This is a genomic window from Arthrobacter terricola (assembly GCF_004354015.1).
Classification (GTDB): Bacteria; Actinomycetota; Actinomycetes; order Actinomycetales; family Micrococcaceae; genus Arthrobacter; species Arthrobacter terricola.
The window spans coordinates 1-109,555 of record NZ_SMRU01000021.1; the positions used below are offsets into that span (position 1 = coordinate 1).

Consider the following 109,555-nt stretch of genomic DNA (forward strand, 5'->3'; position numbering starts at 1 on the left):
GGGCGCGCTGTTTTACAACTCGTACCGGCGCACCGGGTCGGCGTACAGCGGGTGGTGGTGCCTGTCTCTGGGTTTCCTGATGGCCGGGAACATCGCCTACCTGCTGACCGGCACCACCCAGCAGGTCTGGGCGGACCCGCTGGGCAACGCCCTGATCGTGGCCGGTGCCTCCAGTATCTGGGCCGGGTCGCGGTCCCTGCACCTGCGCCGGACACGGGCGTGGCTGCTCCTGTCCGGTCCCGTGGTCACCGCCGTCGCCTCGGCACTGGAAAATCCGGCCTCCGATGCCTGGTCAGGAGGCGTGGTGTACTTGGCACTGATGGCAGTCGTGATGGGTCTCGCAGCCAGGGAACTGGCACTGCTCAAGCCCTCGGAGTCCAGGGCGCACCAGCCCTTGGCCGCCTCCGCCGGGCTGCTGGCCCTGTACTTCGCGGTGCGCACCTTTGTCTATGTCATGGAAGGGCCCGACGGGCCGGAGTTCACCACCTATTTCAGTTCCGCGTTCACCTCCATGCTCACCATCGTCATGCTCGTCACCGTGTCCTTCAGCATGACGGCGCTGAGCAACGAACAGCTCATCAACGCCCTCAACGACCGTGCCAGCCGGGACGGACTGACCGGGCTGCTCAACCGCACCACCTTCGAGGAACAGGCCGGGCGGGAAGTACGCCGCCAGCACGCCGCGGGATCGGTGTCAACGCTCATCATCGCCGACCTGGACCACTTCAAGGCCATCAACGACACCCACGGCCACGCCGCCGGGGACGCGGCGATTCAGGCATTCGCCGACGCGTGCAGTGCCTCGATCCGGCACACGGACCTTGCCGGCCGGTACGGCGGGGAAGAATTCATCATCCTGCTCCCCGGCGCGCACCAGGAAAGCGCCTGGATCATCGCCGAGACCATCAATAGCCACCTCGCAGCGGCCAAGCCCCCGCAGGGTGTCACTTTCCCGACCGTGAGCTACGGCATCGCCACAAGTTCCACCGCCGGCGGCGACCTCGCACCGATGGTGGAAGCCGCAGACCGGGCGCTGTACGAGGCGAAAAGCCTGGGCCGGAACCGCATCGTCACCGCGAAACCCGGAAACTAGCTCCGCATGATGATCATCCCGACAGGGGCAGACGACCCGGGCGCCGACGTGCAGGTCCGTTTCGACTCCCGCGCGCAGCCCCTTGCGGTCCGCTACGAAGGCTCAATCTGGATGATCGAGCCCGGTTCCGCAACAAGTCTTCCGGACGCCCTGGGTGAACCGCCCGGCTGGCGTGTCCGGGCACGCAACAGCGCAACACACGAGCTTCGGACCATGGACCTTCTCCCCGGTCACGGTTCAGGTTCACGGCGTCTCGTCTTCACCGGTGACGGATAGAGGACGGTGCGCGCAGTGGCGGCCCGGTGACATTCAGACGAGGACCGCGCTACGCTGCGGTCCTGGATTTGCTGGAATGATCCACGACGATTCCCGTCGCTGCGTTCTCGCGGACCGCGTTGATGCCGTCGACCACTGCCTTCAGGTGATTGAACTTCGGTGATTCGGCAACGAGCGAGCCGTCGGCCGCCGTCAACCGGAAATAGTAGTCAGTGCCGTCCTGCAGAACTTCGAAACGTCCAGCCATCTTTGATGTCCCCCTCAATATGCAGCCTGGCACCGCCAGCGCGCCGTTGCACTGTGGTCTGCCTCACTTCGTCAGTCCATCTTACCCTCAGGCCAAGGAACACGTCGCGTCGGCGCAGCCCACGCCGGCATGAGGTCACCGCCCGAAGCCGGAAAGCAACCCCTGGACCAGCGGCGACGTCAGGGCCACATGACCGGGAAGGCGCCGGACGACGGCTGCCACCTCGACCCGGTCGACGCCGACGCGCTGCCCGCTGAGGTGAACGTCAATCGTCACCCCGCCCTTTCCGCCACCCGGGCAATCCTGCACGGAACGGGAATGATCCTCTTCGGCTTCACGGTTCCATGCACGAAACAAGCGTCCTGTAGCTTGGATTCCCATAAGTGGAGGCTAGGCAACGACGTTTAGGGGGCGTGATGACCCGAGCCGCACATGTTACCGAGTGCTACGGCCTGACCGGAGTCGCCTACCTGGTCCAGTGTGGAGACCGGGCCCGGGAGGGTCTCTTCATCTCGCTTGAGGCTGCGATGGCCTTTGCCCGGAAGCACAACGACAAGCATTACCATGGTAAATCCCCGGTCCTCCATGGCTGGCCGGGTGTGGACACCGGAAAAACGCAACGCGATGCTGCCCACACCGTGGTCATGTATTCACCGCGCGAGTGACAGTGACTCGGCCATCCAGGCTAGCTCTGCGGCCAGCCCGGCGTTTCCCTCTATGGCTTCGTGTAAGGCCGAGCTGACTGCCCGCGCCTGGCACAGCCGCTCCGCGAGATCCAGCGGGACTGCGGCCACGTCGGAGAAATGTTCCAGCCGTCGGCGTAATTCGCGAGGACCGTCGGCTATCAACTCCCCCAGCCGGTCCCGTTCAACGATCACCGTATGGCTTTCGTACGCGATAGTGCCTACGCGCGGCGCAGGATCAATGACCCGCCAGAAGCCGTCACGGTCCCGATGAACATTGCGGGAATGCAGATCACCGTGAGTCAGTGTGGTGGCCGGATCAGTGCCGAGGTCGGTAATCGCCTCGAGTGCAGCGCCAATCGCTCGCTCGGAAACCACGCGCGGAGCGCGATGCAGCAAACCCTCGAGATGGACCAGCCACCCATCAGATGCCAGACGCTCAATCTGAATGGCGTCTTTTTTCCGCGACGGATCCGGTACGGCCAGGCGTCGTGCGAGATCGGCCTGGATTGTGATGGACCGGTCCGGTGGCATACCGGCCAATGAGTCGGATGTCAGCCGTTCCAGCAACAGCGCGCCGAGCTCGTCATGATGGTCAAGATAGCGTACCGATACCGAGGGAGGAAAAGCTTGCAAAGCAAGTGCCTCGCGGGCAGCCTCGGCCCGCGGGAGCAGCTTTAGCATCAACTCCTGATCTCCACGGCGGACAGGCAGCACTTCCGACATGCCGCCTCTGAGTGCTTCTCCGTCCGGCTGGCATCCCCACTCCTCCAATGCATGGGCCAGCCGGGAAGCCAGAGACTCCATCTTGCGGTGGTTGCCCACTTAGACGCCTAGAAATTCGTTGGCTGCCACAGCGCCGTCGACGCCCAGGGTCCAGTCCGGACGTCGTAACTCATCGGCAGTGAGCCGCATCAGCAGTTCGCGTTCGACGACGCCGGGTCGGGTGGTAACGCGTTTCTCGCCGTTCGGAAGGTACCCGAGACGACGGCTCACACCGAGGGAACCGTGGTTCCAGTCCACGGCGCCGGTCACCGCGCACTCGGCGTCAAGCCAATCGAAAGCCCAGAGAAGGACGGCGGTGCGCATCTCGGTACCGAACCCCTGGCCCTGAGCGCTTCGGCGGAGCCACGAACCGGTCCCAACCGTCCGAAGTGTTACGAAGTCTGTCGCACCCACGTCCTGGGTCCCAAGAAATTGTCCCTCGTGAGTCCAGACGCCGAAGTTGATGTTCCATTCAGCACGCGTGCACGCCGCGCGTTGCTGCCACACATAGCGTGCCAGGTTCCCGGGAAGTTCTTCGACCGGCGCATCAGTCCACGGGGCAGCGAAAGGGCTGCGGTCAGGGTCATGAATGCCCGATGCCGCCGCCTCGATGCAGGAGGGAATGTCCTCATCGTGGAGTGGGCGCAGCATGAGCCGCGGGGTTGAGAGCCGAAGGCGGAAAAGAGGCCACACGTCCTCAAGCATCGTCATGACGCCACGCTACCTGAGGCAAGACCGATTAGGATTTTGGCGTGCGAGTAGAACTTTCCTTCCAGCTGCCTGACGGCACGTCCGGTGAAGTTTCTGCGACGGCGGCGACGTATGAAGAAGCGTATCCGGCTGCACGGGCGAAGCTCCCGGACGGGGCTGCAGCCATTGTCATTCGCACAGATAACTACGGCCCCGGTAACTAATCCCTGACAGCGGTGTCGGAAATTGTTTTCAGCGTTTCGCAGGGGAAGATGGCTGAATGGATATTGCCGATCACTACGCCATGCGGACAGGGTCCGCGCCCTTGGAGTCCGGATTGCTGGGCAAATTGACCGTGACGGATCTCGGCATGGTTCGAATTCCGTCAGGGCAACTTGGCGCGTGTGACCCGTTTGTGAACCTGGACGACCCGGTCGTCTTCCGGATTCCTCCGGGCGATTATCCCGTTTACGTCACCGTGGCTGACGTATCCGAACAGCAAGATGGTTCCCATATGCGGGAGGCCTACCTTTCCCTGGTCATGTCCGACGCAACGGCAACCCGGGTTGAAGCAGCACCAGGCCTGGATGGTCCGCCTCCGGAGGGAGAGTTCTTCGGTGCCAGCGTCGATGCCGGAACGGTTGCTTTCGTCGATGCGGACTCGGTCAACATGAGCATGCCCGAGGACCCCCGCAAGTGGTACGACGATGTCTTTGACCCGCATGACGATCCGCGTTCCTGGTTTGCAATCATGGACGCGGATGAGCCTCTCCCGGCGGGTACGGCGAATCTGGTGATGCCGCGGTCAAACGCAGGAGAGAACGTTGTGCTGGCGCATTCGGGGTGGGGCGACGGGTTTTATCCGGTTCTCCAAACGAAGGATGCCGAGGGCGAAGTCACAGCCATCCACATTGACTTCGGAGTCGTCGGGAAATTCGAGGACGAGCCCAACGCAGGGACCGCTATGACGCCTGCGCCTCCAGCGAATTCCAATCAACCATCCAGCAACTGACTTCCGAGGCTGCCCGGTCGATACGGCTCCGGCCTGGAGCCAACCGCCAGCCAGGGTTCAACTGGAGGAGGCCGGCGGGTCCGGGATCGTCAGGTCGGCCTGGATGGCCCGGATAGCCGCGGCGAGAACTCCGGCTGCAAGCAGTCCTGGCCCCAGCGGACCGGCCCGATCCGTACCGAGGGGTGGCAGGAGCCGAAGCGCGGACCGGGCTGCGGCCGTCATGTGCTCAAGCTGCCAGCGGATCTCGTCATCGACCGCCCCGGGCCGGTCCGGCTCCGCCAGCCCGGCGGCTTTCGCGGCATACGCGGCTGCACCCAGGGCGTGTGCGCCCATGTGCGCAACGGCGGCGGCTTGCGCCGCGGCGTGCGCGGCCGCCACCGCGGCAGGAGTTTTCACATCGCGTGCTGCACGTCCGGCGACAAACCGGCGGCGGATCTCCTCGGCCGCACTGAGCTCACCGCGGGCGAAGGCCCGGGCCCTGGTGATCGCGCCGCGGGGGCGGGCGTCTGCCGGAGCCTCTGCCTCAAAGAAGCCAACAACCCGCTCGGCACAGTCCGCGGCCCAAGCCGCCACGACGCGCCGATCGGCCACACTCAGCGTCTGTGGAGAAGGCATGCCAGTACGTTCCCATTAAGCAGTCCGCTGACGGTAGCATCACGGGTCACACCGCAACCATGGACGGCCGCCGCGACGCCCGGTCACCGGCTGCTAGCGAGGAAGTCGGGCTGCGTTCCTGGCGGCTTCGACGATCGCCTGGAGTTGCGCGCGGTCGAGGTAGTCCTTCCCCGGCTGGCGGATCACCCGGCCCAGGTACGGGTCCCGCTGTTCGAGCTCTTTGTGGGCCAGCCGCAGCGTTGTGTAGCCTGCGCTCTTTTCGGCCTCTTCCTTGATCGGGCACCACAGGATCAACACGACGACAACAAGCCCCGCAACAGCACTCGGCTGACGTTTATCGTCAGTCCAAGCAGGCACATCAGGACGGCGACCGTCGTGGCACGGATCCGGACCCGCCAAAGGACGTAGGCCGTGGGGCCGGCAAGCAATGGCGTCTGTGGCCTGAACCGTGGCCACTCCTCATCAGTGCTCAACGTGTAGTCCAAGCGGAACAGCACATGCCCGCTCCCCCTCAGCGCCGCAGAGCCAGTGAGACGACAAATATTGTGGCTGCAGCCAGCACCCCAAGTCCGACATAGGCAAGTTTCTGCCGAAACCGCTTCCGACGCTCACGCCGTTCATCCCGGGCCAGATACCCCGCACTGTAGTTCCCCATGCCCGGATGATAGCCGAGCCGGCTTGCGTTTCACCCACAGGGTTCGGCCAATACCCCGTCACATATTTGCCGCCCGATGAGACCAAGCATGACCCGTGATTGCCGGAAAATGACATGCGAGGTGGAGTCAAACTCTTCCGCTGGACGATATTTTGTTTTCGTCAAGTTGATTCGCTGCCAATTGTCATGCGCCCCGACGCTCCGTCAAGAACCTAGCATTTCGTATGTCAATTTGATATTTGGCTCGAATGCCCCATCCCTCACCCTGAAAAATCGAGTACTCCGAGCTCTTGCCATGGGGGATCCAAGGTTTCACTATCACCTTGGACCCACTGTTGGGTCCGGTCTCTACTGGGGTAAACCGAATGTCTGGGGAGTCAGCATGCGTGCTGTTCGGTTGGTTCTTTGCGGTCTTCTGAGCCTTGCCTTGATGCTCGCAGGGTTCACCCCACCAGTGCTTGCCGCTATATCCCGGTCACTCGCTGCGCCCCCTCAAGCTGTCGCACAATCTGCGGCCCGAACCTTGCCGGAGGTGATCGCTCCCCCGTCGGTCCTGCCGCCCAGGGCGCTACCCGCCGCGCCTGCGAGCATCAGCAAATTGTTCAGCCTTGCCTCCGCCCCGCGAACGCAAGGCGATGTGTTCAAAGGCGCCGTCCCGATGACTTCCAGCGGGTGGTCGGTATCGCTGGCCATGACGGTGGGAACGACAGTCTCACTGACGGCAACGGTAAACCAGCCTCTGGATGGCACCGGACAATGGCTGGAGATTTTCGACATGAGCTCAACCGGCACCATGAACTATCTGAACTACTGCAACACCGGCACGACCTGCTCATCCACGACCATCCCGGCAGAGAATCAGAGCACGTACATCGCAGTCGTAGGCAACACCATCACGAACAGCTATGCCGAATATGCGCCGTCTTCTGCAAGCGCTTGGTCAAATCAAGTGACGCCGCCGGCGTGGACGATAACCCTTACTGCCAACATCACCACAAGCATCGGCCTGACCGCCACGTCCAATTACGCGGCGACCGGAACAACGTACCTTGAGATCTTCGATACCGCCAAACCACAAACGGGTGGAATAACCTATCTGAACTTCTGCAATTCGGGAACGACCTGCACTGCTACGACCGTCCCGCAGGAAAAAGGGGCCAGCTACATCGCGGTCGTCACGCATGGCTCCACCAATACATATCCTCCTTCGTCGATCATCGCGACATCGAGTCCCGTCACGCCACCACCGTGGACGATCACCCTCACAGCGAGCGGAACCACGGTGACTGCCACTACGAACTACGCGGCGGGATACAACGTGTACGTGGAAATTTTCGATATTTCGAAGCCACAGACCTACATCACATACATCCAGTTCTGCTCATCCGGGGCGGTCTGCACCGGGACCACGTCATCGCCGTCACATCAGTTCATCGCCACGGTGGGAAACATCAGCAACTACTACCCGCCAAGCAGCATCATCGCGTTGTCGAACCAGGTGAGCACGTCCGGCCCAACCGCTCCGTACGAAACGGTAGGTGGTTCCAATCCGGCTGAGGTCTATTGCCCCCAGTGTGCAGCCGGTGATCCGGTGAACACTTCGAACGGGGAATTCTACGAAAACACCACGGATGTCTCCATAGCCGGTCGCGGCCCGGGCCTGACGGTCTCCCGGACGTATTCGTCCCAACGGGCATCCTTTGACGGCCCTCTGGGGTTCGGCTGGTCATTCAACTACAGCATGTCCTTGGCCCTGAATTCCTCCGGAACGGTCGACATCCATCAGGAGAACGGGTCAATGGTGACCTTCACCCCGGACGCCGGTGGTCTCTACCACGCCCCGGCGAGAGTCGTAGCCGCCCTTGTCCACAATGCCGACGGGACATGGACCTACACCCGCCGCGCTAAAGACATTTTCACTTTCACGTCGTCTGGGCAGTTGAGCTCTCTCAGTGACCTGAACGGTAACGCCACAACCCTGGCCCGCAACGCGTCCGGGCAACTCACGACAGCGACGGACAGTGCAGGCCGGACCCTGACGTTCGCCTACAACGCCGGCGGCAGAATCGCCACCATCGCCGACCCTGCAGGAAGGGTCTTCGCCTACGGATACGACAGCGCCGGAAGACTGACCTCGTACACCGCCCCCGGCGGAGCCGTCACTGGGTACGGCTACGACGCCTCCAATCTCATCACCTCTGTCACCGACCCCCGCGGCACAGCCACAGTCAACACCTACGACCAGGCACAGCGGGTCACCAAACAAACAACACCAGCCGGTGACCTGCTCATTTCCTACGGGGTTGACGGCTCCGATGCCCAGACAACCATCACCTCCCCCGGTGGCCGGATCACCAAGGAAACCTACCGCTCAGGGCAGATGATCAAGCGAATCACCGGCGCAGGAAGCCCTCAGGAGTCGACGTGGCTTTACGCGTATGACCAAAACACTTTCGGAGCCACCAGCGCGACCGACCCGCTCGGGCATGTCTCCTCGGCGACATATGACAGTGTCGGGAACCGGCTCACCGCCACAGACCCCGCCAACCACCAGCAATCCTGGACCTACAACACGTTGAACCAGGTCACAACCGCCACCGACGCCGCGGGGACCGTCACCACCTACAGCTACGACACCTCCGGCAACCCGTTGAGCGTCTCCACCCCGCTGACGGGCACCTCCCAGACAGCGACCACCAGCTACGCCCACACCGACAGCTCCCACCCCGGGGACATCACCGCCATCACCGGCCCGGACGGGCACACCACCACCCTCACCCACACCACCACCGGCGCCCTGGCCTCAAGCACGGACCCTCTGGGGAACACTACCTCCTTCACCTACGACGCCCTCGGCCGCCGCCTGACCAGCGTCAGTCCCCCTGGCAACACCACCGCGAACAGCTACGACACCGCCGGGCACCTGACCACGGTCACCGACCCGCTCAACCACACCACCACCTACAGCTACGACGCCGACGGGAACCGCACCGCCCTGACCGACGCCAACGGGAACACCACCGTCACCGCCTACGACACCGTCAACCGCCCCACGACCGTGACCAACCCCGACAACACCGTCACCACCACCGCCTATGACGCCGACGGCAACCGCACAAGCACCACCGACGCTCTCGGGCACGCCACCACCTACACTTATGACGCGTTGAACATGCTGACGTCCTCGACGGACCCGCTTAACAGAACCACGAGCTACGCCTACGATTCCGCGGGGCACCCGGTCACGGTGACCGATCCTGCGGGGCGCACCACAACCAACACCTTTGACGTGGCAGGGAACCGGACAGGCACCAGCTACTCCGGCGGCGCCACCCCGAGCGCGACATTCACCTACACAGCCACAGGTAAAACCGCCACGATGACCGACGGCACCGGCACCACCACCAACACCTACGACGCCCTCGGTAGACTCACTGCCTCCACCAACGGCGCCGGTCAAGCCACCGGATACAGCTACGACCTCTCCGGACACCTCACCGCCTTGGCCTACCCCAACGGGCAAACCGTCAACCGCGCCTACGACGCCGCTGGGCACCTCACCGGGATCACGGACTGGTCCGGGCACACCACTACCTTCACCCCGGACGCGGACGGCAACGCCGTCTCCACCACCTATGGCAACGGCGTCACGGCAGCGGCCACCTTCGACGCCTCCGGCCAGCTCAGCGCCATCACCGACACCGGTCCGGGCAGCACCGCACTGGCATCCTTCACCTACACACGGAACAACGTCGGCGCTCTGGCATCGTCGACAATCACCGGAATCACCCAGCCCGCCGAAACCTACAGCTACACAAGTCGCGACCAGCTGGCTGCCGTCAACACCAGTACCTACAGCTACGATTCCGCCGGCAACGCCACCGCGCTGGCCTCCGGGGCGACCCTGGCCTACGACGCCGCAAGCCAGGCCTCCAGCTACACGCTCTCCGGAACCATCACGGCGATAACCTACGACACCCAGGGCAACCGGCTCACCGGCCCCGCCCCCGGTGGCACGACCGCGTCCTACACCTGGGACCAGGCTAACCGGCTCACCGCGGCCAACGGCACCACCTACGCCTACAACGCAGACGGACTCCGCACCACCCGCACCCCCGCCACCGGGGCCGCCCAGCATTTCGCCTGGGACAGCCGCCCAGGAGTGCCCCTCATGCTCACCGACGGGACCACCAGCTACCTCTACGACGATGCAGGCCACCCCGTAGAGCAGATCGACGGCACCGGGGCTGCCCTGTATTACCAGCACGACCAGTACGGCTCCACGAGGCTCCTCACCGACCAGACCGGTGTCGCGGCCGCCAGCTACACCTATGACGCCAACGGCAACCTCACCGCCAAAACCGGAACCGCAGACACGGTGCTGCGCTGGAACGGCCAAACCCAGGACACTGACACCGGACTCTACTACCTCCGTGCCCGGTACTACGACCCGGCGACCGCACAGTTCCTCAGCGTCGACCCCCTGGCTTCGATAACCAAAGCCATATACACATACGCAGACAACAACCCGCTCAACAAGACCGACCCTCTCGGTCTATCGAGCAACCCGCTCAATATCTCCGACGGCGACAGCGGAGGGTCTTGTCCAAATCAGAAGCATGAAGCACCGACGATGGACCTCCTGAACAGCAAGGACAACTGCATCATGGTTCAGTCGTGCAACATCTACGGCACCCCATCCTGGGCGACGTACACTCCAAACGTGGGGCCGATCGATCCTAAAGTGGCCAATAACCCCGCGAACACTTTTGGATGCCGCCTCAACGCCGCCGCTTGGTTTCTTGGCCCGTTGGCACTGGCAAGGATACCTTCAGCAGCTCGTCACCTATCGGTCTTAGGAAAGTTACCGGAGGTCGCTCAAGGATGGACGGCTACAGGGGACACTATTACAGTCAGCGGAATTGTGGGCGGTGGGCTGTGTTCCATCGGACAATGAACGACTGGAACAGTGACCCAAGTCGGGATCTGCTGAAATTCGAGGGGCAGGTTAAATGGTCCAGATAGAACACGTGAAGCAGCGCCGCGCTACCGCATCTGTGATGGTTGCACTCTCCATCGCCGGCATAGCAATCCTAATAGCAACTGGCATTCACCCCAGCTCCGCGGTAGACGGTTTCCTCGTGCTGACCCTGAGCACTTTTGGGATCATCTCGATCTTCCGAGCCTGGCAGCTGGGGACAAGACCTGGACGCGTCTACGTGCCGACGCTGAAGCCTTGGAAGCGAATCCTATTAGTCATCCTTCTTCTAATATCCGGAGGGATCGCGGGGTATCTCTATTTCTCCTACCACGGGTCACTGATTCTGGCTGTATTCCTCTTCTTCGCTGCCAATCTCCTTCTAATGCTTCTCTTCGATTTTGTCGCGAAAACGCCCACCGGGTAACTCGAGCGGCGGGATGGGCTTGACCGCAGTCCGTAGAGGTGTGAATGACGTACGTGTTCAGGGGCGGGTTTGAGATCCCCGGACGGTTCAGGATCCAGGGACCGTGGGTCATCCTCACCATGAGCGCCTCGCACCTTGAGTTTCGACCCCTGACTGACCACCTAATTGCCCGTCTTTCACCACTCAGCGGTTTGCGTGGCGGCGACTATCGCCCGGGTCTCCGACCGATCTCACGTCCTGGACGGGCTCACAGTCCGTTCTCTCGTCCCAAGTCCACCATGATGGCTTAAGGGGACGGTTCATCATCGGACCCGGGCAGGGTGATGACAGCATCAGTCGTCGGCGGCCGTCAATGCTGCCAAGACGAGCTGCCGGTATTTGCAGGGGCTGTTGCCGTGAACCCGGCCGTTCGCTGCCGAGTAATGCGGCACAGCGACCGAACGGACCCTGGCAAGGCCGAGACCGTCCGACAAGACCGGGGCATGGTCGGTAAACGCCTTGGCGGTCTTCGTTCCGATCAAGATGAACAGCGGGTCCGCCGCCTCCAGGGTCTGCAGCTGATCCACCAGCACCGCAACGTCGCGGCGGATGGTCCCGCCGCTCAGATCCAGTGTGGCCGACTTCGAGTTGACCTCGCTAAGCAGGTCTGTCATGTACGCGCCCCAGTGCACGGTGTCCCGGAAAGCCTCGGCCAGGAAATGATCGTTGTGTCCTCCCGCCGTATGGAAGTTGTGCCACGGCCGTCGCACGACCTTCGGTGCTCCGGGGTTGAGCCCGAGGACCACCGAGCGGGCATGAAGGATGCCGTCGAGGTCGTTCGTGGGGAACGAGATGTCGCTCGTCCGCTCATATGACACGGACGGCGGCCACACCGCCCACGAAGCCGTCATCTCGTACCGGGCCATCGTCTCCAACAGCGAAGTCATGGCGCCAGTATCGCAGCTGTACGCCGCGTCCTTGCCGCTCCGGCGCATCAGGCAAGGGGTGTGTCCGTCACCGGGTAGCCAAGCTCCTGCAGGCAGGCAAGCACCGTGGCCGGTTCGCGGGATAAGAAATACGAGTTTCGCCCGGAACGATCTATTGCGATGGGCCGGCGCCCGGGATGCAGAACTTACCGGCGCCACCCCAAAGCGTCTCTGAGAGCCGCGTCGTAGGCGTGGGGATCACTGTACGTATTCAGGCTTACGACGACATGGTGCTCGGAACGAGATTGCCTGAATTCGCCGCCTACGGGAAGTTGAGTCACCCGCAGTGATACCTCACGAGCGCGCCGCCACTTCAGGAGTGCTGGGCGCGCCTCGCTCAGGATCTGGAACTGGACGCGATTAAGGATTCTTTCCCGGCGGAGTTCAGCTGCCTCACGCTTCCGTTCACTGCTGTAGGCAAGGGCGGCTGTCTCCACCTGGGACATGAGCTGCCCAAGGACAGGAAACCGGGAGGGTACTGGCTGTCCTGAAGAGTCGAAGGCCGCTCCCGGACGGTGGCGTTCTTCGTCCATCATCAGCTCGCCCCACCACCTGTCCCATTCGGCGGACGCCTCGTCGATGTCGACAAGGACACCCACCTTGCTGGTCGACACACGCGGTGATAGCGGAGGGATTTCTGGGGCTACCGGCAGGCCGGCAACATCCCGCAGGTAGAGTGCGAGGACAGCAGGTTGTGGCTCGCTTACGGTGATCGTCGGCTCGCGTGAGTTCCCCATGGGGGCAGTATAGGCCGGTGGAGCACGGCGGGAGAATGCTTCCGCCGCTTGCCGCCAGCCACCCCAATAGGCCCTTGTTATGCTCTTGAACTTGGGCAGCTCTGAAGCCAGAGGTTCGACGTTTGAGCCGGCAATCGTGCGAGGTTTGGGGCGACCTCCGGTCGTAAAATCGTCACACGCCGGCGTCAACTAGGCGGTCATTACGCTCACAAAGAGTGTTGGTGATGCAGCGGGTCCTCCAACCTAAGGACACCTTCGTGCGCCAAAATGGATTGGCACAATACTTTCGATCAATCTGAACTGGGGGTCAGCTTGAACTGGGAGCAGGCCCGAAGAATTCGGTACGGGGAATTTGAGAGCGCGGTCCGGCAGTACGAGCCGATCGGTTTGCTCCGGGACATCGCCGGAAGGTCTTCCCAGACACAAGAATTCCTTGGTTTCTCCGAGTCCTGGGGAAGGCTGGCCCCTTGGACGCTCAGCGGTCTTGCCAGGGCAAGCATCATGACGTCCAACAGGAACCGGAGCAAACTGATCGATGAACGCGGCTTCTGGCGGATAGCCGCGTTGTTTGAGCAGATCGAGACGACGCCAAGTGATCGTTTCGAATTGGTGCCCTTCCTGCTCGGGAAAGCCCACGAACAGTCCCCGTACCAATTCTCAGCCAAAGAGAACCTCATCCGGACAATCCTGCTTTTGGAAACCAAAATCTCCTATAAGGAGGCCAAATCAGCAGGCGATTGGGCCGAACTCCTCCATGTTCCCCTGGAGGACGCGGCGGTTTCAACGCTGGCGGTGCACGCGGTAGCTCGTGAAAACGGCGGCGTATTCAACCGAGAGGTGATCCGGCAGTTGTATTCGGAGAGCATCCACGATCTCGCCCCGGTTGAATCATTCATGGGCACTCTCGACAGACTGACCGCTACTCTCGATGAAGCACGGGTGGATGCACTGGCGGCACCTCAACTCAGGGATGGTTGGCGAAAGTATGGGTACAACCCACTCGTCAAGACCCCTCTAATCAATATCGGCGATGGAGTTCTCTGCGCTCCCCAAACACAATGGGTGCTACGTTCCTTTTCCCCGGAAAACCTCTACTACCTTGGGTGGAAGAAGTGGAAAGGAGACTTTGGAACTGAACTTGGGTACCGGGTCGAGGCATATACCGGGGATCAGCTCAATCACTCCGGCCAGCTGGAAGTTCTTCCCGAGATCCGATGGGGAAAAGCAAACGGCAAGCTATCAGTGGATTGGTTCCTCATAACGCCAACGGCCACGATCCTTATCGAATGTAAATCGGCCCGGACCACCTTGAATGCCAGGGCAGGAGACCCAACAGCCGTGCGCTCGATCAGCCAGAAACTCGAGGCCGGCTTCAGGCAGATCGACACCACGCACGACGAGATTATCTCAGGCAACAGCAGCTTCGCTGCAATACCGCGAGACAGGCCCATCATCGGCCTCCTGATCACCGCTGAGCCGTGCTATCTCGCAAACACCACAGACATCAGGGCCGCCTTGCCCGAGACGAAAATTCCGATACTGGCGGCCTCCCTTCCAGACATCGAACACCTGGCCACTCTTCCCGGCGAAGTCCTAGGTGACATATTCGTCAGAATCGTGAACGATCCGGAACTCATGACCTATGACTTGAGTAACTCCATCCGCCAGTTGTTCGGGGAGAACTACTTGCCACCCAGAAACGAACTCATCGATGCCGCCTACCTTAAATACGTCATGCCGGAAAGGCTGATCAAATGAGCTCCCCATTCAGCGCTGACCCCAATCCGGAGCTTTCGAATGCTAAGGGCATGGCCCAATCCGGAAAGACGAGCGCCTCGCCAACCTTGGGACGGCCCTGACGACGATTAGGAGCTGTCCTTCGCACGTGAGAGGCCTACCGGTTCTTCAGCGAAGCGGTCACCATCACGACCTTTGCGATCCTGGGCAGCACGCCAGTGGACCGCGGCATTGCTCACAGCAGGCACGGGGTCCCTGCACCGAAGTGCCCGGCCCGGTTTCACCAACGAACAAGAAGCCTTGACGTGCCTCCGCGGCGTACCCGGCGTGCCGACAACGGGGCAACTGGGACCGGCTTGCTTAAATTCGCCGTGGCTACTTGGCGCTTACTTGATCTGCGAGAACAGAGAGGCGACGTAGATGAAGTAGACCAGACAGAGAGCTACCCAGGCGTATGCAAGGGCCAGACCCGCAAGGGCCATTCCGCGGCCGTTTTCACCGGTACGGCGGATCTGCACCAGGGCGATGTGGCCGAGCGGAATCGCCGCGAAGCCACCCATGATGCCGAAAACGAGGGACAGTATGGCCAGGACGTTGGTCTTATCGACGGCGATCGTCCCGGAAACAGCGCGCATCGCGTAAAGGGGCGCTCCTGACTGATCGACGCCGACTTGGGTGAGGACGTCCCTGGTTGCAATAGGGGCCGGCTTTACTGCAGCTGCAGCGGTGCCAGGCCTCCGACCGATCCCCTCCGCAAGGAAGAGCGCGATCGTCGTCATGGCCAGACAGTCCAGGACAGCTGCCGGCCCGTTGACTCCGGGGGCCACGATCACGATGAGTACTCCGATCCAGCCTGCCGGCGATAGCTGCCGGAAGAGGATCCAGCCGTTTAGGGTGAGGATGACGCCAATGCTACCGACGAGCGCAGTGATGCCAGCCGGGAGGAAGAATGTGCTCAGCGAAAAAGCCACGCCAGCAGCGGCCATCCCCAGGAACAGCGGATTCGCCTCCGCTCCTTGACGGCCCTCCACTTTGTGGACGGATAGATCAACTTTCTCCGTGACAGTCGAGTGGCTCACGATAACCCCCATCGCTTTCGGTGCCCGAAAGTCGCCCGGGTACCCCAATCATGTGTACTAATTGCGGGGTCGTCAAGGACCGCTTCGAGCAGCGCCATTGTCGTGATCCGCATCTTTTCGGAAAAGCGTGCATCAACGCCGGATCGATTATTCCGTACGGCGATTCTGGATGTAAGCAGCCACATCGGAGGGGCAGCTGGGGTTCGCCAGGATGGTCTCCCATAGCTTCGGTTCCTTCTCAGCCATCTTCCGCAGTAGCTCGGCCGGCGCGTTGGGATTACCGGCCATGTCCTGCTCGACGTCACCGAGTTCCGGTACGAAGCGACTAGCGATCTTGTCGAAGAGTCCCATAGTGTTTTTCTCCTTATGTTTCTTCACTGGTGGCGTGTTCGAAGCTGAGCGGTATAGCAATTGTCTGGACCGTTGACGTTGTCTGGGTCTGACGAATGACGACCCCTACTGTTTGAGGGCTGATCTGGCTGCTGTCCTTTGATGAGTGACTCCATCGAGTCCTCGAATGGACTGGACCTTTTGGCTAAGGTCACCAGGCTCCCATCTTTCGAGCGACGGCACCGGCATCGGTGCTGATGTCCGGTGGGGTAGTCGAAGTTGAGGTAACGAGCAAAATCATGTTGTGTTTTTGGATCATCATTCCTGTGAACAGGGGATTTTTCCACGTCAGGATATTCGGAGCAATCGGGCTATTCGGTGGCGACCAGTAGAAGCGGGTTGTTTTTCCTTCGAAGGTGGTGTCGAGGAAAGGGCAGTTGCGGAGCGCCTGGGCGACGTCGTTGTAGTAGGCAGACGCCTTCGTCTCGTCGGGGAAAAGTCTTGCATTGCCGCGATAGTCTTTCTCGAACTGCCTGTTAGGTTGCGGGGTCGATGAATTAAAATCTAGGGAATATCCGGGGTCGTTCTGGTCCAGTTCGCTGAGCTTATACGGTGATCCGTATTTGAGGGGAGTCAATATGGAGCATTCCTCTGGAGAAAAAGTTTCGGAGTCCCGAATGGTCTTCAGGTCGGACACCGGCCCTGAAGTTATCTTCCCTTCGCCAACAGAGGAAACCGTAGCTTCGAACTCCTTGTTGTCAATTGGGCCGTAGTTCGTGCCGCATCCGGCAAGACCTGTGCTAATTGCGACGATAGAACCCAGAAACACAAATCTCAGTTTCGACCGCCTCCTTTGGCTGGCCGAGATGGGTGACGGTGACGAGGAAACTGCTGGCGAGCAGCCAGCCAGCAGAGCGGTAGTCAAATAGCCTGCCGGGATCCGGACGGCCACTTTGGATATTTGCCGTCTCGACGTACTCATCATTTTTTCCTCTCTGACGATCACTGGCCGGATTCTCCCCGGCGTGCCAGCGCTTCCCTGAGGCTAGACACCCAAGAACCCATATTTTTCTTCCCCGTACTACGGGTTTCAGTGTCCACTGAAATGTTGACATTTCCTCGGCGTTCCTAGGCCCACCAGGGGCTATGGGACTCATTCTGTAGACCGTTCTGACGGCGAGTGGAAGAAATCCTTGGCCTCGTGTTCGGTGAATGGTCGAAGGACCATGACGCGCTGGCAACCGTGCAGAATGGTGTCGAACACAACCTCGAGCCCCTGGGTTCTACTAAGAACCTGCTCGATGCTGGCTGAGGTTCGGCGTGGCGTTCGGGTCAACGCAGCAGCGATACCAATCAGTTGCCTAAGCGCGTGAGCAAGGACGGCCCTCGGGGCGCTTCGTCCTAGGCGTCGCTCAAGCTGAAATATTGTGTCGGTATCAGGTTCGTCGAGGGGCCAACAGAAGAATATGGTGCCGGCCGGCGAGCAGAGACGCAATGCTTCATTGATCACGCCGCGTGGGTCAGGAACGAGATGGAGGACGTTGCAGGTCAGGACCGCTGAGGCGCAACCGGACTCCAGCCCCGTCTCATGAACTGGGGCGTGCACGCCTCGATCTATGCGCTGTTTCCGAGTCGCCCGGGTCAACATCGCTGGACTGGCGTCGACTCCGATTACGTGTTGACTCAATTGGCGTGTCATGAGCCCAGTTCCGCATCCGAGGTCGACCACTGTGCACGCAGAGGGCAAGTGGCTGGTAGAAATCTGCGCCAAGGTGTCAGTCAGGGGCGAGTCCCAAATGAGGTCGTAGACGATGGCGTAGATCCTCCAGAAGAAGGCGTTGTACGCCGGATGATCACCCATCAGATGATTCGCGCTCCCGCTTGGCTTGGTTGGCGCGCTTGCGGATGTATTCCCTTCCATACGCGAGAGCGAAAATGACGCCGAGGAACAGGATGGCGCTTAGGATTTCCACGTGATCACCAGACGACAAACTTGCTGCCTGGGGCGAGCAGGTAGATTCCGTAGACGACTAGCATGAGCCCAGCCCACCAGCCCTTGGCAGGGATTATGAACAGGACCGCGAGCCCGGCGAGCACCAGAAGTACGCCATAGATCTTCACGATCCCGAACGCGATACCGTTGAGTGCTTTCCCGGCACCGTGCGCGACTTTGTCCGCCGTTTCCCAGCCACTCCGCTTCGAACTGTTGTCAGACATTTCGTACGTTCCTTTCAAAGGTGTTGTTAAGGTGCCTATGGCCGATGTGAACGGATCGCCGCGCCCAGTTGGGTTCAGTAGGGCTGCGGGGTCGGTAGAGTCAATGACGCGGTTGATGACGTGAAGAGTTCCGTTTCCCCCTACCTTCACCATGATGGAAGCAGTTGCTTCCATCCCCGAGTCTCATTGGCTCGGTTGCTGGTCAATGGTCATGATGGATGTTATCCATCATGGAAGCTGCCGCCGACCGGATAAGACTGCATATCTCGTCGGGTGTCCACCAAAGGGCGGACACGTCGGCTTCTGTGACGCAATTCAAGCGTCACAGACTGCTGAGCTCACCTGAAGTGAGTGGCGCTTGTTCCTAGGATCATGAAGTAGGCGTCTACTGCGATGATGGCGACTCCGGTCGTGATCCAACCGATAACGACCGGAGCCAAGGCAAGTCCGTGTCCTGCCTGTCCGCTGCTTTTGATCTGGGAAAGTGCGAAATGACCAAGGATCAGTCCGATGATGCTGTTGAAATGGACGACGATAAGTGCCGCGACCGCAAAACCGTTCGTTTGACCAGGGGCGGTCAGAGTCGGGTTCACGGTGAGGTTTTGAAGCGCTTGCGGCGACCGTGCTGGCATTTCTCTCTTAGGCTCCAAGGCCACCGCAAGCCAGGCGCATCCAATGCAGACCACAGCGATTGCCGGCCCGGCATATGGTGGAAGCACCCATGTGATTCCGTTGGAAAGATTGCCGAGCATCGCCATGCCCACCGCCACGGCGGCGACCGGTGCGGCCGCCAGGTGGCTTCGGACGGGTCTGCCTCGGAGCACAAGCCATGAGGCGAAATAGAACAAGACTATACAGACGTATACGATCACTGGCCCCGTCGTGCCGAGCTGTGTAGCTGGCAGTGTAAGGTAACGGGATCCCTCGCACGGCGGCAAGGTTGGCCAGTCCAAGGCCCAGCCCGACAAGCACGATGGCTGGGAGAACTAGGATCTTCTTTCTGGCACCAGAAAATAACCTCCAAGAACTAAAAGGAGGAGCCTAAACGCCAGCAGTACGTAGCTGATGGCGGCTGCTGAGGTGCAGCCGAGCGCCTGGGTTAGCGGGTAGGCCAGATAGAAAAGCGCTTGCGAGGAAAACAACGCGATGGCCGCACCGCCGAGAACACAAACTGAGTCGAGAACACGAACTGACCCGGGGCGATCCACTGGGTCAGAATCTTGTGCTTCCGGGCGCTCAATAAGATGTCGAGTCTTCGATCATGGCCACGCCTTCAACTGTGTTTCAGAGCTTTTTTGGGGGCGCCGATTCAGTGTGAGTCGTCCTGCCTGAAACCCGACGCGGAACTGGCCCGGATTTTGGGGTTCCTGACCAGTTCCTGAGTGCGGGATCCTTACGGGGCGTAGGCCCAGCCGAGGAAGCCTGGAGGCCAACTGATGCTCTTGACGCTGATGGGCTGCCCAAGTTCCAGAGTGGTAATCACCTGGCCGTTGCCGTTGGAAATTGCCACGTGGCCGTTTCCGGCGTCCCATCGTGGCGACGAGTAGTACACGAGGGCGCCGGCCGGGGCGTTCTTGTCAGCGTGGATCCGGCCCCGGGCTGCCTGCCACCGATAGTTGGAAATGGCGTTGGTGAAGAAGAAGCTGTTGCCGTAAGCCCTCGCTGCGAATACCTCGCACCATCCCCCCAGACTTGTGTTGCCGATCATGGACCTCGCATAGGCGACGGCCTTGGCCTCACGGCTGCCGCCCGTTGGTGCAGGTGCAGGAGCGGCGTCGCAAGGAGGAACAATGGGCGTCGCTGACCCGGTGATGACGAAAGCATCGGCGGCATAGCCGGTCCGTCCCCCGCCCAGATCGACCCGGTCCCAGACGTTGCTGGCTTCCCATGGCCCTTGGACATTGGCACCTCGCACGTAGCACAGGAGGGTAACCGAACCGCCCTTCGGGATCGTGCCGACAACCGATGCAGAAAGTTGCGGTGCGGACCGTACATTCAGGGAGTACGTCCGCCCTAGCCTTCCTGTCGCCGCATCTGCAGGTGCGGCGAAGGCTGCACTGGCGGCAATCAGGGCGGCTGAAACCACCCCGAAGGCGAGCACCCGTTTGAATCGTGCTTTCGTAAACATTGAGTCCCCGATCTGCGTGATCCCCAGCGAATCGCGCAGGTCCAAGGTATGGCACGGGTATTGTGTCACGGGCCTATATCGCAAGGTGGTGGACAAATTGTCCTCCGAACGGGGTACATCGCACCCGATGTAGACGTGGGGCCCGACACCGAATCTTGATACGCTGATGCGCCGTTGCTAGTTGGCGGCGGACAATCCTCACCTTGGATCAGGTACCCGAGGCCAATCGCCGGGCGACCTGCACGGGAAGCTTGTCCTCTAAACAGACGACGGCCAGAAGGTCTTCAAGGGGGCTTCGGCGGTCATGCGGCTGCCACGGGGTACAACGGTTCACGGAGACCGCTTCCATTGGGGGTGCAGGTCCGGTGAGCCCTCATGACTCGGCGCCGGATGCGCGTCTCGCGGACTGCTGTGCGGCTATGGCCTCCGACAATGAAACACAGCGATGGAAAGGCTCAGGGGGTGTTGATGCGGACTGCGGGGAAGATTCTGACCCTCCTGGGATTGGCGACCGTCGCAGCCACGGGATTGGCAGGAACGCTTATTCCCATAGGGACGGCACTGCAATGCGGGCCGCCCTTCCTCGGCGGGCTACCCAAGACTGCCGGCGGGAGGATGATCGAGACCGTCACAGGCTTGTGCTCCAGCGCGGAGAACTTCGCGGTCGTCGTGTATTGCGCGATGCTCGTGCTCGGCGGGGCAATCCTTCTCGTAGGCGCCGGACTTTGGTCGAATGCCGCGCACGCACGGCGGATCCCCGTTACCCCCGAAGCGACCCACTAGGAGCAGCCCTTTGATAGCAGCGCCCCGGCACATTCGGCCCCGCACCTACAACGTCCTGCCGGCGGGGTACCTCGACCAGGAGGACAGGATCGTAGTCGGCGCGACCGTCGAGGCCCTCGAGAGCGAGATCGCCGGGCCAGCTGCGCGTCATCCGCATCGTGGAAGCCGACCTGGACGAGACGATCGAAGTGATAGCCACCCAGCACAGCTCTCTCAGTGTTCCGAACGTCATCCACGACAGTTATGGGGGTAGGTAGAAGAATGGCAAAGTCGGATCGCAACCTTGGCACAGCCATCGTGGTCCTCATAGCGGCGACGGCTCTCGCCGCCTGCGGGGCGCCCGCGCAGTCCGCTACCGGCCAAACGCAGCAGTCATCAGCTTCGGCTACTGAAACAGGGCCCCCGGCTGCCACTTCGCAGGCGCCTGCCCGGAGCGAGGAGCCCCCTTCCGTGCCCCCGTCGGCCGCCGCCGGCGGCGCCCAGGAGAGCAGCGACAACCCGAGCATCCCGGCCGCATCGGCCCGCCAAGTCTGTCGCAGCATCCCCGAAGGGTCTATCGCTGCTGCCATCGGATTGCCTGTGAATTACAATCCGGGGCTCTCTGGAGCGGTCAAAGGGGTCTATCAGTCCGAGGACGGAGTGATCTGCACTTTCACTACTCCGGATCTGGCCAATGAGGCGTCGGTAGACATCTTCTCCACCCCGTATCCGGCGAACACCCTCAAAGCAGACCGGCGCAACTCTATCGGCGACACACTGACGGGAATCGGCGATGAAGCAATGGTGGCCGCAGACGGGATCTATTTCCGGAGCGGAATTACCTGGTATCACCTGACGCTCGATACCGCGGTCGGCCACACGGTCGGCACTACCGGCAAGGACGTCGAGTTCGGAACGCAGGGCCAGTACACGGCCTTCGCGCAGTCTGTGATCGCGGCTCACCCGCAGGACTAGACTGGAGCCGCTTGGCTAGGAACAGTCCCCAAAGCCGGTGAATTCCCCGCGCGCTCCGGGAACAAGAAGTTCAAGAACGCGCTCTTCAGATCAGCCTGGCCCGGCGTCGCTGCGACGTCATCTACTCCATGCTCAGACACGGCACCTTCTTCGAAGCACCCCCAAGCCGTCAGACGAAAAGTATGGGCACACCCCCGTGAGGAGGACGTCTGCATGGTGGTGTGCAGGACCGGATCACACAGTCTGTCCTCACCGAGCTGACCGGACGACTCCCAGACGACTAGCGTGCAGGCCCGGGTAGCCTGATCAATCGTACGAGCGCAATAGCGCAGGCAACGATGATGGCAATGACGAGGGCCCCTATCGCGAGCCATGCCCGTTCGGGAAGCGCCTCCCAGAGCCAGTCTTTCTCACTGCTCGGCACCAAGGATCTCAGGTCGATCGATTCAGCCCCCAAGGCGAAGCCCCACCTCGACGGGATCAAGGCCGAGAGTTGCTCGAGGCCCTGACGGCCGGTGACAGGGATCAGGCCGCCGGCCAGCACCAGCTGCGCCATGATTCCGACAGCCAGGATGGGCATGACCTGCTCGGATGATTTTGCCCAGGCAGATGCGGCGAGGCCGAGAGCGGCGGAGGCAATCGCGGTCAGGCTCACCGCGATCCAGAGGTCGACACCCGCAATCGGGCTGAGGATATGGTGAACCGGTTCGGGTTTGCGTGACAGGAGGATGGCGACCATCACCGCTGACTGAACGAAGCACAGGGCCGCCGCAACCGTAAGTTTGGCCAGGAGGTAGATCAAAGGGCGCAGACCGGCAGCCGCCTCGCGCCGGAAGATCTCACGCTCTCCGACGAGATCCCTCACGGTAAGCGCCATGCCCGTCACGGCTGCACCGACGACCAGCAGGACAAGCAGCTGGCTAGGCTCTCCGATCCGGGCCGGGGCGGGGACGCCGAAACCGGCATCTCCAGGGACAATAAGGGCAAGGAAGCCGAGCACCACTGGCAGGGCGGCGAGGAACACGCTGTACCCGACATCGGCCGTCATGAGCCGGAGCTGACGAGAGATCAGCGCCCGGTATTGCCTCAGCGGCGGGCTGACCGAGGGGGCGCGCTTTGACTTGAACGGTCCACTGGCCGGCGGGACGGGGCGGGACGCTTCAGTGGCAAGGTATCTTTCAAGGAGATCGTCGGCTTGGTTGGCTGCCAGACCGAACGCCTTGTCCCATTCGTCAACTCCGAAGTACTGGAGTGCCTCTTGCGGACGGCCCGTGTAGGCGGGGCTGCCTCCCCGTGCGAGGACGAGCAAATAGTCACACACGCCAATGCTCTCCGGCCGGTGCGTGACAACAACGACAATGCGTCCGGAGTCCGCAATACGTCTTAACAGGGCCATGACTTGCCTGTCCATGTCCGGGTCGAGCCCGGAGGTTGGTTCGTCAAGAATGAGCATCGCCGGCTCGGTCAGGAGCTCGAGCGCCACGGAGGCGCGCTTACGCTGCCCGCCGGACAGCCGGGCAATGGATGTTCTGGCCTGCTGGCTCAGTCCCAGCTCTTCCAGGACCGTCCTGACGCGTTTGCCGCGTTCCTCTGCGGTCACGTCCGGCGGGAGCCGCAGTTGCGCAGCGAAGTCCAGAGCGTCCTGAAGCTGCAGTGTACGGTGGATGATGTCTTCCTGGGGGACAAATCCGATACGTGTGCGGAGGGCATCGAAATTGGCCGCGATGTCCATTCCATCGAACGTCGCGCGCCCCTTGCTGGGGCTCTTCTGGCCCGTAAGGATCGACATGAGAGTCGACTTTCCAGCCCCCGTCGGCCCGATCACTGCCATGAAACGGCCATGGGGCGCTTCGATGCCGACTTCGTGCAGCAGTGCCCGGGCCTTGCGTCCCGTCCCTGCGTGGTACGCGACGCGCTCAAGGCGCAATCCCGGACCTTCCACCGCGGGCTCGACGACAGGCAATCCGCCGTCCATCGACACTCGGAAGTCGGTGTTTCCCACTGTGAGCAGGGCGCCGTCCGGGCACTCGACTGTTCCAGAGACCCGCTCTCCGTCCAGGAAGGTTCCATTCCGGCTTCCCAGGTCCCGAACCCGGAGCCCTGATTCGTCCGCCACAATCACACAGTGCCTACGCGAGACCAGAAGGTCGCTGAGGGCGACGTCGTTCTCTGCGGCGCGACCGATAGCCACCTCGCCGCGTGGCGCACGGCCCGGACTATCAGCATCCATTCTCCCAAACGGGGTCGGGGCTCCAATTCCAGTATCTAGCAGTGGGCTGAAGACAAGAGCGGGTGCTCCGCTGGAAGGGTCGCCCAAATGGATCAGTTTCTCACCGCCAAGGCGCACAATGCGTTCCCTTTTGCCGTCGGCCCACAGACCACCTGCGCTCCCTTCGTCCCGGATCCACCAGCCGCTGTCGAAATAAACTGTGGCGTGAACCCGCGAAACGGTTGGGTTGTCCAGGACGAGGTCGCCGTCACGGCCGATCGTTGCGATGGTCCCGGCCCGCACCGTCCATGTGCGCATTCCCGAACGCACCGTGAGGGTGTCGTTCACGGCGGTCACTGGGTACTGGTCGGCATCGGGACTACGCCGGGTGCGCCGAGGATCCGGGCGTCACCCACGACAAGGCTAGCTCGCCCGTCCTTCCCGCATGTGGCCCCCTGCCACTGGATCTTGAGCCGCAGGACATTCGTCATGTCGACATTGATGGGAAACGCCTGCCCATAGGAGACAGTCTGGCTGGAGACCTTCCGGCCGTCGGCGAAGACCTCCACGAGCACAGTTGACGAATTGCTCTGGGAATCGTCGGAGACTCCAGCCGTGGCTGCGAATGTCTGGTAATTCCTGCCGAGGTTGTATTCAACCGATGCGCCCTCGGGCGAATAGTCGCAGAATGTCGCAGAGAGCGAGTGCGGATAGGCGACCCCGGAAATGTTCGCCGAGCCCGAGGACATGCTCCCGTTGACGGCCGATTGGTCGGCGAGGTAGGTCGTTATTGCTGATCGCGAGACGGTGACTTTCATGATGCCGAGGGTGGACAGGTCCGTTCCTGGCTGCGGGTCCTGGGTCAGCACGGTCCCGTCGGGCGAGCTCGGATCGAACTTGTCGGTGACCTGGAGTCGTGTCGAGGTGCCCAGGAGGCGTTGAGCGTCAGGGAGGAGCTTGCCGACGAGATTCGGCACTGTTCCGGGGGCTGCGGTGGCGGAAACCGACGCAGAGGATGTGGCGGACGGGGTGGAGGAGATCGTTGCAGTCGGTGTCGCGCTCAGGCTCGGGCTTGGTGAGTCATTCACTGCGGAAGTTGTCGTTGCTGAGGATGCGTTGGTCGCGGTCGGTCGGAGGAGCGTTGTAGCAAGGACACCCGCGAGCACCAAGGCGACTACCGCTACCGCTGCGCCGAGTATCAGGGCTTTGCGGCTCTTCCGGCCCGGACCGGAGGAGTTCGCCTCATTCCCCGTCTTGTTCAGGTTCGGCTCGACCACTGTTGGCGCCGCCAGCCCGGAGAACTGGGTGGGCGTTTCGGTCACTGAGGGCCCTGGCGCCGGGGGCGGTTCGCTGAGGACCGGGGCGGCGGGTCCGTCGAGGGTCTGCGCCAGGGCTGTGAGCTGGAATGCCAGCGAGTGAGCCGAATCGGGGCGCTGCTCGGGGCGCTTGGAAAGGAGCCAGTGAATGAGGTCCCATAGTTCGTCCGGGATCCCCCCGGGCCGTCCCGGCGGCAGTTCGGCGGCCCGTTTGAGCACGGCGATCAGGGAGCCTCCTGCGAACGGCGTGACACCGCAACAGAGCTTGTACAGCATGACGCCCAGCGAGTACAGGTCCGCGGCCGGACTGGGCTCGCTTCCGTTGGCGAGTTCAGGGGCGATGTATTCGGGGGTCCCGACGAGCATGGTGCTCCGGGTTCTCTGCGAATCCGTGAGAACGGAGACTCCGAAGTCGGTCACCTTGGGAGACGTCTCGGACCCGGTCGTGTCCAGCAGCACATTCTCCGGCTTCACGTCCCGGTGGACGACGCCCGCAGCGTGCACAGCCGCGAGACCGGTTGCGATGCCGGCACCGAGCCGGCAGACCTCAGCAGGCGGAAGCGTTCCCTGTCCTGCAAGATAGGTAGCCAGGTTGGGGCCGTGGATGCGTTCCATGACGATGGCGAGCGTTTCGCCTTCCACGACCAGGTCTTCAACATGCACGAGGTGAGGATCGGCAAGTGAGACGAGGATTCCTCGTTCCTGCACGAAGCGTGACACGACCGATTGATCCTGGGCCAGGTCCGGGTGGAGGACCTTGACAGCGAGATCGCGTCCGTCGACGTCTTCTGCAGCGAACACCTCCCCCATCGCGCCTCGCCCCAGGCTCTCGGTGATGGTGTATCGGCTGCCAAGCGGTCGGCTCATCGGTGCTCTTCTCTCGTTCGTGCGTTGAGACCCGGCCGAGGATGTGATCGGTCGGGTCTCAGATTTAGTGACTGCTTCATGGGTTCGTTGATCGGTTCGGTCGGACGCTCACGAGGAGGGTTGGCCGCAGTGCTGCTTGACGTACGCATCGACACGGCTCATCGGTCCCGCATTGACGATCGCTCCGCCGATGACGGCCTTCCAGTCCCCGGAAACCGCCGCGTCTTCCTGCTTGGCCCATGCATCCCTGACGGATTCCGTGTCGCTGCGGATCTCCTCCGGGGCAACGTCCGCCATGTCTTTCCACATGCTCTTGAGATCACCGATGGCACTTGCGGCATTCAGGAGACCGTCGAGGGGATTCTTGCTGTTGGGGTCAACGTTCATCGCGCTCAGATAGAGCGACTTGTGCTTTTCCATTGCCGCGCAATAGGCCTGTACCGACCGCGGCGATGAGCAGCCTGTTGTCATTACCAGTCCTACGACAATTCCCGCGGCCGCCAGGCCCCTGATCTTGTGGCTCACCGGCCCCTCCCCTCGACATTCCCCTGCTGCCCGTTCCGTGCACGCCCCGATTCTCCCTTGAGCCTGAACTTTAGGCAGTGTCCAGGTGCAAGTTGCGGCCAGGACGTGGGCCGTTCGGGGGACATCCTCCAGGCTCCAGCCAAATTCGTCCCGGAAAGGCCCGTTTTCCGCAGACGAATCCGGTCCGCAGCTCGCTTCCGCCCAGCGACATACCGCAGTAGGTTCGGAGGCAAATCAGATGCCCACGTAAGTTGAATTTTCATCATCGTCTTCCGGGGCAAACACGACGGTTATTGAGGGGACTGACCCAACAGGGCGGGCCCGCACCGTCAACTTCCCGGGTCCGCGACGCACTTCGAGGATGTTTTTGATGCATTCCTCGGTCTCTTCGATCTTCTCTGTCGGGATGACTCCGCCGCTGTCATCGAGCAGGTTGACGGAAATGCCAAGTGTTCGGGCTCTTTCCGCTTGCTCGAGGATCGCGCGGGTTGCTAGATAGCCTCCCCGGATGGTGTCCCGGATGCGCGCCTCGATATGGAGCATCGTGTCGCGGTCATGCGGTGAAATGTCGTCCGGCGTGGTTGCGGCCAGCCGGAGAGGTGGACCTGCGAGATCTTGAACTTCCCGCGCCCAAGTTGACGCTTGAACAGACCTTGCACGGGCTCGGGCGGCGTCATCCAGGAGCCGGAGTGCCTGACGGGTCTTCGCCCGTGCCTGTCGGTCGTTGAGGTCCAGGAACCGTGCCAGGACGATCGCTGTGGCCACGAAGATTACGGGGAGGATGGCCAAGTTGACCCCCTCGTCGATGCCGTCCTGGGTGCCGGCGGACCAGACGAGGGTAAGCACTGCGAAGACCACGATCCCTGCGGCGGCTTGGATGGGCCTTCCCCTGAGTGCGACCACAATGAAGAGGCACTGGAGGGCTCCGGGGTGCCAGTCCGCGTACCCGGGCCACCCGATCGGCGGGAGCCCTGGTTGCACAAGGAGAGTCACAATAATCGCCCCTGCGGCGAGAATCCACGCCGTGACGGCTGGGAGCTGCCTGGGTCCCGGGAAGAGTGACACGACCATCATGAGGCCGTATCCGGCCATCGCGGTGATGCTGAGCTCCGGCAGTGCGCTCACGGCGAGGGCGGAGAGCCCCAGAGCGACCTGCAAAGTGGCAAAAGCGATAGCCAAAATCACGAGCAGTGATGTGGGAATTGCCTTAGTCATGGCCCGTATTCCACTCCAGGATGATCCGTGTTCCCTGGCCGGGAGCCGAGACAACAGACGCAACACCCCCGACGTCGGACATGCGCTGAACCATGGAGAGCCGGATGCCGAGCCGCCTCTGGCTTACCCCGTCCGGGTCGAATCCGCGGCCATTGTCTGCAATTTCAACTCGAAGGCGTCCCGGCGCAGCGAGCAGGGACACATTGATCCTTACAGCGTTTGCCCCTGAGTGACGGCTCGCGTTATCGACGGCGGTGTATGTCGCCTCGATAATGGCCGATGCGACAATACCGGGAACGATGACGTCGGCGTCAGGCGGCACCTGCGAGTAGATGTCGACGGGAAGGAACGCGGTGTTTTCTGAGATCGTCTGCAGGCGCGCGGGTATTTCCGACGCGGGTACGGGGTCGACGGCAAGTTGTCCGACTGCGTAACCTTCGAGCTGACGCAGTCCTTCGGCGGCGGCCTTCGACGCCGAACTCCGCTCGGCCAGGGTGGCTGCCCTGCCGGTCCGAGCGACCAAGACGAGCGCCGTCATGACGGTGTCATGAAGGAGTGCTGCGAGACGGTGTCTCTCGGCGAGGTCTGCCCGGGCAGATGCCGACTCCTGATAGGCCTCGACGGCTTCTTCCTCGGCGCTGTCTGACTGCCGCGCGCCCAGACGCATCGCCTGGATCGCGACTGATAGCGCGATGCCGACAATGGCCGCGTAGGCGGCGTCCTGCACGGCGACTTCTGCCCAGGCCGCGCCCCCCGATGGCGTAGCGCGGACGAGAGCAAACATGGTGGCGGTGGCAATGGCGTACATCGAGGCAGTCCATGGTCCGGTCGCCCCGGCGAGGCAGGTCGTTCCCAACATCAGGAAGTGCCAGAGCCACGGAGGTCCTGTCTCCGGCCCGGGGTGGCCAAGGGGCCAAAGGGTCAAGCCGACGGCGACGAGAGCCGCGAACGAGCCCATCGCCGAACGAGCCAGACTTCCCCGGATTGCCGCGGCCAAGATCACCGTCAGAGAGAATGCGATCCCGCCTCCGAAGACGATGCCCCACCAGAGCGCCGTGGAGGGCATCTCGACCACAAGATCGCCGACGGCGCGCGCGCTAACAGCGATCGCGAACACGGCAATGGATCGGGCAATGACTGTCTCTGCGGCTGCGCGGTGCGTTCTGACCCGAGCGGCCGCAGCCACTAGTTTGACCCCGGAATGACCGGTGGAAGGATGCCGTCTTCGATCGCGTTTTTGTAGAGATGGACTTTCTGGGTCGCCGGCCTGTCCTGTGCCTGGTACTTGGCCTTTGCCCGGTCGATGTAGGTTTTCGCGGAGCTGCTCTTACAGCCCATACGGACCGCGGTCTCGGCGATGCTCAACCCAGAGGCGTACAGGCCAACCGCTTCTTGTTCCTGCTTTGTTAGGGAGTTGCGGGTGAATTCGCGGTCGTTGTCCAGGACCGCAGCGAATTCGCGGCAGATTATTGGCCGGCCCGCATGAACGTCCCTGACCATGTCCATCAGTTTGATCATCGGCTCGGCCTTGCGGACGTAGCCGACTGCGCCGGCCGACATGGCGTCCCGCAATGCGGCAGGATCGTCGGCGAGCGAGTAGATGACGACCTCGCAGCCGTGTTGCCGCAACCGGTAGATGTTCATCTTTGTGTTGGACCCGTCGGCCAGGGAAAGGTCGAGCGCGACGACTTCGCACACTCCAGTGCCCGCCCCGATGAGTACATCCACACTGGGAGCGTCCTTGGTCACCCTGATCGGCTGCTCCGATACGCGCGCCTCCTGAAACGCGTAGCCGGCGACGCCGACGCGAATCGCTTCATGGTCATCGACCACACCAAGCCGGATCGGTTGCGGTCGCCCTTCATCGCCTGCGAGCTCCCGTCCACGGTAACTCGGCTGATATGACTGAATCCCCATTCCGTCCCCCTAGAACACGCCATCTGCGAGGAGGCAGGCCCTCCTGACAGCACAGTCTAGGGTCGTCGATCACGCGTTAAATCCAGTTGCCGGATCATTACGTATGACAATATTAGTCATGTCTAATACCGCGGATGGAGAGCCCGCATGACCTCCATCGTCAATCCTGAGCCATGTAAACAGGCTCTTCGTGCGACATGAGCCCAGCTGCTCTAAGCGAGGAAACCTGACTACGAGAACTTCATCACTGGCGTCGGATAATTGCCGAGTGCGCCACCGGCCCGTGTGATCGACAGCTTTCGGTAGGTTGGCCCACACCAGATTTGGAGTCTAGAGCCGTGGGCGCCTTGCCAGCTGAATGGTGCAGGACCGTCCCGGAGCCAATCTTTTTGGCTGCCAACTACCGGGGCAGCACAACCACTAAAGGCCAGCGAGAGTGGAGTCCGAGCCCTGCAGCGCACAGTACGCTTTGGCCGAGAGCTTATAGGCGCCGATCTTGAGGACCGACTCGCTTTGGCCTTTGTCCTTCAGGATCTGTTGGATGACCTTCGTCTGGTCGTCGGTGGACATCCTGTTGTAGTCAGAGCACTTCGTGTTTGCTCCTTGGTTCGCAGAACATGCTGTAAGCGAAAGCGCGGTCAGAACGACCACCACGGTTGCCAATGCGGTTTTCTTCAAGTTCCCCACGGTACTGCTCCTTTTCTGTTTGGGCGTTCCATTCGGGATTTGGAACGTCTCGGAATTTTCGATCAGTCCTCATGGCAGATCACCACTTCAAGTGCGGGGTCGGCCGAACGTAAGGCCAGTTCGATGTCTTTGCGCATCCACTCCAGGTTCTCCCTGGCCACAGGCGTGCCACCGTGCTCAAGCCACCGGACTACGTCCAGAGTGACCGTCGACCCCGCTCCCCGCGGGCTTGCAGCGACTGCAGCTTCGAGGAATGTGACCAGGCGGTTGCTCATCGAGTACCTCAAGCAGTTCGGGGTGCGTTCAACAAGCCGGACGTCGCCGTGAAGCGCATCGGAGCCAGCCACCGCTGAGAGCTCTGCATCGATCGCCTTGAGTGCCATTTCAGGAGCGAGGCCGGACCGATACTCGACAGTGTCCGAGAACATCTGCTTGGCCCGCTCGTGCTCGCTGGCAAAAACCGACTTGCAGTTGACCGATTTGACCCCCAAAATAGTCCTTCTCGCGATGACCACACAGAGGAGCGCGATGACTGCGAGGGTCGCGGCTACGATGACGAACCAAACTGCCTGGTTCACTGCCCCTCCATATTCGACGGAATGGCCTACAACTAGACCCAAGACCATCAGCTCCGAACCCGACGCACCATGGGGAGCCGGTTTCCAGCTCCGGATTGTCCTCTGATCGGCGGACGGTCTTGCGGCATCGAGTCCCTATAGTCCCCCATTTGGGGGACGCGGCAGGAACCGGCATTGATCCCTTCGAGGTTTCCTGCGATCACCCATCCGCTAATTTGTGGCGGCTGTTTCGAGCAAGGAAGCTTTGGCGGCAGGCGCGTCCAATGGGAGCGCAGCGACCTCTTCAAGTGCTGGACGTCCCGAAATCGGGATGTGTCAACGGCAGCTTGGAAGTGACCGGTGGCGGCATTTTGTTTTGCCCGCTGCTTGAATCCAAAGGGTCCCCGCCACCTCTCGCGATTGCGCTTCGCTGCGCTGGTGGTCGAGTCGTTCCAAGGTCTTCGGTCCCGTTGTACGTCACAGTGATTCCCGACGCCGGGGAAAGCGATCTCTTCGAAACCCTCGACGCCTTCGACCGGGACTTGGCCAACCTGGAGGAGATGTTCACAAGCGAAGGCACTGGCTTGATGGGCGAGGCCGGCTTTTATGACGGCGCCGGTGGAGACTCACGTGTCGGCATGCACGCCCTGAGTACCACTGGCACCGCTACGGTTTCGTGCCCGTCACCAAGTACTCCCACGAGCCTCCCGGCCCTCTCGCCTGAGATCCACCCCCTCATCACACACTCACCGTTTCAAAAGCAGCTGGGCCAGTTGTCCCCCGAATGGGTCACATCATGCCGGCACGTGACATTCCCACCGACTAGCAGACCTTCGATCGGGTATGGTAGCGCAGCGGGAGCCCATGGCGAGTTTTCACACTAAGTGAAGGATCGGAAATTACGTGCAATTCAGTAGCCTTCAAACAACAACCTGTGGGATCGCGGTCCTCGCGGTACTACTGACGGCATGCTCGTCAGTAGTCGAGGTATCATCACGGGCTTCATCAGAGTCTTCGACACAGTCGGCAGATCCGTCACCGGGACCCAGCACTGCGTTGAAGGGCGGTTGCAAGTCCGGCGGAAGCCATGCGGTTCAATATCGAGCCCTTACTTCCGGCCCTGCGACAGTGAACTGGGACAACACTTTAAAATCCGAGAGTGAGTCAACGGAGATCGCTACGGATTGGCAAACATCCTATGACGACCACAATTGCCAAGGTTTCCAGATGAGTGTGACTGCGTCAGGACCGGACAACGTAGGCTGTGAAATTTGGGTCGACAAGGTGCTGCGAGCTCGGCAAGCCCCTACCGGAAAGAACGCGAGTTGTTCGTACTTTTAACTCCGTGCTTTCTGCTTAGAACACCTGCGCCCGTCATCAAAATTTCGCAGCCCTTCTTGTGAACCGACACGCAAGCCCAGCCATCGGAGACGCTAGGCACCGCAAGCGGGGTGTTTGACGTGAACGTGGTCGCCGGTCATGCTCGGGTTCCAGTAGACCTAAACGAGCTTCGGGATATGCCGAAAGGTACCGGAAGGCCCCCACGCGGGTGTCGACCACAACCCTGTTCCGTAAAAGATCCAGCCAGACTGAACTGTACGAGCAGCTTGCGGTCGATGCTGCTGCCTCTACGTCTGCCCCGTTACGACTCATCGATATAGTTCGTCGACACGGCAGACCGTCGTCTCGGCCGGGTCAAGATCCGTGGGCGGCCGCCCCGCCCTTCGAGACGTCAATCTGGAAAGACAAGAAGGAGTCCGAATCACTCAGGGCTCACGTTGGGCACCGTTTGTGAGATGACGAGTTAGCCGTGGTTTGTCACGATCACGATGCATCGGAGGCAGTCCCGGCCCGAAGGTCGAACCGGTGTCCTTTCGGGTTCGAGGGCTGTAGAGCCAAAACCAGCAATGCAATTCCCCCAAGAAACGGGACGAGCCGAAGGAATACCAGCCAAGAACTGAAATTCCCATCGTGCAGCCGGCGAACAAGCAAAGCCAGTCCCGGCAGGAAAGTCACGACGTTCCACAGCATAATGAATGTTCCAAACAGGACCACGGATGGAAGTACTGCGCTGCTTGCCATATGCAGCGGCATGGTCGCCGGTCGCGCCCACGGCAACGCAAAGAACAACCAAGCAAAGCGTGACGACGGCAGACACCAGCGCCCATCGCCAGTACTCGCTTCTACTAGCTCGGCCGGTGAACGTCACGTACTTCCGCCAGAACCTGTCGATCGCGGCGGATGTTGAGACACCGTAATGGGGCTCCCACAAGGGCACTTCCGAAGCAATCTCGCCAGTCTGGTATTGCGGGTGTTGTGAAGGCTTTGTCACTGATACTCCTAGCTCGATACGGTTCTGCTCGCCTCCGCTTGTTGCGGCCTGCACTGCTTTTGTCGTCGTTGCGGGCAGCACGGACGAAATCGAAGCGCGTCGATCTGTTTCAGGACAAATCTAGGCGGTTCGATTATTTCGGGCGTCCATAGCATTCGGCCCGCCTGCTGGCGAGTCAAGCCCGTCTGCCTTGTGAGATTCACGTCACAAATCAGGCGCTATCAGCATTTCCTTGACATCGAGACCTGGACACAAGTAGCGTCTGCAACTGACGGATCTACTCGAGTAACCAAGGGGGAGTTAAATGAATACCGTTGTTGCACCTGAGTTCACCTTCACTGAGGAGGAGAAGAACTCGATCAAACGCGAACTTCGCGAAATCGGCACCAATCCTTACAAGGACTACAAGCCATTCAGAAGAGTTGTACGGGAATACTCGGCCACTCTTGCTGGGACCCGGCTCTCTGACTTCGTGGCCGAAGTCAAGGAACGCGACCAGCTAGAACACCCGTGCGTCACGATGGGAAATTGTCCGATCGACGATGACATCCCTTTCCTTGACTTTGAGAATGCCGTGGAAGACAAGCGGGCTCGAAAAACCACCTACGTGTCAGAAGCCTTCCTGCAGGTATTTGCGGAACTTGCCGGACAGCATGCTATTGGCTACATGAACGTCAACGATGGTGACGTCTTCCAGGATATTCATCCATTGAAGCGGTTGTCTGATTCGCAGTCCCAGAAGGCGCTTAATGACATTGCGTTCCACAAGGATCTTGCGAATCACTTCGTGCGTCCTGACTGGGTCAACATTGTCGGGCTACGTGCCAGCCACGAAAATCGTATCTATACCTCGTTCACGAGGAACAAGGATGTTATCGATAATCTCGACGACCGCACGCTTGAGATTCTCTCGAAGCCAATTTTTTACACCCCGTTCGATGACCTTTCGAAGGACGGAGGACGGGTTCTGCTTGGCGAGGCTGACTACCACCCTGTGATCGGCGGCGCAGGACCCAACGATGTGCGGGTATTTGAGAATCGAACCCTCGGGTTGAACCCGGAGGCGCAGACTGCCCTGTACAAGCTCTTCAAAACGCTCCACCGCCATAAGCAACGGTTCAACATCTCGCCGGGTATGTTCCTGGGCGAAGCGAACAACGAGAGTATTCATTGCAAGGAGAACCACATCGTGAACGACATTGAAGCGCTCCAGCATCGATGGCTGCAAAAGACGGTAAACGTGCGCGACGTCAATGACCACGCTGAGCACCTCGTGTCGGGGACGGACTACCTGATCAATGGTTAAGACTACAAATGCCCTTGCTGTCGCATCGATCGATGGCCTTGCAACGGTTGAATGCGGAATCGCAAGCATTGTCCATTGGTTCTTCGAGGAGTTTGAGGGGATTGCCGCGACAAGCGCCGGCTTGCGGGACAACGACTGGTCCCTCTATGCCTTGGCGCCCCGGATCGATGAGCGATCTTCTGACTTTTCGCCGGCAGTTCACCGGATTGTGAGCGATGCCTGCGGACGACATGGTGGGAGCTTTCGTTGGTTCGATGTTGAAGACACGTCGAGTCTGAAGACCGTCTGGTCCCTCGACAAGCCGGAACGTTGGGAGACCATGTGTGCCGGACTTGCTGCTGAAGTCAAGAGACTATGCACTGAGCATGCGCGCGTGACGCTGGTCGTTCATGGTGTGATGCTGACGGCTCTCCGTGAGTATCTTTCGGAAGAGGACAACCTTCAGATCGTTTTCGTGGCCCATAGCCTGGGGAGGGTCTTTGATGACAAGGCTTCCAACAACCGAAGCATGTTTGAAGATCGCGGCTTTGCCGCAATGCAGAAGTTCCCTCAGGATCGTGTCGCCTACATCGGCTCCTACTTCCGATCAATACTCCTCGACAGATATGACCTGAGTCCGGACAAGCTAGTGCCGATGATCAACGCGATCCCTGAGTCGTCCTTTCGTTTCCCCAACGTAGATCAAGAGGAGGCGCACCGGTATCTCGCCTCACGTGGGATCCCGCTGGACAAGCGCCTCTATTTTTCTTGGGGACGGTGCACTGGACAGAAGGGTTTCGACGCGCTAATTCCGGCATTTCGGACGTTTCTAAAAACAACCCCTGACGCGCACCTAGTGCTACTCATGCCGCAGGAAGTGTCGCCGCAGGACTACATCGATCTCCTTGACCGTGAGCTCAGTTCGATTCCGGAGGAAAGCGTAACAGTCATCCGCGAATTTGACCCCCTTATTCCTTACTTTCTCCTCCAGCATCCGGCATTGTTCGCTGCGATCTTTGCATCGCGTTTTGAGGGAGCTCCCTTAACCGTCCTTGAAACCCTGCGTTTTGGGCGCAGCGATCTAAAAATCCTCTGGAACGATATTCCGCCAATGGCTCAGTTCCTGAACGGGGTTGAAAATGCGATTGTAATGAAGTCGCTGTCCGAGGAGCACATCAACGACGCATTGCGTGAGGCCGAGAACTCCCCCCGTCTTGAACGGCAGAATCAGGGAGGATCCTACCTGGATAACATCTCCGAAGGACTGGCGGAAGCCCTCAACTGGTGGACCGAGCCATCACTCGCCTGACCAGTCTGGCGATTTCGTCGGCCCGATTCTCATATTTCGCGGCCGGTTACTCCCTCGCGTGCTGGTACTCACAAGTACCAGCTGTGAGGGAGCGTCTAGGGCTCAATGACCTCGAGTTGGGATGTGCGCTAACCATTGCTCCCCTGACGACGCTGATCAGTACTTTCCTCTATGGGCGTCTATCCTCTGACGCCCATAAAGGAAGACGACTGTCGATTTCCCTGGTACTTCTCTCTACCTTCGTCCTGGGTATTGGCCTTGCAGATTCAAAGCCCTGGCTCTTCATTTCGTTGGTACTGCTCGGCATTTCAAATTGCGCCGTACAGATTGAGTCAAACAGCCGCGCCCATCTTGTTGAAGACGTGTCTCGGAAGAGCTTCTCGCTCTCTTGCCATGGTTTTTACTCAGTGGGAGTCGCCGTCGCGGGTGTGCTTGCGACCATCATTCCGGGAAATAATGCGGGCCCTCCGATGCTCCTTTTTTCACCGGGCCTCGTTGTACTCGTCGGGCTAGGTATTTTTAGAATTCAGCCAATCCAGGAGGCTGCTTCCAGAGAAGCAGCGGAAGCATCATGGTCAGAACGTACCGTCAGACTCTCGCGTGGCCTTCCAATCGTGCTTCTGCCGGGGCTGGGAATGGTGCTACTCGCTCTCGAGTCGACAGTGAACGGTTGGCACAGTGCTCTCGCTTTGGAGAACGACCCCGGGGCTGACTGGCCAGGCATCATCTTTGCGGCGTACGGAACAGGAAGTCTCCTGATTCGGTTCACGGGAGATTTCGTGCGGCGTAAGTACGGTCTCCTAACAACGTTTGTAGTCATGTTCCCGGTCTCGTTCTCCTGCTTCGCGATTTACCTAATGACACACAGCGTGCTGGTGCTGGTGGTCTTCTTCTTCCTCCTGGGTGTTGCGCTGGGGATCGCTTATCCCGATGCATTGCGGTTGGCTTCACTTCGGGAGGGTTCAGGCTCGAATCGTGAGATTTCAACTGTTATCAAATTCGGAACACTGGGAGTAGTTCTATCGAACCCGGCGATCGGCCTCACCTCCGAATTCATTGGTGTCGGGGGGGCATTCCTTGTCCTTAACATTGTTGCGCTGGTGGCCGCGGGGCCGGTTGCCGTGAAGCTTGTTAGTTCTGCAAAGGAGATGGCTTTTGGAACAAGACGTGAAAGTGCAGGAAGAATCAACCGGTGAAATGAGCAATCACGCTTTCATCCTTATGACTGGGTGCAAGGCGGCGTGTGGTTCCGTCGGAGCTTGCGCGCAAGAGTTGGTCGATGACCCACCAAAAACGCCGCTTATTGATCCTCTCCGGGGCCAGGGATCCGGCAAAGTCGTGGTTCATGTGGTTTGAAGGAGCTTGAGGGCCCTGGCTGGGTCGCGGGCGTGGTGTCTGTTGGCGTGGGCGATGTTGGTTGTCCGGCCAGGCGGAGGAGGCCGATCGCGAGGCTGCGGAGGCTGGCCATCACTCTGGGAGCGTTACCGGTCCTGATCAGGGATTTGTCTTCTCCGTAGGTCACGTCGCGGACCCAGTGGAGCTTGTTCTCGATGTGCCAGTGTTCCCGGACCCAGTTGGCGAGGGTGGAGGGGTCGGTGTCCGCGCTGGTGATTAGGTACACGATCTCGACAGTCTTCTTGCCCTTGACGGTCACGGTCCGTCGGAGCTGAGCGACCTGGGATGCGCCTGCGAAATCGATCCAGGCAGGGACCGTGGTGGTTTTGATGGTGCGCCGGCTACGGCGGCCACGGTTCGTGGTGATCGTGGAGACCGCGGGGACCTGCGCCCAGGGCAAGGCCTTCAGGCGCTGGCGCAGGGATGGCTTGTTCCCCTTGACTGTCATAACGTAGTCGGCGCCCCGGCTCACGATCAATGCTGCGGTGTCGGTTTGGGTGTGCATGGCATCCAGGGTGATCACAGCGCCGGCAAGGTCTTCGAACCCGGCTAACAGGTCCCGGACCGCGGGGATCTCATTGGACTTCTGCGTCACTTGAACTTGTCCCAGCACGGTGCCGATCCCGTGGGCCAGGGCCGCGACCAGATGAGGGGCAGCAGCGTCCTTTTTCCTGGCGCCACGGACTGTTTTGCCGTCGATCGCGATTACCCGGCGCCCTTGAACGGTTTTGCATGCGGGTGAAGGCCCAGGAACCCAGGAGCCGATCGAGCCGGTCAGCATCAATCGTGGCGAAGGCCCGACGGAACGTTGATTCCTCCGCTGGACCGCGTGCAGCTCCCAGCCGAGAAAGGATCTCCGGGCTGGTATCGGCAGCCGAATGCCCGATCGCGGCAAAAGACCGGGCGCCGGCCAGAACCGCGGCGACTCCGATCGTCAGCAACCCGGCCAGAGTATGCCGTTTCCCCCGCGCTTTCCGCGGATCGGGCACCTGAGAGAGGATCTGGAGGAGATCCATGGCGTCATGGACGGGCAGGGGATGAGAAGATGGCATCTGAGAACTCTTGGCAGGGAAGTGGCGTGAACACCTACTGACTTACCGGGAGTTCTCTTCGATTAACAGCCCGACCCCGGATCGTCTCACATATTAAGACGCCACGCCCCAGCCCACGACTTTGCCGGATCCCTGCAGCCTGACCCACCCACCACGGAGACAACCGGATTTACACCACAACACGGGACTTGACCACGGATATTACGAAGGCACGGTTAGAAGGCCTCCAGTTTCGACCTCGCAGCGTCGACTAGCTTCCGAACGTCCGCTTGGCTCAGGCCGATTGTTGCCAGTCGAATCACGACATTCCGGGATTGGAACTCGACGTTTTGCTCATCCAATTTCGTCCCATCGGGGTAGGCTCCGCTTCCCGCTGGCTCGGAATGGAGTTCATAGGATTCGACCCATGAGACAATTCCGGGGCCGAACGATCCTGAAGGGTCTGCTCTCGGCGTGACTTTGGAACCGTTGATGTCGGTATATCCAACGCAATTGCTAACGCCAGAAGCGATCAGCTGCATGTGGGAGGTAGCGGCAGCGTTGTCATCGAAGGCGCGTGCCGCTTCATTAAGATGGCTCCCACCAAGAATGTTTCCAGGCATCAGGGTTACCGGGCCACCGCTGACCGACCAAACTGCCGAATCCCAGTCCTTGTCCGATTTGTTTTCCGAGCCGTCCAGCGGCGCCTCCCGGTTGAAATGGCAGAACGGGAGGGTTTCGGGAGCGTAGGACCTCGTCAGATCCGCAATGTATCCAACGGTATTGCTGGTCGGCTTACCTAGCTGGCCACCGTTCAGCTTCAGCGCGGTTTGTTCCTGTTCGCCCAAGAGAACTGATGGAAGTTGGTCCTGGCTAATGGTGCTTGCCGAGGAATGGCCCGACGCAATGGCCACCGCCGGTGCCGGGGACGCCAGTGTTGCCTGCGAGAATCCGCAACCGGCTAGTGCAATCCCGGTCCCTGCGATGAGAAACGCGAGCAGTGGGCGTTTGTGCATGATTCCCCTTATGCGCATGGATTGGTTTCAGATGCTCGCCGACTTTCAGGACAGGGCCAGATCGGTCTCACCAGTTTTTGGCGGACCAGTCAACGGCGTTGTCCAAAGTGCTGCTTCCGTTTTGGCCGGCCTTTTCACTGCCTAGGCCGGAGACACCGCAGTACGAATTGAGCGCGTTGAGGAGCCCAAGCGTGTTCCCCACGGAGTTCTGATCCAAGTCATGTGCAGTCAGCAGGTCTCGCTCTGTGCTTTGGCGTTGGCTGAACGATTGGGCGGCATATTGATCGCAGGTCGTTGATCCTGCACCGTTGCAGCCGGACAGGATTAGGGCCGCGGCGATACCGACGATGGTTGTCAGGGCAGCCGGCCGGAAATGGGCGGTAGTGTTCATGGGATTGTCCTCAAGGTGCGATTGAGAGGCTGTACTAGGTGGGTGTCAAGGCTTCTCGGCGGGCATTTTCCGCCCGATGACGGCCAAAACAACCCCGACGATGTACATCGGGATGATCCAGACCATCTCCCGCGGGTAATACCCGATGACGGATGTTTTGAAGGCGGCGATGAAGACAATAACGACGCCAATCAGGGTGACGATGTCCTTTTTCTTGATGTTCATGGCATTCCTTTCGTGAATTAGTCGTTGAAGCCGGGGTTCTTTTTTGTGATCTTTGAGGGCGGCGCCGGCGGGGCGTACTGTGCCGCGGAGCCGGCCGGCCAGCTTGTTGGCAGCTCGTATTTGCCCATCGTGCCCTTCTCCTGGACGACACGACCCGCTCCCAGCAGCCGCTCAAATGCTTCGGCTTCGTCTGCTTCAAACGGGTCGGTGTCGGCTTTGCGGTACGCGACCGTTCGCTCCATCAGCTCGTGAGCCAAGGCTGCACTGTCTGTCGACTTGTCCAGGGTCAGCTGTAGGAACATGTTGGCGCTCTCTGACTTGTAGACCAGGCGGAGAGCCTCGATGCCCAGGAATCCTTCCTTGCGCTGGAAGAGGATCTGCCGCAGCCAGGCGTAGCGAAGGTGCCCGGTGAGTGCTTTGCCTCGACGGCGGTTGGCGGCCAGGATCTTGCTTCCGGCGTTCAGGACAAGGGCGGCGCCTCCCCCGATCCAGCCGCCGCCCTTGTCGTATTTTTCGCAAATCATGGCGAACCGCGATTCGGTGACGTAGCAGTCGATCCGGACATCCTCTACGGACGCGATTTTGCGGAACTGGCTGCGGTTGTTGTCGTAGAGGTGCACTGAGGCGGCGGAGGCGTGGATGGGGCCGATGATGTCCCCGTCGAGCCCGTCCCAGACCAGCTTCAGGTCCTGAGTCAGGCTAGGGTAGGCGAAAGATTCCGGCTCTCCGGGCTCCGTAACGGTCAACGGGCTGTAAACCACAGGGCTCTCCGATCAGTTCTTGGTGAAAGGGTTGGCGCGCACGTTCGGGTCCTGTGATGGTGGCGGGCCGGCCGCTGCATGCATCCGTGGCAGGACTCCAACCAGGAAGGCAACGTCTGCGGCTATACCAAGAACCCCCATGAAGCCGAGGATGGCCAGCAGGACCAGCCAGAAGGACCGGTTGCGGTCCGCGGCAAGCCATGCAGAACCGGGGCGGGTGACCGCGTAGGCAAACACTGCGGCATTCACGATGTAGCTAATGACTACCAAGGCGGTCAAAATCGCACTTCCCTTCGTTTCGGCTGGGGCAGGAAGCAATCGCTTCCGACCATTGAGACCGGCCCGGCTTCAGGTGCCGTGGTCATGATCCTGATGGATGCTATCGACTCGGACATCCGGCGTTGAAGCGTTTCGCAATCGAGAGAAGAAATTGTCCTCAGAATGGGGTACAACATGGCGGCCGGTCGGTGAGCTCTACGAGAGTCGGGGCGTACTTCTCGTCGGTCGTTGATGCCAAAAAGGTGATCACAGTGGTTTCCCCTTGGGGGCCGTACACGAGCCATGACAGTGCCGCCGCGAGCTAGGTTGAGCAGCCAACAATCCTTTCGGACACGGCAGCGAGCATGCAGGGTGCTAACTCCTGCCGGCTGTCATCCAGGAGCTGGACGGTCACGCCGCACTCCTGTGCCCGACGGGCTGCTGCCCTCCGCCGAGGTTGCCAGAACGTGCCCTCGGATTTCGTCGCCGAGCTGCGCTTCGATCAGCCGCAGCTCCTGCCGGTCGGTGTTTTCGAGTTCATTTATCATGACCTGCGACTTAGATCAGGGCAGGGACGGTGACCTCGCAGAAGTGCCGTGAATCTGGGTACAACCCCGTGGTGTTCCGGATTACCTGTAATGGGATGCCGTCGTCCCAAGGATGATGAGGTAGACAACCACAGTGATGACGGCAAGCCCTGTTGCAATCCAACCAATGATCACAGCCGCCAAGGCAAGCCCGCGTCCTGCCTGTCCGCTTCTCTTGATCTGGGAAAGGGCCACGTGCCCGAGGATCAGCCCGACCACGCTGTTGAAGAAGACAACAATGAGCGAGGCGATCGCCATGCCGTTCGTTGGCCCGGGTGTCGTTACGGTCGGATTCGTGGCGTAAGCCCGTGGGGCACGTTCGACCTTCGCCGGAACCTCGTTCCTCCGGGGGTCCACGAGGGCTGCCAGCCACGCCCCTCCAATGCAGGTCAGGGCGACTAGAGGTCCGGCGTAGGGCGGGAGGGTCCAGGTGATCCGGCTGCTGGAAAGATTACCCAGAAGGGCGATTAGCCCGATGATAACCGCGACGGGGATGAGGACAAGGTAGCTGCGGGCAGGCCGGCCGCGGAGAACCAGCCACGAGGCGAAGTGGAGCGCCGTAAAGGAGGCGTAGACAGCGACCGGACCCGCCAACCCGATCGCACCGTAAGTCGAAACATAAGAAAACGGGAACCCCGGCAATGCGGCGAGGTTGGCTAGCACAAGGCCCAGCAGGACAAGGATGCCAGCAGGGAGGGTCAGAATTTTCTTCTTCGCCGCCAGGTAGAAACCGCCCAGGACAATAATGAACCTGAATGCGAGCAGGGTGTAGCTGATGGCGGTCGCGGACTGGTAGCCGAAGGCTTGGATAAGCGGGGAGATCAAATAAAACAGGATCTGCCAGGAAACCACCACAATGGCTGCGCCCGCCAATACCCGGAGGATCCCGGGATTGCCATTCGGCACGGCTTCAGGTGCATCCGGTCGCGCAATGAGCGATGTCGAGTCTTCGGTCATGATCAAGCCTTTCAGGACGTTCGTTGGGTGATTTGGGCGCAATAGTCCGCGGCCTCGTGAACGTGCGGCCGATGTGCTCGTACCCTGCGCCGGACTATATCGGGGTGTTCGCGAAGGGCGTGTGGTGGTGAGAATGGTCGGTCGGAATTGTCCACCGAACTATGTACAAAATGGCCCGGCGGGTCGGGTTACGCCCCCGGTTTTTGCTCGGGTATTTCTACAAGGGTCGGTTCGTTATGGTCATCCGGATCCGATGAAAGGATAGTGACACCTGTGCTGCCGCCCTGAGGCCTGAGGCGGGCCGTCACGGTTCCGCTTCTTGTCTGGTTGAGGATGCTGACGACGCGCTCCGATACTGCGGCCAACATCTTCGGTGTCAGTTCCTGTCGGCGGTCATCCAGGAGTTGGACGGTCACGCCGCGTTCCCTGGCCCGGCGCGCTGCTGCCACGACCTCAGCCGTGGCCAGCACGCGGCCACGGATCTCGTCGCGAAGCTGCGCCTCTATCAGGCGAAGTTCCTGCCGGTCCGCATCGGAGAGCTCGTGCTCCGGGTTTGCAATCTTGGTCAGCGCAGGGACTGTAACGTCACGGACGTGCTCCAGCCACTGAGTGCGCGCCACATTGAGGGCACGTTCGGCGGCGTACCAATCTGCGGCCCCCTGCGCGTCCGCGGTGTATTGGGCGACCTTGTCGTCATTGGTACGCAACAGGTGTCCGATCCCGGTGGCTATGGTCAGCCAACCCACCGTGGCGATGTTCATCATCAGGCCGCCGACCAGACCGGTGCTTGTGCCGGCTGCCCATGAGGTGAGCAGCACCGCGGAAAGACCTGCCCCCGCCCATGACAGTGCCACCGGTCCTCGGAGACTGACTACAACCAACAGGGTGTACGTGGCAGCCATGTGCCACGACGCATAGCCGGGCCATTTGTCGGTAGGCAGGACGCTGTCAACAAGGACCGTCATCGCGACCACAGTGGCAACGGCTGCGTACGCCTTCCACAGGGCCAGGCGGCCGGGTCCGGGAATGAGCACCAGGGCAGTCGCTGCGAGATAGATGACCATGGCCGTCAGGGTCTGCCACTCGGACGAGACCATGTCCAGGGACAGTAGGCCCAGAGTGACGTGCAGAAGCGCGAACCCCGAGCACAGCACAATCATCACCCTCATGGAGATGGCGCGGATCATGCTGGCGCTCCAGACCAGGTAAGCCGGACGTCGGTTCCAGCGCCGATGGTCGAGGTGACCGTGGCGGTTCCTCCGACAGCCTCCAGCCGCCCGATAATGGATACCTTGATCCCGAGCCTGCGGTCCGAGACCAGATCAGGATTGAAGCCCGAGCCGTTGTCTTTGACGGACACGATTACCCTGGCATCGTCTCCGGCCTTGTGACCGGTCACCCGCACTTCGCAGCGTGCCGCACCCGAGTGGCGTGCAGCGTTGTGGACAGCCTCGGTTGTCGCTTCAAATACCGCGCGTACCACCTCGCCCGGGAGGCGCAGCGTCTCCGTGGCGTCGCAAGTGACCACGACTTCCGGATCTTCGACACCGTCATCGACGGTGAATCTGATTCGGGCAGCCAATTCGGTGACCGTCGCCGGGGCTGCCTTCGATTCTTCGCTGGCCTGGACGTCGAGGCGCTCCAGGGCGCTAGCCGCTAGCTCTGCGCTCGACTGACGTTCCGGTACCGACACCGAACGCGCACCGGTGATCAACACCGTCATCACGCTGTCGTGAAGGAGCGCGTCCAGCCGGAGCCTCTCACTGCTCAAGGCTTTTTCTGCGGCGGCTTCACGGTACCGGAGGATTGCTTCCTCGGCGGAAGTGTCGACCCGGTGCGCGGCGCTGCGCAAAATGCCGATCGTCAGACAAATGATCAGGCCCATGACCGTCGCGAACGCCGCATCCTCCAAGGCGACCTGCAAGGACGCGGAAGCCGCCTGCGGCGTCGTCCTCACGACTGCGAAGACAACTCCGATGACGACCGTGTAGACACAGCCTGGAACGGTTCCGAAGGCGAATGCGCACCACACCGCGCCTACGTTGATGAGGGCCCACAGCCACGGTGTGCCGATCGTTTCGGGGACATTGGAAGGTACTGCAACGGGCCAGAGGAGCAGACCGAAAAGAACGAGAGCAGACAGAGCCGCGGCGGACCATGTGAGGCCTCGTCCGCGGATGGAGGCTACGACGAATACGACCAACAAGCCGAGAAAGGACCATAAGAAGATGGCTTCCCACCAATCGGCTGTCCACCGCATCTGGGTGAGAATCTGGCCGAAGGTCTGCAAGAGAAGCAGTAGGGCGAACGCCGAGATGCCGCGGCCCATCAACTTATGGGTGTCCTTGGCCGAGACCCCGGACGGGGCCTCCACGAACACTTTCACTGAGCGGTGCCTTTAGGGCTCCGGCGAAGTCGTTTGTTAAGAGGCTGCGGTGGCGGCACAATCCCCTCTTCCACGGCGCGGATGTACAGCTTGATCTTGGTGTCGGCCGGCCGACCCGCAGCCGCAAACTTCTCCCGGATCCTGACGATATTCGTCTTAACAGTGCTGGAGGCAATGTTCATCCGGAGGGCCACCTGGTCCTGGCCAAAACCGGTCGCATACAGCGCGAGGCATTCCTTTTCCCGTTCGGAGAGGTTGGCCTCAACGAACTCGGTGTCTAATTCGATGGCTGTCGCGAGTTGTATTTCGTCGATCGTTTCGCCGGCTGCCACCCGGCGCAGCTTCGAAAACGTTTCGGCCAACGGCTCCGTCTTAAGCGAGACACCCAATGCACCGTTTGCCAGCGCCTCATGAATATGTGCCTGGTTGGTTCCGACTGTGAAAGCCAGCACTTTGTACCCGGCACTGATCAGTCTGGCCGTGTTGTCGCCAGGACGCGATCCGTCAGCCAGCTGCAAGTCCAATGCGACGACATCACAAACATTACGACCCGCGTTCAACAAGGCGTCCACCGTCGGGGCTTTGCCGGCGTACGTGACACCGAATGGTTTGCCTTCCCGGTGGAGGCTAACCTCCATGCCGTTCATGAGCATGTCGTGGTCATCGATCACACACGCACGTACGGTTTCCACGCTCACCCTGCACCCCCAATATGGTCACCGACCGCCGGTGAACAGCATAAGTTTCTACATGCACGGGTGATGTTCCAAGTGTGACTTGCAAATGCGACGCAGCTCTGTAACATGCCTCACCGTCCTCGCGGGTGCGCGTGAACCGATGCTGAGTCCTGTTCTCGACGGGGGTCAGACGGCGCCCTGCGAGGATCGACTTGCGGACGCTCGGAACCCTAGGGTCACGAACCGTTTGTCACCCCGGACCAAAGCGGTGAAGTCCACCCTCAAACCAGGCCGGCGGGCAACTAGTGGAACCTGATGAATGTCACAGTCCACAGAACAACGAGTACCGAGGCAACCACCTCGCTGTAACCGACAACGAGAGCCCCGAGGGCAAGCTTGTCGCCGCGGCCACCGTCACGGCCGATCTGATTCCGGGCGACATGACCCAGGACAATCGCAGCCAGGGCAAGTCCCGAAACGCATGCTGCGACCAAGGCAACCACTGCCAAAGTGTTTGTCATTGATGCTCCCGCCGGCTTCGTTGCCTGCTCGGCCGGGACGAGTGCTGCGATCAGGAGAAGCGCAATGAGCGACACCCCGCCACCGACGAGCGCGAACATCGCATTACTCGTCAGCCACGCGACAATCGCACAAAACACGACTCCGCTGAGTGAAATGGTCGCCAAGACCGTGGTGTTCACGGCCGCCATTTTGGTTCTCACACCGGCGATCGGTGACTGGATCACGACGTTTGTCGAACTCATTTTTCCCCCTAATTGACGTGCACACTCACGGGCATCCTAGCCCAGCACATCGAACCTCCATGCTGAACAGGCAGAGCCACGCCCGGACGTCCCCATTTCAGATGACAAAGAGACCATGGACCTGCGGAATGCGGTGCCCTGCCCTTCCAAAATCAGTAATCTAAGCCCGGTCCCACGTCATGGGAATGGGGAAATGGAGGACAATATGGTTCACAACAAGACGATGCGCTTTACCCTCGCACTTGCCGGCGTTGTTATCGCCTCATCCGTCGCAGCCTGCGGAGCAGCGCCGAGCCTGGCCGGCAATTGGAAGGCCGATGACGGAACAGGGATGAAGGTTATTTCATCAAACGGCGCATGCAGCGGTATGTACTACAACGGCTCCACACCGCTGGACATTGGCGGGGGCATGTCATGCTCGCTATCCGACAAGAAGGGCAGTGACGGCCGCTACTCCCTTGTCGTCTCCCAGCCGCCAAACCAGGCCTCATACGAAGTGGAATTCAACGGCAACGACACAGCCACCGTCTACAGCTCGTCAGGCAGCCGCTTGTATTCGATGGCACGGCAATAACTATCGGTACGCCCCGGCGATTTAGCGCAAACCACGGCAGCCATGTCGCATCCCGCCGACAGCCGGAGACAAGTCTGCGCCACCGGGGGTCTTCGCCGTCACAGCCGTCACCAAGCGGTGCACAAGAGAGCCCGAACGGACTTGACCTTCGACATGAGTGAGGAAGCAAACGAAATGGTAGCCAGGCGCCTTCAACACCGTCCCGACGAACGTGGAGAGAACGCTCCTCTAGGCATCAACTGTGGAAAAAATCGAGGCTCGAAGCGAAAACTAGCGCAGCGCGGCGTTACGGCTGTAGCCGTTCTGGTCTTACTGTCCGGCTGCGCGAACCCCGGCTCATCGAGCGCTGCGCCGCCAGCAAACCCGACCGCTAATACCACCTCGGACCCGACGGACATGCCCACCTCAAGCACTCCCGATGAACCTTCGCCCACGGCAACCCAGGCCCCCCTAACGCTGGGATCGGGGAACAGCTACACCGTCATAGTGAAGGACTCCCAGGGATACGCCCAAGAAGCCACCCTCACCCTCTACCCCGGTTATCGAGGCAGTGACCGTTCCGCCTTGGACGCGGGGTGGGCGGCTGTGGGAGGGACCGGCGCAGACCCGTGCATTGACGTGAACCCGAGCAACGACATGGTCACGAATTACATATTCAGAACTGACACCGCCTACTTTGTCTTTGGGACGCTCACGATCAAAAACAACTCCAATGGGTTCAGTCCGCAGCCGACGACCTGGCAATGGGTTGGGAACACAGGAGCCGGGGGTGACCTAGTCACCTCACCCGACGCTTCGATAGACACAGACTTCGCTGTTATGGGGGCGGGGTACAGCAGCGGTGGGGAATGCGACGGCCTGACAACAGGTGGATTCATGATGAATCCAAAATGGAACGGATCCAGCAACCAATGGGGGCCGGTCCCCATTGCAATAGCAATAAGTGGCGTATACACACCGAACCACCCGTCCGGAAACTTGAAGGACATCAACGCCTTTATCCTCGGCGAGGGCCCCTTCGGAACTCCCGTCACCGACTCAACGGGCAAACAACGTCAAGGCATACCCCTCCCCATGCCGGCCGGGTCCTGACACTAATCCCATGCTCTTTTGCGCTTTGCATCGCTGTATCGGCTAACCGCCATGACTACATTGAACGGCCAAATACTGCATAACTGCTATTTTAAGCCAGACGACGTTTTCTCCGCAATTTCGCCCCCCCTGACTGGGAATACCAACCCTTCGAGTGACCAAGGGACGGACCAGTCAGTTATCGTATACAGCCCTCCGACAGGAAAAAACGTGACAGCAGTCAACAATGAAATTCTCGGCACTCATCGTCACCCCGCCGCCGCGCCTTCTAGGCCTTCCGAAGTGGCTCGAAAGCTCGGGGCACTGGGAGCGCATCTTTCAGCGGCCACAGCGGCAACAGTAACACTCGCCGTCGTCCTGTCAGGCTGCACAAGCTATGGCCCCTTGGGAAAGGACGATCTTAAAACGTCTTGGACGGCGATTGGAGGCTCGGCGGACCGCGGGGTGTCGGGCCCCGACGGGATCCTCCACGAGATTAAAGACAACACCGTCTATGCGCCTTCGACGTGCAGCATCCTGGCAGGCCCGGATGTCGCGTCCCCCTATGCGCTGGACGATCTGGGCAGCAGCGATCCCGGCTTCAGCGGTAACTTCAATTCTCCTTCACGCCCCTCCCCGTCACCCGGTTCAATCCCTCCCCCGGACTTTCTGACTACCTCGGAGGCACACGATTGTTCGCTACCGAGCAGAAGGCAACGGATTACTTCAACGCGGTCACCGGAGCACTCAACACGTGCCACAGCGTTGAGACGACCTACAAGGGATCTGCGAGCCGGGTCACCTGGGTCAAAGGGCCGTACGCCACACAGGGGACGATCACATGGAGTGTAGGAAAGGTGACGGGCCTTCTGATCCGTAAAGGGAACATCGTCCTGGTCGCGCATTCCGTATCCTCGAACGTACCCGACATTGCCGTAGACGCTGCAAAACTGTCCCAGGCGATGGGGGCTTCCTGAACTTTTCTCTCAATCTGGGCTGCAATTTGTCCGACGGCGCAGCGTCCTTCTCCCCTACTCGGGCATGCTCTTTTCTTCATGCAAGCTCGTACTGGACAAGATGATTGACCATTTCGGAGTTGAACCCGACGGCTGTCAAAGCTGGCGCGCTGTCGCTGACCGGGCGATCCTCTGGATCCAGGAGCTGAGCGACTCAGACCCGAACCTGCAACGGGAAGCCAGTCGAATCAGCACGCGGCTGCCGAAGTCGTTTGCACGGAGAGGTTTACCGTCGTTGGTCCTTCAGCCAATAACCCACGGCACCTTACGTTCTACAGCCGCCAGCGATTGCGTGGTTCACGTCAATACGGCTTTCGGAGGCACAGGGCGTCGACGTGGTGCTGCAGGAGGAATCCCCAAGTGCTGCTCAGGGCCACAAGGGCATTCCTCCTGCTGCATGGCCTCTACTGCCAGTGTCCGTCGTGGGTGGGGCACAGGTAGCCGGTTGAGCGGCAGGTGCTGCAGGTCAGAGTGTCGCCCAGAATGCTCTTCCTGGTCTGACCGTCGCAGTCACGACAGACAGACAGGCTGCTGTAGCACTTGTTGCATGTCATCTTTGTTCTCCTTATTTTCTCGCTAGCCGGATGCGGCGCACCCAACTCATGCGTACCTATGAACCAGGACTCCCCCGCTTCCAGATCTGGATCTGGGCAGGCGACAAGAAACTGTCGCTAACTGTCCTGAGGAGACCGACCGCTGGCTGGGACGTGCTCCAAGCTGGATGCTATCCGGCACCAATGGCCAGCTGAAGGGCATGCTTCTGTGATCGTTCGAAATGTCCACCGAAGCGCGGACAAACCCGCGCGGATTGTGTGGACCGAGGGCGCTGCAAGTTGCGTCTTCAACGCCAACTTCTATAAAGAAGCGCCGCAACAGCAACTCCGGGCTGAACCCGCCGACCCTGCAGCTTTACGGTGACCATCGCCCCGGCAAAGAGGTTTACCGGAGGGCGTCGCGCAATCGTTCCGCCAGGTCGTCGAGGGATTCGCGCCATTCGGGTTCGTCGGCGTCATCCCAAAGTTCGGCCAGTTCGGATTCGTCGCCGGCCACCCGCTCCACGGCCTGCAGCGCAAGCTCCACGTCTTCCGGGCCAAGTTCCGCGCCGTGGGCGGCCACCCAGGACGTGACGTTTTCCGGCACATCGCCGGGAGGGTTTCCCCGGGACGTGGAGATGATCTCCGCGGCGGCAACGGCTGTGCTGCCATCGGATGCCTCCAGATAGTCGGTGTCGGCGACCTCCAACGCAGTGCGGACGATCTCAGCACCGCCGTCATCGAGTTCGTCCAGCCAGTCCATCGCGTCGTCATTCTCGAACGGCAAGAAGCCCCATGCACCCATCTGTATGCCCTTCCCGGTTGTCGCTTGGTTGCAGAGCTTAACAGACAGGTCGGCCGACGTCAGGAGGGGCACGGGACAGCCTCGATGTTCCGGCGCCTACCCCGGAGGGCTGAAAAGGATTTCGTGTCGTCAGCGTCGAGAAGATCGTGGCGGAAGGCGATCCCGTCCACCGGTGTCCACGAAAAGGACCGCCACTGTCCGTGGATGCACGGTGTTACCAACTCATCATGAGTTCACGATGCCATAGGTTTTTCGTTGCCTGTTCGAGCTCAATGGGCCAAGCAGCACCACACTCTTCGGCAAGCTTGCGCGCTCGGGCCAAATAGACAGCTGCCAGCTTCTGCTGTGCATCTCGAATGCTGAGTTCGCTGAACCCAAAAACTGGAATCTCCTGCAGGCAATGCACCTGTTCATCGCTTAGATGTTGCCCTATCCGCTTATTAAGCGTCCCACTTTGAATCCCGTTCTCAGCTAGTAGCAAATTGACCAAGAGACGATCGCGCATCATCGCCGTAGTCTGCGACAGAGCGATGAGATCACCCCGGTGGACCGACGCGATCGTCTTACCCAGAAAGTAAAGGAAGATTTGGACATCTTGAGCGGGAAAGAACGCCTGGCCGCGAGGAGAGGGAGCGCTGATGATGTCCTGAATCAGGGCATCCCGGGCAAGGAGCACGCGGCGTGATTCACCCGACGTGAGCTGAGTTTCCGAGGAATGAACATTCACATCGATGTGTATCCAACTGGAAGTGAGGCAGATAAAGGAACTAGGAAGCCCAGGGATCGCATCTGCCAAGACCAGATGCACCTGCGACTCGAGCCAGTCGATGGCGGCAAAGTTCTCCGTCTCTCTCACTACTAAATGAAGGTCTATGTCACTCCAGTCATCTGCTGATCCCTGCGCCAAGGAGCCCTCAAGCCAAGCCGACCGTATACGTTGATCGTTGAAACAGTTCTTAAAGAGCATTTCAACGGTTGGCTTAAGCCGGCGCGGCACATCCTCAAGGGTGGAATCCATACCCGGATTGTTTCATCCGGCCGTGAGTCATCTTTCGATTTGACGCTGTAGGAGCATCGTCCGTCGGTCGAATCCTCCCCAATTGCAGTCCCGGATCTGACCCGGCAGGTATCGTGTTGAGCACCGGCCATGAAAGGGGGAGCAATGCAGGTCCCGAGTGTTGTAGATGTCGACCTACCGCCACATCAATCAGGTGATAATCCGTATTCCGCTACTTCGGTCTGGGGAGCAGGGCATGCGTGAACACCTGACGACGCTTGCAGCCTTATTGCGCAGATTCCTGGAGAAAGAACTCCCCACACTCGGGCCGGGATGGTGGGACAAAGGCGTCCTAAACAAGCTGACGTATCAGCAGCGAGCGATGGTCGATGAGAACGGGTGGTCGAGTCTCGACGAGCTCGATGTTGCCGCTGTCCTCCGGGTCGCTGACCAGAACTGGGACCTGTTCAGACGGAGAAACATCGTCAAGTGGGACGACCGGAACTGGTTGAAGGAAGCTTCCAGCGTTCGAAACCGCTGGGCTCACGACGCTCCTGGTCGCGAGCAGGGCGCGGATCGCACCTACCGCGACCTCGATACTCTCGCCCTCCTCGCCAATGCTCTTGACCCTGGAAGTTCAGAAGCCAAGCAGCTGGCCAGTGCAAGGTCGGCGGCGCTGGCGGGACTCTCTCAACCGTCACCGGTGCGATCTGATGTGGCGCCTGCCCTCGAATCACCATCTAGCAGCTTCACACCGGGAGCAATGATCCGGGTCAAGGCGCGGCCGGAACTGACTGGTGTGGTCACCCAAGTCAACAAATCGGGCTCACAGCTCCGTCTGACCGTGTTCCATGGGCAGACGATGCAGACCTATTACGAATCACAGGTCGAGCTTGTCGAATCGAAATCGAGTGAACATCTCGGGGCCGAGGAGCTCAGCGCACGGCTTACAGCCGCCCACGTCCTCCACCCCTCCGTGAGCAGGCTCTACTCGCTCAACACCGGCCGCATCGAATACGAACCCTACCAATACCGCCCAGTCATGAAATTGATCAACGCCGACCGGCCACGTCTTCTGGTTGCCGACGACGTCGGCGTCGGCAAGACGATCGAGGCGGGGTTGATCATAAAAGAGCTACAAGCCCGCCAACGGCTCGACTCGATCCTGGTGATCTGCCCCAAACCACTGGTCGTGGAGAACAAGTGGCGGAGCGAGTTGAAGCGGTTTGACGAGGACTTCGCGCATCTCGACAGCACGACACTTCGCCATTGCATCGACGAGACACGGGCCGAGGGCCACTGGCCTTCACGATACCGGAAGGCGATACTCCCCTACTCATTACTTGACGAGAAACTTCTTCTTGGGGACAGTACACTGCGCCGACCCCGACCAGGGTTGGTCTCACTCCTACCGCCAGTCAAGTTCGACTTGGTGATTGTCGATGAGGCGCACCACGTGCGAAACAGTGACACCTGGAGCCATCGCGTAGTCAAGCACCTCCTAGATTCCGCAGAAGCCGCGGTGCTCATCTCAGCGACGCCCATCCAGACAGGCAGTGAGGATCTCCGCGCCCTCCTTCGCCTGCTCCGGCCCGACACATTCGTCGACAACCAAACGTTCGACCTCATGCGCGAGCCCAACGCGCACCTCGCCGATGTCGAGAGTGCGGTCAGAATCGCGGGAGAGGCGTGGCAGACCACTGCGCTGCAGGCCTTGACGAGGGCACTGGAGACGCCTTGGGGCAGCCGGGTCCTTCGCACCAACCCCCGTACACAGGAGATCCGAGACATCCTCGACCAAGAGCGCGTCCAGGACCACGAGCGGGTGAAGGCTCTGCGACTCGCACAGTCACTCAACACGTTCTCCGGTCTCATCAACCGCACCCGTCGCCGGGACATAGGTTCCTTCACCACACGGAAATCCGAAACTTTCGAAGTCGACTTCACTCCCGCTCAAGCAGAGATTCATGAGGATCTGCTTGACCTTGCCGGCCGGATTTCTACAAGCAAAGGTCATGGTCAGTCCCTGGACTTCGTGCTTTCGACCCTGAAGCGCCAGGCTGCCAGTTGCCTGAATGGGCTGGCGCCCTTCGTCGAAGATCTCCTCCAGCGCAAGCTCACCGCCGAGGAGCTGAGTGAGGCCGATGTTGAAGTGGACGAGTTGGATTCGTCTGCGCTGGGGTCATTTGTTGCCGAAATCAAGGACATCGCGGACCGTGCCGCTGCCCTGACTGACGACCCGAAGCTGGAACGTCTCCTCAGCTATGTCGATGAAAAGAAGCTGCTGACCAATAATAAGCTTCTCGTCTTCAGCACCTTCCGACACACCCTCGGCTACCTCCTCGGTCATCTGATGGGCCGGGGCGCCCGAGTGGGTCTCGTCCATGGGGGCGTCCCCGACGAGGAGCGACGTGTGCTCCGGGCCCGGTTCGCGAAGGACAAGAGCGACCCTGATGCCATCGACTTACTGCTTTCATCCGAGGTCGGCACGGAGGGGCTGGACTACCAGTTCTGCGACGCGCTCGTGAACTACGACCTCCCCTGGAATCCGATGCGCATCGAGCAAAGGATCGGCCGCATAGACCGCCGCGGACAGCAGAGCGAGTCGATCGCGATCAAGAACCTGATCGTCAGCGGCACCGTTGATGCAATCATCATCGAGCGATGCCTCAAGAGGATCGGCGTATTCCAAAGGGCACTCGGTGGCAGCGAAGCGATCCTCGGTGAGCTCACCCGGGAAATTCGCAAAATCGCCGACGATCTCAGGCTCACTGACAGTGAGCGAGAAGCTCGGTTGCAGCAGCTCGCCGACAATAAGATCGGCCGCGTCCAGGAGCAGGAGGAACTTGAGGAACGCGAGAGCGCCCTTTTCGGTCTCCCCCTGAAAAAGCTGGACGCCGAGGGCGTAGAGCAGGCCGCCAGCCCCTGGCTCGCGCCGGATCAGCTGACCCGCCTGGTGCAGCGCTACCTTCTTGAGTGCGGATACGACCGTGCTGACACGTTGTTTGAACGCCCCGTCGCACTGCTCCGCCCGAACAAGGACGTCCGCTCAACCCTGCACGAAGATGCCCAGGCAGTCGCGCCCGCGAGCAGCTCGCAGTGGCAGAGGTGGCTGGGCCGAGGAGTGGATCAATCGAGGAAGCTCACCTTCGACCCCAACCTGGCCGACGACGATGATGTTGAACTCCTGTCGCCTGTTCACGAGTTGGTACGGGCTGCCGCGGCCCAGCAGGAGGGCTTCGCCGCGGATACAACGGTCGCTCTGAGGGTGAGCTCGACCCAGGTTCCTTCTGGTCTTTACCCGATCTCGATTCATTCTTGGACCTATCTAGGGGCGCGCGATGACTTCGAGGTGGTAGTGTCCACGACCAATCCCACCCTTTCCGAGGAGATGGGCCGTCTCTTGGTCGATGCCACGGATTCAGCTGAACCCACGGAATGGCCCAATGCAAGCGAAGTCGACGAACGGCACTATATGGCATGGGCCGATTCGAGAGCGGCGCACATCGATCGAACACGCGGGCATGTCGAGAGCCAGTTGGCGTCCCTCTCCACGACCCACCACGCCCGGGTTCAGCTCCTTGAGGACCAGATCGGGAATGCATCTCACGAAAACATACGCCGCATGCGTGAATCCGAACTTCGATCGCTTGAGGATGACTTTGAGACTCGGAGCAAGAAACTCGAAATGAGCATCCAACGCAGCGACGTCACGGCCGCACTCCTGTGCTCCGGGATCGTTGAGGTCATTGGTGAATCCTGAATTCACGTTTGAGAGTATCGCCGCCAACGGTCGTGCGATAGTTGAGGCCCACAAGAAGAAGAAGGGCTTCGAGGAAGGCATTCGCCGGCTGCTGTCCGAGCTGTATCCCGACAATGCCCACTTTATCTATGAGTTGCTTCAGAACGCCGAAGACGCGAAAGCGACCATTGTCGAGTTCGAGTTGGACGGATCTTGTCTTGAAGTACGCCATGACGGCTCACGCGCGTTCTCGCTGAAAGACATTGACTCGATTACCAACATCGGTGACTCGACGAAGAAGGATGACCCGACCCAGATCGGCAAGTTCGGTGTGGGCTTCAAGGCGGTCTACTCGTACACGAGCCGCCCTGAGATCCGGTCGGGGACGTACTCGTTTGCTATCGAAGACCTCTTCGTCAACGAAAGGATCACAGGCGAGGCCCTGGCTGGCTGGACCAGTTTCAGGTTCCCGTTCAATCGCCCGGAAAAGCCGGCCGGAGTCGCCGTTGCAGAGGTCGCACGGGGGCTTGCCGAGCTTGATGAGAAAACCTTACTCTTCCTCAGCCACATCCGGACGGTGACATACGCGCTTCCCGATGGAACCGTTGGGATCATCGAGCGCCAGGAGCTGGACGACGACGTCATCAAGATCCAGAAGTCCGAGGGCCAGGATTTCGTCGAGTCTCACTGGTTGCGCCTTGTCGGCCCGACCAATGTCGAACACAACAGCTATGCCCCACTCTCCGTAGCGGCGGCGTTCCGACTCGAACTCGGAGAGCCGGGAAAGCTGAAGCGGGGGAAACAGAAGGATGGGGAGCCTTCAAAAAGCGCGCGGCCATGGTCCATCGTCCCCCTGGACCATGGCGATGTATCCATCTACTTCCCGGCTGTGAAGGAAACGTCGGGCCTCCGGTTCCACATTCATGCGCCTTTTGCCTCTACCGTGGCCCGGGACAGCGTTCGCGATGACCCCGACAACGTCCGGCTTGTCGAGGACATCGGGGCACTGATAGTTGGTGCCTTGCCGAGGCTGTGTAGTCAGGGCCTGATTAATGACGCCTTCCTTGAATCACTACCGAACCACGACGATCCAGTTGGCCGCCCGTATAACCTCATCCGGGACGCAATCATTGATGCGTTCAACGAGCTTGAAATTACCCCCGCGCGCTTGAGTGGATACGCCCCGGCGAGGTCACTTGTCGCAAGCCCTAGTGAATTCAGGAACGGTCTGGCTGAGGATGACCTGCCGTTCCTGTGTTGGATGGCCGACATCAAAACGGAGAAAACCCCGCGCTGGATCCGCGACCGTGATGGACGCGCCGGCAAATTCCTTGGAGGGCTCGACAGTATCGAGTTCAGCTGGCCCCAGCTAGGCGCCGTCCTGCGCGAAGCTCGCGAGCCGTTTGACCACGACGATTCTGAGTGGCTCGAGTGGCTGGCGGTCAAGAGCGACGACGCGATCACCGGCCTCTACCAATTACTTGGACGAGCACCATTTTTTCAACAGTTGAGCTGGTCCTTGGAGTCGATACCGCTCATCCGGACAGCCCGCCGGGGCAGGAGCGAGCATGTGAAGGGGCCCGACACATACCTCCCGTCCGACCGGAACGACAAAGTCCTGAATCGAGTTCGAGCGGAACTAGCGTACTTCGACGACGATGAGGGCCCACGCGCGGCCGACCTGAAGGCCTTCTATAAGGCCGCGGGGGTCCGTCGTTGGGACGAATCAGCGCGGATCGAGGCCAGGTTGGACCCCTACAAGGTCCCGGGCCGCCCCGTCCCCGACGGAGACATGACAAAGCACGTCAGCGACGTCAGGGCCTTCGTCCGGTATGCCCTCGCCCACCCGGAGGCTGCGAGACGTCTATTCCGAAACGTGTCGTTTCTCCTCTCGCTACGACCCGACGGCTCAGAGGCGTTGATCTCACCGGGCGAGAGCTACCTCGACCTTCCTTATCGGGCAACAGGTTTTTCCTCCCTGTACCCTTGGGTCCACCTGTACCAACCCACCGGACAACCTGTCCACTACCGCCAGCCGTACCCGGTGGCCGGTTACTACCTGGACATCAACGGGTTCGAGGATTTCCTCAAACTTGCAGGTTCCATCGTGAGCATCGAAATCACCCACGGCGACGTGCTTCGAAACCCTCTGCTGAGACAAGAATGGTGGGTCAAGAACCGCCACAGCGCCTACACCGAAAAGGTCGATTGGGAGATCAAGGACCTCGACAAGATCATCCGGTCAGGAGACCACGACTTGATGCATACTCTATGGCGTACCGTCGTGCAGGCCCCAGCAGAGAAGGCCGGAGCGCTATACCGGGCGAACAACAGCTCGCACCGCTACACTTTCGCCTCCCAGTTGGCGCAGGAACTCACAGCCGAGGCGTGGGTGCTCGATAGGAACGGCGACTTGCGTCTGCCCAGAGAGGTGACGGCCGACGACCTGCCTGACGATTGGGAACGACCCAACGCAGGTTCGCTTGTGCACAAGCTCGAATTCGGTGCCGACGCGGCCCAACGCCGACAAAAGGCAGATGGTGTCAGCGACTTCCTCCGGGACGAAGGCCTCGAGGATGACGGCATCGATGTCCTGCGAGAGGCCAAAGACGCAGGGCTGACCACCTCCGAACTCCGGACCCTCATCCGTGAGCACACGACTCCCCGCCGTTTCCCGGAGTCAGCCTCCGCAGACCCCAAAAGAAGATCAGCGTTGGCCTCCCAGGACGCAATCGTTGCCCCGGAGTACCGGACAGAGTCACGGCTGCGAAGCGTCGTCGACGGGCAGAGCCAGGCCGTTGCCGAATCCAGAGGCTATCTCCGCGGACAATACACGGCGGATGACGGTGAGATGTTTTGCCAGGCTTGCCATAAGCCGCTCCCGTTCAAGGTGGATGGCCAGTGGTACTTCGAATCAGTCCGCTTCGTAGACGCGCGCAAGCAAATGCACACAGCCAACGCTGTTGCATTGTGCCCACTCTGCGCGGCCCTCTACAAATACACGCGTGAAACCAGGAACGACGCCATTCTCGAGACGTTGGCGAATCTGGAGGTCGCAGAAGGCCAGGGAAATGTAGAGATTCCCTTGATACTCAACGGCAATCAGGTAAAGGTCCGGTTCACCGGCAAACATGCGATTGATCTTCGATCAGCGCTCGTCACGGCCGGAGAAGGGCGTTCATGATTGCAACCATTCCCCACCGGGCTCCTCATTGTTTCAGCCCCCTCAGGGGCTGTCTGGAGCACCATCAAGTTCACCGGGTACCGGCGGCGTGTCGTTCACGCTCCCGGGTCATGCTGCAAATTTCTGACAATCAGACCAGCACGCCATGTTGAAGCTCTTGGCTTCTTGTCGGATCGAGGCGATCATCCGGCGTTGGTCATTTCGTCGACACCGATTTCCCGGTTCCGACGTGCCAACACCGCGAGGCGGTCGGCGAGTTCGTTCAGCGGGTGCCCGTTGTGGCCACGGCCCCATTCATAGGAGATTTTTACGCCCCGGGCCGAGCCCAGGATCCGCTTGCATTCGGCGACCGAGTCGGTGTCATCGAAGGGTTGCAGGGTGCCGGTGGAGACGCGCTCCAAGACCTCCAGCGCCGCTCTGGAGTCGGTGAGGACCTTCAGATCTCCGACGCCTTCGCGCAGCACCGGGTGGTGCCCGACGGTGCACTGGAGTCCGCGGCGGATGGCCGCCAGTTCCCCGGCTCGGATGCCGCCGTGCGTGCTGACGGATGTGCAGGCGCCCAGGATCGGGTCTGCCCCATTGGAGTACGCCAGGACGTAGCCGCAGCCGTTCACGGATTTGCCCCGGCCGCGCGATGAGTCGCACGCAAGAACGAGCCAGAAGTCGGAATGATACGGGCTGCAACGACCCAAAAGCCGCCTAGGAGGAACGTCTGGGACCGGCTTCAGCCTCCCTATGCCTCTCAAGTGCAGCGATGGACCGCTGGTCGCCAGAGACGGAATGGTTGTGGTGTGAGAACTTGGGGTTGCCGGTTGCCCGCACTGTCGAGCGCATCGGCGGCACACTGCACAATTCGATGGAACGGAATAGCGTCGACCAGTTTGCCATGAGCAGCAGCCTAATAGGCAGACCGTGATCGTCGGACAAGCGCAATTCCGCTCAGGGTCGTCGCGGGCCAACGACGGTAACTCTGTTACCCGTTACCCTCGTTACCTCCGGAAGCAGGCCGGGATAAGCAATTCCGCGGATTACTCGCACTTGGTCGTTCTGGACTACCACCGAACGCCACGGGACAATGAGAACGAGAATACGGGTTTCCCTTGGCAGGAGGTGGCCGGATGCTCGTTCGTTGTCTGGCAAGAGACCGCAAGCGCACTCAGGTCGATTCGGACGTCGCACCGTCGACGCGGCCAGCATCAGTAGACCCCAAAGACCGAAGGGTCCAGATTGCCGCCGCTAAGGCGAGGGTAACGCTCGATAGGTTGACGGGTGACCAGACAGCGGAATGGATCATCGCCCTGTCCAAGGAAAAGCCCGAGTAGGAACCGGCCAACATCGCCCTGCCACAGCCCCTCCAAAGGAGAGTCCGCCGACGTGAGCGTCACATCCGAAATGAAAAACGCCGGTGGAGGCCAAAGACTCTGCCGCGGTCCAGTGCAGGAGCGCGTGATGATGCGGATGCCAGCTTCGCTTGACCGGTGATAAGTTGCAGGAACTTGAGAGCCGCCTTGGGTCACCGACGACCATGACGTGGCCCCTCGCAAAATGAGAGTGCGCAAGACACCAGCCCTAAAGCAAATGACGTCGGTTGTCTTGCTACTCGAGACTGCCACGACAACGGATGGAAGCACGACGCCGAACCGGCGTTCACTCCGCCTTCCGGACGCGGCTGATCTTCAGCGCTTGATACTTCATATGGTCTATAGCGCCGGTGATTACCCGGGGGTCAACGGTCCCTCAGCGAGGTCTGCGCTGGTCCAAACACTGGTCCTTTCAGCGGTCCATGAAAGCGGTCCATCCTTGGTCCCTCCAGCGGGTCCATCCTTGGTCCCTCCAGCGGGTCCATCCTTGGTCCTTCCAGCGGTCCATCCCTGGTCCTTCCAGCGGTCCATCCCTGGTCCTTCCAGCGGTCCATCCTGGTCCTTCCACCGGTCCATCCTGGTCCTTCCAGCGGTCCATCCCTGGTCCTTCCACCGGTCCATCCCTGGTCCTTCCAGCGGTCCATCCTGGTCCTGCCAGTGGTCCATGAAAGCGGTTCATCCTGTCCCTACGGGTTTGGTCGGCGGTGGGCCACGCCGGGGACCAAACTGAAATAGGTCACTCGTGGACCGCCCGGAGACATGCCATGCACAGAATGTCTCCGTCTATTACACGGCCCTCGATCTAGGCTCCAGTCACAAGCCGCGCCATTGCGATCTCCATCCTTGCTGACTAGAACAAGGGAGCAGCAGTCCATTGCGGCAGCGGAGGAGTTCTCCACTACACGCAACCAGAAGGTGGGGCCAGGTACGGCCGCCTGAGGCCACTGCGTCATGCGATCATCAGATGTGTGACGGCACCGGACCGAACCGCAAGCAAGGACAGGCGTCGCGCGAAGCACGCGAGGCGAATCGCCCAGGCCAAAGCACCCCTCGATGCCGCCGCCCCCGCCGGGCGATAGCCACCAACCGCCGAACCCCTCCCGCGCCGACGGCAGGTGGTGCGGTGTGTCGGAGTGGCGGTAGCCGCAGACCCGGGGCCGTCGAGAATTTTCCGGAACTGTCGGCAGGGTCGCCATATTAAGAGGACTCGGGGCTTCGCCCCTCGTCCCTTGGTGTGATCCGGTTCGTCCATCGTCCCGTCTATCGTTGTGTTCTCCGCGTTGTGGTTCTTCTTTGTGTTTCCCGGGCCTGGCGGCCCGAGCCCCCGGCCTGGCGTCCGTGAGCTCCGCGGCACGCTTTTCGCCGCGGCTGTCTGTTTGTTGTTCGTGCTTTGCTGCGCTTCGCGTCCGCGCTGCGCGCGGCCCGTGTTGTCCTCCTCTCGTTTCCCGCCGCGGTGTTCTGTCCGGGGCTCTGGCCGTGCGCGGCCGGGCCTTGTTCTTCCCGCTCTCCGGGGTCTTCGTCTCCGCTGCGCTTCGCCTCCGCCCCCGTTTCGCTGCGCGGTCCTGTTCCTGTGTCACCTGTTCACCGGTCTGCTGGGCGTTGTGTTTTTCTCAGGGCTCCGCCCTGGGCGCGGGTGGTTCCTCCATTGGTTTGTTGGTTCAGCGTTGGTGTCGCCTGCCGCGGGCGGTCTGGTGCACGGTTCGTTGGGCGTGCTGGTTTACGAAGTGTTTGTCTGTCTGTGGCTGCGCCACCGGCTTCTGCACCTGCGGCGCGGTGTGCTTCGCCGGCGTCCGTTCTTGTCATTGCGTCATCGTGATGTTTCCGGGGGCTGCGCCCTCCGCTTTTCGATTCGTTGTCCTGCCCGGTCAACGATGTGTTTCCCGCGGGGCTTCGCCCCGGGCCGGTGGTTCCTCCTCGTGTTCTTGTTCCGGCGTTGCGTGCGCCTGCGGCGGGCGGTGTGCGTCGTGGTTTCCTCTGCGGTTCACTGCAAGTTCCCAGTGGCTGCGCCCCCGTCATGTTGTCGGACCGATGACGGTCAGGTGAACGACATGGTGCCCGTGGCTATGTGCCGGCGGACGCCACGGCAGACACCCGCACCTACGTGACAAATCGTCCACGGCCATCCACCATTGCGAAGCAATACGTCCAGCGCCCCGCTGCACCAACAAGAACATCGTCACGACCCCACTTCCCGCGCCGCAGGCAGCCCACCAGGTCAGACAAGACCGAAAACCAGCCACCCACACCACCGGGGCGAAGCCCCCACCACGCCGACAACCTCCACCCACCCCCAATGTGCACCAGGCACCCACCCGCCGGCCGCAGGCCAAACCCCGTCAACACCAACTGACGAACCAACAAGCCACACCCACGAGGCACCCACTGCCCGCCGCAGGCGTGTTAAAGGCCCGCTGCAGGCGACACACCGGCGAGGACACGGCGGCACAGGATTACCCCAAAAGTTTTTGGGAAAAGTTCGGTCAAAGGCCGTCACTACTCCGAAGAAGCCGCACACAGATGAAGTAGAGGCAATAGAGCTTCTGGTCCGTCGTGAAGACACCAGAACGCTTGCGCATGACGGTCAGACATGTTCGCAGCCGTACACACGTTTTACAGGCCAGAAGCGGGCGCGGGGTTCCTCCCGCCGCGTGGGGCGATTCGGGGATTTCTACAGCGAGTCAAAGTCGGTAAAAAGCCCCGAATCCGCCTAGCCGGGTCTGCCGGGCCTCCACCCGGCAATCTACGCATGTTCCAGGGTATGGAGCAGCGTATTTTCCGGTTGGCGCGAGCCGGCGGCATCGACACAAACCCCACAACCTTCACACAGCGGGCCGGGACTTTCGCGTCCGCCGCGACCAACACCGGCCAGGCCACCCTTCTGACCCGCCGCGAGAAGACGGGGCTGAACGGCTACCTCATTCTTCCGGCCGCCGCGCTCGGAACCAACGCCCCGCTGCACCTGGCGCACACCGTCGGCGCCCGCGCCGAAGAGGCTCAGATGCCCGAGGAACTGGGCGACACCCCGGCGATCGGAAAGCTGAAATACAAGCCCTCCCCGGCGCTGCGGGAGACCCAGTCCGGCATCGACCCGACCGAACTTCCCCGGCTGCTGGCCAACGCCATGCCCGAAGGTTCCTGGGTGGCCGTGACGATGCGCAAGCCAACCAACAGGGAGCGGAAGTTCTACACGCCGTGGCTGGCCAACCGGCTCGGCACCACGGTCCCGACGCACCACTCCACGTCCCCGAACGCTGTCGTTGTCTCCATCACCGCGGGCGGATCCTCGAAGGAGGAAGTGACGTCACTGCTGTCCCAGGTCACCGCCGGCCTGCCCGGTTTCGACCTGGACTCCGGCGTGCGGTTCGCTCCGACACGGTCCCCACTGTTCCTTGGGCTTCCCGCAGGACTGCTGCTGGCCGCCGCCACCTTGTACGGTCTGCCGATGATCCCCGCCGAGTACGCCCAGTACGTTCCCACGCTGGCCACTCCACTCCTGCTTGTGCTCTCCGGCGTCGCCGCCGCGCTCGGCCTGGCCGCCCTGACCGGTCGCATCACCTCCCCGGACACGAAGCTGCGCAACTGCCTGGCCCAGCCGGCGTTCGCTGCTCCCCCGGCACGGCGCGGGCGCCCTCGGCCGCCGCGGAAAGAACAGACCATCCGCGGACACCGTAACGTCAACGGTGAGAAGATCCCGTTCGAAAAGTTCGTGACGGCTTCAGACGGCGACTACCCGCTGGCGCCGGACACCTTCCTGGTCGGACCCAACGTGGTTGTCGGCATGGTCTCCCCGCACGCCGGGGCCGTCTCCGGTGCCGCAGCGACCCGGGCCCGCGCCACACCGCCGGTGATGCTGCAGGAGATCGGCCCGCTGCTGGGCAGCAACGATGACGGATCAGCCCACCTGTCCGCGGCATCTCTCTTGTACGGCTGCGCTGTCGTGGGCAAACCAGGCAGTGGGAAAAGTCTGCTGGTCCGGTCGCTGTTCGGCTGGCACTGCCTGGAACGGGTCAACCCCTCCGGAAAGCCCGGCTACCCCGGTGCGAACAACACCCTCATCGCATTCGAGTCCAAGGGCGACGGCGTCGCCAAGTACATCCAGTGGGCTCACACCCTCGGCGACAAGATCCTTGCCATCGACGTCGCCGACGCCCGGTCGCCGGCGATCGATCTGTTTTCCGTCCCGGGTGACAACGCGGCCAAGGCGGTGTTTTTCACCAACGCCCTGAAGTACACGTTCGGTGCCGAGGCGATCGGTGTCCGGTCGTTTCCGACGATCGTCGCCGTCCTCACCGCAGCCCTGTCCGTGGACGCCCGCGTTCTGGATTCCATCGAGGACCGCGACGACCGGATCCTCAAACACGGCATGTCACCGCTCTACTACGCGTACCAGCTCCTCGCCGGAACGTCCGACAAGGTCGCTGTCCAGCTAGCCACCGGCATCAAGGCCTTGAGCATCAAGCTGCGCGAACGCGGCGAGCCTGACGAGGTCCTGGAGCAGGCGTACATCGCCATCTCCTCCCTGTTCGAGGACCGCACCGAGTCGGCCCGCCGGCCATTCCTGGAACCGCCCCGGAACAAGTTCGAGCAGCTCCTGATTCTCGAGGACTGGTGGAGCCCGTCGCGCCGGAAAGTCAGCTGGACCGACGTCCTCGAAGGCCACCGCTCCGTCGTCATCAACACCGGCTCCTCCACGTCTGGCATCCTCCTCGATGACGAGCAGAACCAGCAGATTTCCTCGCTGCTGATGTACTCGCTGCAGAACGCACTCAAGCGCACCTGCTCCGGCTGGCTGGAGGCCGGGCGCTCGGTGAGCGTCTTTGCCGACGAGCTTTCCCTGCTCGCCGGCACTTCCCCGGAAATCATCGCCTGGATCCGCGACCAGGGCCGGTCCTACGGCATCCGCGCCATCCTCGCCACCCAGCGGCCCGAGCAGTTGGGCGCGGCGCTGCGGAACAACTTCCTCACCTACTCGACGCTGATCTCCTTCGCCCAGACCGACGTGGCCACGGCAGCCGAGGTCGCCGCGAACGTCGGCTCCAACGGTGAATGGACAACCGAAGACATCCAGCACATTGAACCGTTTCATGTCGTCGTCCGGGCGGAAGTGGACCAGCGTCGGCAGTCCGCGTTCATCGTCAAACTCCCCAACTTCGAAGCCGATATGTCCTCCTACGCCACCGCGCAGGGGTACACCCACGAACCCGCAGGAGCTTATCCGTGGTAGCCGTAGCGCCCGAACGCCGCATCATCGAAGACGGCATCCACGCCGAGATGATGCCCTCGGCAAACCCCGACGATGACCTAGCGATGCACAACCGTCGCGACCCTTACTGGGACCGGCTCTGGGCACCGGGTTCCCAGGCAAACTGGGTCACCGGCCCGATGGCCAGGCACCACAAGAAGGAGGGGCTCAGCCCGGTCAACGCCAAGCTTCTCCTGAACGAGGACGAGGCACTGCGCATCGCCACCTCCAACCGGGGACGCACAGAACGCCTTGCTGCGTGGGGTGTCCTGGACTCCTGGCGCACCGTGTCCGCGGAACAACTCGCAGCCCTCACAGGGTGCCGGTATTTCCTGGACCCCAACTACTCTTCGATGGCTGCCTCGTTCTCCCTTGACCTGATCGATGTCGGCACCTACGCGAACAAGCTGCGGCTCAACCCGGGGATGAACAGCAGCGTCGTATTCCGCATCGCGAACTCCGAGGCGTTCGGCAAAGTCATCGAGCCGACACTCACCGGCCCGGAATGGCTCAGTGTGACCGCCGGTCACCCGTGGTCCACAGGCGGCCAGTACGACAGGCACAACGTCCTCTCGACCGAGTTTGGCCTGCGCGCCGCGGAGTACCTGGACATAGGTGCGGTCCTGGGCGAGAAACTGTCCTCCGTCGACTTGCTCGCCGGCTCCGGTCTGGGCAAGAAAATAGCCCGCCCCGATGGTCGCCGCGCCGACGGGACCATCGTCCGCAACGACGGGTTGCGCATTGCCTTCGAGCTCACAGCGACCGCATCTCCTGCCTTCGAAAACAAGGTGCGTCGCTGGGCCCAAGTCATCGCCGAACGACCGCTGGAAACCTCAGGCCTGACCGTCGTGTTCATCGCCGCCCCACACCCGGACCGCTCCCGTCGCACCAGTACCGACCCCCGCCACGAGATCTACCGGACCCTTGCAAAGGTCCTGAGGGAATTCCCCGGCCGCGGCCAGGACTCCCCCGCCGCGCGAATCGGCATCGCCCACTGGGAGGAATGGTTCCCGGACCGGCACCTGATAAGCGAAGCATTCCTCAGCTTGAAGGCAGACTTCGCCATCAACGACGCCACCGGACCGGACCGGTGGGCAACCCGTGGGATGCTCACCGACTACGCCTTCGAGCCCTGGTGCACTTTCGACGCGACCGCCGTCCTCGAGAACTCCAGGCTGCTCGCCGCCACCCCGCACTGGATGCGCAAGGGCGACCACACGCACCTGATCGGTTCCCCGATGGACCGGGCCGGCGTCAACGTCCCGCACCCGGCACCGGCCAAGCCGCACCTGACCAAGGGCCGGCCGCTCGGTGCCGCGGTCGGTAACGGTGGCGACGCAAAACTACCTCGCCGTCTGCGTACCGAATGGTAAATCTCAAGGGGCACTTCACCTCAAGGGCGTACTCGGCACTCTATTTTTGTTCCAGGCAAGGTCCGTACGCTGATGCGACGTCGACGTACTCGGGGGGATCATGGCCTCAAACCGTTCCAATCAGCGCCGCACCATCGTGCTGGACCGCCACCGCTGGGCGAAGTGGATACAGGCAAGGGGTTGGACATTGGCGCTCCCCCTGATGATGGTGGCATTGGCAGGCTGCGGCGGCGCAAAAGCAGCTGATGCCTCAACCCCTACCCCGTCGGTCGCAACCTCGTCCGCGCCTGCCGAGTCGCTGGTCCAGCAAGCATTCCGCTCGTGCCATCTGGACAATAGCATCTTCGCCGACTACGCCATCCTCGGGGATGGCGGTTACACGATAACAATGAAGGGCGAGCCGACGAATCAGAGCATTTCCGATTATGGCAAAGTTATCGGCCTTACGTACACAGAAATTATGTGCGAGCTCAAAGCTGTTGAGGTGCCGGACAGTGTGGTGAGCCAGATGAATGCAACGCGCGCTTTGGACGGCATGCAGAGGGCGTCCTGGAACAAGATGTCTGCGTCCTGGACGTATCATCCGGACCATGGACTGCAGGTGATTCTGACCGAGTCGAAGTAGGAAGTAGATCTTCCAGCCGCAGTCAGCTCCGGCCAAACGGCACCTGACCAAGGGCCGACCACAGTCCCCGGGGTACTCGGTGCGTTATCGCCTGGCTTGCCTGAGATTGGCATTGCTGACCTGGCGATCAACATCATCTGGGTCTCGTCATGCGGAGGACACAGCGAAGAAAACCGCCAGCCGGGACGCCAAAGTATTAGCCTGAGGGATACGTGAGGGCTGGGGGCCAGTTGTTTTGCAAAAGCATGCGGATCGAAGACGTCGCAGCCATGCTGCACGGCAAGCGCGAATTTGTCTGCATCGACCTGGAAACGACAGGCATCAGCACTCCGCACAGCAGGATCATTGAAGTCGCCGCGGTCCGGTTCAACAGCCAGGGCAAACTGACCCGCGAATTCTCCAGCCTGGCCTATCCCGGCATCGGTTACGTCCACGGTGCAGAGTTCGTCCACGGCATCCGTCAGCACGAAGTCGAAACGGCTCCCCCGATCGAGAACGTCTTGAAGGATCTGCTGGACTTTGTCGGCGACCGGGTTGTCGTTGCGCACAACCTTCCCTTCGAAAACAGGTTCCTCACCTTCGAGCTTGGGAAGGCACAGATCCTCCCGCAAGACCTGCTCGGCTCCTGCACCTACTCGGCAGCCCGTCGTCTGGTCCACACGGGAACCAACCATAAACTCGCGTCACTCGCTCAGCATTTCAGGATCCGCCAAGCGACATCGCACCGCGCCTTGCCCGATGCAAGAATCGGAGCGCAGCTGGCGTGGGAACTCGTCAAAGTTGCCAGGTCCAGTGCGGTGGCAGTCGCGGCCAACACAGCCCGGGGCCGCTCGTCGATGACGAACCAGGCACCCGCCCCTTCAAGGCTTGCCTCGGTCCGGGCCGGCTTCCGGCCCAAATGGGCGCCAAGTGCCGAACAGAGAACCATCCTCGACGCATTCTTCGGCCAAGGTGACATCAAGATCCTTGCCGGGGCCGGCACCGGAAAAACCACAACCCTCCAATTGCTCGCCAACTCCACGAAGGCAAAGATCATATACTTGACCTTCAACAAGTCGACCGCCGTCGAGGCCAAGGACCGGTTCGCCTCCAACGTCTCCGCCACAACGATCCACGCCTTCGCTCACAAGGACCTGACCGCAAAAGGGCACGGAGCTTGGCTTGGACGACTGCGGCTCGGCATCGAACCGATCTCAGTGACAGCCCGCCGCCTCGGTGCAACCGAACCAGGGCTCATCGAAGCGTTCGCAGGCCCAAGAGCTGCCCGCGCGATTGACCCCTACGACCTGACCAAAATGGCTGTCGACACCGTCACCAACTACTGCCACAGCCCCAGCCGGAAGCTGCTCGCCCGCCATGTCAGCACCGGCAGGGCAAACGCCGGCTTGCGCTCATCCATGGTTCCACTCATCCTCATGATGGCCGAAGAGCACTGGGCACACATCCGGGACAAAACAGTCAGGGACATGCCCATCACGCACGATCACTATCTGAAGGACTGGCTGCTGACCGGGCCGGTGATCGGACGCAAGGGCGATGTCTTGTTCATCGACGAAGCCCAGGACCTCAGCCCGGCAGTCACTCACGCCATCCAGGCACAGAAACACCTGAAAAAGGTCTTCGTCGGAGATCCCAACCAATCCATCTACGGGTTCGCCGGCGGCAAGGACGCGCTAGCCACGATTCCAGCCGCCCATACTCTCCCCCTCACCACATCCTGGAGATTCGGGGAACACGCCGCGGACATTGCCAACAGTTGGCTCCGTTCACTGAAGGCACCTCACCTTGTCCACCCAAATCCTCTACTGATTACATCCGTCGGTCCGTGCGAAAAGCCTGACGCCGTGCTTACCCGAACCAACGCCACAGCGGTCTGGGAGCTGATGGAGCTGCAAAAACTTGGCAAGCGCCCAACCCTCAGGTGTGAACTCAATTCGATCGCGGCTCTCATTCGCGGGGCCGACGACCTGATCAACGGGCGCGGCTCCAGCCACCCCATGCTCAGGCAGTTCGGCTCCTGGGGCGAAGTGCTGGAACATGTCCGCTACGATTCCAGCGCCCAAGAACTAATGACATGGACAAAGCTGATTGAAGGCTACGGCACTGCGGAACTAAACCGGACCATTACCAGCGCCTCTGCAACCGTGGACGGCGCCACGGTCATTACGACAGCCCACAAGGCGAAAGGCCTTGAGTGGGATTCGGTGCGTATCTCCGACGATTTCGCGGAGATAATCGCACGAACGTTCTTGGGCGGAGACAAAAACCAGATCGCTGAGGAAAAGAGACTGGCGTATGTGGCGGTCACGAGGGCACGGAAGCATCTGGACCCGGGACCGTTGGCTGGATTCGCGGACTTCCTGAGCTAGCGCAAAGTACCCTCAAAGCCGGATGTTCAGCACTGCGAGCGGCAACGGCGGACGCGAAACTCCCGGCCAGGATCCGCATCGAATGGTAACAGGGAATATTTCCGGTCTTCTGCCAGTCCGCATGCGTGTCTCCCCGGCTCTCAGCCTGTTCGCTGTTCAGCACTGGTATCTTCATTCCGGTGCGACACCTCGTCGCGCCACCGGCTGTTCCCCGCTCGGAAAGGAACGCTGGAACGGCGCGTCCTTTCCGAGCATAAGACAGGAAAACGGCATGATCGACAACGGGGCAGATCTTCCGCCAACCCCAGGCCGGTTCTGCAGTAACTGCGGTGCACCAAACCAGATCGGGAATTACTGCACGGTCTGCGGACAACCAACGGTCTCGGGGACCCACGGATTGTCGATACCACCGATGACCTTTACCGCCGCCGGACCGCAGCCGGTCAGCGGTCAACCGAACGCCACACACGGAGGCTATGTCCCGGTGGCTGCAGTAGCTCGTCAGGTTACCGAATACGTTGAAGTTGCCGGCCACGGGGTTTTCCGGCTCACCCCCGTCCCCAAACGCGCACTTGCCCGCATCGTAGACGGCCTCATTATCGTCATCGCTTTCTTCCTTCTGACCGGTTTCTTCTTCCAAAGCGGGCTGATCCTCGACCTGATCCTGATTGCGCTGATGGCCAACCTCTACGAGTTCCTCATGGTCGGAATCATCGGGCGCACGGTTGGCAAGATAGCCATCGGGGCTCGCATCATTCGTTCGGCCGACGGCACCAAACCCAAATTCACAGACTCTTTCATGCGATGGCTGCTCCCTGGCGTAGTTGGCCTGCTACCCATCCTCGGTGCCTTGGGTAGCCCGCTAGTCCTCATCTCACCCGTTTTTGACTCCTCCGGTCGTCGGCAGGGCTGGCACGACAAGATCGCCTCCACTCTCGTCGTTCAGCAAGTCTGACTCACATCGGTGTGATCACCGCGTACCTTGGTTCCAGCAACAGCCCCTCCTTGCCTGCTCGTCCTATTGCGTTCGGAAGAAGTCAACGGCAGTGGCGAAGGCTACCGTTTCGCCCACGCAACGAATGGTGAACGGTGGTTCCACCAATTCGAGTAGCGCCACTCTATTCAAAGGACCCCGGCAGTCCTAACCTCACTTCATGGTGCGCAGTGTTGGGGTTCTGCTTGTCCACGGCATGGGGGTCCAGCCCGAGGGTGACACCTTGGCTTACATGGGCGATCCTTTGCTTACATGGGCGTCGTCCTGGCTGGCCGGGCATGGAGGTCATGGGTATGTCACCGAATGCAGCAGAACGTGCCGCTCTTTGGAGTCCGCACCACGACATGTACATGCCCGGTGGGTTCTCCAAGAAGACAAGGCCGGGCAGGAAGCCGTCGACGTCTTGATCGCGGAAGGATGGTGGGCCAACCTATTCGACGCACCATCCGCATCGAGGATCTCCAATTGGATCACCCCGCTCATCTGGGGTGTCGGCTGGCGGGGCTTTCTCGGGGCAGCACTCATCGTCGGTGCAGTGATGGTCGGCGCCGAGTGGTTTTCCGGCGACTGGGGAGCATCACTCGCACTGGGCACAGTCTTTGCAATGACCCTCTGCATTCTCGTTGCGTTGCTCCCGGCTGCCCTCCTGCTGGTTGGCAAGCTGCCAGGTAAGATCGGCGACGCTTCCGCTGGATTTCTCAACTTCCTCGTCCTCTGGGTCGGCGACGTCATGGTCTACCAGCAAAACCCCCGCAATGCTTTCGCCGCAAAGCAAAAGATTGGACGTGACCTCCGCTGGCTCACAGCCAGGACCGAGAGCACCGTCATTTCAGCACATTCCCTCGGTTCGATTCTGACCATTGATGCACTCTCGGAGTCCAGTGATTCCAAGGTCAAGTTCCTTGCAACTTTCGGTTGCCCAATCAAGCTTCTCAAGCTTCTCAAGCGGGGCAAGCACCAATTCCTCAGCCGCCTCAATAATGTCGACCGCGCAACCGGCTGGGCCAACTTCTACGATCCGTTCGACTTCATCGGTGGCCGAGTCGACAACAAGCACGGCTTCCCATACAACCTCAAGGTCGACAACGGACGAGGCTTCCTTGGCGCTCACGGAGGCTATCCAGACAACGCCGAACAATTCCAGGACGCTCTTTACCGCTTGATCATCTTCGACCAAGCCGCGCAGGTCGGCGGCACCAATGCGCCCGGGAAACCGGGAGAGCGTGACGGCAAAGAAATAGAGGTAGAAAACAAGAACCTGATCTCGGCCTTCAGGTCCCGCTGGTGGCGGTTCTTCAACGGGACCGCCTTCATGCTGCTCTCCCTCCCCTCTGCAATGGCGGGCGCATACATGCTCGTCGAACAGGGCTGGGCCGGTAGGGTCGCTGACTTGGTCAACGCTCAGAAGTACATCCCTGGCTTCATCAGGGATACCATCACTGCCGCTGCAGTGCAGGGCGATCCCAAGCAGCAAGCGGCCGGCAGTGTGCTGATCTGCCTCGCCGCCACCGCGGTGTTAGCCGTCTTTGTTCTGTGGCTGGGACACCTGGTGCTCAGAAGCTACGAGGCCCGTTCAGAAGCAGCTGTGGCAGCCGGCGGCTCCCCGTCGATTACACGTTTCAAATGGTTTTTGGCCGGCCTTTGGGCAATTTGGTTACTCACCCTGCTCTGGGCGTGGCTGTACACACAAGTGCCCCAGAAAGTGGGACCAAGCCAGATAACAACCCCGGGTCAGGAAAATACCCCCGGCCAACTCTTTACGCTTATCATTCCGACTGCCGCGGCTATGGCCATAATCGGCGGACTCATGTTCTTGGCTCGTCATCTTCGACACTTCGCCCTCGATTCAGAGGCGCAAGGGAAAGCCCGGCTTTCGATGGTGGGTAGCGCCCTGGGCGATCCCTTCATCAGGACCAATAACAAGTACCAGCGAGGCGCTGGCAGACCGAGAGCCGGCTCTGACGACGCCACGCACACGGCAAGTGTAAGCCGGTTCCGGCGGCAAACCCGCAAACGCAGCGGCGAAAAGAGACGTTCAGGCAAGAGCCACACCGGTCGATAGAACTCTGTTGTTGGCGTCCATAACCTGAGTCACAGCACTCGCCCTAGCGGCTAAGGTCGTCGAGCCGGCATGAGAGCACTGTCACCTCTGTCGGCTCCAGGTTGGTTGTCGGAAACCCACGCGATGACCGCATCGAAGCGATACAAGACGTCCCCATCCAAGACCGGATCCGACGGCGGTCGATGCCGCTGCTGCGGCCACCGATTGAGTTCATTCTTAATTCAACGATGACTCATTCGCCTGCGGCAGCCCGCACCCCGTGGCCGTGTTGCCTACGCATGTTTCTGGGTATGAGGGAAAAGAATCTGAAAGAACGAGTCCTAGATCAGTGCGCCAAGGACAAGAAGGCATCCCGTCGGCCCGGAAGCCCAGACAGCAGCGGCGTCTGTCAGGGCACAGGGTCGTTCTCGTAGGCTGAAATCATGGAAGAGTCCACACCACTCGCAATTTTCGGCGACTGGCATGGCGATGCGGTCTGGGCACTGACGGCCATTCGTTCTGCTGCTCGGGAAGGTGCCCGCACCGCCATACACGTTGGGGACTTCGGATTCGACTGGCCCGGCGCAAAACGTGGGCGATATGAGACCAAGCTGTCCAAATACCTCGTGAATATGGGCCTCACCCTTATCATTTCCGGCGGCAATCACGATAACTGGGACACGATCGCAAGGCTTGCCGTCGACACCGATGGGTTAGCCACGGTCCGCCCAAACATTCGTATCCTGCCCCGGGGCGGCCGCGCCCAAATTGAGGGGCTCACCATCGGTGGCTTAGGCGGCGCGTGCAGCGTCGACTACCAGCACAGAACCGAAGGGCGTGATTGGTGGAAAAACGAGGAACCGACGCCAGAGGAGGCCGCCGCGCTCGTAGCAGGCGGTCCGTTAGACGTCCTTATCACCCACGACGCACCCGCAGGGGTGCCGATCAAGGGTGACTTCCAACTCAGCGATCAACTGGCCGAGAAAGCGAACAAAACCCGCGACCTCCTCAGAGAAGTCGTGGATTCATTGAACGTCCCGCACCTGTTCTGCGGACACTGGCATCAGCGCCGCACGCACGAGCTAAGACACCCAGGCGGAAGCAGTACTCGTGTAGACGTACTCGATATGGAATACTCGCGCCACGGCAACGGTGTCCTCGTTTGGCCGGGCGTGCCGCCCCTGCGCATCGAACCACTCGAAATCCGAGGGCCTAGGCCAAATGACTCGCCGACAGGCATGAACTAACTTCTTTGCTCCTGCCCGTTCCGCGGAGCCCTCATTCGTCGTCTTCGCCTGCTAATCGCAGGATCTTCTCGGGCGTATGCCGGCCCAGTTTCTCATCGAGGGCTTTCTGTAGTCGCGCACCGGCGCGCCGGACGTTTCGAGACCGCCTAGCCGCGTTGTTTATCTCCCGTTGAGTCTTGCTCCGTGGCAGCGGCACGAGCAATGCCTGCGGGCTTCCCTGTCGAGACGGGCGATAGCTTCCTCCACCCAGCCCGGTCATAAAACCGGTTTGCCCTGCTCCGCGGCCAACTCAACCACCCACTCAGGAGTTGGGCCCCTTCCCAGGCTGCAATCAGTTGACAGGCGCAGACGAACCGCAGCACGCTGCACCCGCCGATACGACTCAGCGTTCCTCGCCAATTCGTCGAGAGATAACCTCCGCGGATCCGCACGACCACACGGACACAAATCATGGCATGGCACCCTGGCGTAACCCTGAAATGAGGTGTCCGGGGCAGCGTGACGCCCGGCCATCAGAACGCCCGAAGCCAAGAGCTACCGACCCGCTCCAAACGATCCGCGGCGCCAAGGAGCGTCCACCCCCGACAGGCGTATCCCCCCCCGGCGACCAGCAATTCAGCAATGTCTGCCATGGGTCGATTCTAGGCCCGTGACGTGTGATCGTCTCTCTGTTGGGCTCACCGGACCAGATGTAGGAACAGCCGAGCGATTCTCCCTGTCCCGCACTTGGTCCACCGGTGGTCCATTTCGTCGTCCACGGTGGTTCCATTGGGTGGTGCACACGGACGGGTCCCGACACTGGCCTGTCCTACATTGTCCGTACTACGATCCAGATCAGGTGGGCCGTGAATCCTGGTTGAAACGAATGTCTTTCCGCTTCCAAACCGACAGCCCAAGGGTGGCGTTGCGATCCCTGACGCTCGACCTTGTCTTGGTGGCCACAAGGGCACTCTCGTTCCCCGGCCTCATCCAGTTCGCCCTGTGAGTCGGTGCCGTGGCATCTGAGCAGCGTTCGATGGTTCACCGGTGCAAGGCAGCACCCGCGGGTTACTGGCTCGTCTCGCGGACCAGATGGACCACGGGAAGAGCCGGTGGACCACTTCTGGTGGACTACGAAAGGACCACAGATGGGCTGCGGTGGACCACTTAACAGACAACACGTGGACCACCACCGAAACAGGTGCAGAAGTTGCCCTTCGAAGATCCGGGAACTATGAGCAGGAAGTCCAAGGCACGGCCCGAAGTAGCGTGGAATAGTTGTAACAGCCAAATCCCCTGTATCAAAGACGGCACCAGCGGCTCCGTGCCGATTGGCCGTGCACCTGCCGTTTCAGATGTTCATCGCTCTGGGACTTGTGGCCGCATTCGCCACCTTCGAACACGTAAGCCAGACGACGAGTCAAACTACTTTGTCGTACCACCCGTTTAGCATGCTTCCATGGTTCACGAAGTGTCAGACTCGCAAGACGGATCCTTCCGGATTAGGACCGCCACGGGGTCTCTGTATCTCTTAGAGATGGAGAAAAGACTGCTCACCCGATTTGCCGCGGCGGTTGAACCCACTGTGGATCACTTAGACATCGGGACAAGCATCCTGAGGCGTGACGGGCGATCGATCCACATCCGCAAGGTCATACATCTCGTCGTGGGGCAGCCTTCGCGCTTCTTGCTGCAGGTTCGGGCAGACGATCCAACGATTCCCACACTGCGAACGACGAGCCGCGTAGTTGAAATAACTCTTCTGGCCGACCTGAAAGAAGACTGACGCAATGACAACGCCGGAGGAATTCTATTCCTACTACACCCAAGAAGGCGGGGCAGGCTGGTTTGCCCGCTTGGGGGAACTACGCCAAGCCATAATTCGATGCGACGGACCTGCCGTTCTGGACATCCTCCGGTCCCGATGCATCATCGACCCCGACGACCCGGGCGGCTGCTGGATCTGGACCGGCGCTAAACGATCAGGGTACGGCTACATCGGCCGTGGACCCACCAACAGACTCGCGCACAGGATCAGCTGGGAGGCTGCCAGACAGTTTACCCAACATCTTGGCTCGTTGAGCGTGCACCACAAATGCGGACGGCGGCTATGCATCAACCCCCAGCATCTTGCGGCGGTAACCCATCTGGAGAACACGGCTGAGATGCTGGGGCGGCAATACTACGAAGCCAGAATTTCGGCGTTAGAAGATGCCCTCCGCGTATACGACCCCAAGAACAAGCTGTTGACCAGATTGCCTAAGCCGCTACCGCCAGAAGAATGAAGTCGTCGGACACGACCCTCTACCTTCCGGTGTCCGCCAGCGCCGTGCGGCAGGGTCCTCGGAGCTCGAGGACATTCAGGAGTCAAAGCTCCCTACGCGCGTGACGATGGTCGGGTTGGTGTTGACGCCGCGACAAGGCGGATCCGGAGTGAGAACTATGTCAGCCAAGGCGCGAATGAGTGAGGCAGCCAAAGTAATCCTCGTTCATCTTGCCGAGAGCTTCCCAGCCAGCCGCCGTAGCGGACCAGTACCTACCGAATATGGCAGGCGGCAGTAGCTTTTCGCGGCGCGGTCGGCGGTCGCCATGGAGCTGGGCTGGAAAAGTCTTGGCCAGAGCCCTGGGCAAGCAGATTAAGAAGGGTTCACCATCCGGTCACTGGCACTTCGGGGATTTCCACAGCAAGTCAATGTTTGTGAATAGACCGAAATCGACACTACTATTTCCACAACAAGACGCTAGGCCCCAAAGCCGCAGATAGTTTTTATTTGCGTTGGCGGCGGGACTTTACCGGACATTCATGGCGCCACGATATACACACTCGCTTTGGAATTGCTCAGTAATTGCCACTAATCACGAGTGCAACCAAACAAAATCTAATTCCTGCACATGCGCCTCCGATCTGACGTCGTCTTGTCCTTCAACCAAGCGACAAATGGAATACGTGAGGCGACGAGCCTGCGTTGGTAATGAGGAAGCACCGCAACCGTGCTGGCCGCTGTGACCCGAGCATCGCACCCGGCACGTCCCAGGACAGGAATCTAGGCCGCTGTTGCACGCCTCAGGCACCCTCCGGCATTTGGCCCCGTTCGTGTTGTTGCGCGCGTTCTACTGCAGACACGGTGCGGGCGTGCAGGGCAGGGTCGAGGGTGACAGTTCCACTAAGTCCCTGAGCCGTTCTGGTCCGTGCAATCCATTCATTGACTTCTTCTGTGTTGAGCTCCATAAAAGCCCTATGCGGCCCGGAAGACCACGGCTGTCACTGGAGCGCACTATTGCCTCCATTCAGGAACGATACGGCCGGCATCGAAAGATTTGGGTCCCGTGACCTGTCGTCGCGGCATGACCACAACCTTTACGAAGATGTCGTCCAGAATGGCGCGCCGGACGCTAGTAGCCATGCCGTCCCATGCGACTCGGAGCATCGCGCCGGTCGTGAGGTTCCGCGGTCTGATGATCGGCACTGGCAAGGCCGACTTTGCCCGTTCGACTGCGGCGCGTGCTGCTTGCCATTCGGAGCGACTGATCGATCCGAGTGCATAGTCTGAGGCTATTTCCTCCAGTCTGGCGTCCAGAGCCCCTGTCTGTTCCAGCCATTCGGAGGTGGCTTCGGTTTGACCGACAACTCTTGCATCTTGAAATTGAAATGCAGCCTCAGCGAGCCAGGCTTCCGTTTCCGCGGACACGATGGTCGTGCCTCCGCATGCCGCTGAGCCCTCGTTCTTTGGGCAGCGGTAGCTTTCCTTCTTCGTCCGCCCGTTGATGCACTTGACCATGCCGGTCCCGCATTTACTGCAGACGAGCAGACCGGTCAGAAGGTGCTTTCGAGCCCCGCCCCTAATCCCATCGGACCGTCCGGGCGCGAACCTCGCCCTGAGCATCGCTGACGTCTCCTCCGAGATGATGCCCGCCCACTGCCCTTTGGCCGATACTTTGCCCCGGTGTACGCGCAGCCCGGCTATACGCGGCGATTTAAGGATGTTCCTGATGCTCGCGGCCCTCCAGGCGGCACCCCGCGCCGTCGGGATGCCCCGGGCAGTGAAATCCTTCGCAATGGCGTTGAGTCCTTCACCGTGAAGTACACGGGCTGCCATCTCCGTGATGACGGCGGCCTCTTCGGGGACTATTTCCGCGTCTGCCGTGTAGCCGTAGCACGCCTGCCCTGGCCACGCTCCGGCTTCCGCGAGCTCAAGATGCTTTCGGATCAGACGCATCTTGGTTTTCTCGACCTCTCCAGCGGCGAACGCGGTCACCACGCGGGCCATTGTCCGGCCGTCTGGATTGCTCAGGTCAATGAAGCCGTTGGTGGCAGAGTAAATGTTTATCCCCGTCTCTGACGCAAGATCGATCCAGTCCTCCAACTCACGCGAGTTGCGGTGAAGGCGGTCGGCCGCGTAAACGACCACGACGTCAACCTCTCCGGCCTCCATGACAGCTTTGAGCCGGTTATAACCCTCTCGTTTCTTTCCTCCAGCGGCCGAGATGTCATTGTCCTCGAACTTCTCGTCGAGAACGCTCCAGCCCTTGCGCTCCGCCAAAGCGAGACAATCCTCCAATTGGCGAGTTACCCCGAGCCCCTCAAGGGTCAGGTCCTTAGATATGCGTGTGTAAATCGCGGCACGCGCATTCGCGCCGTCCTTATCTTGTTCCATGGTGTTGACCTATGCCGGTTACCCGGCGACGGGTGTCGCGTCGGTGCACGCCATGATTGAAGCACGGCGTCGTGGGCCGAGTTTGCGTGGACCGTGCACATCCCGGGAAGTCCGGAATTCAAAGCGATCAGCATGTCGAGGCTTTCAGCTTCGCGGACTTCGCCGATGACGAGACGATCAGGCCGCATGCGAAGCGCCTCTTTGACGAGCCGTCGTAGCGGAATCTCGCCGTGGCCTTCCAAGTTCGGCTGGCGACATTGAAGGCCGACGACGTCGCGCAACGGAAACTGAAGCTCAAAAATCTCTTCGACGGTGACGACCCGTTCGCGGGAGCCGATGTTTGCCGCCAGGCAATTGAGCATGGTGGTTTTCCCGGCCTGGGTAGCCCCGGAGACAAGGATGTTCAAGCCACTTGCCACCGCGGCTCCGAGGAACCGGGCAGCCTGCGGGGTGAGCGTGCCGAGGTCCACCAAATGTTCGAGCCGGCTTGCCTTGACCACGAATTTGCGGATATTGACCGCCCAATGCCGGCGTGTCACGTCAGGAATGACGACGTGAAGCCGTGAACCATCCGGGAGGGAGGCATCGACAAATGGGGTAGATAGGTCCAAGCGCCGTCCCGAACCCTTGAGCATCCGTTCCACGAGGTCGCGGACTTGCTGCTCGCTCAGGCTCACGGATGTCAGTTCGGATTCACCGTTGCGGGCAACGTAGACCTCGTTGGGCGCGTTGAGCCAGATTTCCTCGATTGTGGGGTCGTCCAACAGCGGTTGGAGCGCCCCGAATCCCGCAACGGCGTCGAACACATGCTTACGGGCGTTGTCCATATGCCCCAAAGGGGGCAACGTCCCCAGCAGGGCGCGTTCGTCATAATCGCCGACGGCTGCCTCGACGAGGCGGTGTACCTCGGCAGCCTGGTTCGACGGGTCCAATCCGCGTCGGCGGATCAACTCGCGTACTTCATCCTCGACGATGCGCAGAGCATCCATCATTCCCCCAATACGACAGGCACCTGGGCGCCACAAAAATCGTCAATGGGATTAACGTTAGGTGAGGATACTGCAGAGAACCAAGTCAAATTCTTCCCTTGTGGATAACTCTGTGTCTCAGCAAGCATTTAGCCAAAGCCCCGAGTTTGCACAGGAACTTCCAACCATCGCTTTGTGGTGGCCCACGCATCGTCTCATCCACGAAATCACCCGGTTATTTACCGACTACTCGAGTGTTGTCCGCGGTTAAATACGAGTGTTGACACCCTTTAAACGCGCTCGTACCGTCAGGACATCGGCGGTTACACCGTGCTCCGAAAACAGGCGAATTAGGGCTGTTTCACACGTTGTGCATGCCGGATATTCCAGAATAGTAAAAAGCCACGATGAGTGCTGGGGAACTCCATTTGTGCGGCGGGCGCGCAGCACTGAAGGTCTCACCAGTCGAGTTGCGGGCGCGACGAACGGACTTGGGATGCAAAACAAGTGGATGGTGGCTTCCCGCAGTGGGCGGGGGCACCCCGACGGGGGCCCGGAGAGGCCTTCGAAAAAGGCGGCTGCCATGGGGGCGGCCGCGCTTCTATTGGCAACGCTTTTCAACGCGGCACTCATAACGCAACCGGCGCAAGCAGCGGGTCCGCTCGTGGTGACGCTGACGTTTGACGACGCCAATGGTGATCAAGTCGCAGCGGCGAACTATTTGAACTCGAAAGGGCTGCACGGAACGTTCTTCCTCCCTTCCGGTTACCTGAACGCGCCGACCTACATGACCACAGCGCAGGCGCTTGCCCTCCAATCAGCAGGGAACGAGATTGCCGGGCACACAGTCACACACCCTGACCTTGCCCAAATGGACGCGAACGAGGTCAAACGCCAGATCTGCAATGACCGTGTAAACCTGACGAACATGGGCTTCAGGGTGACGAACTTCGCCTATCCGTTTGCGTCTGCTACTGCCGCGGTTGAACAAACGGCGGCGGATTGCGGTTACAACAGCGCGCGTGGCCTCGGTGACCTGAAGAGCAAGGCCGCCCCGACCCTGACCGACGTAGCGGAACCGCTGCCGGTCCCGGCGGCGGACCTCTATTTCACGAAGGCACCGGACGAGGTGGACAACACCTGGGCTTTGAGCGACCTGCAGACTGTCGTCACTCAGGCCGAATCCGGTGGTGGGTGGGTCCAGTTGACGTTCCACCACTTTGATTCGACAACGGACCCGCTGTCGGTCACCACGGCCAATTTCCAGGCCTATGTGGACTGGCTCGTCACTGAACAGGCGGCAGGCCGGATTGTGGTCAAGACGGTCAGCCAGGTCATGGCCTCGCAATTCCCGGATCCCACGAACGCAAACCTCGATGTGGACAAGCCGCTCGTGAACGGACCTGCGGCACCGCCGCCGATCACGGTCGGAAACCTGATCCAGAACCCGAGCCTCGAAACCGCCGGCCCTGTGGCCAGCGGATTGCCCTACTGCTTCGCGATTGGTTCTTATGGAACGCAGACGTCTACTTTCACGAACGTCAGCCCGGGCCATACCGGGAACGTCGCCGAACAAATGGTGACGACGGGGTACGTGGACGGCGACGCCAAGCTCTTGCCGACATTGGACCTTGGCCAGTGTGCTCCGAGCGCGACGCCCGGTCACACGTACCAGATGTCCGCCTGGTATAAATCGACTGCCTCGACCCAATTCGAGCTGTATTACCGGACCGGGCTAGGCACATGGACGTACTGGACGGCCAGCCCGCTCTTCGCAGCAGCGACGAACTGGACCCAGGCAACATGGACCTCGCCGCCCGTTCCCGCTGGAGCAAGCGCCATCAGCATGGGCCTCAACCTCCTGAGCAACGGCACTCTGGTTACCGACGACTACGCCCTGTACGACTCGATCTCGGTGGCGAGCACGTTCAAGTCGATGACTCCGACGCGGCTGCTCGACACCCGAAACAGTGCGGCAGTAGGACCTAACGGAACCGTTTCGTTCCAGGTCGGCGGCGCCAGCGGTATCCCGGCCAACGCCTCCGCAGTGACGTTCAACCTGACGGTAGCCAATCCGACGTCGAACGGTTTCGTGACGGCCTATCCTTCCGGGACTGCTGCCCCGGCCACGTCGAATATCAACTACGCGCCTGGACAGATCGTCCCTAACCTCGTGACAGTCCCGGTAGGTTCGGACGGGAAGGTGACGCTCTTCAACTCATCCAGGGGAAGCGCGCAATTGATTGCGGACGTCTCCGGATACTACGTTCCGGCGGCTACGAGTTCACCGGGTGAGTTCCAACCGATGACGCCAAGCAGGTTCCTCGATACCCGCAACAGCGCCGCAGTGGCTCCCGGTGGGACGGTTTCGTTCCAGGTCGGCGGCGTCAGCGGCATACCTGCCAACGTCTCGGCGGTGACGTTCAACTTCACCGTGGCCAACCCGACGTCGTTCGGTTTCGCCACAGCGTACGCGTCGGGTACCGCCCGGCCGAACGCATCGAACCTGAACTTCGCCACAAACCAGATCGTGCCGAACAGCGTGACGGTCCCGGTGGGAGCGGACGGTAAGGTCACCCTGTTCAACGGCTCGCCTTCGGGAACTGCCCAGTTCATCGCCGACGTCTCCGGCTATTACCTGGGTGGCGGTGCGGCAACCGTTTCGGGCGCCTTCCAGCCGATCAATCCGACGAGGTTCCTCGATACCCGCAACGGAGCCGCTCCGGTGGGACCTAACGGGACCGTATCGTTCCAGGTGGGCGGCGTCAGCGGTGTTCCCGCTACGGTAGGTGGCGTCATCTTCAACCTCACGGTGGCGAACCCGTCGTCGTTCGGATTCGTGACGGCTTACCCGGCCGGCGCGGCAGCCGTGCCGAACGCGTCCAACCTGAACTACGCGACCGGCCAGATCGTTCCGAACCTCGTGACGATACCTACGGGGACGAACGGTCAGGTCAGCCTGTTCAACGCGTCGGGCGGCACGGCGCAACTCATCGCGGATGTCTCGGGTTACTTCATCCCCTGATAGTCCGCATCTGAAGTAAAAACTTCCGCCCTGGACCGCAACCGCGGTGCAGGGCGGAAGTGTTTTTGCGTCCAAGCGGAACGATGGATTTTCGCGCCCCTCTGGTCACAAAAATCCCATTGACCACATTAGCATCACCTTGCACATCGATGTTATGGTGGGCTTCGAATTTAGCCTTACCAATAGCCAGCCGTCGGTTTTTGTACGGGCGGATTATTCACCGTGCCGCCCCTACCGGGTGCCGGTAATCTCGTGTGGAGCCAAGAATGAAGACCACCAAATTTAATGCCTCTGCCTCCACCATCAGGGCGCGCCGCGTTCGTGATGTCGCGATAACCGCGGTTTGCGGGGCAATGGTCATTCTGTCTTCAGCAACGACGGCATTGGCGTCACCAACAACCCCTGCGCCGTCCCCCACCGTGCCGGGCCCGACGGTGACTTCCGCGGCAACGCCGTCACCGTCGCCAACAGTGGCGCCTACTAGCGGACAGCAGACGACGGCGGCACCCGCCACCCAGGCGCCGCCGGCACCGACGACGCAGGCGCCGGCGCCGTCGCCTAGCCCGACGAGCCAGACCGATGAAGAGCGCAAAGCCGCCATGCGCAAGGCCGCCGGACCGGGTGGCGCGCAAATGGGCCAACGCTCACCGCGCGTGCAGGGCCTCCTCACGGCACAAAGCACCTGGACGCCTCCGTTTGGCATCCAGGGCCTCGACGTTAGCTCTTACCAGCCGTCCGTCGATTGGCAGGGGCAGTGGAACATGGGAGCCCGCTTCGCCTACGTCAAGGCAACTGAGGGCAACTACTACACGAGCCCTACCTACGCATCGCAGTACTCAGGCGCTCGTAGTGTCGGGATGATCCGCGGCGCCTACCACTTCGCGATCCCCAGCTGGTCCTCGGGCGCGGACCAGGCGAACTATTTCGTCCAGAACGGCGGCGGCTGGAGCTCGGACGGGGCAACGATGCCCCCGGTCCTCGACATCGAGTACGCGCCATCCTACGTGGGAACCAACAGCTGCTACGGGATGTCGCCGTCGGCGATGATCAGCTGGATCCACAACTTCGGCGACACTGTCCGCTCGCTGACCGGCCGGTATCCCATGATCTATTCGACGACCGACTGGTGGCAGACGTGCACGGGCGACGCGACCGGATTCAGCGACTACCCCCTCTGGATTGCCTCGTACACCACCAACACGGCGATCGGAACGCCAACGAACTGGTCCACATTCAGCGTTTGGCAATACAGCAGCACCGGACCGTTCGCCGGCGATTCGAACGTGTGGAACGGGGACTACGCGTCCTTGCAGATGTTCGCTGGAAATCCGGCGAAGGGTTCTTTCGATTCCCTGTCGTTGGTCCGGGACACCACCTCGGCATACCTCAGGGTGACCGGCTGGTCGGTTGACCTCGCCCAACCCTGGGTGTCCACTCCCGTGAATATCTCGGTGACTGACCCCAACAACGCGACAAACACCTATTCCTACACAGCCAACAGCTACCGGCCCGACGTCGACGCTGCCTTCGGCTACGGACCAGCACACGGTTTTGACAACAACATCCTGATCACCAAATCCGGCACGTACAAAGTGTGCGCCACAGCCGTAAGTATCAACGGGAACGTCGACCTTGGCTGCAAGACCCTTCAGGCCTCCGGCGTCGAGCCACCTATTGGTTCCTTCGATTCACTGACCCAGGTCCGCACCCCTACCGATGTCTCGCTCCGCGTGACCGGATGGGCTATCGACCGCGCCAACTCCGGCACGTCTTCCTTCGCCGATGCCTACGTCACCGACCCGAGCGGCCAGACCACCGGCTACCGGATCACGGCCAACACCTCACGACCGGACGTCGGAAACGTGACAGGCCTCGGCTCCAACCATGGTTTCGATAAATCCATCAGCCTCAGCAAGGCCGGAAACTACCATGTGTGCATGTACGCCATCGGGCAGTACTACAACACTGCGCTGGGGTGCAAAGACATCAGCGTTGGATCCAACCCGCCGCCGAAGGGGTACTACGATTCGATCCGGATCAACCAGGCTCCAGGCGCTGCAAGCCTTGTCGTGACCGGTTGGGCGTTTGATCCCACCAACACGGCTGCCAGCATTCCGGTCCACATCTACGTCCAGGCTCCGAACGGATCGAACGTCGGGACGGCGTTCACGGCAAACCAGTCCCGACCGGACCTGAACAACGCGTTTGGAATTCCTGGGAATCACGGTTTCACCGCGTCGCTGCCGCTCAGCACCACGGGTACCTATACGGCGTGCGCCTACGGAATCCCCGTCGCGCCCCTCGCATCCGGCAACACGACACTTGGGTGTATGACCATCCAGGTGAGCAACACTCCGAGCCCCAACGGGTACCTCGATTCCGTCGGAATAGTCACGGTGTCCGGACAGGCGAATGTGAAGGCAACCGGATGGACCTATGATCCCGCTGTGCCGGGCACGTCGACGCCGGTCCACACCTACGTCACGTACCCGGACGGGACCCGCACGGGTTACGTCTTCACCGCGAACGGCGCGCGGCCGGACGTGAACAACGCCTTCAACATCACTGGAAACCACGGCTATTCAACCCTGGTCCCCATCACCCAGCGGGGCCGGTACACCGTCTGCACCTACGGAATCGGGATCGCGCAGTTCAGCTCAGGCAACGTGCTCCTCGCCTGCCAGTCCCTCAACTACTAGGCGCTGTGGCGGACCGAGGACACTCGTCCGCGTCCATCAAGATGCCACGCCTGAATCAGGCGGGTTCCGGCCCGCCTGATTCAGGCGTGGGGCGTTTCAACGGTTAGGGTTATCAAGACGCAAGTCTCAGCTATACCTGTAATCGAAAGGACCCCCGGTGCATCATCGGTCGATTCGCCGAGCGACAGGATGCCTTCTGTTGCTCGGCATCAGTTTGGCCGCTTGTGCCAGTCCCCCGGCAAAACAACAGGACATCCGCGGTGCACTCACCGCGATCGGGAGCCCCATCCAAAGCGATCCGATCGGCTCCTGGGCAAGCGCCTGGCGGAAGACCTACCCAGCGACGTCCTTGAGCTACTCGCCGGATGGATCCGATGTAGGACTCAATGCATTGGAGACCGGCCAGGCATACTACGCGGCGCTCGATGCACCGCTGACGGCGCAACAGCAAGATTCGACCAAGGCACAATGCGGCCCGGGCGGTGCCTTCAGCGTCCCCACTTCGGTGACCTCCATCGGCGTCGTTTTCAACATGCCGAGCATCCGGAGCCTGAAGCTCTCCCCGGAAGTACTGGCCAAAATCTTCTCCGGCAGCGTCAACCGATGGAACGACCCCGCCATCGCCGCAGTCAACCCGGGAACAACGCTCCCTGACTCCCCCATCGTGCCAGTCACCGCGAGCACGGCGTCCGCGCTGACCACCGCGAGCACCCGCTACCTCTCGACATCGACAGCTTGGACCAGCGGTGTCACGAACAAATGGACCAAAGTTCCCGGCGGACAAGAGGTCAAGAATTTCAGCGACGTCGCCAAGAAAGTGGACGACACCGCAGGCGCCATAGCTTTCATGGATTCGGCATCGGGATCCCGCTTCGACACCGCACTCCTGTCGTTTGGCGGCGACTTTGTCAGGATGTCCAAGGACTCCGTAGCCGCAGCGGTCCAGGACGGCACAACCAAAACCTCAGGAACCGGCGTCGAATTCCGCCTTCCCGACAAGACTGATCACGGCTACGCCTTGGGAAACGTGAACTACCAGGCATTCTGCAGCACGTACAAGAACGGGCAGATCGCGTCCCTCGTCAGGTCCTGGGCAGACTTCGTGGTCGGCTCCGACGGGCAGATCGCCTCGACCTACTTTGCAGGCGTCGCGTCGCCAAGCGAAGAATCCTTGCAGGACGCATCACTCCTGATAGACAAGATCGGGAGTGAACAATGATCGAAAAAGCAACAACGCCCGCTACGACAAGCACGCCCACAAGCACGGCCACCGGCACCACATCATCGCAGCCGGTACCGGCGTCCGGCCGTTTGCGGTCGCGGGCCCGGAACGTATCACCCTCCACCAAAGCCGGTTTCGGATTCTTCATCCGGGTCTTCGCGTTGCTGGCAGCCCTGATTACTCTGTGGATCCTCGCCACACCCCTGATGGCCTATCCGGACGAGCCTTCGCACACCATCAAGGCTGCCGCCGTGGCACGAGGCCAGTTCTTCCCGGGCCCAGGCGAGTCCTACGGCAACGGCGTCCACGTGCAAGTACCGTCCTTCATCGCCAATGTCGATTCACAGCGTTGCTTCGCTTTCGACAAAGGGAAACCAGCAGGCTGCGCGCCGGCCATCCCCCTTGGCGATACCTACACGACCATTGGCGTGACCTCCGCTGGCTTGTACAACCCCTTCTACTACTGGTTCGTTGGACTTCCGAGCTTGTTCATGTCCGGTGCTCCGGCGATCTTTGCCATGCGGATTGTGAGCGGCCTCATGTCCGCCGCGTTCTACGCAGCCGGCTTCACGGCACTCTCAAGGCTGCGCCATCCAAAGTGGCCCATGGCTGCAGCGGCGATTGCCACAACGCCGATGGTCTTCTTCCTCGCAACTGGTGTCAATCCGAACTCCCTTGAGGTCGCTGCTTCTATGGCCGCGTTCTGCGGCTTGGTATCAGTGCTCGAGAATTCACGGCAATTGCATCTCGCCAGGCCTGGGATCCTTGCCGTTGGCATCTCAGCCGCCACCTTGGCCAATACAAGGAACGTTTCCCTGTTGTGGCTTTTGTGCGGCGCGATCGTCGCGTGTCTCTTCTTCCGAGGTGCCGACATTCTCGCGATCTTCCGCAATCGCCTCCTCCTCATCGTCGCGGGGCTGTCCGCCATCGGGGTGGCGCTCGGTGTCATCTGGAATTTCGTCATGCTGGCGGCGCCTCCGTCCGCCGGCGAAGCGCCCGCAGGCATATCCAACGCTGTGGAAGGCCTTCGCCCGAGCAACGCTTTCGTGACCATGTTGGACAGGTCCTTCGATTTCGTGAACCAGTACATCGGCGTCGCGGGTTGGCTTGACGCTCCCGTTCCGCAGGCGGTCCTGATTTTCTGGAACATGTTGCTCATGGCCCTAGTGCTGTTGGTCTTCCTCATGCGGCCGGCACGATTGCAGCTCGGTTTCTGGGCGGCCATCGGAATGCTCGCGGTGGTGCCTGCCGCGGTGCAGGCGGCACTCGTGACCAGCAGCGGTTTCATCTGGCAAGGACGGTACAGCCTTCCCCTGTTCGCCATCGCGGTGATTTCGGCCGGTTTGGCCCTTCGCTTCCGGAAGTTCCACTCGAGCCTCATCAGCCGGAGGCTCACCAAGATTCTTCTGTGGGCCACCTGTGCCGCCCACGTATATGGCTTTGTCTACATCCTGCGTCGCTACGTGGTGGGAATCCCGGATTTCGCGAACTGGCTGGTGATGTTCACCAAGCCCGACTGGCAGCCGCCGCTGTCATGGGAAGTCCTGACCGTGCTGTTCGCGATTATCCTCGTGATTGCCGCAGCGCAGCTGTACCGGTTCTTGTACCCCGGGATGCCGTTCCTCCCAAGCGGTGCCAGCCGGGCGCTTCGCTGGGCGACCCGTCGGCCGGCAGCGACGGCAACCGTCGCCGAACCGCTGCGGCGGCAGGACGCCGTCGAGCGCCAGAGTGTCCAGTAACAAGAACTACCAAAGCAAGTAAAAGGGTCTGGCCAGTTCAAATTGAACTGGCCAGACCCTTTTCGCGAGCAGCTGGAAAGTGGAAGCTAGCCGCGCAAGTACGCTGCCAACCTGTCGGAGCTGCTTGCCGGAGTAAATCCCGTGCCCTTGATCTTGCCCAAATCGAGGAAACTGTTTAGGGGCCGCGGTGCGGCTTCCTTGCCGGCGAAGTACTCTTCCGTGCTCACGCCGGTGACGTCTTCACGCGAGGCGCCGCAGAGCTTGTAAACGTCCCCCGCGATGTCCGCCCACGACTGCGCTTCGCCGTCGTTGCTGAGGTTGTAGACGCCGTACGCCGCGCCGGACTCGAGCAGGTGCTTGATTCCCGCCGCGATGTCTTCGGTGAAGCTGAGCCGGCCAATCTGGTCGTTAACGACGCTCGGCTTGATTCCGCGGTCGGCCAGGGATGCCATGGTGCGGACGAAGTTGTTGCCTTCGCCGATCACCCAGCTGGTGCGCACGATGTAATGCCGCGGGACCACACTCACCACCGCATCGCCTGCGGCCTTGGTCTGGCCGTACACTCCGAGCGGAGTGAAGGCTTCATCTTCGCCGTGCGTCCCGGCGGTTCCGTCGAAAACGTAGTCCGAGGAAACATGGACCAGGGTCAGGTCGTACTCGACGGCCGTCTTGGCCAAGCGTGCAACCGCGGCGACGTTGGCGTCCCAGGCGGCCTTGCGGCCTTCCGGAGTCTCGGCGGTATCGACGGCGGTGTAGGCAGCCGCATTGATGATCGTCGAGTAGTTCTTCCAGTTGCGGCCGGTGAACGATTCTTCCTTCGACAAGTCGAAGTCGTCCCGCGCGGCGAACTCAACGGAAGTGTCGCCGTCGTACAGTTCACGCAGCGCCTTGCCGAGCTGCCCGTTGGCACCCACCACAAGTACCTTCTTCGAAGGCATCGGCGTGACGTCGGCCAAGCGCGGATGGGCTTTGTCCTTGTCGGACAGCTCAGCCTGCTCCAAAGGAACCGGCCACGAGATTGCGGCGGTTTCGTCAGCGAGGTTCAGGAAGGTGTACTGGCTCTGGGCGTCCGCGGACCAGTGGTCGTTGACCAAGTAGGTGTATGCGGTGTTGTCCTCCAGCGTCTGGAAGGCATTGCCCACACCGCGAGGAATGAAAATCGCCTGGCTCGGATCCAACTCAGCGGTGAACACTGCACCAAAGGACGGGCCCTCCCGGAGGTCGACCCAGGCGCCGAAGATCCGGCCGGTGGCCACCGAGATGAATTTGTCCCAAGGTTCGGCGTGGATCCCGCGGGTAGTGCCCGCCTTCTCGTTGAAAGAGATGTTGTTCTGGACCGGCCGGAAGTCCGGCAGTCCGAGGGCCACCATTTTCTCCCGCTGCCAGTTTTCCTTGAACCAGCCGCGGTTATCGCCGTGCACAGGCAAGTCGTAGAGAACGACGCCGGGAATGGGGGTTTCGTGGGCAACGAGCGGTTTCGAAAACTCGATCGTCATCGTTTACTGGCCCTGTTCCTTGTACTTGGCCTCGGTGGCGGCCTTCTGCGGGCGCCACCATGACTCGTTGTCCCGGTACCAGGCAATGGTCGCTTCGATGCCGGCATCGAAGTTCGAGTATTCGGGCTGCCAGCCGAGCTCGTCGCGCAGCTTGGTGGAATCGATCGCGTACCGGAGGTCGTGGCCCGGCCGGTCAACCACGTGGTCGTAGGCGTCCGGCGACTCGCCCATGTGCTTGAGGATGAGTTCGACGACGTCCTTGTTGTTCTTCTCGCCGTCCGCACCGATCAGGTAGGTCTCGCCGATGCGGCCCTTTTCGATGATCGCGAGGACCGCGGAAGAGTGGTCGTTCGCGTGGATCCAGTCACGGACGTTCTCGCCCTTGCCGTAGAGCTTGGGACGGATGCCGTCGATGACGTTGGTGATCTGGCGCGGAATGAACTTCTCGACGTGTTGGTACGGGCCGTAGTTGTTCGAGCAATTGCTGATGGTGGCCTGCAGTCCGAAGGACCGGACCCAAGCGCGGACCAGCAAGTCCGAACCCGCCTTGGTGGACGAGTACGGGCTGGAAGGGTTGTACGGCGTGGACTCCGTGAAGCGCTCGGGATCGTCCAGCTCGAGGTCGCCGTACACCTCGTCCGTGGAGATGTGGTGGAACCTCTTGCCGTGCTTGCGGGCCGCTTCGATGAGGGTGTACGTCCCGATGATGTTGGTGTCCAGGAAGGGACGGGGGTCATGCAGGGAGTTGTCATTGTGCGATTCGGCCGCGTAGTGCACCACGACGTCGCAGTCCGCCACCAGCTGGTCAACCAGCCCGGCATCCGCAATATCGCCCTGGACGAACCGGAACCTGTCTTCAGGCAAGCCGCTCAAGGATTCCAGGTTGCCGGCGTAGGTGAGTTTGTCGAGAACCGTGACGCTGTCCTCGGTCCGCTCAAGGACGTAGTGGACAAAATTCGAACCGATGAAGCCGGCGCCGCCGGTGACAAGGAGTTTCTGCATGAGAACAGCCTACCGAACACGGCGCTTTGGACACTCAAGAGCGCCGGCGTACCCGGCGCAGGGCTTCGACCATGAGGCGGAGGATCATGATCCGTGCCTTCACGATTTTTGCCAAGGAACGCCAACCGGCCGGGGTCTGGTTCGAGTCGTGCAACCGGCGCAGCACCGTGGATTCGTCGAGGTGGCGGATCGACCCCGCCATGTTGCCGCATATCGCGAGCCAGAGGTCGTGGGATTCGTTGACGTAGCCCGGGATCGGCACGAAGTAATTCAGAGCGTCCCGCCGGATTCCCATCGCACAACCGTAATAAGCGCGGTATCCGATCAGGACCGCAAACAGGTTCGCCGCGTGCTTGCGGGAGTCGGAGGCCTTAAGCCGCGGAATCCATGGCCTAAGGCCGCCGCCGAGGACATCGAAGTTGCCTGCCACGACCTTATTGTCAGCGAGTGCAGCCAGCATGAGGTCGACCCGGCCGGGAATCCACACGTCGTCCTGGTCCGAGAGCATGATGAATTCGCCCCGGCTCAACCCGATAGCGTGCTCAAACGTCCTGACGTAGCCCTTATTGACCTCCGCAGGGACGAAGCGAAGCCTGGGATCCGTAATACCTTTGACGACCTCGGCTGTGTTGTCCGGAGACGCGTCGTCGACGACCACCAATTCATCGTTCGGCCCGAGATCCCGAAGAATTGAGTCGATCTGTTCTTCGATGTAAAGGGATCCCTTGTAGGCCGCCAGGCAGACACTTACGCGGATTGCCTGCCCGTCCGGCGTCGTCGAATCGTTCATGGACTCCACTCTAGGCGAGTTGCCGGAAGGCCAGCGGACAGGCGCCATCGCGTATCATCGTAAGGTCACGCCGTCGAGCAATAGGACTTTCCCCAGTAATGAAACCCGTGTTGCTGCGACTCGCTGGATTCACGCTGCTCCCCCTTCTGGCGCTGGTTTTGCCCTTCCTCCTGCTGCCCATCATTTCCCGCGTCGTCGGCGCGGCCGGCTGGTCAAGCATCACGTCGGGCCAGGCCATCGGAGTGTTTGCCGCCACTATCATTTTGTGGAGCTGGAACATTTCGGGCCCGGTGTCGATTGCCCGGAGCAGCTCGCCGCAACAACGCGCAAGCATCTATTCGAAGAGCATGCGGATGCGCCTGGTCATTGCTGTGGTGGTCCTTCCGCTCATGAGCCTTGTGGTCGCGCTGGTTGCCCATGACGGCTATCGCCTTGACGCCGTCACCATGGCCTGGTCCACCGCGCTCACCGGGTTTTCGCCTGCGTGGTTCGGGATTGGAACCGGACAGCCGCGGATTTTGGCGGTCTACGATACCCTTCCGCGTTTTTGCGGGGCCCTCTTGAGCGTTCCGCTCATCGTCGCGACCAACCAAGTGTGGATCTATGGGGTCTTCGCGCTGCTCGCGACGATCGTGGCATCCATCGCATTCCACAAGCGATTCGGCGAAGCCGGGACATGGTTCCCGCGGCATCCCGGCACGGCGGTCCGGGAGATTGTTCCTGAGGCCGGGACGGCGGCAATCAACTTCACGGGAAGCGCCTATGCGTCGTCCCCGGTCCCGATTGCGACCGCCACAGTCCCCCTGGCCACAGCGACGGCGGGTTTCGCTTCCGCGGACAGTATCTACCGCTTCGGCCTGTTCAGCGTGGTTGCGGTCGGAAACACGTTCCAGAGTTGGACGCTGGAAGGAAACGCGGAAGATGCCCGACGTCGGCACGCGGTTGCGCTGTTGACGCACCTGGCGCTTGGGGCGGTCGGCGCGCTTGGACTCGGTTTCCTGGGACCGTGGGCATCTACCATCCTGTTCAGCGAAGTAAACAAGGCCGACACCATCACATCCGTCTTCTACGGTTTGTCCTTCTTCTTCCTGTCCGCTTCCACTCCCTTGATCAGGAACCTCCTCATTCCCGCCGGCCACCAGAAGACCGTTCTGACGTGGACGGGCCTCTCGGCCGCGGTAGGCGTCGCCTTCATGGTGGTGGCCGGCTTGGGCTCAAATGTTCCCGGCGTTGCCTTGGGGATGGCCATCAGCGAGGCCTTGCTCTTCTTCGGACTGCTGCTCCCTGCTGCCCGGTTGCTTCCCGCCAAGGCGCTTCCGGTTACTGTGGACAGGTAGGATCGTCTCCGTGATTGAAAGTCCCCAACGCCGAACCGCAGCGGTGATCGCTGCGTTCAACCCCGACGACGAACTGCTCACCAACGCCGCGGCCATCGCCGCCCAGGTCGGCCAACTCGTCGTCGTCGATGACGGCAGCACGTCTCCGACGGCCACCTCGATCTTCGATCACCTCACCGGAACCGGAGTCACGGTCCTCCGACTGGACCAGAACTCCGGGATTGCTGCCGCGTTGAACCGTGGAATCGAGGAACTCGGGTCCACCACCCGTCCTGAATTCGTGCTCACCTTCGACCAGGACTCACTGCCGGTCCCGGACTACGTTTCGCGTGCCCTCGCAACCTTCGATGACGCAACGGCGCAAGGGAAGAAAGTGGGCTTCGTCAGCGCCGAGTCTTTCAGCGGACACCGGGTGCCGGTCCTTGGAACGGCCAACGGCTTGAACGAGGCCTTCGACCCCATGCAGTCCGGGTTCTTCATCCCGATGTCCACCCTCGCGAAGCTCGGTGATTTCGAGGCGGGCTTCTTCATCGATTGCGTCGACTCCGAGTTCACTGCCCGCGTGCGGGCTGCTGGTTACAGCATCCTGATCGGAGCCGGCTGCGAAGTCGGCCATCGCCTCGGAGCACGCCTCCCTGCGAAGATGCTCGGGCGGCCAGTCCGGCTCCGCGGCAACGACTTGTCCTTCAACTATTACTCCCCGTTCCGGATGTACTACATCATGCGCAACGGGACCACGCTCGTCCGCAGGTACTGGCGTCGCAATCCCGTCTGGGTGATCAGGCGCCTTGCGGAAGACGCAAAAGCCCAACTCCTCCGCTTCGCGTTCAGCCCGGACCGGCGGTACCTCGCGATCGCCGCTTGGGAGGGGCTGGTTGACTCATGCCGAGGCCGGCAGGGGCGCATCAGCCAGGATCTCCTGAACCGCATCCAGCCACGATGACTTATAGGAGAACTTTGGAAAATCTTGACTCAACCCGGGTCCTGGTCATCATGCCGGCGTGGAATGAAGCCGAATCCGTAGGCGATACCGTACGGGAAGTCCTCGCCGTCGGCAGGCCCTATGACGTCCTCGTGGTCAACGACGGCTCGACCGATGCCACTGCGGAACTTGCGTCCGAGGCCGGCGCCACCGTGCTGAATCTCCCCTTCAACCTCGGTGTTGGCGGCGCCATGCGTGCGGGCTTCAAGTATGCCCAGCGCCACGGCTACCGCCGCGTGATCCAGGTCGATGCCGACGGCCAACATGATCCCCGGAACATCAGCGAAGTCCTCGCCGGCCTGGAACACGCGGATATCTCCATCGGCGCCCGGTTCGCGGACAAGGGCGAATATAAGGTCAGCGGCCCCCGGAAATGGGCCATGCAGCTGCTTGCGAAGGTCATTTCCGGCCTTGCAAAGACACGCTTGACGGACGTGACTTCAGGGTTCCGGGCGGCGAACGACCGTGCCATCAGCCAGTACCTCGACCACTACCCTGCCGAATACCTCGGCGACACCATCGATTCGTTGGTAGTGGCCATCCGTTCAGGGTGCAAAGTGACGCAGATCCCCGTGGCGATGCGTCCCCGCCAAGGCGGAACGCCGAGCCACAACCCGGCGAAGGCGGCGATCTACCTTGGCCGATCCACGTTCGCGCTCCTTTTCGCCCTCACCCGTAAGAGGTCAATCATTCAATCCGTTTCATCGTCGGCCCAGGGAGCGTCCTAGTGGGAAACCTAGCTGCCTTCCTCCTCGCCTTGGCGATCGTAGGGATCGTCTTCGAAATGCTGCGCCGCAAGAAGTTGCGCGAGAAATACGCAGCCCTGTGGCTCGTTGTCGGAACCGGAACCCTGGTGCTCGCGGCGTTCCCGCGGCTGCTCAACATTGTTGCCGAACTCGTCGGCGTCCAGCTTCCCTCGAACCTGTTGTTCATCATCAGCATCTTGCTGCTGCTGGGAGTATGCCTGCATTTGTCGTGGGAAATCTCCGTGGTTGAAGATGAGACGCGGACGTTGGCCGAAGAGGTCGCGATTATGCGCGCCCAGCTCGAGCGGCTGCAGAACAACGCATCGCCACGCTTGAAAGGCTCCGAAGACGAGTCTTCGACTCCCTCCAGCCCGAAGTAAGGAACCGAATGGCCCTGGATATCTTCATCCCCTATTGGGGGGATCCTGATTACATGCGGCAGGCCGTCGACAGTGTGCTGGCCCAGGATTCGGACGATTGGCTCCTGACCGTCGTGGACGACGCCTATCCGGGCGACGAAGTCCGCCGGTATGTCGAGGGACTCAACGATTCGCGGGTCACGTACATCCGCAAGGAAACCAACCAAGGCATCACCGAGAACTTCAGGACCTGCGTCTCCTTGGCGACACAGGACATCCTGGTGGTCATGGGTTGCGACGACGTCCTCCTGCCGAATTTTGTCAGTGTGGCCCTTCGCGCACACCGGGCGTTCCCGGAAGCGTGGATCATCCAGCCTGGCGTCGAAATCATCGATGAGGCCGGGGAGCCCGCACGTCCCGTTGTTGACCTCGTCAAGCAGCACCTCGTCAAACCGCGCGGCTCCCATGCGAGGGTGGTCGGCGGAGAGAAACTGGCTGTCAGTTTGCTTCACGGCGACTGGCTTTATTGGCCGTCGCTGGTTTTCCGCCGTGACAAGATCACGAACTTCGATTTCCGCGACGGACTCCACGTCATCCAAGACCTCGGATTGATCATCGACATGGTGCTCGCCGGAGCCGGGCTGCTCATTGAGCCGGAAGTCAGCTTCGCGTATCGCAGGCACACCGGCAGCGCGTCGTCGAAAAAACTGCTGGACGGCTCCCGTTTCGCGGGAGAGCGCGGATACTTCGAACTAGCTGCAGGCCTTTGCCTCGAGAAGGGGTGGAAAAAGGCGGCGCGCGCCGCGGGATTGCGGCTGACGTCCCGCGCCCACGCCCTCTTCCTCTTGCCCAGCGCCGCGATCCATGGCGGCCCGGCCGCCTTCCGTTCGCTTCTCCGGCACACCATCGGAAAATAGGAAATCTACGTGCACGCCGATAAAGAATCGCCGACGAAGCTGGAGCGGGTTGCCGCCGTCGTCACCGCCTTTCGTCCAACGCCGCATTTGCTCGACAACGTCACCTCCTTGCTTCGGCAACTCACCACAGTGGTAGTGGTCGACGACGGCAGCGGTCCCGGTTTCGACGCCGTCTTAGACGCCGTGACGGGCGCCGGGGGCAAGGTGCTGCGGCTCGAAAGCAACTCCGGAATCGCCTCGGCCCTGAACGCGGGAATCGATCTGGCGCGGAGCAGCACACCAGTTGATTACATCGTCACGGTCGACCAGGACTCACTGCTGACCGCCGAGTACGTTCAACGCCTCGTCGAAGCCGCCGGCGCCGCCGAATCGGCCGGAGTAACCCCGGGACTTGTCTCACCCGCGCGAATCCATGGGAATCCAGTCAAGACGGCCGGTTCCAAATCCGGAATCCAGTTGGGCCGGGAACCCATTCAATCCGGACTTCTGATCCCTGTTTCCACGCTTGATGCGATCGGGAACTTCTGGGACGGGCTCTTCATTGACCTCGTGGACACCGAGTACTATTTCCGTGCCCTCGATGCCGGCCTCCCCACCGTCCTCGCGGATGCGGAATTCGACCATTCCCTCGGGACCTTGGTGGACGCGGACATTTTGGGGAAGGGCATCTCGTTTGGAGAGCGTCCGCTGAAGGTCCGCATCGCCGCATCGTGGCGCTACTACTACATCTTCCGGAACCGGATTCTCGTCAGCAGGCGGTACGTCAAGGAACATCCCGGATGGGTTGCCTCCGGCGTCCTCCTGGACCTGCGCCACCTGCTGTTCGTCACGATGTTGGCTCCCGGCCGAGCGGCCAGGCTGCGCTCGGCACTCAGGGGAACCATCGACGGTCTTCGCGGCAAGAGCGGGAAATCACACACCGCATAGGGGCGCTTCCAGAGGGCTTGACACAGTTCATTGGTTTTGCTGCGGACTGGCAGGTAAGGGATGATGTAGACCATGCGTGGAATCATTCTTGCCGGTGGTACCGGCTCCCGACTGCATCCGATTACTCACGGCATCAGCAAGCAACTGGTCCCGGTATACGACAAGCCGATGATCTACTACCCGCTCTCCACGCTCATCTTGGCCGGAATCCGCGACATCCTCGTGATCACCACTCCCCACGACGCGGAGCAGTTCCAAAGGCTCCTTGGCGACGGATCGCAATTCGGTGTGAGCATTACCTATGTCCAGCAGCCCTCCCCGGATGGACTCGCACAGGCGTTCATCCTCGGTGAAGACCACATTGGCAATGACACTGTGGCCCTTGTCCTTGGCGACAACATCTTCTACGGCCAAGGAATGGGAACGCAGTTGAGGAAACACGCCAACATCGATGGCGGCGCTGTCTTCGGTTATTGGGTGAAAGATCCCAAAGCCTACGGCGTGGTCGAATTCGATGAAGACGGCAAAGCAATCTCGCTGGAAGAAAAGCCGGCGCATCCGAAATCGCACTACGCGGTTCCGGGCCTCTACTTCTACGACAACGACGTCGTGGACATCGCGAAGAACCTGGAGCCTTCGGCCCGCGGTGAACTCGAAATCACCGACATCAACCGTACCTACCTGGACAAGGGTAAGCTCCACGTCGAGATCCTTCCCCGCGGCACCGCCTGGCTCGATACCGGAACTTTCAACGACCTGAACGACGCATCGAATTTCATCCGGACAGTGGAAAACCGCCAGGGCCTGAAAATCGGAGCTCCCGAGGAAATCGCATGGCGTCAAGGGTTCCTCACCGACGACGAACTTCGCGAGCGTGCCGATCCCTTGGTCAAGAGCGGTTACGGAGCATACCTCCACGGCCTGCTGGAAGACTAGTCCCCGCCTGTGTGGTGGTCTGTACTGCCGCAAGTAGTCGGCGCTGCATTTTTGCTGGTTTTGCCCGGCCTGCTTGTCTCACTGGGATTGCGCTACCGCGGGTTCGATGCCTTGGCGCTGTCTCCCGCGTTGTCGGTTGGCGTAATAGTCATAGCGTCAACTCTCAGTCCTTTCGTCAACGTCCGGTTCAACGTTCTGCCCGTAGCGGTAGTCGCCGTGGTGCTTGCCGCAGTCGCCTGGTTTGCGTCGAGGTCGCGGCGCGGCCACGCCACGGTGTTCAAGCCTGGAACGTGGGTCCGGATCGTCCCGTTCGCCGCTGCCGCGCTTGCTTTGATCGTGATCAGCGCCCGGGTCATTCAAACCATCGGCGATCCGGAGCATTTCTCCCAAACGTACGACGCCGTGTTCCACTTGAATTCGGTCAAGTACGCCCTTGATACCGGGAACGCTTCTTCGCTGACCATAGGAAACATGACAGGCGGCGGATTTTATCCTGCCGGTTGGAATGCCGTAGCCACCTTGGTCGCAACGACTTTTGGCTTGGACGTGCCCGTTGCGGTGAATGTCACCAGCATCGTCATCGCAGCCGTCTTTTGGCCGCTCAGTTGCCTCCTGCTGGCGCGGTGGGTGGTCGGGCGTTCACCGGCCGCAACCATTTCCGCCGGGATTGCCTGCGCCTCCTTGGGAGCCTTCCCTCTCCTGATGATGGATTTCGGCGTCCTGTACCCGAATCTGCTCTCAATCAGCGTTCTGCCGGGCTCCATAGCCCTTGCTGCTGCCATCACCCGGGTCTCCCCCGGCTGGGTTCCCAGGGACCTTCCGTCGTGGCTTGCGCTGGCCCTGAGCCTGTCGGGCCTCGTCGTCGCGCATCCTACGACGTTCATGGCGTGGCTGACCTGGACGGCCCCGATGACGGCAGTCCTTGCTTGGAAGATCGTCAAGCAACGCCGCATGAATGCCCAGCGCCTGGCAAAGCCCCTTGCCGGGTTTATCGCTTACAGTGTGGTTTTCCTCGCTCTTTGGATCGTCCTCCGGCCACCGTCCGACGCGTCGTTCTGGGGTCCCTACCATACGGTCCCGCAGTCCTTGGGCGAAGCGATCGTTTTCTCGCCGCTGGACTCGCCGCCCGCGTGGCTCGTGGCACCGGTTGCCCTCGTCGGTGTGTGGGCCTGCGTGAAGTCCTTCCGCTACCGGTGGGTTGGAGGGGCCTTCCTGATCTTCACTGTCCTGTTCGTCGTGGTTTCCGGATTCCCGATCTCCAGGCTGAGAAACCTGCTGACCGGCGTTTGGTACAACGACAGCTTCCGCATCGCGGCACTCCTCCCTGTGGTCGCGGTCGTGCTGGCGGCGGTGGGCGTCGAATGGATCTGCCACAAATCCGCCTTCTTCGGGAAGGTCCGCAAGAGCTTCACTTCCCGGTCCTTCGGGTCCGCGGTACGCCCTGCACTCCGCCTGCCGGTTCGAGCCGCGGCGCTGCTCGTCATCGTTGCCGCAGCCGTCTACCTCGGCCAACTGGGGGCTGTGGACAAGGAAGTTGAGCAGGCCTCTTCGAAATACGCGATTGCGGCAGATTCTCCCTTGGTATCGACCGACGAGCTGGCGGTCTTCAAGAGGCTCCACAACGATGTGCCCCAGAACGCCGTGCTGATCGGCAACCCATACACCGGTGCCTCGCTCTCGTACGCACTGGGTGACCGCAAATCAGCGCAGCTGCACATCCTCAGCTACGTATCTCCCGGCCTCCAGGAGATTTATGACCACCTCGGCGCCGTTTCCCAAGATCCCGCGGTGTGCAAGGCGGTCAAGAGCGAGCACGCCTACTACGTCCTGGACTTCGGGCTGCTGGAGGTCCACGGCGGCAACCACACCCCGGCCGGCCTGATGTATTTGGACCAAAATCCAGGCGTCAAGCTGATCGACAGCCAAGGAAGCGCGAAGGTCTACCAGATCACGGCTTGCGGGGCGGGCTGATCCGTTCCGGTGGGTCACCGCGTACGGTGGCCCACCGCCGTCGGGCACTACGGGCCGCGTGACGGGACGGGAAGCGGCGCGGTTATTCCGCCGACCGCCGTCGTAGTTCTTTTACTACGGCGTGAACTTCGCCGTCCATGATGATCTGGCCGTGTTCCAGCAGCACTCCGCGCTTGCACACCGAAGCCACAAGATCGAGGTCGTGGCTCACTACGAAGAGCGTTTTGCCCGCTGCAGCCAACTCGTTGATCTTCACGATGCACTTGCGCTGGAAAGGCTCGTCGCCAACAGCCAGGATCTCGTCGATGAGGAAGACTTCGGGGTCGGTGTGGACGGCGATGGAGAACGCGAGCTTCAGGTACATTCCCGAGGAATAGAACTTGACCTCGGTGTCGATGAACTCGCCGATTTCGGCGAACTCCACAATCGAATCGAACATGGCATCGATCTGCTTCTGGCTCATGCCGAGGATTGCGCCATTGAGGTAGACGTTGTCGCGGCCGCTGAGGTCGTGGTGGAAGCCGGCACCGACTTCAATCAGTCCAGCGACCCTCCCCCGAGTGTGAACGGTCCCCTCGTCCGGTTGCAGCACGCCGGAAATGAGCTTCAGGAGGGTGGACTTTCCCGAGCCGTTAAGGCCGAGCAACGCGACGGTCTCGCCCTGCTCGACATCCAGCGAGACGTCCTTCAACGCATCGAACTTCTTGGACAGATCGCCCTTGCGTCCGGTCAGCAGCCACACGATTGCTTCCTTCATGCTGCGCGTGTGCCGCAGGACGAACTTCTTCCGCAGGTTTCGGCATGTGATGGCCACGCTGTCGGAAACGGCGGTGGGCACGGACATTTCAGAGCTCCTGGGCAAAATGTACGGACAACTTCATGAAAACAAGCTGGCCGATCACAAGGACAAGTGCGGCCACGCCAAAGGCGGAGGGGAACCATACGGTGAGCAGGTCCGGCGGCATGGAAATCGTCCCCGCCTGCGCCGGACTGAGTGTCGGCGACCAGAATGCCCAGTGAAAAATTTCGACGGCGACAGTCACCGGGTTCAGCTGGTACAGGAAGAACCACGGGCCCATGACCCGCTGCACCATCGGCCACACGTAAAGGACCGGGGAAGCCCAGGTGACGATCATCAAAATCATGTCGACGATGTTCTCGGAGTCGCGGAAATAGACGTTCGCCGCACCGAAGAGGAGGCCAAGCCCGATGGAGAGCAGCGCCGTCAGGAAGAACGCCCCGATAACCGCAAGCAATTGCCAGATGGAAGGACTCCACCCCGTCAGCAAACAAGCCCCTACCAAGACCACCACCTGGGGAAGCAAATGTGCCGCGGACACCCATACGGTGGACACCGGGAACAGCTCGCGCGGGAGGTAGATCTTCCGGATGAGGTCCCTGTTATCCACGATCGACCGCGTGGCGTTGCCCAGCGACTCCGTGAAGAAGTTCACCAACACGATTCCCGCGAACAGGTAGATCGCATAGTTCGGAGTCCCCTTCTGCATGTCGAGGAACACGCCCAACGCCACGAAGTAGATCAGGAACTGCATCAGCGGCTTGACGTACGACCACAAAAGTCCCAGCACGGATCCGCGGTAGCGGATCTTGATCTCCTTGCGGACCAGCAACTGGAGCAGGAACTTGTGTTTGTAGACGTCGACGATGCCGCGGCCGCGACCCGGCTGGACCAGCTCGCTTACCGGCTGTGCCATCTAGCGGCCTTCCTCGTCGGCCAGGCCAAACGTCTTCTTCCAGGCCTCCAAGGACGTGATCTCGGGCACTGCCTTCCGGTACTGTTCCGCGAGTTCCTCCCAATGACGGTAAAGGTTGGCGTGGTGCTTTCCCGCTTCCGCCAGCATGGCCTTGAGCTTTTCGGGGTCACGCTTGTACCAGGACGCAGCGGTGCCGTCCGCGTTGGACACGACGACGCTGTCGTAGTGCGCCAAGCGGAACCACCTGTTGTCCCGGTGTGCAAGGAAGCCCTGGGGGCGTTCAGCGGACTCTGCCGACGGCTTCTTGATCAATTGCCGGGCAACAGTCGTGACTCCCCATTTGACGAGGTCCTTCTTGTTGGGAAGACCGATCGGTGTGAGGCCGGACGGTCCACTGCCCAGCGCCGGAGCCGGGAAGTCGTCAACGTTCTCGCGCATTTCGGCGTCAGGGTACTGAGACTTCAAGGCATTGATCTCGCCGAGTTTTGTGCCGATGTTGCGATGCAGGTGCTCCGGACCGAGGAACAAATCCTCCAAAGCGTCGAGGCGGGTTTGTTCCGTAAAGTACTGCATCGAAACCAAATGCTTCACGTCGGCCTGGAACGACTCCCTGATCACCCGCCCGCCCTTCTTGTGGGGGCTGTAAATGAGCGTTGTGATCAAGCGGTTCCGGCCGTGGAAATACGCTTGCCACCCGACGAGGTCGTCTTTGTCGATCCACGAGACGTGCCACACCGCAGCGCCCGGAAGGGACACCGTGGCAAAACCGGCTTCACGCGCGCGCAAGCCGTATTCGGCGTCGTCCCATTTGATGAAAAGCGGCAGCGACAGCCCGATTTCGCGGATGATTTCGGTTGGAATCATGCACAGCCACCAACCGTTGTAATCGACGTCGACACGGCGGTGGAGCCACGGCGTCTGCCGAAGGTTGGCGACACTGAAGTCGTGCCTCATCTCCATGTCGGTGTGGGGCAACGCAGGGACGAACCGGTACGGATCGACTACCTCACCGAAGGTGTGGAGGACGCTTCGGCTGTAGAGGTCGAACATGTGGCCGCCGACGATGGTGGGCTTGCGGCAATGGTCGGAGAACACCAGCAGGCGGGCAATGCTCTCCGGTTCGATGACGACGTCGTCGTCCAACAGCAGCGCATAATCGCTCCCGTTCTCCACGGCTTCGTACATGCCGCGGGAAAAGCCGCCGGAGCCGCCCAAGTTGGCTTGGTCGATGATTCGCAGCTTGTCACCCAGGGCAGACTTGACCTCAGCGAAGCCCGGCTGGTCCGCGACCTTCAGGGTTCCTTGGTCCACAATGAGGACTTCCTGCACATGCTCTAGCACCTCAGGGTGTTCCGAGAGGATCCTGGCGTTGTTGAGGCAGAAATCCGGCTTGTTCATAGTGGTGATCTCAAGGGTCACCTTGCCGGGGTTGCCTTCACGCTCGGCGCCCTGCCATTCGGCCGAATCCAGGGTCAGTTCCTCACGGCTGGACGCGAGATCGAACCAGTACCAGCCGCCGTCGCCGAAGGGCTTGAGGGTGAGGTCGAATTCCGTGACGGCCGTGCCGTCAACCCTCGCCCCGTCCACGCGCTGAAGGGTTCCCCTTGCGTTGGACTTGTACACCGTGACGGTGCCGTGGCCGGTGGTCCGCACAACAAGGCGGATCGATTGCAGATCCGTCCATCGCCGCCAGTAGCTGGCAGGGAACGCGTTGAAGTATGTTCCGAACGAGAGCTGTTCGCCGGCGCGCAGCCTGATCGAGCTCCTGGAGAGGACGTCCTCGAAATGGACCTCCTCGCTGCCCGAGCTGACGAAATGGAGTTTGTCTTCGGGCGCCTTGGGGTTGCGGGCAAATTCGTCGTTTTCACGCAGGCGTATGCCGTTTGCCGGGCCGGCGTCGACATAGAGTGCCGTGGTGTCCAGTTGGTCGTCGGCCGGCAGGATGACCCGTTGCAGGATCTGCATCTTCGTTTCGCCGCTCACGCGTCCACTCCTCCGCTTTCGAATGCCGTGCCGCTTTCGAAATGCGGACGGATCTTGTTGTCGAACATGGACAGCGCGGAACCGATGGCCATGTGCATGTCAAGGTATTTGTACGTTCCCAGGCGGCCCCCGAAGAGAACGCTCTTTTCGGCCGCCGCGAGGTCGCGGTACTTGAGCAGCTTTTCGCGGTCGTCCGCGGTGTTGACGGGATAGTAGGGCTCGTCACCCTTCTCGGCGAACCTGGAGAATTCGCGCATGATGACGGTCTTCTCCGTCTGGTAATCACGCTCGGGGTGGAAGTGGCGCGGTTCGATGATCCGGGTGTACGGGACGTCGACGTCGTTGTAGTTGAGCACTGACGTTCCCTGGAAGTCGCCGACTTCCAGGACTTCCTGCTCGAAATCGATCGTCCGCCAGGAAAGGTCCCCGGCGACGAAGTCGAAGTATCGGTCCACGGGCCCCGTGTAGACGACTGGGATCTTGCCGACCACTTTCTCCCTCGAATACTCGTGGGACTCGTCGAAGAAGTCGGTGTTGAGCCTGACGTCGATGTTCGGGTGTTCCGCCATTTTCTCGATCCACGCGGTGTACCCGTTGGTAGGCAAGCCCTCGTATTTGTCGTTGAAGTAGCGGTTGTCGTAGTTGTAGCGGACGGGAAGCCGGGAGATGATTCCCGCGGGCAGGTCCTTGGGATCCGTCTGCCACTGTTTGCCGGTGTAGTGCTTGATGAACGCCTCGTAAAGCGGGCGCCCGATCAGCTGGATACCTTTGTCGTTGAGGTTCTGGGGATCGGTGCCCGCGAGCTCACCGGCCTGTTCCTGGATAAGCGCCCGCGCGTCGCCAGGCGTCAGGTTGGCCCTGAAGAACTGGTTGATGGTGGCCAGGTTGATGGGCAGGGAATACACCTCGCCCTTGTGGACTCCATACACCTTGTGGACGTAGTTGGTGAAGGTGGTAAACCGGTTCACGTACTCCCACACGCGCTCATTCGACGTGTGGAACAAATGGGCGCCGTAGCGGTGCACCTCAATCCCGGTTTGCTCTTCGGTTTCGCTGTACGCGTTGCCTCCGACGTGATGACGGCGGTCGATGACAACAACCTTCAAGCCCAGCTCGCTGGCTGCCTGTTCTGCGATCGTCAGGCCGAAAAAGCCCGACCCGACAATGACGAGGTCAGCGGTCACAAAATCTCCTGGTTCAAATTTGGGCAAGCCAATGGACTGCATTAGCCGCAGGTCAAGCCTACCCGAGATGGCACGCCCAATATCCGCCGGTGTCCCTCACTGCTCCTCTGTCCAAGCCTGATCAAGCCGAGTTATCCACATACATGAATTGTCTGGGAACATCCGGCGCCCGCGGCAAATACGTTGGAAGAACCGTCTTCGCCTGGCCGAAAGGATCCACCCCGTGACGTTCCACTGCACCTTGGTCCGTGGCCCCTTCGCGGCTCGCCATGCTGCCCCGGTCGAGCTGGCAATATCAGTGCGCGACGGCGATTCCGGGTGCGGTGTCCAAGCCGCCGTCGCTTCTGAGTTCACTACCGGCGAGTTGACGGTCGCAGGGGTGCCGCTTGCCGGCCTCACCGTTGGCGCTCCTCCTCTCGCCCCTGGCGCCGTCCTGGTCGACGGGGCGGGCACGCAGTCCACTCCCGACCAGCCTGCAGAATCCCCGACGCTTTCGCTGCTGGTGCACGCCGGTCCTGCGGCAGGCACCATCGTTCCCCTGAAACGCGGCATCTACCGGATCGGCCGCGGCGGGCCCGAAATCTGTCTCCCGGACCCCGATCTTTCACGGACCCACGCGACCCTCGCCATTTCCGAGACCGCCATTACGTTGACGGATAACGCGAGCGCGAACGGAACCACCGTGGACGGGCGAAAGATCCGTTCGGCCACCATCACTACGAGCTCCCGGATCCGCTGTGGCAGCTCCGCCATGTCCATCGTCTTCGGACACGTGGAGCGCGGGATGGACACCTTGCACGCCGCAGGAGTTGGTGCTGCGGAACCTCTCCTGGTGCCGCGACGCCAGGATTCCTCCAACCGTGCCCAGATTCTGCTCACGGCCGGTCTGCCCTTACTGCTGGGAGCAGGCATGGCGGTTGCCACCGGGATGTGGATGTTCCTTGGGTTCACTGCGATATCTGCGGTAGCGGTTTTGGTCCCGGCGATTTCGGGCCGAAAACATCGCCGGACGCTGGCGGCCGCCCTTCAGGAAGCTGCAGAGGAAGACAAAAGCCGACGACGGCGGTGCTCTCCGTCCGCCGCGGAACTTGCCTTTGCTGTCGGCTCGGTCGCCGGTGCCGCGAGCGTTGCTGAGTCCGCCGCTGACGGGGCCAAGCCCCGTGCTGTGCACGCCCCCTCGGTTCCCGCGAGCAGGGATGCAGTACCCGCCGAGGTGGACAATCACGATGTGTGGCTGCGGCTCGGTACCTGCCCGCAGGACGCCCGTATTGCCCTCGATCCGGCCGATCCGAATTTCGACCCGCCATCATTGGGACAGGTCCCGGTGGTTCTCGACCCGGCTTCCCAAACGGTTTCATTCGTTGGCCCCGAGGCCAAGGTCGACAGCTTGGTCAGGTTCCTGCTGATGCAACTCCTCGCCTTTCCCAGTGCCGGGAAGATTCGGATTGTTGTGTGCGGCCCACCGGCCCGGCTACCGTCGAGCGCCAGGTTCCTGCCCCGGGTCAGCTTGACCACCGATGTGTCTTCGGCGATGGCCATCCTCACCGGGCACGACGAATGCACCGCGGGAGCGTTGTTCCTGTTTGGCGCCGGCAACGACGCAGGCGTACCCGCACTACGAAAGGCAGCAACCGACGCCCACTGGAGCATCTTCCACGATGCACCAGGCAAGGATCCGGCCGGCTGCACGGTTGAGCTGTGGAATGGGCGGGCAGCCATCGGTCCGTCGCCCTTGACGAGGGAATTCGACCCCGATTTTGTTTCCCCGATGGTGTTTGACCGATTCTGCCGTTCCTTGGCCGCCCTATCCACAACACTCCCCGACAAAGCACCAGCGGTCCCGCAGACCTGCGCGCTCACTGAATTACTTTCGCCCGAGGTTCGGGACATCGCGGTCCGTTGGACAGCTTCCGACGGTCGAAGCTCATTGACCGCCCTGATCGGCAAGGGAATTGACGGTCCCCGCTCCCTCGATGTCGTCTCTGACGGCCCGCACCTGCTCCTGGCTGGAACCACCGGATCGGGAAAGTCCGAGTTGTTGCGCACCATCGTGGCAGCCGTCTCGTTGACCCACAGTCCAGCCAAGGTGAACTTCCTGTTTGTGGACTTCAAGGGAGGTTCCGGCCTGGGTCCCCTCAAGGAGCTGCCCCATTGCGTCGGCATGCTCACGGACTTGAGCGAACACGAACTTGAGCGCACGCTGTGTTCCCTGCGGGCCGAGGTGAAGCGCAGGGAGGGCATCCTGGCGGGAGCCAATGTCCCCGATTTGCCTGGGTACTGGGCCACCACGGGCGCCGATGCGAAACTGGAACGCTGCATGCCCACGCTTCCCCGATTGGTCCTTGTCATCGACGAATTCAGGATGCTCATCGAAGAGGCCCCGGCAGCCTTGGCCGAACTGATGCGCATCGCGACGATCGGGCGATCCTTGGGCATTCACCTCATCATGGCAACGCAGCGTCCGCAGGGAGCCGTCAGCGCTGACATCCGCGCCAACGTCACCACGAGCATCGCGCTTCGCGTACAGTCCGAAACGGAGTCGAGGGACATCATCAATTCTCCGATCGCAGCATCGATTCCTGTAGCTTGTCCGGGGCGTGCCTACATGGTTCGCGGGACGGACGCACCAGAACTTTTCCAGTCAGCCACGATCTCCAGTCCGCAACGGGCAGTTTCCCCTGGCCGGCCAACTGCCCGGCTCGCATTGGACGCTTGCGCTCGCGACATGTTCCCATCCGGGCCCCAGACCGGAAGCCCGACGCCTGCTGAAGCCGCGCGTCCACTCATCAATGCACTCGACGAAGCCTGGCGAGCGCGCAACGGCAAGAGTCCACGGAGGCCGGTCGCGGAGTCGCTTCCCGAGTCCATCGCTCTCAACGGCTTCCCGGCGCCTCCCACGTCGTCCGGCAGGCATGCGCTCACTGCACCGGCGCCACCCGCCGGGGCTGTCCTCGGACTGGCCGACGTGCCTGCGGAGCAAAGGCTCGCGCAATTGAATTGGTCACCGACCATCCATGGACATCTTGGTTTGGTGGGTCCGCCTTCAAGTGGAGCGGATTCCACGTTGCGGGCGGTGGCGGCGCAGATCGTGACAGGAGCGGAAGACATCCATGTCTACGTCCTCGACGGCGATGGATCACTCTCCGACGTCACCGCGCAGGGGCGCATCGGGGCTGTTGCCTCCCTTGGCCATCTCAGGAGAGGCGTCCGGGTTCTGGAGCGGCTGGCGGCCGAAGTATCTGCCCGGAAAACCCAAGCCACCGCCGACGACGCAGTTCCCCTGCTTCTTGTCATATCGAGTTGGGGTTCCTGGGTGTCCCAGTTTCGGTCTGGTCCGCTCGTCTGGGCGGAGGAGCTCGTTCACAGTATTGTCCGTGACGGTCCAGCATCGGGGCTCACCGTGCTATTGACCGGGGACCGTGACTTAGTCACGTCGCGCGTCTTCGCCTCGGTTCCCAACCGCGCCTACTTCCCCACGGGCACTACCGAAGAGGGACGGGTGGGTTGGCCGCGCTTCGCTGCGATGAAAGCCGTGCGATCGCGGGCCGTCGCGAGCGGAAGGTTCCTTGACGTCGATACTGCAGTCGCCCAGATGGTCGAGCCGGAGGCTGGCTCCACTTGGCCATTCGGCGAACGGTCGACGCCGCAGCAGCGCCCCTTCCGTGTCGAGCCACTTCCGTTGTCAGTCGCACTGTCCTCGGTCAAAGCCTCCGGGCTATCAGCTGACGCGGATGCGCAGGCCCGGGGGCTTTCACTAACTTCTTCCCCGGCACCCGCTCGATCAATGCTGCTCGGCGTGGGCGGAGACGAACTCGAAGCTGTCCGGGCGGCCCTCCCCCGTCCGGGTGTCTTCCCGGTCCTCGGCGCGCCGGGCTCGGGCAAGTCCTCATTGCTTGTTGCAATGCAACTGCTCAATCCGGCCAATGCCTGGTTGTCGCCACCGGACGGGGCAGATCCAGAAGCCTTTTGGACAAACCTCCACCGGCGGGCGAGCGACGGGCTTGAGCGTACGGATGCGATTGTCCTGGTGGATGACGTCGGCATTCTAAGTGCCACATCCGGGACGCTCCTCGCTGAACTCCCGGCCATGGGTTTTTCAGTAGTCGCCACCTCCACGCACAGCTTGTCCACCCTGCAGCGATGCCCCCTGTTGTCGCGTGCCCGGGGCAATGGATCGGGAATCCTGATGGGCCCGCGATCGCCGTCCGACGGCGATTTTTTCGGCATCCGCGTCGAAGTGGAACCCCATTCGCCGCCCGGCCGGGCCTTACTGATCGATCACGGAGTGGTTCGCCGGCTCCAAATCGCGGCGCCGGAATGACCGGCTCAGAGTAAGCGTGCCGGTAGTCCAAGCACCCGTTGGCCGAGCAAGACCGCCTCCTGGTCAGGACGTCCCCCATGTAAGCGGCAACTTTAAACTGACCGGAGACGGCAAAACTGGGTGACCGTTCGCGGCAGTGGTTTTGACCAGCGGCGGCAAGCATTTTGGACAGCAGTAGGCCATAGTGTGTGGCTTGGCGTGCCGGGATTCCCCTTGTCCATTCCTCATGTCGTTACGAGGAGAGCCCCTTCCTTCCGCGGTGAAATGGCGATGCCAATCGTTGTATTTCACCCGTAACGGGAAGGAGGGGGCTCGTTATGAAGTCTCCAGGAGAGTTCATGGAAATTTTAGCTGCTTACGATCTGACCCGGTCCTACCGGGATGCCGCGA

At 61.1% G+C, this 109,555-nt stretch carries 87 protein-coding genes and 5 pseudogenes; 41 read left to right on the forward strand and 51 right to left on the reverse strand.

Features of this window, described 5'->3' with window-relative positions:
• Nucleotides 1-550: 550 nt before the first annotated feature.
• The 3 genes and pseudogenes from E1809_RS27995 to E1809_RS16915 all read left to right on the forward strand — a co-directional run.
• Nucleotides 551-1,018: pseudogene (locus tag E1809_RS27995) on the forward strand (GGDEF domain-containing protein); the annotation flags it as partial.
• A 13-nt stretch (nt 1,019-1,031) separates the two neighbouring features.
• Nucleotides 1,032-1,103 (forward strand): annotated as a pseudogene (locus tag E1809_RS28000) (hypothetical protein); the annotation flags it as partial.
• The gene (locus E1809_RS16915; RefSeq protein WP_133205414.1) at nt 1,100-1,369 is read left to right on the forward strand and encodes a hypothetical protein; all 270 of its coding nucleotides are present in this window, start codon (nt 1,100-1,102) and stop codon (nt 1,367-1,369) included. The pseudogene E1809_RS28000 and the gene E1809_RS16915, both read left to right, overlap by 4 nt.
• Before the next feature lie 49 nt (nt 1,370-1,418).
• On the opposite strand, the gene E1809_RS16920 is transcribed toward E1809_RS16915, so the two are convergent.
• Nucleotides 1,419-1,616 carry a YegP family protein gene (locus E1809_RS16920; protein ID WP_133205415.1) on the reverse strand — a complete coding sequence of 66 codons (198 nt, stop codon included), beginning with the start codon at nt 1,614-1,616 and terminating at the stop codon, nt 1,419-1,421.
• A 135-nt stretch (nt 1,617-1,751) separates the two neighbouring features.
• Nucleotides 1,752-1,997, reverse strand: coding sequence for a hypothetical protein (locus E1809_RS27095; protein WP_133205416.1), 246 nt, complete (start codon nt 1,995-1,997; stop codon nt 1,752-1,754).
• Nucleotides 1,998-2,032: 35 nt separating this feature from the next.
• On the opposite strand from E1809_RS27095, the gene E1809_RS16930 reads away from it, so the two are divergent.
• Nucleotides 2,033-2,281 (forward strand): hypothetical protein, encoded by a 249-nt coding sequence (locus E1809_RS16930; protein WP_133205417.1) that lies wholly within the window; start codon nt 2,033-2,035, stop codon nt 2,279-2,281.
• On the opposite strand, the gene E1809_RS16935 is transcribed toward E1809_RS16930, so the two are convergent.
• Nucleotides 2,267-3,124 carry an aminoglycoside phosphotransferase family protein gene (locus E1809_RS16935; RefSeq protein ID WP_133205418.1) on the reverse strand — a complete coding sequence of 286 codons (858 nt, stop codon included), beginning with the start codon at nt 3,122-3,124 and terminating at the stop codon, nt 2,267-2,269. The genes E1809_RS16930 and E1809_RS16935 overlap by 15 nt on opposite strands.
• Complete coding sequence (locus E1809_RS16940; protein WP_133205419.1) at nt 3,125-3,775, reverse strand: GNAT family N-acetyltransferase; 651 nt, start codon at nt 3,773-3,775, stop codon at nt 3,125-3,127.
• Nucleotides 3,776-3,816: 41 nt separating this feature from the next.
• Here E1809_RS16940 and E1809_RS26755 point away from each other — a divergent pair, with 41 nt between their 5' ends.
• Both E1809_RS26755 and E1809_RS16945 read left to right on the forward strand, forming a co-directional pair.
• Nucleotides 3,817-3,978: a hypothetical protein gene (locus tag E1809_RS26755; protein WP_165962353.1), complete on the forward strand. Its 162-nt coding sequence runs from the start codon at nt 3,817-3,819 to the stop codon at nt 3,976-3,978.
• Nucleotides 3,979-4,034: 56 nt separating this feature from the next.
• Nucleotides 4,035-4,766 carry a DUF4241 domain-containing protein gene (locus E1809_RS16945; protein ID WP_133205420.1) on the forward strand — a complete coding sequence of 244 codons (732 nt, stop codon included), beginning with the start codon at nt 4,035-4,037 and terminating at the stop codon, nt 4,764-4,766.
• Nucleotides 4,767-4,823: 57 nt separating this feature from the next.
• On the opposite strand, the gene E1809_RS16950 is transcribed toward E1809_RS16945, so the two are convergent.
• Nucleotides 4,824-5,381 (reverse strand): putative immunity protein, encoded by a 558-nt coding sequence (locus tag E1809_RS16950; RefSeq protein WP_133205421.1) that lies wholly within the window; start codon nt 5,379-5,381, stop codon nt 4,824-4,826.
• Nucleotides 5,382-5,474: 93 nt separating this feature from the next.
• Complete coding sequence (locus E1809_RS16955) at nt 5,475-5,678, reverse strand: hypothetical protein (RefSeq protein ID WP_133205422.1); 204 nt, start codon at nt 5,676-5,678, stop codon at nt 5,475-5,477.
• A gap of 1,016 nt (nt 5,679-6,694) precedes the next feature.
• On the opposite strand from E1809_RS16955, the gene E1809_RS16960 reads away from it, so the two are divergent.
• Nucleotides 6,695-10,993, forward strand: a complete 4,299-nt coding sequence (locus E1809_RS16960) for an RHS repeat-associated core domain-containing protein (RefSeq protein ID WP_165962354.1) — start codon at nt 6,695-6,697, stop codon at nt 10,991-10,993.
• Between the two features lie 55 nt (nt 10,994-11,048).
• Nucleotides 11,049-11,441: a hypothetical protein gene (locus E1809_RS16965; RefSeq protein WP_133205424.1), complete on the forward strand. Its 393-nt coding sequence runs from the start codon at nt 11,049-11,051 to the stop codon at nt 11,439-11,441.
• 332 nt (nt 11,442-11,773) lie between these two features.
• On the opposite strand, the gene E1809_RS16970 is transcribed toward E1809_RS16965, so the two are convergent.
• The gene (locus tag E1809_RS16970) at nt 11,774-12,367 is read right to left on the reverse strand and encodes a hypothetical protein (RefSeq protein WP_133205425.1); all 594 of its coding nucleotides are present in this window, start codon (nt 12,365-12,367) and stop codon (nt 11,774-11,776) included.
• Nucleotides 12,368-12,552: 185 nt separating this feature from the next.
• Nucleotides 12,553-13,143 carry a hypothetical protein gene (locus tag E1809_RS16975; RefSeq protein ID WP_133205426.1) on the reverse strand — a complete coding sequence of 197 codons (591 nt, stop codon included), beginning with the start codon at nt 13,141-13,143 and terminating at the stop codon, nt 12,553-12,555.
• A 312-nt stretch (nt 13,144-13,455) separates the two neighbouring features.
• Between E1809_RS16975 and E1809_RS16980 the strand changes: the two genes are divergently transcribed.
• Complete coding sequence (locus E1809_RS16980) at nt 13,456-14,901, forward strand: hypothetical protein (protein ID WP_133205427.1); 1,446 nt, start codon at nt 13,456-13,458, stop codon at nt 14,899-14,901.
• A 365-nt stretch (nt 14,902-15,266) separates the two neighbouring features.
• Here E1809_RS16980 and E1809_RS27450 read toward each other — a convergent pair whose 3' ends face one another.
• From E1809_RS27450 to E1809_RS27100, 4 genes are all read right to left on the reverse strand, one after another.
• On the reverse strand, nt 15,267-15,959 hold the full coding sequence (locus tag E1809_RS27450; protein WP_235835654.1) for a DUF4190 domain-containing protein: 693 nt from the start codon (nt 15,957-15,959) through the stop codon (nt 15,267-15,269).
• A 147-nt stretch (nt 15,960-16,106) separates the two neighbouring features.
• Nucleotides 16,107-16,310, reverse strand: coding sequence for a variant leucine-rich repeat-containing protein (locus E1809_RS16990; protein WP_133205429.1), 204 nt, complete (start codon nt 16,308-16,310; stop codon nt 16,107-16,109).
• Between the two features lie 190 nt (nt 16,311-16,500).
• Nucleotides 16,501-17,118, reverse strand: coding sequence for a hypothetical protein (locus E1809_RS16995; RefSeq protein ID WP_205754226.1), 618 nt, complete (start codon nt 17,116-17,118; stop codon nt 16,501-16,503).
• Nucleotides 17,090-17,404, reverse strand: coding sequence for a hypothetical protein (locus E1809_RS27100; protein WP_205754227.1), 315 nt, complete (start codon nt 17,402-17,404; stop codon nt 17,090-17,092). Before E1809_RS27100 ends, E1809_RS16995 begins: the two co-directional genes overlap by 29 nt.
• Before the next feature lie 65 nt (nt 17,405-17,469).
• Between E1809_RS27100 and E1809_RS27755 the strand changes: the two genes are divergently transcribed.
• On the forward strand, nt 17,470-17,601 hold the full coding sequence (locus E1809_RS27755) for a hypothetical protein (protein WP_268908712.1): 132 nt from the start codon (nt 17,470-17,472) through the stop codon (nt 17,599-17,601).
• 99 nt (nt 17,602-17,700) lie between these two features.
• Here E1809_RS27755 and E1809_RS27760 read toward each other — a convergent pair.
• From E1809_RS27760 to E1809_RS17015, 4 genes and pseudogenes are all read right to left on the reverse strand, one after another.
• Nucleotides 17,701-18,150, reverse strand: a pseudogene (locus tag E1809_RS27760) (class I SAM-dependent methyltransferase); the annotation flags it as partial.
• Nucleotides 18,151-18,266: 116 nt separating this feature from the next.
• Nucleotides 18,267-18,506 carry a hypothetical protein gene (locus tag E1809_RS17005; RefSeq protein ID WP_133205432.1) on the reverse strand — a complete coding sequence of 80 codons (240 nt, stop codon included), beginning with the start codon at nt 18,504-18,506 and terminating at the stop codon, nt 18,267-18,269.
• 338 nt (nt 18,507-18,844) lie between these two features.
• Nucleotides 18,845-19,264 carry a DUF4190 domain-containing protein gene (locus tag E1809_RS17010; RefSeq protein WP_133205433.1) on the reverse strand — a complete coding sequence of 140 codons (420 nt, stop codon included), beginning with the start codon at nt 19,262-19,264 and terminating at the stop codon, nt 18,845-18,847.
• Between the two features lie 635 nt (nt 19,265-19,899).
• On the reverse strand, nt 19,900-20,703 hold the full coding sequence (locus E1809_RS17015; protein ID WP_133205434.1) for an SH3 domain-containing protein: 804 nt from the start codon (nt 20,701-20,703) through the stop codon (nt 19,900-19,902).
• A gap of 363 nt (nt 20,704-21,066) precedes the next feature.
• On the opposite strand from E1809_RS17015, the gene E1809_RS17020 reads away from it, so the two are divergent.
• Together E1809_RS17020 and E1809_RS17025 are read left to right on the forward strand one after the other, a co-directional pair.
• Nucleotides 21,067-21,417 carry a hypothetical protein gene (locus E1809_RS17020; protein WP_133205435.1) on the forward strand — a complete coding sequence of 117 codons (351 nt, stop codon included), beginning with the start codon at nt 21,067-21,069 and terminating at the stop codon, nt 21,415-21,417.
• Nucleotides 21,418-21,678: 261 nt separating this feature from the next.
• Nucleotides 21,679-22,371: a hypothetical protein gene (locus E1809_RS17025; RefSeq protein ID WP_133205436.1), complete on the forward strand. Its 693-nt coding sequence runs from the start codon at nt 21,679-21,681 to the stop codon at nt 22,369-22,371.
• 280 nt (nt 22,372-22,651) lie between these two features.
• Here E1809_RS17025 and E1809_RS17030 read toward each other — a convergent pair whose 3' ends face one another.
• The 10 genes and pseudogenes from E1809_RS17030 to E1809_RS27880 form a co-directional block, all read right to left on the reverse strand.
• Nucleotides 22,652-24,928, reverse strand: coding sequence for an ATP-binding cassette domain-containing protein (locus E1809_RS17030; protein ID WP_133205437.1), 2,277 nt, complete (start codon nt 24,926-24,928; stop codon nt 22,652-22,654).
• Nucleotides 24,929-24,933: 5 nt separating this feature from the next.
• Nucleotides 24,934-26,763 (reverse strand): protein kinase domain-containing protein, encoded by a 1,830-nt coding sequence (locus tag E1809_RS17035; RefSeq protein ID WP_133205438.1) that lies wholly within the window; start codon nt 26,761-26,763, stop codon nt 24,934-24,936.
• Nucleotides 26,764-26,871: 108 nt separating this feature from the next.
• The gene (locus E1809_RS17040; protein WP_133205439.1) at nt 26,872-27,288 is read right to left on the reverse strand and encodes a hypothetical protein; all 417 of its coding nucleotides are present in this window, start codon (nt 27,286-27,288) and stop codon (nt 26,872-26,874) included.
• A gap of 234 nt (nt 27,289-27,522) precedes the next feature.
• Nucleotides 27,523-28,503: a hypothetical protein gene (locus tag E1809_RS17045; protein ID WP_133205440.1), complete on the reverse strand. Its 981-nt coding sequence runs from the start codon at nt 28,501-28,503 to the stop codon at nt 27,523-27,525.
• Nucleotides 28,496-29,689: a sensor histidine kinase gene (locus tag E1809_RS17050; RefSeq protein WP_133205441.1), complete on the reverse strand. Its 1,194-nt coding sequence runs from the start codon at nt 29,687-29,689 to the stop codon at nt 28,496-28,498. The genes E1809_RS17045 and E1809_RS17050 overlap by 8 nt, the downstream gene beginning before the upstream one ends.
• A complete protein-coding gene (locus E1809_RS17055) occupies nt 29,689-30,420 on the reverse strand; it encodes a sigma factor-like helix-turn-helix DNA-binding protein (RefSeq protein ID WP_133205442.1) in 732 nt (243 codons plus the stop codon). Before E1809_RS17055 ends, E1809_RS17050 begins: the two co-directional genes overlap by 1 nt.
• Before the next feature lie 420 nt (nt 30,421-30,840).
• On the reverse strand, nt 30,841-31,107 hold the full coding sequence (locus E1809_RS17060) for a hypothetical protein (protein WP_133205443.1): 267 nt from the start codon (nt 31,105-31,107) through the stop codon (nt 30,841-30,843).
• 62 nt (nt 31,108-31,169) lie between these two features.
• Complete coding sequence (locus tag E1809_RS17065; RefSeq protein ID WP_133205444.1) at nt 31,170-31,685, reverse strand: hypothetical protein; 516 nt, start codon at nt 31,683-31,685, stop codon at nt 31,170-31,172.
• Nucleotides 31,686-33,488: 1,803 nt separating this feature from the next.
• Nucleotides 33,489-33,758 (reverse strand): DUF805 domain-containing protein, encoded by a 270-nt coding sequence (locus tag E1809_RS27460; protein WP_328591592.1) that lies wholly within the window; start codon nt 33,756-33,758, stop codon nt 33,489-33,491.
• Nucleotides 33,759-33,819: 61 nt separating this feature from the next.
• Nucleotides 33,820-34,077: pseudogene (locus E1809_RS27880) on the reverse strand (DUF805 domain-containing protein); the annotation flags it as partial.
• 223 nt (nt 34,078-34,300) lie between these two features.
• Between E1809_RS27880 and E1809_RS17075 the strand changes: the two are divergent.
• From E1809_RS17075 to E1809_RS17085, 3 genes are read left to right on the forward strand one after another with little or no spacing between them, the layout of a single operon-like run.
• The gene (locus E1809_RS17075) at nt 34,301-35,302 is read left to right on the forward strand and encodes a hypothetical protein (protein ID WP_133205445.1); all 1,002 of its coding nucleotides are present in this window, start codon (nt 34,301-34,303) and stop codon (nt 35,300-35,302) included.
• Nucleotides 35,295-36,590, forward strand: coding sequence for a glycosyltransferase family protein (locus E1809_RS17080; RefSeq protein WP_133205446.1), 1,296 nt, complete (start codon nt 35,295-35,297; stop codon nt 36,588-36,590). The genes E1809_RS17075 and E1809_RS17080 overlap by 8 nt, the downstream gene beginning before the upstream one ends.
• Entirely contained in the window at nt 36,566-37,786 is a 1,221-nt protein-coding gene (locus E1809_RS17085) for an MFS transporter (protein ID WP_165962359.1), read from the forward strand. The genes E1809_RS17080 and E1809_RS17085 overlap by 25 nt, the downstream gene beginning before the upstream one ends.
• A 104-nt stretch (nt 37,787-37,890) precedes the next feature.
• Here the strand turns inward: E1809_RS17085 and E1809_RS17090 are convergent, their stop codons facing one another.
• From E1809_RS17090 to E1809_RS17140, 13 genes and pseudogenes are all read right to left on the reverse strand, one after another.
• Entirely contained in the window at nt 37,891-38,766 is an 876-nt protein-coding gene (locus tag E1809_RS17090) for an ISAs1 family transposase (RefSeq protein WP_205754228.1), read from the reverse strand.
• A 22-nt stretch (nt 38,767-38,788) separates the two neighbouring features.
• Nucleotides 38,789-39,037, reverse strand: a pseudogene (locus E1809_RS28005) (transposase family protein); the annotation flags it as partial.
• Between the two features lie 215 nt (nt 39,038-39,252).
• Nucleotides 39,253-39,864: a hypothetical protein gene (locus E1809_RS17095; RefSeq protein ID WP_133205448.1), complete on the reverse strand. Its 612-nt coding sequence runs from the start codon at nt 39,862-39,864 to the stop codon at nt 39,253-39,255.
• Between the two features lie 235 nt (nt 39,865-40,099).
• A complete protein-coding gene (locus tag E1809_RS17100; protein ID WP_133205449.1) occupies nt 40,100-40,423 on the reverse strand; it encodes a hypothetical protein in 324 nt (107 codons plus the stop codon).
• A 45-nt stretch (nt 40,424-40,468) separates the two neighbouring features.
• The gene (locus E1809_RS17105; protein ID WP_133205450.1) at nt 40,469-40,648 is read right to left on the reverse strand and encodes a hypothetical protein; all 180 of its coding nucleotides are present in this window, start codon (nt 40,646-40,648) and stop codon (nt 40,469-40,471) included.
• A gap of 17 nt (nt 40,649-40,665) precedes the next feature.
• Complete coding sequence (locus E1809_RS17110; RefSeq protein WP_133205451.1) at nt 40,666-41,409, reverse strand: hypothetical protein; 744 nt, start codon at nt 41,407-41,409, stop codon at nt 40,666-40,668.
• Between the two features lie 12 nt (nt 41,410-41,421).
• The gene (locus tag E1809_RS17115; protein ID WP_133205452.1) at nt 41,422-41,688 is read right to left on the reverse strand and encodes a hypothetical protein; all 267 of its coding nucleotides are present in this window, start codon (nt 41,686-41,688) and stop codon (nt 41,422-41,424) included.
• Between the two features lie 371 nt (nt 41,689-42,059).
• Entirely contained in the window at nt 42,060-42,215 is a 156-nt protein-coding gene (locus E1809_RS26765; RefSeq protein WP_165962360.1) for a hypothetical protein, read from the reverse strand.
• A gap of 81 nt (nt 42,216-42,296) precedes the next feature.
• Entirely contained in the window at nt 42,297-43,211 is a 915-nt protein-coding gene (locus tag E1809_RS17120) for a DUF4190 domain-containing protein (protein ID WP_133205453.1), read from the reverse strand.
• A 188-nt stretch (nt 43,212-43,399) separates the two neighbouring features.
• Entirely contained in the window at nt 43,400-44,398 is a 999-nt protein-coding gene (locus tag E1809_RS17125) for a hypothetical protein (protein ID WP_133205454.1), read from the reverse strand.
• Entirely contained in the window at nt 44,395-45,597 is a 1,203-nt protein-coding gene (locus E1809_RS17130; RefSeq protein ID WP_133205455.1) for a sensor histidine kinase, read from the reverse strand. Before E1809_RS17130 ends, E1809_RS17125 begins: the two co-directional genes overlap by 4 nt.
• Nucleotides 45,594-46,169, reverse strand: coding sequence for a response regulator transcription factor (locus tag E1809_RS17135; protein ID WP_235835656.1), 576 nt, complete (start codon nt 46,167-46,169; stop codon nt 45,594-45,596). The genes E1809_RS17130 and E1809_RS17135 overlap by 4 nt, the downstream gene beginning before the upstream one ends.
• Before the next feature lie 407 nt (nt 46,170-46,576).
• Entirely contained in the window at nt 46,577-47,038 is a 462-nt protein-coding gene (locus tag E1809_RS17140) for a DUF4190 domain-containing protein (RefSeq protein ID WP_133205456.1), read from the reverse strand.
• Between the two features lie 205 nt (nt 47,039-47,243).
• Here E1809_RS17140 and E1809_RS17145 point away from each other — a divergent pair, with 205 nt between their 5' ends.
• Nucleotides 47,244-47,612 (forward strand): hypothetical protein, encoded by a 369-nt coding sequence (locus E1809_RS17145; protein WP_133205457.1) that lies wholly within the window; start codon nt 47,244-47,246, stop codon nt 47,610-47,612.
• A 153-nt stretch (nt 47,613-47,765) separates the two neighbouring features.
• Nucleotides 47,766-48,704: a hypothetical protein gene (locus tag E1809_RS17150; RefSeq protein WP_133205458.1), complete on the forward strand. Its 939-nt coding sequence runs from the start codon at nt 47,766-47,768 to the stop codon at nt 48,702-48,704.
• Nucleotides 48,705-50,638: 1,934 nt separating this feature from the next.
• Here the strand turns inward: E1809_RS17150 and E1809_RS17155 are convergent.
• Both E1809_RS17155 and E1809_RS17160 read right to left on the reverse strand, forming a co-directional pair.
• Nucleotides 50,639-51,037, reverse strand: coding sequence for a DUF4259 domain-containing protein (locus E1809_RS17155; protein ID WP_133205459.1), 399 nt, complete (start codon nt 51,035-51,037; stop codon nt 50,639-50,641).
• Nucleotides 51,038-51,251: 214 nt separating this feature from the next.
• The gene (locus E1809_RS17160) at nt 51,252-52,055 is read right to left on the reverse strand and encodes an aminoglycoside 6-adenylyltransferase (protein ID WP_133205460.1); all 804 of its coding nucleotides are present in this window, start codon (nt 52,053-52,055) and stop codon (nt 51,252-51,254) included.
• Nucleotides 52,056-52,221: 166 nt separating this feature from the next.
• On the opposite strand from E1809_RS17160, the gene E1809_RS17165 reads away from it, so the two are divergent.
• Both E1809_RS17165 and E1809_RS17170 read left to right on the forward strand, forming a co-directional pair.
• Nucleotides 52,222-55,797, forward strand: a complete 3,576-nt coding sequence (locus E1809_RS17165) for an SNF2-related protein (protein WP_235835657.1) — start codon at nt 52,222-52,224, stop codon at nt 55,795-55,797.
• A complete protein-coding gene (locus E1809_RS17170; protein WP_133205461.1) occupies nt 55,787-58,960 on the forward strand; it encodes a sacsin N-terminal ATP-binding-like domain-containing protein in 3,174 nt (1,057 codons plus the stop codon). Before E1809_RS17165 ends, E1809_RS17170 begins: the two co-directional genes overlap by 11 nt.
• Before the next feature lie 182 nt (nt 58,961-59,142).
• Here the strand turns inward: E1809_RS17170 and E1809_RS26770 are convergent, their stop codons facing one another.
• On the reverse strand, nt 59,143-59,574 hold the full coding sequence (locus tag E1809_RS26770) for an RNase H family protein (RefSeq protein WP_165962362.1): 432 nt from the start codon (nt 59,572-59,574) through the stop codon (nt 59,143-59,145).
• Between the two features lie 3,505 nt (nt 59,575-63,079).
• On the opposite strand from E1809_RS26770, the gene E1809_RS17180 reads away from it, so the two are divergent.
• The 9 genes from E1809_RS17180 to E1809_RS17215 all read left to right on the forward strand — a co-directional run bounded on the left by E1809_RS17180 (nt 63,080) and on the right by E1809_RS17215 (nt 76,476).
• Nucleotides 63,080-65,545: a type IV secretory system conjugative DNA transfer family protein gene (locus tag E1809_RS17180; protein WP_235835658.1), complete on the forward strand. Its 2,466-nt coding sequence runs from the start codon at nt 63,080-63,082 to the stop codon at nt 65,543-65,545.
• Complete coding sequence (locus E1809_RS17185; RefSeq protein ID WP_133205464.1) at nt 65,539-66,936, forward strand: hypothetical protein; 1,398 nt, start codon at nt 65,539-65,541, stop codon at nt 66,934-66,936. Before E1809_RS17180 ends, E1809_RS17185 begins: the two co-directional genes overlap by 7 nt.
• A 100-nt stretch (nt 66,937-67,036) precedes the next feature.
• Nucleotides 67,037-67,561 carry a hypothetical protein gene (locus tag E1809_RS17190; RefSeq protein WP_133205465.1) on the forward strand — a complete coding sequence of 175 codons (525 nt, stop codon included), beginning with the start codon at nt 67,037-67,039 and terminating at the stop codon, nt 67,559-67,561.
• Nucleotides 67,562-67,806: 245 nt separating this feature from the next.
• Nucleotides 67,807-69,930, forward strand: coding sequence for an exonuclease domain-containing protein (locus tag E1809_RS17195; RefSeq protein ID WP_133205466.1), 2,124 nt, complete (start codon nt 67,807-67,809; stop codon nt 69,928-69,930).
• 412 nt (nt 69,931-70,342) lie between these two features.
• Complete coding sequence (locus E1809_RS26775) at nt 70,343-70,885, forward strand: RDD family protein (RefSeq protein WP_205754229.1); 543 nt, start codon at nt 70,343-70,345, stop codon at nt 70,883-70,885.
• Between the two features lie 271 nt (nt 70,886-71,156).
• Nucleotides 71,157-72,986: a hypothetical protein gene (locus E1809_RS17205; protein WP_133205468.1), complete on the forward strand. Its 1,830-nt coding sequence runs from the start codon at nt 71,157-71,159 to the stop codon at nt 72,984-72,986.
• A gap of 422 nt (nt 72,987-73,408) precedes the next feature.
• On the forward strand, nt 73,409-74,212 hold the full coding sequence (locus tag E1809_RS17210) for a metallophosphoesterase family protein (RefSeq protein ID WP_133205469.1): 804 nt from the start codon (nt 73,409-73,411) through the stop codon (nt 74,210-74,212).
• Nucleotides 74,213-75,650: 1,438 nt separating this feature from the next.
• Nucleotides 75,651-75,977, forward strand: coding sequence for a hypothetical protein (locus E1809_RS27105; protein ID WP_205754230.1), 327 nt, complete (start codon nt 75,651-75,653; stop codon nt 75,975-75,977).
• 4 nt (nt 75,978-75,981) lie between these two features.
• Nucleotides 75,982-76,476 (forward strand): HNH endonuclease, encoded by a 495-nt coding sequence (locus E1809_RS17215; protein ID WP_133205470.1) that lies wholly within the window; start codon nt 75,982-75,984, stop codon nt 76,474-76,476.
• Nucleotides 76,477-77,466: 990 nt separating this feature from the next.
• On the opposite strand, the gene E1809_RS17220 is transcribed toward E1809_RS17215, so the two are convergent.
• Nucleotides 77,467-78,846, reverse strand: coding sequence for a recombinase family protein (locus tag E1809_RS17220; protein ID WP_133205471.1), 1,380 nt, complete (start codon nt 78,844-78,846; stop codon nt 77,467-77,469).
• Nucleotides 78,780-79,835 (reverse strand): CpaF family protein, encoded by a 1,056-nt coding sequence (locus E1809_RS17225; protein ID WP_235835663.1) that lies wholly within the window; start codon nt 79,833-79,835, stop codon nt 78,780-78,782. The genes E1809_RS17220 and E1809_RS17225 overlap by 67 nt, the downstream gene beginning before the upstream one ends.
• Nucleotides 79,836-80,397: 562 nt before the next feature.
• Here E1809_RS17225 and E1809_RS17230 point away from each other — a divergent pair.
• The 4 genes from E1809_RS17230 (at nt 80,398) to E1809_RS17245 (ending at nt 88,499) form a co-directional block, all read left to right on the forward strand.
• Nucleotides 80,398-82,839 carry a polysaccharide deacetylase family protein gene (locus E1809_RS17230; protein ID WP_165962365.1) on the forward strand — a complete coding sequence of 814 codons (2,442 nt, stop codon included), beginning with the start codon at nt 80,398-80,400 and terminating at the stop codon, nt 82,837-82,839.
• A gap of 266 nt (nt 82,840-83,105) precedes the next feature.
• The gene (locus E1809_RS17235) at nt 83,106-85,538 is read left to right on the forward strand and encodes a lysozyme (RefSeq protein ID WP_235835659.1); all 2,433 of its coding nucleotides are present in this window, start codon (nt 83,106-83,108) and stop codon (nt 85,536-85,538) included.
• Between the two features lie 199 nt (nt 85,539-85,737).
• Nucleotides 85,738-86,757, forward strand: coding sequence for a substrate-binding domain-containing protein (locus tag E1809_RS17240; RefSeq protein WP_165962366.1), 1,020 nt, complete (start codon nt 85,738-85,740; stop codon nt 86,755-86,757).
• Nucleotides 86,754-88,499 (forward strand): DUF2142 domain-containing protein, encoded by a 1,746-nt coding sequence (locus tag E1809_RS17245; protein ID WP_133205474.1) that lies wholly within the window; start codon nt 86,754-86,756, stop codon nt 88,497-88,499. Before E1809_RS17240 ends, E1809_RS17245 begins: the two co-directional genes overlap by 4 nt.
• Nucleotides 88,500-88,585: 86 nt before the next feature.
• Here E1809_RS17245 and E1809_RS17250 read toward each other — a convergent pair whose 3' ends face one another.
• Genes E1809_RS17250 through E1809_RS17260 form a run of 3 tightly spaced genes read right to left on the reverse strand, consistent with a single transcriptional unit; the run spans nt 88,586 to nt 91,787 of the window.
• On the reverse strand, nt 88,586-89,995 hold the full coding sequence (locus E1809_RS17250) for a sugar nucleotide-binding protein (protein ID WP_133205475.1): 1,410 nt from the start codon (nt 89,993-89,995) through the stop codon (nt 88,586-88,588).
• 3 nt (nt 89,996-89,998) lie between these two features.
• Nucleotides 89,999-90,997: a dTDP-glucose 4,6-dehydratase gene (gene rfbB / locus E1809_RS17255; RefSeq protein ID WP_133205476.1), complete on the reverse strand. Its 999-nt coding sequence runs from the start codon at nt 90,995-90,997 to the stop codon at nt 89,999-90,001.
• Between the two features lie 34 nt (nt 90,998-91,031).
• Complete coding sequence (locus E1809_RS17260; RefSeq protein WP_133205477.1) at nt 91,032-91,787, reverse strand: glycosyltransferase; 756 nt, start codon at nt 91,785-91,787, stop codon at nt 91,032-91,034.
• 98 nt (nt 91,788-91,885) lie between these two features.
• On the opposite strand from E1809_RS17260, the gene E1809_RS17265 reads away from it, so the two are divergent.
• The 8 genes from E1809_RS17265 to E1809_RS17300 all read left to right on the forward strand — a co-directional run bounded on the left by E1809_RS17265 (nt 91,886) and on the right by E1809_RS17300 (nt 99,962).
• Nucleotides 91,886-93,124 carry a polysaccharide biosynthesis protein gene (locus E1809_RS17265; protein WP_133205478.1) on the forward strand — a complete coding sequence of 413 codons (1,239 nt, stop codon included), beginning with the start codon at nt 91,886-91,888 and terminating at the stop codon, nt 93,122-93,124.
• A gap of 10 nt (nt 93,125-93,134) precedes the next feature.
• On the forward strand, nt 93,135-94,067 hold the full coding sequence (locus tag E1809_RS17270; protein ID WP_165962367.1) for a glycosyltransferase: 933 nt from the start codon (nt 93,135-93,137) through the stop codon (nt 94,065-94,067).
• The gene (locus E1809_RS17275; RefSeq protein ID WP_374102709.1) at nt 94,064-94,834 is read left to right on the forward strand and encodes a glycosyltransferase family 2 protein; all 771 of its coding nucleotides are present in this window, start codon (nt 94,064-94,066) and stop codon (nt 94,832-94,834) included. The genes E1809_RS17270 and E1809_RS17275 overlap by 4 nt, the downstream gene beginning before the upstream one ends.
• On the forward strand, nt 94,834-95,232 hold the full coding sequence (locus E1809_RS17280) for a DUF2304 domain-containing protein (RefSeq protein ID WP_133205480.1): 399 nt from the start codon (nt 94,834-94,836) through the stop codon (nt 95,230-95,232). The genes E1809_RS17275 and E1809_RS17280 overlap by 1 nt, the downstream gene beginning before the upstream one ends.
• A gap of 8 nt (nt 95,233-95,240) precedes the next feature.
• Nucleotides 95,241-96,128, forward strand: a complete 888-nt coding sequence (locus tag E1809_RS17285; protein WP_133205481.1) for a glycosyltransferase — start codon at nt 95,241-95,243, stop codon at nt 96,126-96,128.
• A 9-nt stretch (nt 96,129-96,137) separates the two neighbouring features.
• Complete coding sequence (locus E1809_RS17290) at nt 96,138-97,055, forward strand: glycosyltransferase (protein ID WP_235835660.1); 918 nt, start codon at nt 96,138-96,140, stop codon at nt 97,053-97,055.
• A 72-nt stretch (nt 97,056-97,127) separates the two neighbouring features.
• Nucleotides 97,128-97,991, forward strand: coding sequence for a glucose-1-phosphate thymidylyltransferase RfbA (gene rfbA / locus E1809_RS17295; RefSeq protein WP_133205482.1), 864 nt, complete (start codon nt 97,128-97,130; stop codon nt 97,989-97,991).
• A 9-nt stretch (nt 97,992-98,000) separates the two neighbouring features.
• On the forward strand, nt 98,001-99,962 hold the full coding sequence (locus tag E1809_RS17300; RefSeq protein ID WP_133205483.1) for a DUF6541 family protein: 1,962 nt from the start codon (nt 98,001-98,003) through the stop codon (nt 99,960-99,962).
• An 82-nt stretch (nt 99,963-100,044) separates the two neighbouring features.
• On the opposite strand, the gene E1809_RS17305 is transcribed toward E1809_RS17300, so the two are convergent.
• Genes E1809_RS17305 through glf form a run of 4 tightly spaced genes read right to left on the reverse strand, consistent with a single transcriptional unit; the run spans nt 100,045 to nt 104,844 of the window.
• Nucleotides 100,045-100,806, reverse strand: a complete 762-nt coding sequence (locus tag E1809_RS17305) for an ABC transporter ATP-binding protein (RefSeq protein WP_133205484.1) — start codon at nt 100,804-100,806, stop codon at nt 100,045-100,047.
• Nucleotide 100,807: 1 nt separating this feature from the next.
• A complete protein-coding gene (locus tag E1809_RS17310; protein ID WP_133205485.1) occupies nt 100,808-101,677 on the reverse strand; it encodes an ABC transporter permease in 870 nt (289 codons plus the stop codon).
• The gene (locus E1809_RS17315; protein ID WP_133205493.1) at nt 101,678-103,642 is read right to left on the reverse strand and encodes a glycosyltransferase; all 1,965 of its coding nucleotides are present in this window, start codon (nt 103,640-103,642) and stop codon (nt 101,678-101,680) included. It lies immediately after the preceding gene.
• A gap of 14 nt (nt 103,643-103,656) precedes the next feature.
• Complete coding sequence (gene glf / locus E1809_RS17320; protein ID WP_133205486.1) at nt 103,657-104,844, reverse strand: UDP-galactopyranose mutase; 1,188 nt, start codon at nt 104,842-104,844, stop codon at nt 103,657-103,659.
• A gap of 223 nt (nt 104,845-105,067) precedes the next feature.
• Here glf and E1809_RS17325 point away from each other — a divergent pair, with 223 nt between their 5' ends.
• Nucleotides 105,068-109,165 carry an FtsK/SpoIIIE domain-containing protein gene (locus tag E1809_RS17325; protein ID WP_133205487.1) on the forward strand — a complete coding sequence of 1,366 codons (4,098 nt, stop codon included), beginning with the start codon at nt 105,068-105,070 and terminating at the stop codon, nt 109,163-109,165.
• The last annotated feature ends 390 nt before the right edge of the window (nt 109,166-109,555 follow it).

Excerpts from the sequence above, each read along its gene's own strand:
- E1809_RS17225 (WP_235835663.1), bottom strand. The coding sequence starts at position 79,835 with ATGGATGCTCTGCGCATCGTCGAGGATGAAGTACGCGAGTTGATCCGC.
- E1809_RS17010 (WP_133205433.1), bottom strand. The coding sequence starts at position 19,264 with ATGGCGATGCTCGGCAATCTTTCCAACGGAATCACATGGGTGCTTCCA.
- E1809_RS17090 (WP_205754228.1), bottom strand. The coding sequence starts at position 38,766 with ATGCTGACCGGCTCGATCGGCTCCTGGGTTCCTGGGCCTTCACCCGCA.
- E1809_RS26775 (WP_205754229.1), top strand. The coding sequence starts at position 70,343 with ATGACCTTTACCGCCGCCGGACCGCAGCCGGTCAGCGGTCAACCGAAC.
- E1809_RS17005 (WP_133205432.1), bottom strand. The coding sequence starts at position 18,506 with ATGTCTGACAACAGTTCGAAGCGGAGTGGCTGGGAAACGGCGGACAAA.
- E1809_RS17220 (WP_133205471.1), bottom strand. The coding sequence starts at position 78,846 with ATGGAACAAGATAAGGACGGCGCGAATGCGCGTGCCGCGATTTACACA.
- E1809_RS17180 (WP_235835658.1), top strand. The coding sequence starts at position 63,080 with ATGGAGCAGCGTATTTTCCGGTTGGCGCGAGCCGGCGGCATCGACACA.
- E1809_RS16940 (WP_133205419.1), bottom strand. The coding sequence starts at position 3,775 with ATGACGATGCTTGAGGACGTGTGGCCTCTTTTCCGCCTTCGGCTCTCA.
- E1809_RS16970 (WP_133205425.1), bottom strand. The coding sequence starts at position 12,367 with ATGACTTCGCTGTTGGAGACGATGGCCCGGTACGAGATGACGGCTTCG.
- E1809_RS17210 (WP_133205469.1), top strand. The coding sequence starts at position 73,409 with ATGGAAGAGTCCACACCACTCGCAATTTTCGGCGACTGGCATGGCGAT.
- E1809_RS17035 (WP_133205438.1), bottom strand. The coding sequence starts at position 26,763 with ATGAGCCGACCGCTTGGCAGCCGATACACCATCACCGAGAGCCTGGGG.
- E1809_RS17275 (WP_374102709.1), top strand. The coding sequence starts at position 94,064 with ATGACTTATAGGAGAACTTTGGAAAATCTTGACTCAACCCGGGTCCTG.
- E1809_RS16920 (WP_133205415.1), bottom strand. The coding sequence starts at position 1,616 with ATGGCTGGACGTTTCGAAGTTCTGCAGGACGGCACTGACTACTATTTC.
- E1809_RS17080 (WP_133205446.1), top strand. The coding sequence starts at position 35,295 with ATGGTTAAGACTACAAATGCCCTTGCTGTCGCATCGATCGATGGCCTT.
- E1809_RS17020 (WP_133205435.1), top strand. The coding sequence starts at position 21,067 with ATGAAACACAGCGATGGAAAGGCTCAGGGGGTGTTGATGCGGACTGCG.
- E1809_RS27105 (WP_205754230.1), top strand. The coding sequence starts at position 75,651 with ATGGTTCACGAAGTGTCAGACTCGCAAGACGGATCCTTCCGGATTAGG.
- E1809_RS17260 (WP_133205477.1), bottom strand. The coding sequence starts at position 91,787 with ATGAACGATTCGACGACGCCGGACGGGCAGGCAATCCGCGTAAGTGTC.
- E1809_RS26765 (WP_165962360.1), bottom strand. The coding sequence starts at position 42,215 with ATGATAAATGAACTCGAAAACACCGACCGGCAGGAGCTGCGGCTGATC.
- E1809_RS16965 (WP_133205424.1), top strand. The coding sequence starts at position 11,049 with ATGGTCCAGATAGAACACGTGAAGCAGCGCCGCGCTACCGCATCTGTG.
- E1809_RS27460 (WP_328591592.1), bottom strand. The coding sequence starts at position 33,758 with ATGCCGCTGCATATGGCAAGCAGCGCAGTACTTCCATCCGTGGTCCTG.
- E1809_RS17160 (WP_133205460.1), bottom strand. The coding sequence starts at position 52,055 with ATGGATTCCACCCTTGAGGATGTGCCGCGCCGGCTTAAGCCAACCGTT.
- E1809_RS16960 (WP_165962354.1), top strand. The coding sequence starts at position 6,695 with ATGACTTCCAGCGGGTGGTCGGTATCGCTGGCCATGACGGTGGGAACG.
- E1809_RS17140 (WP_133205456.1), bottom strand. The coding sequence starts at position 47,038 with ATGAGTTCGACAAACGTCGTGATCCAGTCACCGATCGCCGGTGTGAGA.
- rfbB (WP_133205476.1), bottom strand. The coding sequence starts at position 90,997 with ATGCAGAAACTCCTTGTCACCGGCGGCGCCGGCTTCATCGGTTCGAAT.
- E1809_RS17205 (WP_133205468.1), top strand. The coding sequence starts at position 71,157 with ATGGGCGATCCTTTGCTTACATGGGCGTCGTCCTGGCTGGCCGGGCAT.
- E1809_RS17305 (WP_133205484.1), bottom strand. The coding sequence starts at position 100,806 with ATGTCCGTGCCCACCGCCGTTTCCGACAGCGTGGCCATCACATGCCGA.
- E1809_RS17285 (WP_133205481.1), top strand. The coding sequence starts at position 95,241 with ATGGCCCTGGATATCTTCATCCCCTATTGGGGGGATCCTGATTACATG.
- E1809_RS17105 (WP_133205450.1), bottom strand. The coding sequence starts at position 40,648 with ATGAACATCAAGAAAAAGGACATCGTCACCCTGATTGGCGTCGTTATT.
- E1809_RS17120 (WP_133205453.1), bottom strand. The coding sequence starts at position 43,211 with ATGACCGAAGACTCGACATCGCTCATTGCGCGACCGGATGCACCTGAA.
- E1809_RS16990 (WP_133205429.1), bottom strand. The coding sequence starts at position 16,310 with ATGGGACTCTTCGACAAGATCGCTAGTCGCTTCGTACCGGAACTCGGT.
- E1809_RS17215 (WP_133205470.1), top strand. The coding sequence starts at position 75,982 with ATGACAACGCCGGAGGAATTCTATTCCTACTACACCCAAGAAGGCGGG.
- E1809_RS17145 (WP_133205457.1), top strand. The coding sequence starts at position 47,244 with ATGGTTCACAACAAGACGATGCGCTTTACCCTCGCACTTGCCGGCGTT.
- E1809_RS17245 (WP_133205474.1), top strand. The coding sequence starts at position 86,754 with ATGATCGAAAAAGCAACAACGCCCGCTACGACAAGCACGCCCACAAGC.
- rfbA (WP_133205482.1), top strand. The coding sequence starts at position 97,128 with ATGCGTGGAATCATTCTTGCCGGTGGTACCGGCTCCCGACTGCATCCG.
- E1809_RS17155 (WP_133205459.1), bottom strand. The coding sequence starts at position 51,037 with ATGGGTGCATGGGGCTTCTTGCCGTTCGAGAATGACGACGCGATGGAC.
- E1809_RS16945 (WP_133205420.1), top strand. The coding sequence starts at position 4,035 with ATGGATATTGCCGATCACTACGCCATGCGGACAGGGTCCGCGCCCTTG.
- E1809_RS17235 (WP_235835659.1), top strand. The coding sequence starts at position 83,106 with ATGAAGACCACCAAATTTAATGCCTCTGCCTCCACCATCAGGGCGCGC.
- E1809_RS16950 (WP_133205421.1), bottom strand. The coding sequence starts at position 5,381 with ATGCCTTCTCCACAGACGCTGAGTGTGGCCGATCGGCGCGTCGTGGCG.
- E1809_RS17055 (WP_133205442.1), bottom strand. The coding sequence starts at position 30,420 with ATGGGGATTCAGTCATATCAGCCGAGTTACCGTGGACGGGAGCTCGCA.
- E1809_RS17125 (WP_133205454.1), bottom strand. The coding sequence starts at position 44,398 with ATGATCCGCGCCATCTCCATGAGGGTGATGATTGTGCTGTGCTCGGGG.
- E1809_RS17100 (WP_133205449.1), bottom strand. The coding sequence starts at position 40,423 with ATGAACACTACCGCCCATTTCCGGCCGGCTGCCCTGACAACCATCGTC.
- E1809_RS17265 (WP_133205478.1), top strand. The coding sequence starts at position 91,886 with ATGAAACCCGTGTTGCTGCGACTCGCTGGATTCACGCTGCTCCCCCTT.
- E1809_RS17150 (WP_133205458.1), top strand. The coding sequence starts at position 47,766 with ATGAGTGAGGAAGCAAACGAAATGGTAGCCAGGCGCCTTCAACACCGT.
- E1809_RS17195 (WP_133205466.1), top strand. The coding sequence starts at position 67,807 with ATGCGGATCGAAGACGTCGCAGCCATGCTGCACGGCAAGCGCGAATTT.
- E1809_RS16915 (WP_133205414.1), top strand. The coding sequence starts at position 1,100 with ATGATGATCATCCCGACAGGGGCAGACGACCCGGGCGCCGACGTGCAG.
- E1809_RS17025 (WP_133205436.1), top strand. The coding sequence starts at position 21,679 with ATGGCAAAGTCGGATCGCAACCTTGGCACAGCCATCGTGGTCCTCATA.
- E1809_RS17165 (WP_235835657.1), top strand. The coding sequence starts at position 52,222 with ATGTCGACCTACCGCCACATCAATCAGGTGATAATCCGTATTCCGCTA.
- E1809_RS17250 (WP_133205475.1), bottom strand. The coding sequence starts at position 89,995 with ATGACGATCGAGTTTTCGAAACCGCTCGTTGCCCACGAAACCCCCATT.
- E1809_RS17230 (WP_165962365.1), top strand. The coding sequence starts at position 80,398 with ATGGGGGCGGCCGCGCTTCTATTGGCAACGCTTTTCAACGCGGCACTC.
- E1809_RS16930 (WP_133205417.1), top strand. The coding sequence starts at position 2,033 with ATGACCCGAGCCGCACATGTTACCGAGTGCTACGGCCTGACCGGAGTC.
- E1809_RS17315 (WP_133205493.1), bottom strand. The coding sequence starts at position 103,642 with ATGCAGATCCTGCAACGGGTCATCCTGCCGGCCGACGACCAACTGGAC.
- E1809_RS27100 (WP_205754227.1), bottom strand. The coding sequence starts at position 17,404 with ATGTCAACATTTCAGTGGACACTGAAACCCGTAGTACGGGGAAGAAAA.
- E1809_RS17075 (WP_133205445.1), top strand. The coding sequence starts at position 34,301 with ATGAATACCGTTGTTGCACCTGAGTTCACCTTCACTGAGGAGGAGAAG.
- E1809_RS17190 (WP_133205465.1), top strand. The coding sequence starts at position 67,037 with ATGGCCTCAAACCGTTCCAATCAGCGCCGCACCATCGTGCTGGACCGC.
- E1809_RS16975 (WP_133205426.1), bottom strand. The coding sequence starts at position 13,143 with ATGGGGAACTCACGCGAGCCGACGATCACCGTAAGCGAGCCACAACCT.
- E1809_RS27095 (WP_133205416.1), bottom strand. The coding sequence starts at position 1,997 with ATGGGAATCCAAGCTACAGGACGCTTGTTTCGTGCATGGAACCGTGAA.
- E1809_RS17045 (WP_133205440.1), bottom strand. The coding sequence starts at position 28,503 with ATGACTAAGGCAATTCCCACATCACTGCTCGTGATTTTGGCTATCGCT.
- E1809_RS17310 (WP_133205485.1), bottom strand. The coding sequence starts at position 101,677 with ATGGCACAGCCGGTAAGCGAGCTGGTCCAGCCGGGTCGCGGCCGCGGC.